Here is an 89,516-nt window from a genome sequence, read left to right as displayed (position 1 = left end):
TACGTGTTACGCACCCGTGCGCCACTCTCAACAATCCCGAAAGATCGTCTACCGTTCGACTTGCATGTATTAGGCCTGCCGCTAGCGTTCATCCTGAGCCAGGATCAAACTCTCCATTGTATATTGACTATAAATTTCCGATTAAACTCTTTTATAAGAGATAAAAATCGGCCTGTCTAGATCTCAGGTTATTTGCCTTACAACACTTCAAAGAACATTTCTCTTGACATTTTCAAGAGGTAGTGAGAAGTACCCTTCCCAAAAGCGACTGCAAATATCGATGAATATTTTTTACTAGCAAAACATCGAATTCAAAATTTGCAGATTTTTTTCAAAAAACTTTTCAAACTTTCCCTCGCTGAGACTTTTTCTCAAATGGGAGTGCAAACATAGTCTAGATCTAGAGAAAACACAAGACTCAAAGGCGCAAAAAATTGAAATAATTTTTAAAAAAATCTCTTCTTATTAATTATCAGCTCTTTGGCTTTTTATAAAGTGGAACTGTACTGCACGGCTCACCAAACATTAAGGATTTGACAACTGGCTGAAGCTTTTGCACAAGCTTTCCATAGGCATAAAGTGGAATTTCAACAGAGCTGCATCCTTTTACCACAACTGGCCTATTTTGAAATTTTTCTTCCTCCAAGGAATCAACCAATCGATCCACGATAGACTGTTCCAAACTTTCCAAATTCCCTACGACAAAACCTAAAGCCACAGGCTGAAGATAGGTAGCAACCAACATGTAAGCCCAAGTAGGTATGATAGCATCTACACTACAAGAAATAGCTACCCACTTTCCCCGATAATTTTCCCAATCATGCCCTTTCAAGGATTGCCTAAAATCTTTCTCCCTTAACACCAATCCCTGAAATAAAAAATCTTGTAAATCAAATAGCACACGCTCCTCTTTTGGATAGATTTCTTCAAGGTTTAAGGAAAGCAGCGAACTCTGTGCTACTCTATTAATAATCTCACTCATACTGCAAAAGGATTTTTCTTACTCTTCAAAACCCGAAACTCCTTCAAATAATTCGGAGTAAAATAGGCCACATCTTCAAAATCCTCGTTTTGAAATTTTCTCCAGGCAATTTCTCCTACCGAACTTGAATTTGGAAATACATCCAAAAAGATAGCTCGCGAACTCGTAATCACCTCTTTGGCTTTTTGATTAGCATTTCCTACGAAATACAGTTCTGATTTGCTTAACCAAGATGAAAAGGAATTCTCATCTAGGATTTCTGCAGCAATGGGCTCCAATACTTCTCCGGATGGACCAAAAATCTCTCGAAAAACCTCCATACGTCTAGCATCCAACATAGAAACGACGATAGCTTTAGGGTTCTGTCTCCAAGCCTGAACTGCCATAGCTTGCAGTGTATCCACAGAAATCAACGGAATTCCCAAAGCAAAAGCTAGTCCTTTGGCAGTAGAGACTCCAATTCTCAAACCTGTGTAAGAACCGGGACCTCCTGAAACAGCGACGGCATCTAAATGCTTCAACTCGAACCCACCTTTCATCATAACTTGATCCATAAGTTCTGGAAGCAACCTTGAATGCGCACCTTCCTCACGGATGGTTTTCTCGGAAAGCAAAACCCCTTCTTTATGTAAAGCTACCGAACAGATATCGGTACTTGTTTCCAATGAAAGGATCAAGGACATTATTCAGACTTAGCCGTTAGGATTAACTGGATATTTTTCGGTTCGATCAAAAGCTCTTTTGCTTTTTCAACAACTGCATCTTTTTGAAGACCCGCCTGAATCATTCCTTCTTGGAAATAATATCTTGACACAATTTCTTCTCGAAGGACTTTTTCAATCTCCTCCTTATAATTAATCAGGTCTTGCTCCTTGCTATGCATGATTCTGGACTCAAGGGCTTCTACCTGCTCTTTAATCTCATCATAATAAGGAGTCAGCTCTGCCAATTTTTTCATATCCTCCACCGACTTTTCTAAATAAGTGGTGTAATCATAATCTCTATCTGACAACCAAGTAACAAACTTTTCATACTCTGAATCTGCTAACTCAAACTTTTCGATTTCCCCAATATCCTCATGTTGATAGAAAAACTGGGTTGCATAGTCAAACACATGGTTACCTGCTACCAAACTGTAAGTAATTGGAGCATACTTAGGAGCAGGGATAGTCTCATCAGGCTCAATTCCCGCCCCATCCAAAACAGTTCTACCATTTTGGGTTTTAAATTCCTTGCGCAAAGAGTCAGGTACTGAATAAATCTCTCCCTCTTCTCTACTTACTGCATAATCAATAGCCTGAATACATCTTCCACTCGGAATGTAATATTTGGCAGTAGTCACTTTCATCTGTGCATTGTAAGTCAGTGGAATGGTAGTCTGAACCAATCCTTTCCCAAAAGACTTCCTGCCTACTAGCACTGCCCGATCATAGTCTTGCAAAGCTCCAGCGACAATCTCGGAAGCAGAGGCACTACGTTCATTTATCAAAACAACCAATGGGATATTTTTATCCACTGGAGTCTTGGTTGTCTTATAAGTATGATTTACATTTTCAATTTTTCCGATGGTTTTGACAACCTCTTTTCCCTTTGGAATAAAGAGGTTTACAATCTCTACCGCCTCAGAAAGCAATCCGCCTGGATTATCACGAAGATCTAAAACCAGTTTATCGATTCCTTGTGATTTAAGATCCACCAAGGCATTTCGAACTTCCGAAGACGCATTAGTGGTAAAATCAGAAAGCTTGATATAGCCGGTTTTTTCATCAAGTTTTCCATAGTATGGCACATTCTTGAGAGAAATTTTCTTCCGGACTAATTCAAAACTCAAAGTATCCTTATCTCGAAGCACTTTTACCTTAACAGGCGTATTTTCTGGCCCCTTCAATAATTCAGAAACTTGAGATGTGTTTTTACCCACCACGTCAGTGGTATCAACCATCAAAATTTTATCGGCGATTTTAAGTCCTGCATTTTGAGCGGGGAAACCAGTATAAGGCATCAAAATCATGCTCCCCTCTCCTCTTGAGCCAATCAAAGCTCCGATTCCACCATATTCTCCGGTGGTCATCAATCTGAATTCATCAGATTCTTCTTCTGGAATATACTCGGTGTATGGATCCAATTCTTCTAGCATCGCCTGAATTCCAACCCCCACCAATCTATCTGGATCAATTTCATCCACATAATATGAGTCCAATTCTCTTACGAGTGTCGCAAATATGTCTATGTTCTTGGCGATTTCGAAAAGCCGGTCATTTTTAACTGAAAAAGCTACCGTGGCAGTCAAAAGAAAGGCTACTGCCAAAACTGGAATCCAACGCGACTTATTTATTTTATTCATGTGGCTGATTTTTTACTTCTGAATAAATTCTCTCAAGAACTTTTTTGGTCTTTTCTTCCAAGGACTTAAAATCCATAGCCTCGGAAGAGACATAAAGTAAACCAATAAATAATTGTCTTGAAGAGTTTGAAAGCAAATGTTTGTTAATCCGGTAAGCTTCCCGCATTCTTCGCTTCATCAAATTCCTTCCAGTTGCTTTTTTGATCTTCCTTTTAGAAACAGAAAACAAGATTTGATTCGGAGCAGAAGAATGCTCTTCAAGATCTTTTACTAGGTATAAGACCTTGAAAGGGTATAAAAAAAAAGAGGAACCTTTGTCAAAAAGTTCCTTGATAGATTTTTGGCTGTGAAGCCTTTCAGTTTTCGGAAGTCTGAAATTCATTGCAAGGAATCAAATCACATGCAACATACGAATTCTGGACAAGAATTATTTCTTCAGAGTTTTTTCGGAAGAAACGGTCAATTTCTTTCTTCCTTTAGCTCTTCTGGCCTTCAATACTCTTCTACCATTGGCAGTAGACATTCTTTCTCTGAAGCCGTGCTTGTTCTTTCTTTTTCTTCTGGAAGGCTGAAATGTTCTTTTCATGATCGAATATCTTTATATTATTGCTTTCTATTGGGTCTTTCTGGACTTACCCTCCAAAAAGGACTGCAAAGATATGCAGCCAAATCCGAATTACAAAAAGTAGTGAAATAATTGTTTGAAACTAGCTGACTATTTGATGTTTCAATACCAAATCTCCTGTAAAAATCCCGCTTCGCAATATCTACAAATTCAGATTAAAATCCCTGTTTCTTATCCGGGAAAAGTTAAGCTTCAGTTACCTATCTGGCGAGCAGGCCGATATTTTCCCTCAAATTATGCTCAGTTTGTTCGGAATTTTTCCGTTCGATTTGAGAATGAATCAGTGCCATTTTTCAAAAAAAACAAATCACTCTGGGTAATTGAGGTTGAAAAATCAGGAATCTACAAAGTTCATTATGAGTTTTTTGCTGGAACCATGGATGCGGGTTCTGCTTGGGTAGACGATCAACAGGTCTATCTAAACCTAGTGAATTGCTGCATGGAGATTTCGGGGACTAGAATTTACCCTTATGAATTCCAGTTCAAACTCCCCTATCCTATTCGAGTTTGTACCCTGCCAGAAAGAATGGATAGAACATATTCAGTAAGGAATTTTCAGGAAGTTGCAGATTCAACCATTTTAGCATGCAAAGAAATAACTCATTGGAAGTTTTCTGTCGAAGAATACACTTTTCATTGCTGGATTCATGGCGCCATCCATTTTGAAAAGCAAGAATTCCTGGATGCTTTGAAAAAGATTGCCATCTCTCAGATCAAAGATTTTGGTGTATTTCCTGAGAATGAATATCATTTTATCTTCCAGCTTCTTTCTTATCAGCACTATCACGGTGTTGAGCATCGAAGAGGAACCGTCATCACATACGGACCTGCTGAAAAGCTCCAACAGAAAAAGCATTTCATAGAATTGTTAGGAGTTTCCAGCCATGAACTTTACCACGCTTGGAATGTTTGCCGAATCAGGCCAAAAGACCTACTCCCCTATGATTTTTCCTCCGAAAATTATACTACAGCTGGATGGATTTTGGAGGGAATTACCTCTTATATGGGGGATTTATACCTTCTGAAATCCGGGGTTATTTCGACCCAAGACTATGCAAAAAAGATTCAAAGCACAATACAGCGAGTTTCAGAGGATTTTGGATGGAGAAATTCCAGCATTTTGGAATCCTCATTTGACACTTGGGTAGATGGGTATCACGCAAGTGCTCCAGATCGGAAACAAAACATTTATGCCAATGGTGCTTTGATTGCTCTAGGCATTGACTTGATGCTTCTAGCAAATGGATCCTCTTTGGCAGCAGTTATGCAAAAAGCTTGGATTCGTTTTGGAAAAAATAACCGGGGATACCAAGAACACACTTTTTGGAATTTAGTAGCCCAGGAATTACCAACTATTTCAGAAGAAAGAGATTTTTACACCACCTATATCGCAGGAAAAAATTCCATCATCCCCTATCTAATCGAAAAACTACCCTCTTTGGGACTCAACCTAGAGGAGAAATTTGAAGATGATTTTCTACGAAATACCTTAGGTGTTATTGTCAAAGATTCCGAGATCAAAAAAATCCATCCTGATAGCTTTGCTTATCAAGTTTTAATACTTGGCGATAAAGTGAAATCAGTTAATAAGGATGGGAGCCTTGAAATCCATCGGCTCAACGGAGAAAATCACCATTTCAAGATCAAAAAATCTGAAAAACGTTTTTTCCCAACTTATCACATCCACGCTTCTAAAGCCACAGCATTACGAGAAGTTTGGCTCGGATAAATTACAAAAAAAACACCTCTCGAGATGAGAGGTGTTTTTGTAAATATCAAATCAGTTTAAATGGCATATGCCTTATCTCCAGGTTTCAGGTCAATACATCCATCATATCTTCCCGGAACTTCCACATAATTCAAAGCTTGGGTTGCGCCAATTTCAGAAGTAAAGTATCCCAAAACAGTCAAGTCACGAAGCATATTGATTACCTGAGGCTCCCGTTGAGGAGAAGATTTATATTGCTCATACAATTCATTGAGATAAGCTAATCTATCCTCAGCACTAGCTCCCATAAAGTCCGCTCCTTTTGATGCTTTAAAATCTTTGCGAATCATATTCAAACCATCGACAAAAGCCTTTTGCTGGGCTTCATCATAGGTATCTTTTACCATCATGACCATAAAGGCACCAATTCCAGCAGCTTTTGCTCCAGGCGTATCCGTTTCAGGTATGATCGTATCTCCCAATTCATCCAAGAAAGCAATATCATCAGGGCTGAAATTGAGACCTTCAATTTGATTTTCAGGGGCACACCCAGTCAGAATAGCTGTCGCTCCGACCATAGTTCCACCCATCATAAGCACCACACTTTTGAGTGCTTCTCTTCTATTCATATTCATGGTTTCTTTTTTCAACAGTTAGAGATTTTGTTTTTTCATTTCCTCCACAGCGAAACTCGCAGCTCGAGCAGTCAAAGCCATGTAGGTTAAAGATGGATTTTGTGCTGCTGCGGATGTCATACAAGCTCCATCAGTAACAAACACGTTCTTCGCATCCCAAACTTGGTTATTACCATTCAATACTGAGGTTTTTGGATCACTCCCCATTCTAGCAGTACCCATTTCGTGAATACCTTGACCGAAGGTATATCCAGCATCGTAAGTCTGAATATCCTTGAACCCAGCAACTTCCAACATTTCGGCTGCATCAGCCATCATATCCTTCCGCATGTTGAGCTCATTCTCTTTGATCTCGGCGTTCATAACCAAAGCTTCCATACCCCACTTATCTTTCACCGTATCACTCAAGCGGATATGATTGTCATGATAAGGAAGAATTTCACCGAATGCTGTGAAACCAATGCTCCATGGCCCTGGCTTGGTAAGCGCATCTTTCATTGGTGCACCAAAGTTCAACTCAGCTACATCACGGTTCCAACCGCTTCGGCTCGCCCCTCCTTGATATCCAAATCCACGCAAGTAATCTCTCTTTTCTCCATTAAGGTTTCGGAATCGAGGGATATACAAACCTGTAGGTCTTCTTCCGAAGTAATACTTATCCTCATATCCTTCGATTGTTCCTCTTGCGCCAAGTCTAAAGTGATGGTCCATGACGTTATGTCCCAATTCACCAGAACTTGAACCCAAACCTCCAGGCCAGATATCAGTCGCAGAACGCATCAAAATAGCCGTGGAGTTGAAAGCGGAAGCACAAAGGAAAATGATTCGCGCATCGTATTCGACGGTCTGATTGGTTTCAGCATCCAATACTTCTACGCCAGTAGCTTTTTGGGTGTCTTTGTCATAAATCAATCTTCTTACGATAGACCATGGACGAAGTGTCAAATTCCCAGTTGCTACAGCAGCAGGCAAGGTTGAAGCTTGCGTACTAAAGTATCCTCCGAAAGGACAACCTAGAGAACATTTATTTCGATATTGACAACCTACCCTTCCAGGAAGTGGTTGGGTGATATTGGCAGGTCTACCCATGATCCAATTTCTAGCACCTTTGTAATGCTTTTTGATTCGCTCCACTGCATCTTTTTCAACACAGTTCATCGGCATAGGAGGCATAAATTCACCATCAGGTAGAATATCCAATCCATCTCTATTTCCAGAAATACCCGCGAATTTTTCTACATAGGAATACCATGGTGCTAAGTCCTTATATCGAATCGGCCAATCTACAGCAATCCCCTCTTTCGCGTTAGCTTCAAAATCAACATCAGCCCATCTGTAGGACTGTCTTCCCCAAAGAAGCGAACGACCTCCTACCTGATAGCCTCTAAACCATGTGAATGGCTTTTCCTCAACATAGGGTGAATCAGACTCATGCGCCCACCAATCCAAATTCAACTCGTTCAACACATAATCCCTTCTCAAATTGGGATGGTTTTCAAGCATTTCTTGAGTTCTTCGCCCTCTATGAGGAACCTCCCATGGTGGGAGCGTAGCGGTCTTGTAATCCTTCACATGCTCGACGTTTGGTCCCCGCTCCAGGAGCAATACTTTCAGCCCCTTTTCTGTCAACTCTTTAGCAGCCCATCCGCCACTAATTCCTGACCCAACTACAATCGCGTCATACTTCTCGTTTGCCATAAATATGGTTTTTGGTTAATTAGTTTTAAACATCACAAACTTCTATTGCCTGTTGCAAGGCAGCAATTTTATCTTCTTGTTTTGGTACAAACTCATGTGAAACGAAGCCTTTGTAACCCGTTTCTACAATCGCTTTCATGATGGCAGGATAATAGATTTCCTGTTCATCATCTAATTCATGTCTTCCTGGATTTCCAGCAGTATGATAATGCCCAAAGTACTGATGATTGTTTTTGATCGTGCGAATAATATCTCCTTCATCAATCTGCATATGGTAGATATCAAAAAGCAATTTGAAATTTTCACTGTCGATTCGTTTGCATAGCTCAATTCCCCAAGGGGACTTATCACACATATAATCCTTATGATCCACTTTGCTGTTGAGCAATTCCATTTGAATAACAACCCCATGTTTTTCAGCTAGGGGCATAATCCGTTTCAGACCTGCTTCACAATTCTTCAGACCAGTTTCATCATCCATTCCTCTTCGGTTACCAGAAAAAGCAATCAAATTGGTATAGCCATTTTTAGCAACGATTGGAATCACCTCCTCATAGTTTTTGACCAATTGATCATGAAATTGAGGATCATTCCAGCCATCAGCTATTGAGATTTCAGCTCCATTAGACATGGAGCATTGTAGCCCATACTTCTGCAAAGTAGGATAAGCATCAGGCCCGACTATATCGACACCTTGAACTCCCAGCTTTTTTGCTCCGATACAAAGTTCCTCGAGGGAAAGCGGACGCATAGACCATAGGCAAACCCCATGATTGATATTCCCTTTCAGAGCAGGAACTTTCTTTTCTTCAAAATCAAAGGAACTGAGTGTTCCAAGAGCAGCGCCTCCTAATAATACTTTCTTGAAGGACTCTCTTCGGCCGTGGTTGATAGGTTTGGTCATGATGGGTTATTTGGGGTTTTGATTTCTTCTTTTTTGAAAAAGGATGTGAAAAATAGTAAAACGATCACGGAAATACCAGCTGGAATCAACCAAATTGACTGCCAGTCGTGCATGCGGTCATCGATCAAGAAATTATTGGAAATTTGGCCTGCTGCCCAAAATCCAATCAACATCCCTACTCCATAAGTGGCCAAAGTTATAAGTCCTTGAGCGGAGGATTTGAATTTTTCTCCAGCATGCGCATCGGTGTATATCTGCCCGCTGACAAAGAAAAAATCATAGCAAATACCATGAAGTGCAATCCCTACTAACAAAAGCCAAACACCCTCATTGGTATCACCATAGGCGAAAAACACATAACGAACAGCCCATGCGAGCATAGCCACAATCAAGGTTTTCTTGATTCCAAATCTTGAAAAGAAAATGGGCAAAGCGAGCATGAATAAAACTTCTGAAATCTGCCCAATAGTCATTTTTCCTGTGGAGTTTTCTACTCCAATCTCGGTTAAAAACGGACTCGCATTTTGGTAATAGAATGCCAAAGGGATACAAATCAATACCGAACTCAAAAAGAAAATCGCGTAGTTTTTATTTTTCAGTAAGGCCAGCGCATCCAGCCCCAATAACTCTGAGAGTTTGACTTTTTCGCTACTCTTGGCTTTAGGAGGAGTAGCCGGAAGCGTAAAACTGAAAACTCCCAATACCAATGACATGATTGCTGCCATCAACCAGGTGTTTTCCAATAATCCACTAGCCAATCCATCTTGACTGTCCCAAGCGAATGCACTTATCAGAATTCCCGCAGCAATCCAGCCTATCGTTCCCCAAACTCTCACTGTAGAAAATTCCTTTGCAGGGTCTTTCATTTGGTTGAAAGAAATGGAATTCACCAATGCCAAAGTGGGCATAAATAATATCATGTAAGCAAGGAGGACGGGAAAGAAGGCTGAAAAATCGCTGCTAGTGTATAGGAAATACATTAACCCAGCCCCAACCAAATGAATCACACCCAATATTCGCTGGGCATGAAAGTATCGATCGGCAATCAGTCCAACCAAAAAAGGCGCAATGATGGCACCCATTGATTGAGTAGAAAATGCCAGAGAAATCTCTTGGTCTTTTGCAGCCAAATTTGCACCCAAAAAAGTCCCCATTGTCACATACCAAGATCCCCAAACGAAAAACTCCAAAAACATCATTAAGGAAAGTCGAATGCGAATCAGTATACTCATAAGGAAGGGTTCGGATAAAAAAGATTTATAATTTAGAATTCGGTGAATTTACCGTATTTTAAGCAAGTCAGTTGAATTTGTGAAATTAGGCCAAAAATTATTTTGGCAAAGCCATTCATAACCAGATGTTACTCTTGGTAAAGAAAATCGAATTACGAATCTTGAAAATGGCTTTTTTTGACTGAATCATCTATTTTCAATCCAAAATAACCTAAAGACCTATGTCGACAAATAAGAAACTCAAAATCGGTCTCGTAGGAGGAGGTCCGGGTTCATTTATCGGTGCAATTCACTTGAATGGAGCCCTGATGGACGGACTTTTCGAACTTGCTGCGGGAGCTTTTTCATCAAACCCTGAAAAATCAAAAAAACGAGGAGAAGAACTGATGGTAGACCCTTCTCGGGTATATTCCAGCTACGATGAAATGTTTGAGAAAGAACTTCAACTCCCGGAATCAGAGCGGATCGATGTAGTAGTAATTGTTACCCCAAACAATGTACATTTTGATCCGACCGCCAAAGCAATCCGAGCTGGGTTCCATGTGGTTTTAGACAAGCCTTTGACCCTAAATTATCAGGAGGCAAAAGAATTGTATCACATCGTAAAAAATAGCGATCGAAAATTCTTGCTTACCCATACCTACAGTGGATATCCAATGATCAAGCAAGCCAAGCAAATGATCGAAGAAGGTCAGCTTGGAAAAATCCATAAAGTCTATGTGGAATATCCACAAGGATGGCTTTACAAGCTACTAGAAAGGGAGGACAACAAGCAAGCAGAGTGGAGAACTGATCCTAAGCGAAATGGATTAGCGGGATGTATGGGTGATATCGGAACTCACGCCTTTCATCTAGCCGAATATGTTTCGGGACTTCAAGTAGAGAAAGTTTGTGCCGACCTCTATATTAAAGTGGAAGGACGTCCAATTGATGATGATGGAGTAGTGCTCATGAGATTTAATAATGGAGCCTCTGGAGTATTAATGGCATCCCAAACTGACACAGGGCTAGAAAACAATTTGAAAATCCGGGTATTTGGAGATAAAGGAGGAATTGAATGGCAGCAGGAAGACAATAATTCCTTGATCGTCCGCTTCCCTGGCCAACCTGCACAAATTTTTAGAGCCGGTACGGGGTATCTTGGATCTCTTGCTCAGGAAAACACCCGGACACCAGCTGGCCACCCTGAAGGATATGTAGAGGCATTTGCCAATTTGTACCGCAATTTTGCTCGCTGCATTTATGCTGAGCGTGCCGGAGAGACACCAAAACCAGAATGGGAAGATTATCCTGGCATCGAAGATGGCATAAGAGGCATGGCCTTTATTGACCATGTTCTAAAAAGCACTGAAACTGATTACAAATGGACTCCATTTATTGTGGAGAAGTAATTAACTATTAAACCTAAAATTCAATCAAACCATGAAAACTATAAAAGGACCTGCCATATTTCTGGCTCAGTTTGCTGATGATAAAGAGCCTTTCAACAACCTGAAAAACATCTGCAATTACATGGCTGATTTAGGCTATAAAGGTGTTCAGATTCCTTCTTGGGATTCCCGAATGATCGATCTTCAAAAAGCTGCAGAAAGCAAAGATTACGCAGACGAAATTGCTGGAACTGTTGAAGAAGCTGGATTAGTCATCACAGAGCTTTCCACCCATTTACAGGGGCAATTAGTTGCTGTTCATCCAGCATACAATGAACTGTTTGATGGATTTGCTCCGGCATCTATGGCAGGTGACCTAAAAGCCAAAAGCGAGTGGGCTACCCAACAGTTGAAATACGCTGCAAAAGCTTCTCATAACTTGGGATTAAATGCACATGCTACCTTCTCCGGTGCTTTGATGTGGCACACAGTTTATCCTTGGCCTCAAAGACCAGCTGGTTTGGTGGATACCGGATTTACGGAATTAGCGAAAAGATGGACTCCTATTTTGGATGAATTTGACAAATATGGAGTGGATGTTTGCTATGAACTACACCCAGGAGAGGACTTGCACGATGGGATTACTTTTGAAATGTTCTTAGAAAAAGTAAACAACCACAAGCGAGCCAATATCCTTTACGATCCAAGTCACTTTGTTCTTCAATGTTTGGATTACCTGCAGTTTATCGACTTTTATCATGAGCGAATCAAAATGTTCCACGTAAAAGACGCTGAATTCAATCCAACAGGAAAACAAGGTGTCTATGGTGGTTTCCAAGGCTGGGTAGACCGCGCCGGAAGATTTAGATCTTTAGGGGACGGACAAGTTGATTTTGGCGGAATTTTTAGCAAACTTTCGCAATACGATTACGACGGCTGGGCAGTCTTGGAATGGGAGTGCGCCATCAAGCATCCAGAACAGGGAGCAGCAGAAGGCGCTCCATTCATACAGTCTCACATTATTCGCGTAACCGAAAAAGCTTTTGATGACTTTGCCGGAACAGGCGCAGATGAAGCCTTCAACAAAAAAATCTTAGGAATCTAATTATCTATCAATTTTAAAATACATGAAAATCAAAAATCAAATTAGCTTCGGACTTTTGGCACTAGCAAGTGTAGCTTTTGCTTGTGGAGGTGGTAGTTCCACTTCTACTGAAACAGCCTCCGAAGAAACCGTAAGTACTCCCGCACCTGCTAAAGAAGTAAGCTTGGAGGAAAAATATCAAGACGATCCCATTTATATAAAGGGACTCGAAAAAGTAAAGGGTTCTGATTGTCAATCTTGTCATATGGTTGAGCGAAAAATCGTAGGTCCTTCTTATGCTGAAGTTGCTGCCAAATATGAAAGCACAGAGGAAAATGTTGAGATGCTCGCATCAAAAGTAATTGCAGGAGGAGTTGGTGTTTGGGGAGAAGTGCCAATGCCTGCCCATCCGGGACTAAGCGAGGAAGATGCAAAGGACATGGTCCGCTATGTATTATTGCTTAAAAAATAAAACCATGGTTAAATTCAGATATGTTATTGGAGGCCTTGCCTTCTTGATGGCTGGGGCATGTTCAGGCCCAAAAACTGAAACAGTGGAAGAAACCGAGGTTCAAATGGAAACTACTGCCGAACCAGAAAGCGAGTGGATCTCTCTTTTCGATGGACAAACCTTCAACGGATGGCATAAATACGGTGGAGGCGAAGTAGGAAATGCCTGGAAAATCGAAAATGGAGAGCTTTACCTTGATGCTGCCAATAAAGATGGCTGGCAAACTGGTGACGGTGGAGACATTGTAACTGATCAGGAGTTTGAAAATTTCCACTTCCAAGCTGAGTGGAAGATTGCTCCAAATGGAAATAGCGGGATTATCTTCTTTGTCAATGAATCACCTGAATATGATTACTGCTGGCAAACTGGCCCAGAAATGCAGGTACTTGACAATGATGGACATCCTGATGCCCAGATTATCAGCCATCGAGCTGGGGATTTATATGATTTGATTGTGAGCAGCGAAGAGACTGTAAAACCTGTTGGAGAGTGGAACTTAGCCGAAATCATTGCTGATAACGGAAATCTAACCCTTCGATTGAATGGTGTTGACGTGGTGAAAACCACTATGTGGACCCCAGAGTGGGAAGCTTTGATTGCTGATAGCAAATTCAAGGATATGCCTGGCTTTGGAAAATTCAAAAAAGGAAGAATCGCACTTCAAGATCATGGTGACGTAGTACACTTCAGAAATATCCGAATCAAAGAACTTTAAAAAATAGAAATCCTTCCTGAATCAGTTGAATGCTAGAACTTAGCTGCAACTTATTTTAGGAAGGATTTTTTATGTCTTTTCAAAACTAAATTACATTCTAGTAACCTGGTCTTTTCGAATATAAGCTACTCTATTTTTCCATTCGATTTCATACCAAATATCCTTCGATGAGCGAATTTTCAAGCGATGCCCCGGTTCAATTTGCTCCAACAAATCCCCTCCTGCAGTAGGCTTCGATACAATATAAGAAGGACTGTGCGTCACCAGTCCTGATCTAGGCTCAACCAAAAAATTATTTACTAAAAAGATTACGATTATAAGAGTAACAACCGGCCAATAATTCGTAGAGGTATTTTTTTTCCATTTGGTCCAAATCGTCATTCCCAAAGAAATCAAAAGGAGACCCGATAGGACGAAAAGAATTGATTCTTTGTACTCCACCAAAAAAAGAATAAAACGATCCTTATCACTAACCTCATAACCGCTGAGACTAGTCTGGCCTGTAAGGGTTTTTATTTTCTCAATGATCTGAGGATTAGGGTTTAGATCGTAGTACTTTCCAAGGTAAAGCGTTGCTTGTTCTTTGTCTCCCATACCTTCAGCAATGAAGGCCATTTTTAAAAGCATGGCGGGCGAAAAGAGGCCATTCTGATAATTTGGGACGTAAATCTCCATTGCTTCCTTGTAGCTCCTGTTCTCAAACAGAGAATCTGCCTTCATAAGATCATTTGCAAACACTTGATTACAAGTGACTTGCAAAAGTAAAATAAAAAACAAAGAAACTTTTACCAGAAAGATTGACTTGTCGTTTTGCATTTAAAATCCAGAGTCATAAATTTGCAGTCCAATTACGGCAATGATCTACCAAAAAGCAAGGTAGGGAGCTTGATTTGACAAGTTTTCACAAGGAATTTCAGCGATGAAATTCTACAATCTGATTCCGTAGCTCAGCTGGTAGAGCATAACACTTTTAATGTTAGGGTCCTGGGTTCGAGCCCCAGCGGGATCACAAAAACCTTAAAGGGAGTTTGGGCGAGAAGCCTGTTCCGATGAAACGAAGCGAAGCAAGTTGATATCGTCCCGAAAAAGATCGGGACCAGCAGGTTCACAAAGAATGCCCAATAACGATTGGGAATTCAATCAGGAAAATTCCTGAGGCCAACATTAAGGAGTTAAAAAGTTCGGGGTGTAGCGTAGCCCGGTTATCGCGCCACATTTGGGATGTGGAGGTCGCAAGTTCGAATCTTGCCACCCCGACTTATTTTCCAGGTCCTGTAGCTCAACTGGATAGAGCAACTGCCTTCTAAGCAGTAGGTTTCAGGTTCGAGTCCTGACAGGATCACTTTATGAGCGGAGTCAATCCGCTTTTTATTTGATAGTTTGATTCCGTAGCTCAGCTGGTAGAGCATAACACTTTTAATGTTAGGGTCCTGGGTTCGAGCCCCAGCGGGATCACAAATAGCAGGTCAATCGGCCTGCTTTTTTATTTTCAGGAAATAATAGTCAACCAGAAGCGGGGCGAGAAGCCTGTCCCGATGAATGAAATGATATCGTCCCGAAAAAGATCGGGACCAGCGGGATCACATAAAGCAGGTCGATCTGCCTGCTTTTTTGTTTTTAAAGGTTTGGACTACATTCTGAAAAAATTCCTCTTGTTATTCAAACACTTTTTCGCAAGGTTTCGGAATGAAAAACATCCTGCCCATCCTTTGCTTGACTTTGATTTTGATCAGTTGCGCCGAACCTGTTTCTGATGAGCATTTTTATGATCCGGGAATTTCAAAAGAACTTGCTGATTACCGAAGCCAGCAGATTAGCCAGATTCATTACCAATTAGAATTTTCTATTCCTGAAAAGAAAGAAGAACCGATTCCCTCCAGGCTGACTCTTGATCTTATCCTTTCAGATCTTCAGCATCCCTTGATTTTGGATTTCAATGAGTCTGGAGAGAAAGTAAAAATCCTGAAAGTGAATGGGAGTTCGGCAGAAATCCTTCATGAGCAGGAACATTTGATAATTTCGAATAAATACCTCCAGAAAGGACAAAATCAAATTGAGATTGAATTCATTGCAGGTGATTTGTCCCTGAATAGGAACGATGAGTTTCTATATACTTTACTAGTTCCCGATCGAGCCAGTACGCTTTTTCCTTGCTTTGATCAGCCAAATCTAAAAGCTAATTATACCCTTAAAGTCTCCGCTCCCAAAGACTGGAAAGTTTTGGCTGGAGCTCCTTTGGTTCAAAAAACTAAGAATAGTGAGTTTTACATTCATGAGTTTGCGAAGTCGGACTTGATGAGCACTTATTTGTTTTCCTTTGTTGCCGGCAAATTTGAGGAAGCTAGCTCTATAGAAGGGTTTCCGTTGCATATGCTTTACAGGGAAACCAATGAGGAAAAAATAAAGGCCAGTATTCCTGAGATTTTCCGGCTTCACCAGCAATCTGTTTCATTTTTGGAAGAATACACGGATTACAAATTCCCATTTCAAAAACTCGATTTTGCAACTATTCCGATTTTCCAATATGGAGGCATGGAACATGTTGGAGCAATTCAGTATAGAGAAAGTTCGTTGTTTTTAGATCCCAATGCTACAGATTCGGAGTTATTGAGTCGAGCAAAGTTGATTGGACATGAAACTGCCCACATGTGGTTTGGGGATTTGGTCACCATGAAGTGGTTTAATGATGTCTGGATGAAAGAGGTTTTTGCCAATTTCATGGCTGGGAAAATCGCTAATCCAGCTTTTCCAGAAATCAATCATGATTTACTTTTCCTTACCTCTTTATATCCAGGAGCCTATTCCGAAGACCGGACCAAAGGCACCAATCCTATTCGTCAGGAGCTGGCAAACCTCAAGAATGCAGGTTCGCTTTACGGTGGAATCATCTACAACAAAGCTCCAATCATGATGCGACAGCTAGAGACTTTGATGGGAGAAGAAGCGTTCAGAAAAGGAATTCAAGCTTATATCAAAAATTTTGCGGATGGAAATGCGGAGTGGAATGACCTAGTACAATTGCTCGATCAGCAAACTCCTGAAGACCTAATGGCTTGGAGCGAAGTTTGGGTGAATCAGTCCAGTAGGCCAATATTTTCGCAAGAATTGAAACTGGATGTTACTGGAAAAATCGAATCTCTCTCGCTTTCACAACAGGCAGAAGACGGAAGTCATAAAGTCTGGCCTCAACTTTTTGAAGTGACGTTGATCTATGAAGAAGGAGATAAAGTGATTCCTGTATCAATGAAAGGCCGTTCAGTTGAGATTCAGGAGGCAAAAGGATTGGTCAAGCCTTTAGCAATTCTTTATAACAGCAACGGATTAGGATATGGGGTATTTCCGATAGATGAAGCCTACCTGGATCGAATTCCAAGTATCGAAAATGAAGTTAGTCGCGCAAGTGCTTTTCTTAATCTATTTGAAAACACCCTGAATGGAGATGTTAAGCCATCAAAAAATCTAGAAGTAATCAAGGCAGGATTACAGCAGGAAAATAACGAGATCATCCTCCGATTGATAGCTGGACAGGCAAGTACGCTATTCTGGACGTTTTTGGGCGAGGAATCAAGGATAATGGAAGCAGAAATGATGGAAGCCTTGATTTGGGAAAGGTTAAATCAGGACCTCAAATCAAACGTAAAGAAGTCCCTCTATAATCTCTACAGTGGAATTGCTTTTACTGAAGAAGGACAAAATAAACTCTATAAAATCTGGAATAAGGACCTAGCTATTCAAAACTTGAATTTGAGTCCGGATAATTTCACCAGTCTGGCAATGAACCTGGCACTTTTTGGACATCCAAAATCAGAAGGGATATTAGATCAAGAAAGGTCCCGAATTACTAATTCTGATCGTTTGGCAAGATTTGATTTTCTAAGACCAGCTCTTTCAAGCAAGGTGGAAGATCGGGATGCTTTATTTTTGTCTTTTAAAGATGCCAAGAATCGGGAAAAAGAGTCTTGGGTACTTTCTGCCTGTGGCTTCATTCATCATCCAATAAGACAAAAAGAAAGTATTAAACTTGTCCCTCTTGCATTGGAACTGATGGAAGAGATTCAGCGGACAGGAGATATTTTCTTTCCGAAAGGTTGGGCTTCCAATACTTTCGGACAATACAATTCTCCCGAAGCCGATCAAATGGTTCAGGATTTTCTCAATTCAAGACCAGATTTCAATCCGGTTTTAAAGAACAAAATCCTTCAAGCAAGCGACAACCTAAGCAGGGCACAAAAGATACTAGAATAAGCTGTTAGAAATCTAGGGGATCCAAGTTTTTAAAATGACCATTTAGCTTGATGATCTCCTTGGCACGCTCAATATTCTTGATCACTGGAATGATCCTCTTAAAATGCTTGATCAAATACTCCATTCGTTTCCCTTCTTCCGGAATTTGTAGTAATTCAAGTTCCTCCTCCACTTTCAACCCGATTTTATGCGCGTAGGTAAAGGAGCTTGTCTGTTCTGGATTTATTTCTTCCGAAAAATGGAATAAGTATAATAACTCCTTCAGGTAAAAAAGAAATTCATGATTTTGCACCGCAGTGACAACAGGTGAGTTTTCAAAAAATTCAACTTCTCCCCCTGCATATAATTTTCCCTTCACGGGATTATCAAAAGTCTGAATTCGGAAAGCCCGCTTTCCCCTTGTTTTGATATCCAATCTACCGTCTGGATAGCGCTTATATACCTTTTCCAAAACCACCTCTGTCCCAAAGCCAGTCAACTTATCCAAATAGGTACAAATGCCGAAACTGAGTTTTCCTTCCTCCACATCAGCCAATAATTGCCGGTAGCGAGGCTCGAAAATATGGAGATTTAGTTGCTCTCCCGGGAAAACAACCAACTTCAAAGGGAATAAAGGAAGGTACATACCCATTACATATGATTAACCCTGTTTCAGGGTCATTGATTCCTTCAATTTAAGGAAATAAAAAAGCTCCGTTTCCGGAGCTTCTTAAAATTATTTATTGGCGATGTATGCCAATAGGTCAAGGACCTTATTGGAATACCCCCATTCATTATCATACCATGAAACTACTTTCACGAAGGTATCAGAAAGTTGAATTCCTGCTCCCGCATCAAAAATAGAGGTACGAGCATCACCCACGAAATCATTGGAAACTACTGCATCTTCAGTATATCCCAATACTCCCTTCATAGGCCCTTCTGAATATTCCTTCATTTTTGCACAGATTTCCTCATAAGTAGCTGGATTCTTCAATCGAACAGTCAAATCAACAACAGAAACATCCGGAGTCGGAACTCGGAATGCCATACCTGTCAATTTTCCATTCAATTCAGGAATTACTTTTCCTACTGCTTTTGCAGCACCAGTTGAGGAAGGAATGATATTTTGTCCAGCACCACGTCCACCTCTCCAGTCCTTAGCTGAAGGGCCATCTACTGTCTTCTGAGTAGCAGTAGTTGCGTGAACAGTAGTCATAAGACCTTCTTCAATACCCCAATTGTCATGCAAAACCTTTGCAATTGGAGCTAGACAGTTGGTAGTACAAGAAGCATTAGACACGAAAGTCATATCAGGAGTATACGCCTCTTCATTTACCCCCATTACAAACATTGGCGTGTCATCTTTGGAAGGAGCAGACATGATTACTTTTTTCGCTCCAGCATCGATATGACCTTGTGCTTTTTCTTTGGTCAAAAATATACCTGTAGATTCGATGACATAGTCAGCTCCTACCTCACCCCATTTAAGGTCAGCAGGGTTTTTCTCAGCAGTCACGCGGATAGCTTTTCCATTGACTACCAATTTTCCATCTTCTACTTCAACGGTTCCTTTGAAACGACCGTGCGTAGAGTCATACTTCAACATGTAAGCGATGTAGTCCACATCGATCAGGTCATTGATAGCTACTACTTCGATATCATTTCGTTCTTGGGCTGCGCGAAAGGCAAGTCTTCCGATTCTTCCGAATCCGTTGATTCCGACTTTAATTTTGCTCATAATTTTATTGATTAACGTATAGGTTTGATTCTAAAAACTTCTTTTTCTGTCCCTTATTCGGTCAAAATGTTAGAATTTGGTTAAAGTTATTACAATTTTTTGGCTAGCCCAAACGAAAAAGCAGTCTAGAAACCAGAACCAAGCCGAAGCTAATTTTCAATCGATTTCGAAAAAAACTTTTTTCAAGAATTTTCCCGAAAACTGATTTTTTGCCTTCTGAATCGCTATTTTAAACCATCCACTACAATTAAAATCATGTTTGTAAAAGCTATTCAAGAAGTTGCAGGTTACACCAGAGCTATCCATTCCATATCCAGGAATTTTGGAGGGAAAAGCATACAGCGGGGTTCGGCCACCTTGTTTTTTGTCAATGAGGAAGGATGGGCTTTAACCTGCCGTCATGTCGCCCAATGGATTATGCAGGCTGATGCCATCAACAAAAATTATCGGGCTTTCCTCGATCAAAGTCCCGGGCTTAGTGGAAAGCAGCAGAATATCTTGGCAAAATCCCTCAACTTGTCTCAAGACAAAGCCTGCGAAATGCGAATCACATTTGTGGATTGTGTCGATGAAATCAAAAACATCCGTTTTGTTCTCCACCCTAATTATGATTTGGCTTTGATCAAATTCGAGGGTTTCAACAAACATCATTTTCAAGGAAGAGCCAAATTCTTGAAAGATGATCAATCTGCACAGCCAGGAGCTATGCTATGTCGATTGGGATTTCCGTTCCCTGAATTTTCAAACTTTAAATACAATCCCGAAAAAAATCTTTTGGAATGGACCTCGCAGGGAGCTGCTCGATCTCCGAGATTCCCAATTGAAGGAATGCTGACTCGTTTTTTGGGTGATCAAAATGGAAAAATCTACGGGATTGAAATGAGTACTCCTGGATTAAGAGGGCAAAGTGGCGGACCTTTATTTGATTCGGAAGGAAGAATAATTGGAATGCAAAGCCGAACAAAGCACCTTCACCTAGGATTTGATATTGAAGACAAGGAAATTGTAGCCCATGGGAAAAGTAAAAAGATCAATGATTATGCATTCATCCATTTGGGAGAATGTATTCATGTCAAAGTCATCAAAGAGTTTCTAAGGCAGCATCAAATCAGTTTTGATGAAGAATAAAAAAAGCTGCGTTGAAAAACGCAGCTTTTTCTGTCCTTATAAATTTCAATTACGCTATGCTGTTGATGATTTCATTTAGCAAATGACTAGGACGCATAGCTTTTGCCGTTTTTTCAGCATTTGGCCTGTAATATCCCCCAATATCAACGGAGTGTCCTTGAGCCTCATTTAGCTCAGCTTCAATTGCATCAGCCTGACTTGCCAAAGCTGCTGCTACTGGAGTAAATTTCTCTTTCAACTCGGCATTTTTATTCTGTGCTGCCAAAGCTTCAGCCCAATATAGCGCCAAGTAAAAATGACTTCCTCGATTATCCAATTTGCCAACTACACGAGCTGGAGACTTATCATTTTCGAGCCATTTTCCGGTAGCCTGATCCAAGGTCTCAGCAAGTAGCATTGCTCGCTCATTTCCATACATTCTACCTAGATGCTCCAAAGAAACAGCCAATGCCAAAAACTCTCCTAAAGAATCCCATCTCAAATGTCCTTCCGTCACAAATTGCTCCACATGCTTTGGAGCAGAACCTCCGGCACCGGTTTCAAAAAGACCTCCACCATTCATCAAAGGAACGATAGAAAGCATTTTGGCACTAGTTCCTAATTCTAAAATCGGGAAAAGGTCAGTTAAGTAGTCACGAAGGACATTCCCTGTAACCGAGATGGTATCCAATCCTTCTTTTATTCTAGCCAAAGAAAAATTGGTCGCCTCGACAGGATCCATAACATGAATTTCAACACCTTCTAAACCATGTTGAGGCAAGTATTCATTTACCTTTTTAATCAACTCAGCATCGTGAGCCCGTTCAGGATCCAACCAGAATACAGCCGGAGTTTGAGATTGCTTAGCACGGGTAACAGCCAATTTCACCCAATCCTGAACTGGAGCGTCTTTAGTCTGGCACATTCTCCAAATATCCCCCTGCCCCACTTCATGTGACATCAATACCTCACCTGCCTTGTCCACTACTTTAACAGTACCAGCAAAAGGAATTTCAAAGGTTTTATCATGAGACCCATATTCCTCCGCTTTTTGAGCCATCAAACCGACATTTGGTACTGATCCCATGGTAGCAGGATCAAATGCACCATGTTTCTTACAGAAATCAATGGTTGCTTGATAAACACCCGCATAGCTTCGATCCGGAATTACAGCTAAGGTATCCTGCAGCTTGCCGGCTTTATTCCACATTTTACCTGAACTTCTGATCATTGCTGGCATAGATGCATCAATAATCACATCAGAAGGAACATGCAGGTTGGTGATTCCCTTATCTGAATTCACCATGGCTAAATCCGGGCGATCAGTGAAGCAAGCCTCTATATCTTGTTGAATAGCAGCTTTAGTCGAATCGTCAAGTTTATCAATCGCAGATAACACATCCCCGAAACCATTGTTTGGATCAGCGCCTACACTTTCCAATTCCTGCTGATATTTATCGAAAACAGGCTTGAAGAATGCTTTTACTGCATGGCCAAAAATGATAGGATCAGACACCTTCATCATGGTAGCCTTCATGTGAATAGAGAATAATACTCCATCCTTTTTGGCTTCAGCTATGGCTTTTTGGAAGAACTCACTCAAGGCAGAAATACTCATGGTGGAGGCATCGATGATCTCACCTTTTTGTAATTTCAACCCTTCCTTCAATACTTTTTTACTTCCATCTTTTCCTTCCAAAACAATGCTTACCTCATCCTCCTGTGGAAGGGTACAGGATTGTTCGCTTCCGTAAAAATCCCCGGAGGACATACTCGCCACTTGCGTTTTGGATTCAGGACTCCAAGCTCCCATACTATGAGGATGCTTTTTAGCGTAAGCTTTTACAGCCTGTGGAGCTCTCCGATCGGAGTTACCTTCTCTCAAAACCGGGTTCACCGCGGATCCTTTGATTTTATCGTAAGTAGCCTTAATTGCTTTTTCTTCCTCCGTCTTTGGCTCTTCAGGATAATCTGGAAGGGCATAGCCTTTTCCTTGAAGTTCTTTGATAGCTGCCTTCAATTGAGGAACTGATGCTGAAATATTAGGCAATTTGATAATGTTGGCCTCAGGGGTTTTTGCTATTTGACCCAGTTCAGCCAAAGCATCTCCAATTTGTTGTTCAGGCTTTAAATACTGTGGAAAATTGGCAATTATTCTTCCCGACAAAGAAATGTCTCTCGTCTCTACTTCAATAGCTGCAGAACTTGTAAAAGCCTGGACAATGGGTAGAAATGAATACGTGGCTAAGGCAGGCGCCTCATCAGTTAGGGTGTAAAGAATTTTTGGAGTCGAATTACTCATGATTATCAAAACTGAAAATTGAAAGAAATCCTGTGGATCCAAGCCAAGACCCTTATCCTTAAGTGCTTGAAAATAGGTCTACGAAGAAAAATGGAAAGACAGGATGAATTTTGCGGGGCTAAAATACAGAATTTATGCGGGTTTCAAATCCCAAAAACATAAATCAGACCCATTGAATGGGCTTTATTCCAACTGAAAAGAATCCCCGTCTCTCCATGCAGGAAACTTTTTGCGATATTCCTTCAGCTTCTCCAAATCAAGATTTACAATTTGAATACTTTCTTCTTCTCCGAAATTTAGCAAGCATTCACCTTTAAAATCATATGCTGCAGAATGCCCATTATAAAGGATCTTGTTACCATCTGTACCCACTCGATTAAGGCCAATGGAATATGCAAGGTTTTCAATTGCTCTGGCAGGAAGCAAGGCATCCCAAGCAGATACTCTAGCCGCCGGCCAAGAGGCGACATAAAAAATCAGATCATAAGCCAATTGCCCCTCTGACTGGACTTTATTTCTAGACCAAACAGGGAATCGAAGATCATAGCAAATCTGAGGGCAGATTTTCCAACCTTTTATCTCAAAAATGGGTAATTGATTTCCTGCCGAAAATAACTGATGCTCATCTGCCATCCGGAAAAGATGGCGTTTATCATAAAAATCAACTTTCCCGGAAGGACTCACCCAAAGAAGACGATTATAATATTTGCCGGATTCATGAATGATGGCACTTCCGGCAACGACGGATTTTTTTTGTTTGGCCATCTGCTGCATCCACTTCGTCACATGGAGGTTCATAGGTTCGCCTACTTCCTTCACTTCCATGGTAAATCCCGTTGGAAACATTTCCGGAAGTAAAATCAAATCAACCGGACCCTGAATTTGCCATATTTTCTCCTCCAGCATAGCCAAGTTTGCAACCCGATCTTTCCAAAATAGATCAGTCTGTATTAAGGCAATTTGGAGGTTTGGAGCGGGACTCATTTAAGAGGATAAATCATGCGGTAATCAGTCGGCACTTTGCCTTTACTGATATCGATCAATTTGGACTTGATCAAGCGTTTTTTCAACCCGTTTAGGTAATCAATAAAGAGAATTCCCTCCAAATGATCATACTCATGCTGAATCACACGGGCGGTCATACCGGAGAATTCCTCCTCTTTTAGATTCCAGTTCTCATCGTAATATTCGATGGTCAATTTTTCAGGGCGGATAATCTCAGCCCGAACATCAGGAATACTCAAGCAGCCTTCTTCAAAGCCGTAGTCATCACCGTATTCATCGAGAATAATTGGATTGATAAATGCCCGGCGGATTCCTTTTTCTTCATCATCTTCACCAAGCATCAAACTGCTATCGATTACAAAAAGTCGAATTCCTTGATTGATCTGCGGAGCAGCAAGGCCTACCCCATTTGCCCGATCCATGGTTGCGTACATGGAATCGATCAATTCCTGAACATTTTCTCCTTCAGGAATGTCCAAAGCTTCTTTTTTTAATATAGGGTTGCCGTAGGCTACGATTGGGTAAATCATCGTTGTGTCAGAAAGGATTGTAAGATTATGGTAGCGCTTATTTTATCCAGATTTCCGGATTTTTCACGCCTGTCTTTTTTCTTGCTTCCCATGCTAATCATAGACTGCATGGCCATTTTTGAAGTAAATCGTTCATCTACCAAATGAATCTTTTTTGCTGGGAAAAGACCTGCAAGCTTTTCTCTCAACTGATAGACATTTTCGGTCATTTGGGTAGATTCTCCTTGTAAATTTTTCGGAAGACCAAGCACGACATCCTCCACATTTTCTTTTTCGAAGTACTTTTTCAGAAAGTCCAACAAATCTTCCGTTGGGATAGTTTCAAGCGGATTTGCCACGATCTGCATGGGGTCAGTGACAGCAAGACCGGTCCTTTTAGTACCCAAGTCAATCGCTAAAATTCTAGCCATTAGTTGGTACGGATTTTTTGATGGATCATTCGAAGTACTTCTTTTTCAAGCTCAACTGCTTTTGGAAACAGCAATTCGTCTTCGATTTGAGCATGAATGGTCAATTCCCTTTCAAAATTCTGTAACTCATGGAAAAGTACCTTCATCGTCAAAGGGGCTGAATCTTCAAGGGAATAATTATCTGTCAATTTCCGGATCCCTTCCATTTCATCATCATGGATTTCATGCTCCTCAGCCAAAAGACGCACAGGATCCTTTTCCAGAATTGTCAATGCATCATGCAAGGCAAAATTGCCATCCTCAATATCCTGTAGCAATTCAATTCGCTTGAAAAGACGGCTTTCCTCTTCATGGATATGATGGATAAAATCCTCCACAAAAAGCGGGAACATGATTTTCAAATCTGCCATCAATTGCTCAAAGCCCTTTTCAGCCTGAACTCCAGAAATCAAATTGGATAAAAATGGTAGCTCTTGACGGACGAAGTAATAGTGCTTCTTTTTCAGATAGGCCACCAAAACTTCAATGGGATTCAGATATAGATCTTCCGGTGTTGGCTCTTTTCGAGCCGCCCATGATTCCAGTTCTGAAATCAACTGATTGGGCTTTACCCGATGTTTTTTACAAACTTGCTCTAGAGAGTCAGTAGGGTATTGATAAAAACTGATCCCGAAGTAATGCAGGACCGAAGCAAAAACATAATTGTGGGACACTAAGTCAGCCACGGAGGTTTTATTAAAATTTTGGGGAACCTGCATTGCGCAAAAATAATTATTTTTAACAGAATTCAGGAGACAAAAACAGACCTTTATCCGTTACATTCGTATAAAGAAAGCTAGGCCCCATCCCAAATTTCTGGGAAAGCTTCAGGTTTTAATCTAAGTTGTCTGGCTATTTGAATTTCCTTAAAACCAAATCATTGTGAGTAATACAAAAAATTCCAAAGCTCAAATTCGACTTCCCATCTTTTTAGCTCTTGCAATTTCTGCAGGCATTTGGATTGGAGCCACTTTTGCAGAGCCTGAAAAAAATCAGAACGATCTCCGAGCAGCTTTGTATAAAATGCAGGAGATTATGACCTACATCAACCGTGATTATGTGGACAGTGTCAATACCACCGAATTGGTTGAATATGGGATCACCAAAATGCTCGAAAACCTAGACCCTCACTCCAGCTATATTCCTGCTCGGGATGCTTCTTTAGCTCAATCCCAACTTGACGGAGAATTTGATGGTATTGGAGTGGAGTTTGGAATCATTCGCGATACAATTTATGTCGTTGCACCTTTGACAGGAGGTCCATCTGAAGCTCTGGGTATTCAATCAGGAGATCAAATCATAAACGTAGATGGAGAGACTGTTGCCGGAATCGGAATTACCAACCGGGATGTATTCGATCTTCTTCGTGGACCAAAAGGCTCCAAAGTGATTGTCGACATCAAGCGGAAAAATCAGCCCGAATTGATCACGTATGAAATTACCCGGGATAAGATTCCTCAATACAGTATCAATGCTTCATACATGATCAATGATGAGATCGGTTATGTGAAAATCACGCGATTTGCGGCGACAACCTATAATGAATTCCAAGAGGCTGTCACTGATTTGAAGAATCAGGGAATGAAAAAGCTTGTGATTGACCTTCAGGGCAACCCTGGCGGTTATATGGGCGCTGCTATCAACATTGCAGATGAAATCTTGGGTGATCGTGATTTGATTGTTTCTCAAGAAGGAAAAGTTCAACAGTATAGTCAAAAGGCTTATGCTTTCCGTCCGGGACTATTCGAAGATGGTTCAGTGATCGTATTGGTAAATGAGGGTTCTGCCTCTGCATCTGAAATCTTGGCGGGAGCCATTCAGGATAATGACCGAGGCTTAATCGTAGGTCGCCGTACGTTTGGAAAAGGATTGGTCCAAATGCCAATTGATCTTTCTGATGGGGCTGAACTCCGTTTGACTATCGCTCGCTATTTCACACCGTCTGGACGATCTATCCAAAAACCTTACGATTCCAATTATGAAGCCTACGAGCGGGATTGGATTGAGCGATATGAGCATGGAGAGTTTTTCTCAGCGGATAGCATCAAATTCAACGATAGCCTAAAATACGAGACTAAGAAAGGCCGAATCGTATATGGTGGCGGAGGAATCATGCCAGACTACTTTGTTCCTTTGGATACCACTTACAGCTCAGCTTATGTGACTCGATTATTCAACTCAGATTCTTCCAGAGAATTCATCTTGGACTTCAGCAACAAACACAAGGATGACTTTACTGATATGAGCCTTGAGGAATATTATAAAAGCTATGAAGTAAGCGATGCAATGTTACGAGATTTGGTTGCTATCGGAGAGAAAAATAAAGTAAAATTTGACCAAGAGGATTTCAATCAGTCCAAAGACTATTTGAAGGTTTTGATTAAAGCTCATTTAGGCAGACAATTGTACGATGATGATGCCTTCTACATGGTAATAAATGACATCAATGAGGTTTACCAACAAGCCATAAAGCTTTTTGATGAAGCAGACCGAATCGCGATGGCTGCTGACCTCAGCAGGATGATCGAAGAAGAAGAATAATAAATACTACTTCACTTGAAAGCTGACTCCTAACAGGGTCAGCTTTTTTGTTTTATTCCGAGGAGATTTTTGGCAAAAAGCTGTACCTTCTTTGTTTAAAAATCGAGCATAATCACATGAAACACTTCATTTTCACAGTTTGCATCCTTATGGTAACTCAAACCTTAACAGCCCAAATAAAAGTCAACCATATAGCAGTCCATGTTTCTAATCTTGAGAAAAGTATGGACTTCTATCAAAAAATCTTGAATCTGACGGAAATCGAAGAGCCATTCAAAGATGGATTGCATGCTTGGTATGATATAGGAGGAGGTGCTGCGCTTCATCTTATCGAAGCGACTGAGATACCACAAGAAATCTCCAAAACCAACCACCTTTGCTTCAGCATTGCAGATATGGATGGTTTTGTAGCCCGGCTTAGATCAACCAATTATCCATTTGAAGATTGGCCAGGGGAAAAAGGAAAAATCACTACTAGACCAGACGGAGTGCGACAAATTTACATCCAGGATCCCGATGGCTATTGGCTGGAAATCAACGATGATTTTTAAATGAAAAAACCCGATCAATTGAATTTTTGATCGGGTTTGTAATTTTAATCTTCGTCGTAAATAGGCTGTGGCCAATGGTCATTTCCTAAATTGACATCAGGCAAAATTTTATCCGGATCAATGGTAACCGAAGTGACCTTTTTATCAGTCTTAATCATGTGATTCCAAGTATCACCTCGCTGCCAGATTTCTACCGGAATCATTTGACGCTCCTTGCTTCCATCCTCAAATTCGATTTCCAATAACACTGGCATTGGGATATCACCTTTATTTGCGAGAACAACCACATAATTTCCTGCATAAGGTACCACACCATTTATCGCTAGGTCAATATTTCCATTTCCAAAGAACCAACCTTTCCAGAACCAAGAAAGATTTTCTCCAGCCACATTTTCAATATGATTAAAGAAATCAGAAGGCTGTGGATGCTTATAAGCCCAAGTCTTGATATAAGATCGGAAAGCATTGTCAAAACGCTCAGGCCCCAGAATGTATTCCCTTAACATAATCAACCCAATTCCTGGCTTCATATAAGCGACCATCCCCAAGTTGGAAGTTCTTGCCACATCTGGATAGGTATCAATTCCCTCTCGATTGTCATTGAGGAAGTAATTGTTGTATCGTCGGGTTTGATTCAGATTGGAGGAATATTCCCCATCATTGAAAGCTAAGGTACTATAGTGATTGATGAAGGTGTTGAATCCTTCGTCCATCCAGGCGTAGCGGCGCTCATTGTTACCAACGATCATCGGGAACCAGTTGTGGCCAAATTCATGATCAGTCACTCCCCAAAGTCCTTCTCCTTTGGAAGTATATCTACAGAAGTTCAAACCTGGATATTCCATTCCCCCGATGTCTGCTGCCACATTGGTAGCTGTTTCATAAGGAAACTCGAACCACATCTGAGAATAGTGCTCGATGGAAGCTTTGGAGTATTCTGTAGATCTAGACCAAGCTCCTTCCCCATCCGACTCTTTAGGATATACTGATTGAGCCAGAATGGTTTTGCCACTAGGCAAATTGATTTTTGCTGCATCCCAAATAAAGGTCTTAGAAGTAGCAAAAGCCACATCCCGAGAATTTTCAATCTGGAAATGCCAAGTAATCATTCCCTCCTGCTTAGGACGAGTTAGCTCCGTGTTCTGGATCTCCTCAGGAGAAACCAAATAAACTGTTTCATCACTCGCTTGCGCTTTTGCATAGCGATCCTGAAGTTCTTTTGACAATACATCTTTTGGATTCATCAACTTCCCTGATCCTACCACAATGTGATCGTATGGAACGGTCACTTTATAATCAAAATCACCGTATTCCAAGTAGAACTCACCAGCTCCCAAATATGGTTCGACATTCCATCCTTCAATATCATCGAATACAGACATTTTAGGATACCACTGGGCAAAAGCATAAATCCATCCGTCTTCCACCTTCAGTCTCCCCATTCTATCCATCCCTTTCTCAGGAACTTTGAAGGAAAAATTCATAGAAATGGTCGCTTTTCCTCCTTTTGCCGGAATTGGTTCATTAAACCAAACCTGCATACGGGTATCGTTGATCAGGTATTTGGAAGAAACAGAGCCCTTAGATCCGACTTTTGCCTGGACAGCCGAAATATCAAAACCTCCATCGGCATCCCCATTGTAGCGGTAACCTTGGATAGGCGTAGTCAAAGCTCCACGTGAGTCTTCTGTAAATCGGTTTTGCTCCAATTGAAGCCAAACAAACTCCAATTCCTCTGGGCTGTTATTGGTATAATCAATAGTCACTTTTCCACTGAGAACATGCTCGTCTTCATTTAGGGTGACTTCAATTTGGTAATCAGCTTCATTTTGCCAGTAATTCTCACTTGGCTTTCCGGAAGCTGTCCGGGTGTAGGTCCCTTTACGGTCAATAAATTCACCAAAATCTGCCTGATTATTTGCTAAACCCTGTTGGGCAAAACTGGCCCCGACCCCAACACTGATCGAAAACAACAGTCCAAAAGCTAATTTTCTAACCATATTTCTATTTTTTGTTTGTTCCTTAAAAGTACGGACAAGAAGAGTTTTATCAAGCCTATTTTACACAAGTACATCTAGCATTAACCATTTTTTACATCCATCTAAAAATTGGATAAGGAATTTTTACGCTCCAACTTTGCCTTACTATTACGCATTGATCTTTATGAGAAAAGTACTATTGACCTTCGCAGCATTGTTGGCGACCGCCTATGCTTGGGGGCAAGTGGATACTGTATCCCAAAACCTGGAAGAAATCATTATTCAGGAAAACAGACTTCAAATTCCCTTCTCAAAACAAAACAGGAATATCTCTGTGGTAACCAAACCACAGCTAGAAACAACTCCTGGAAGAAGTCTTCAGGAAGCACTTGCTTTTGTTCCGGGAGTGGATGTTCGCCAACGAGGTGTAACAGGAGTTCAAGCAGATATAGGTATTCGTGGTGGGTCTTTTAATCAGACGCTCATGCTTCTAAATGGGATCAAACTTACCGATCCACAAACCGGGCATCATATGATGAATATCCCTGTTCCACTAATAAATATTGATCGGGTTGAGGTTTTGAAAGGACCGGGAGCTCGGATTTTTGGGCAAAATGCCTATGCCGGAGCAGTAAATGTTATCACTGAATTGAGTGACCAACGTAGCATGAGATTGCAAGGCTATGCAGGGGATTTTGGAATGCAGGGATTGAGTTTTGCTGGCTCACTTCCTTTAGGTTCATTCAAGCAAAACTTGAGTCTTTCCCGAGATAAATCCAATGGACATTGGTATAATTCAGATTATCAAGTCAGCAACCTTTTCTATGAAGGAGGATTGGATTTAAATGAAAACCATTCTATCCGAGGAATGATTGCTTATACCGATAGAACTTTCGGAGCAAATGGTTTTTATACCAGCGCTTTTCCTGACCAATGGGAAAGCATTCAGACTAGCTTAGGAGCTATAAGTCACACTTTCTCCAATCGGAACCTTTATTTAAATACACGAGCATACTGGAGAAAGAATGAAGATGAGTACCGACTCAGAAGAAATGAACCTGAATTCTATCAAAACAATCATATCTCCAACATTTATGCTCTGGAACTGAACGGAAGCTTGGAGTCTAGTTGGGGGAAAACTGGTTTTGGAGCTGAAATCCGGGAAGAAAAACTAGAAAGCAACAATTTGGGCGCAAGAAACCGTACGCTTGGAGGAATATTTTTGGAGCAGTTTATTCCTTTGGGGGATCGGTTTGATTTTAGAGCAGGTATTTATTCCAATTATTTTGATGACTGGGGATGGAAACACTTCCCCGGAATGGAAGCTGGTTTTCAAGCTACCGACGCCCTTCGATTCTATTCCAGTTTGGGAAAAAGCTTTCGAATCCCAACCTACACAGATTTATACTACGTAGGCCCAACAAACATTGGAAATGAAAATCTACTTCCGGAAGAAGCCCAAAACTTTGAAATTGGAGCAAAGTGGATTGAGGGAAGATTCTTTGCAGAGGCAGTTTATTTCATTCGGAAAACGGATGATCTCATAGAATGGACCCGGCCTGACGCAGACACACCGTGGCAACCTCAAAACTTTAATCAAGTGAACTTTGATGGAATCGAACTAGCATTCACTTACCGATGGAATAACAACTCTAGTCTATTTTCAGTCAAAGAGGCCATGTTTTCCTACAATTACATTAATGCTGATTTGGTTGAGCAACCTGGAACAGAAACCCGCTATGCTTTAACTGCCCTCAAAAATCAGCTGTTAGGCGGACTGCTTTTGGGGATAGGAAAGAAGGTGGAATGGAATACCAAAATGCGGTTCATCGAACGGATGGGACAAGACCCCTATTTCCTTTTGGATATGCGAGTTGATTATAATCGAGCTGGAAAAATTGGAGTTTTTGCAGAAGCCTCCAATATCACAAATACCGATTACATTGAAGCTGGAACAGTCCAAATGCCAGGCCGATGGTTTAGAGCGGGAGTGATGTTGAATATTGAGTAAATGAAGAAGAAATTTTCCAACTCATAATCAATCATTTATCAAATTGATTAAAAAAAATAAAACCCTTTATTTGCTTCAAATAAATTTCAAATTACCTTTGCATTCCCTTTCAAATGGATCGGGAATCTAAAGATGGGAGCTTAGCTCAGTTGGTTCAGAGCATCTGCCTTACAAGCAGAGGGTCGGGGGTTCGAATCCCTCAGCTCCCACATCTTTTTGAAAGTAAAAAACCCATTCGGGAGCTTAGCTCAGTTGGTTCAGAGCATCTGCCTTACAAGCAGAGGGTCGGGGGTTCGAATCCCTCAGCTCCCACATTAGCCTCAGAGAAATCTGGGGCTTTTTTATTTTTTGAAATTTTCATTTTTTACGCACCCATTAAAATTTGTTAAATCAAAACCGTCCTGACATAAAAGCAATTAAGAATATTTTAATTTCAAAATAGTTGTTCTTTTTGTTATGAAAATCAAAATATTTTTATTCTTCTTTGCTTTACTAAATCTTTCAGCAAACACCTATTCTCAAACTTCGATTCAAAACAAACTTCTTGGAAATTGGAAACTAGAACTCCATGAACCTTATGAATCATTTTTAGTATCTCAAATTGTCCAAAACCAAGTAGCCAATGATGATGAATTATGGAATTGGCTAGTCAAGTTTAGAGAGGAGGATCAAATGAATTTTTTCACCAAAGATTCTTTGATCATGACAGTGGTTGATAAAAAGGAGTACAAACAAATAAAAACTACTTGGTTATTTAACGAAACGGATTCTATACTATCGTATCTTGACACATATTCAAGTATTCCAACCCGGTTGAAAGTCAGTGAAGTAACAGAAAATAAATTGATATTTGATTTTAAAGTCCCAAACATGGACTACCCCATGAAAATCATTTATCGTAAAAACATTGATTAACCAACGAAGCCCTGAAAAAATCATTTTTTTCCTTTTCCATTAAATCATGTGCTGAGGTAGATTCAAAACACATTATATAAAAGTCACGGAAGAGAAACCTGATATTGAAAAAAGTCCTCAATAAACAATTACTGAGGACTTTAAACTAGAATTATTTTTTTCAGTTAAATATCAAATTTGATTCCTTGCGCCAATGGCAATTCTGTAGAGTAATTAATCGTATTCGTTTGTCTTCGCATATAAGCTTTCCAGGCATCTGAACCTGACTCGCGACCACCTCCAGTTTCTTTTTCGCCACCAAAGGCTCCTCCGATTTCTGCGCCGGAGGTACCAATATTCACATTGGCAATTCCGCAATCAGATCCTGCAACGGACAAGAAAGTTTCTGCTTCACGCATATTGGTAGTCATGATCGCAGAAGAAAGTCCTTGAGGAACTCCATTATGCAGAGCGATTGCTTCAGCGAAAGTTTTGTATTTGATCAAATATAAAATCGGGGCAAAGGTCTCATGCTGGACAATTTCAAAATGGTTTTCAGCCTCATAAATCGCAGGCTTGACATAGCATCCAGATTCATAACCTGCTCCACTCAAAACTCCACCTTCTACCACAGCTTTCCCTCCTTCTTCCTTCACTTTTTCAATTGCTTTCAAATACATCTCTACTGCAGCTCGGTCGATCAATGGTCCTACATGATTTCGCTCATCCAATGGGTCCCCTATCACTAATTTACTGTAAGCAGAAGCCAATCTGTTTTTCACCTCATCATATACTTTCTCATGGATAATCAGCCTTCTTGTACTGGTACAACGCTGACCTGCCGTACCCACCGCTCCAAAAAGTGCACCCCGAATAGCCATATCCAAATCTGCGTTTTCGGTAATGATGATGGCGTTATTTCCTCCTAATTCCAAAAGGGCTCTACCCAAACGCTCTCCCACGGCCTTTCCTACCAATTTACCCATGCGAGTAGAACCTGTAGCAGATACCAAAGGCACTCTCGGGTCATGAGAAAGAAGCTCTCCTACCTTGTAATCCCCAATAATCAGGTTCGAAATACCTTCAGGCATCCCATGTTTTTTGAAAATCTTACTGACTATATGCTGACAAGCAATTCCGGAAAGTGGAGCCTTTTCTGAAGGCTTCCACACGGTCACATCTCCGCAAACCCAAGCTAAGGCAACATTCCAGGACCAAACAGCAACAGGAAAATTAAATGCGGAAATAATTCCGACGATTCCAAGCGGGTGCCATTGTTCGTACATCCTATGCCCAGGACGCTCGGATGGCATAGTCAAACCATAAAGTTGTCTGGATAATCCTACTGCAAAATCACAGATATCGATCATTTCCTGAACTTCTCCTAATCCTTCCTGATAAGATTTCCCCATTTCGAAGGATACAAGCTTGCCTAAATCTGCTTTTACTTCCCGTAAAGCGTTTCCAATTTCTCTTACTATTTCACCTCGTTTGGGAGCGGGTACCAAACGCCACTTTTCAAATGCCATTTGGGCGGTGGAAATTACAGACTCATAGGTCTCGGAACTAGTTTCCTGAACTTCGGCTATAATCGAACCATCTACGGGAGAGACAGAAGAGAAAAAGTCTTTGCCGGAATCCAACCAAGATTCCCCTGTTGAAGAACCTAAATTTTGGGATTTCACCCCTAATCTTTCCAAAGATTCAGCGATACCAAATCGATTATCCATGTTGCTTGTAGTTTTCGTTGATTACTCAAAGCTAAGTGAAATCAAAGAAAGCCCAAGGCAAAAACAATCAATCTTTACTGATCAGACGGATAGGATTGAATTTTTGGAATTTCTTTTCAAATGACTTCCCAACCCCAAATTTGTATACAAAATTTATCCGGTAATTTCCGGTGTTGATCGCTTGGTCGAATGGTTCCTCTTGTACAAGGGCCAGATTTTTCCATACATAATTCGCATTAATGGAAAACTTCTTAGTATTATAACCGGCGAACCCTCTCAGGAAAAAAGTTGGAAAAGCCCCCCATTTTTCTTCAACAGAGCTATTTTCCCATTCAGCATAACCCAAACTTAAATTGATCCCTGCGACACCTGTTAGGAAAAAGCCCTTTCCAAAAACCAAGGTCCCTGCCCCGCCTACCTTTGGACCGAACTGAAAATAATTCACCCTCCGAAAATTGACAGATTCAAGCTGCTCCGTACTCGGAATCAACAATGAATCCCCTGTTACTTTCCCACCATATACCTCGAAACCAACAAATGGTGAAAAAGCAGATTTTTTCTGGATATGGGATTGGTTAAAAGCAGCCTGAAGAGAAAGTTTATCTCCATGAAAGAGGTAATTCACATTCAAGCCATATTTTCGAAGCTTGATATCTTCTCGTAAGTAATCCTGATCAGAGTTTTGTAGTTGATCTTCACTGAGAATGAAACCGTCATAAAATTGTCCAAAGAAATCAATGATCATTTTCTTTGGATACATATGAGCCTGAAGATCCCAATATTTCGGGAAGTCTAATTGTCTGTTGGGATTCAAAAATGAAAGCGGTCCAGCAATATTCAAAGTAAATTTTTGGTAGGTAAACCCCACACCAAGATTATTTCCTGAATTTGGACGAAAAATAAGACGCCTATCTTGATCAGGAACATTGATGGCAACATTGGTATACTTTTTAGAAAAATAAAACCTCAACCCAAAAAGCTCCGGATGAACCTCAACATAATTGGAATCATATTCTGATTTCTGAGCTTGAGCCGCTAAGCTTGACAGAAACAAAAAACCCGAAAAAAGAACTGCAATAGGAAGTCGCAAAGGAATTACCGTTAAGATTAAAGTGTAAATAAAAGAAAAATCCGGATGGCTAATCCGGATTTTTAAAACATCATAATAGGAAAATAAAGGAATTATCCTCTGATTTTTTTAAAGAATAATTGACAAAAGTTGTTTAATCACCGAAATAAATTTACTTAGTTATTTTATTAATCCAAATTTTTATTTGGATTTTCCTATCAAAAACAAAGCGAAAGTTTCTACTGACCTTATAATTAAGAAAAAACGACCTGACTTAGCCCTATTTCTTCAATCCAAGCCACTTAAAAAAATCTAGCTTAGAAGAGGGTGCTTCACCCTTTTTCCGAAACTTCAGGGATATATGATGGCCTCTGTTTCGCTTGATGTACTTGAATAATTCCGTTCTTTCAATAATATGGATCGGCACCTTTGTGAGATAGGAAGCAATAGGCAGACTCAATTGATCCCGATGAGAATATTCAGAAAGAATTTTGGCCCATGACTCTTCCAAAGCCCTGACCTCTGGAGATTTATCTCTTACAAGAACCATGGTTTCGAATAATCCTAGATCATCTTGATAGCCTATAGCTTTTGCATAATTCAAGGTTCTTTCTACATTTTCAGGCAAGTCCTTTTTCTTTCTTAAAATCTCTTTGGCCTCTTCAGCTAGGCTGCTTCGCTTGGGATGTTCACAAGTCAAAAACCCACCCCGGAAAAACTTATCTAAAAATTTTTGTGGATTTTGGATGATTTCCATGTTACCATCCATATAGATTGTCAATTCATAGGGAGTCGTGAATTCACAACTATTGATCTTCAAAAGTCTTTGTTGCTTAATAGGGTTCTCTGATTTAGGCAAGACTTTCGTCTCCCATCCTTCAATTTTCAAATCCTCTTGATCCGTAAACAGCCAAAAATCAAATCCTTCAACCCCAATAACGGGCTTCACCTTGTCGTAATTATTGGTAACTACTGTATAAATCAAGTGATTAGACATAAACCGTGTACACTAACTCGTTACTTTTTTGCCTTTAATTCAAGTTTTGGATAAATAAACCTTCTTTCCTTTAGATTTATTTATTTTTGATTCTTAAAGAACTGAGAGAATCAGTTCCCAAAATAGGAAAAATAACCCTGCATGCTAAAACATAAACTAAAGGCCAGCTTCAAAGCTTTTTGGAAAAATCTTCGATTCAACCTCAGCGCGAATGATAATCCGGCCTTTATTGGATTTTACAAATACCTTTATAAACCTAAAAAAGGCAGTTTAGCAGAATTTATTTCCGAATACTCCTTATCCAAAAAAGGAGACTTTTATGTTATCCAAATTGGAGCAAACGACGGAATTACCCATGATCCAATACATAAATTCATCAAACGGGATAGATGGAAAGGTGTACTATTAGAGCCTCAACCTGATGTATATAATCAAGAGTTAAAAAAAATCTATCAATACAATGAAGGGCTTTATCCCATTTGTGCCGCAATCGGCAAAGAAGACGGGACTCAAAAACTCTACAAAATAGGCTTCTCTACCATGAGATGGGCCACGGGTCTGGCTTCTTTTTCTTTGGAACAAATAAAGGATCATTTTCGAAATGGGATTGTAGCCTTGAATTGCAAAAAATATGGACTTGAAATCCCAAAAGACCCGAAAGAACAAATTGTTGAGGTAGATGTAGAAGTCATCTCTCCTAAAACCCTCCTCGAAAAATATAATGTATCACAAATTGACCTCTTGCAAATTGATGCTGAAGGGTATGATTTGGAGGTAATTAAAATTTTTGACATTGGAAAAACGAAGCCTAGGGCTATCATTTTCGAAAATGAAAATTTACCGAAGGAAGAATTAGAGGAATGCTATCAATTACTGAGAATCAATAATTATCGTCTTCAAAAATTCGGAAGAGATACCTTGGCTATGCTAAATCCGCCAAAAGAATTCGAGCGTTTTTTTAAATCCGGAATTTAAATCTTATCCAATCCTTTCCAGTACTTCAAAAAGTAATATTTAAGCGGATTTTTATACTTCAATTGCTTCCAAGGTCGGCTTCCATGTGGTCTATGCCACACCGGAGCATTCATCAAAACATAATTTTCGAAGCCCTGCTCCAAAGCCTTTGAAGAAATGAATGTATCATACCAATCCTTGGCATCATCCAATCCGGAAAAGTCATAGGATTTCAAAAAGTCCTCCGAGAATAAAGTACAGCAAAAGCTCAAACTCCGCTTGGTTGAAATGATAGGATCTTTGACATTTTTAAATTTCAGGTAGGGGAAATTTACATCGCCCCTTTCATCCACTGTCACCGATCCCACTAAAGCAGAATTTTCTTTTTCCCTTTGATATTCAAGCAATTTGCTAATGGTATCCCTTTTTACAACCACATCTGACTCAATCACTAAAAGCGGCAATCCATATTCAAGAGCTCTTTTCTGGGAAATCTGTAGAACCAATTTGTAATTCGGAGATGGATGATCCGTGATATCTTCCAAATGGACCAATTCGTAGCCCAATTTTTCCTGATTCCGTTCAAGCTCCTTCTTGGTTTCCTCACTAGAAAAATCATTGAAAATAATGTGTTTGACCTGCACATCCGACTCAGCGATCGCTTTTGCTGTATCCAAAGTCGTTTCAATAGAATTCTTTACTGGAGTGATTACAAGGACCTTTTCCATGGCAAAAATTTTCTCAAAAGTAAGCCTTTCCAAAAGGGCAAAAAAATATCCTGGCCAATTGGCCAGGATTTATAAGAATTAAGCGAGATCGCCCAGAGCTTTTTTCAGTCGTTTTAAGGCTTCTTTTAACTCATCCTCTGATGCAGCATAACTCAATCTTACACAATTAGGCGCGCCAAAAGCGGAGCCAGTCACCAAGGAAACATGAGCCACATCCAACAAATACAAGCACAAATCATCCGCGTTATTTACAGAATGTCCATGTGCTGATTTCCCAAAATAGGAAGTGACATCCGGGAAGAAATAGAAAGCTCCTTCTGGAATATGGGTTTTTATCCCTGGAATTTCTTGGAGCAATTCAAGAACAAGTTGTCTCCTTTTGAAATAGGCATCCGCCATTTCTTTAGTAGGAGTCTGATCTCCTGAAATAGCCGCTAATGCAGCACGCTGAGCGATACCTGTACCACCCGATGTGAATTGACCTTGTATTTTTTCAACTGCCTTGGCAATTTCAACAGGAGCACAAATGTATCCTACTCGCCAGCCAGTCATTGCATATCCTTTTGAAAAACCATTGACTGTGATAGTCCGCTCAAACATCCCCGGTAAGGAAGCGATGCTGAAGTTCTTTCCTGTAAAATTGATAAGTTCATAGATCTCATCAGCAATCACCATGATTCCATCGTGAGCTTTTATCACGTCCGCAATTGCCTCCAACTCTTCCTTACTGAATACCGAACCAGTTGGATTACAAGGAGATGAGAAAATAACTGCTTTGGTTTTGTCGGTAATTGCTTCTTCCAATTGAGCTGCAGTTGCTTTGAAGTTATTTTCTAAAGTCCCTTCAATCAATACAGGAACACCTCCTGCCAACTTGATGATCTCTGCATAACTCACCCAATAGGGAGAAAAAATCACCACCTCATCACCTTCATTCAAAAGGCACATAAATGTATTGGCAATGGAATGTTTTGCTCCGGTAGAAACAACGATATTCTCAGCTTTGGCTTGTTGGATGTTATTCTCTTCTCGAAGTTTTTTTGCAATTGCTTCTCTCAGATCCTGATAGCCAGCTACGGGAGGATAAGAGAAATATTTACCCTCGTCGATGGCCGCCTTTGCAGCCTCTTGAATATGCTTTGGAGTCTTAAAGTCCGGTTCACCTAAACTGAGTCCGATGATATCGATTCCTTGAGATTTCAGCTCCCGGGCCTTTTTGGCCATCGCAAGGGTTGCTGATTCCTCCATATTCAAGATGCGATCTGATAGAATAGAATTCATTTTTTAATTGATTTTTTTACAAATTCCTCAAAAATAGGCAGAAGATTATTAATTCTAAACAATCTGATAGAATTGCTCTTGAAATGTTATTTTTGAGTAAAATACGGATGAAAAAATCCCGTTTTTCCAATATGAAGCGTATATTCATTGCCATTTTCCTATTTACTTTTTTCCTCTCCAAAAGCTGGGGGCAAACAACGAGTGAAAAACAATCAGACCCAGACAGTACAGGCATTGTCAATACTTCGGTCCTGCCCACGACAATGCCTTTATTGCTTTTTGATGATCGAGATGAAAAAGAGGAGAAAAAAGAACGGAAAAAGAAGGAGCGGAAAAATATTTATTTCGGCATAAAAACGCGCAGAGGATTTATCCGTCAGACACTTCGAAACCAAGAAATTTTTGAGCTTTTCAATTATACAGAAGCCACTCGTCAGCCAGACCCATACATTCGGGATGTCTATTGGTACGATCCAGGAGAGAAAGCCATCAAGCGGGAAGATTACCAAGCCGGCCAGGGATACCTCCTACATGGTCCCTATGAGCGGAGAATCAATGATGTGGTTGTAGAAAGTGGGATGTATTACTATGGAATGAAACATAACACCTGGATGCTATTTGACAACCGAAATGTTCTTCAGGATAAAAATCATTTTCAAGAGGGATGGCCTGAGGAATCCCGCATTACTTATTACAACCGGACCTCCAAAACCATAGAAAAAATCATCCCTGTTCAATATGGGCTGGAGGAAGGATATTTCTATCATTTTTACGAAGACAGTCAAGTGGCCGTGACGGGTGAATACCGCTATGGACAGAAAGTGGGGTTATGGACAGAATACTGGGACACCAATAATACACGAGCTATCCGAAAGCGGGAAATACAATATCAGGAAGAACCCTATATGGATGAGTTCAAACCTTATATTCGAGCTGAATGGGATAAAGAAGGAAACCTCGTATACCGAAGCGATCAAGCGAATTAATTTTCCCTGAATTTAAATTGCTGACCTCCAACAGAGGCTTCATACATCAGGCCTCCCTTGGTCCGGGTGAAAACAGCTACACCATCCACATATTTAGCATTGGCGGAAGCACCCGATGCCGCCGCCACAGCGGACACTTGGGCAGCCATTTCAATTTTCCCATTTTTAAACCGTTCCCAAGCTTCTTTATCTTCAAAGAAAACCACTTCACTATAAGCTTGTCCTCCCGCCTGAAAACCTATAGTTACTTGGGTCATCCGAGCAAATCCAATCTGCGTTCCTTGCTCAATGGCCACACCATTTCCTGCTGCTCCCCCAACTCCTAAACCTCCTTTTCCTACATTAGGCAAAATAATATACCCATAAGCAGAATTGAAGAATTGACTCATGCTTGGGTCATCCTCCAAAAAAGCGGCTTTAGCTTCTGCTGCATCTTCGATGATTTGTTGGTCCTTTTTGTCGCTTTGCGCAAATACGACTCCTGTCATCAACAGGAAAAGAAAGGTGATTATTAGATTTTTCATAATTGAATGTGTTTAATAAAAGGCATCCTCAAAATGCCTAAAATTGATATTCCCATTTCTGTCTCTGTAAACGCCAACAATATCAAACCTGATATCCTGGTGCCAATCTATTTGATGAATGTAAGCATCCGCAGCCTTTACAAGTAATTTCTTTTTGCTATAATCCACAAACTCCTCTGCAAAGCCAAAACCTGTACCCGATCGAAATTTGACCTCCACAAAAATCAACAGGCCTTTATATTTCATGATGAGATCAATCTCGGCATGTTTGTAGCGAAAATTCTTCTCTAAAAACTCATAGCCCTTCGATTCCAACCATTGACAAGCCAATTCTTCGGCACGCTTTCCTGATTCAAGATGTTCTGCCATTTGGGAATTGTTTAATTTTGAAAAATCCGAACGAAAGCCTCTTTCCCGCAGTTGAAAAAGGCATGAGTAACTTCTTATTATGAATGAATTTATCAACAAAAAAGTAAAATTCACAGACCTAGGTGGCATGGATTATCAGCAAGCTTGGGATTATCAGGAAAAGCTTTTTGCTGATATCGTTGCTACCAAGATCAGCAATCGAAAAAAGCCAGCTGAGGAACAGGTTCCTACTGAAAACCATTTGCTTTTTGTTGAGCATCCTCATGTTTATACCTTAGGGAAAAGTGGAAAATTAGAAAACCTTCTACTCGATGAAGAAGGACTAAAAGCAAATGATGCCACTTTTTACAAAATCAACCGAGGAGGTGACATCACTTATCATGGGCCAGGGCAATTGGTCGGATATCCCATTTTAGATCTCGAAAATTTCTTTACCGATATACATAAATATTTAAGGTTTTTGGAGGAGGCTATCATTCGAACACTTGCAGAATATGGCATAGAAGCAGGTCGAATCGATGGACTTACAGGAGTTTGGCTTGATCATATTCGGCAGGAGAATCCGCGAAAAATCTGCGCCATGGGTGTCAAATCAAGCCGATGGGTCACCATGCATGGTTTTGCTTTCAATGTCAATGCAAACTTGAACTACTTCGGACATATCATTCCCTGTGGTATCGATGATAAAGCAGTCACTTCGCTGCATTTAGAATTGGGCCGACCAGTGGATGAATCAGAGGTGAAGGAAAAAGTCAAGAAGCATTTGGTGGACTTATTTGAAATGGAACTCATATAACTTTGCGCAGCTAATATTCAGAATTACCCATGAAAAAAGATATTGATTTTGCCCCTGTCACTGGGGTAAAACTTGCCATCGCCAAAGAAGAAACAGAAACGGGCACCGAATGGGGAGTTTACATCATCAATTTGAATTTGATCGAACTAAATACAGTGATGATTACTTCTCGAGGATATGGAGAGCTGGATGGAGAACAGCGCAAAACCTCAACACTTCGCCATTTGATTAAGGAACTTGGTCCGCAATGCGTGGCGAAAGTAGAACCTATAGATCCAGCAGTATTTCGTCTAACTAATGAGTTTTGGGTGAGTTATTATATCCTCGATCAGATTTTTGACAAAAAGTTTATATTTACTCCTGGCAGTTTTGACCCCTCACTGCAGCAAATGATCCCTGAACTTGGATTAGAAGGGGTTTTACATAGTTAGATTTATTATGGCAGATTTTTTCAGTCAATTAGGAGACATTTTGTTTTTGGATATTGAGACCGCCTCCCTGACAGAGCGATTTGAAGAGCTGGATGAGCGTCTCCGGGAAGAATGGATCAAAAAAGAAAAACATCTTCAAAAAGATCCGGATGGGATTATAGAACCAGGCTCCCTATACTTTGACCGAGCAGGAGTCCATGCTGAATTTGGGCAAATTATCTGCGTCGGGGTGGGATATTTCCAATGGAAAAAGAAAGACAAAAAATTAATCTTTCGATCCAAAGTCTTCGAACATGAGAACGAGCGGGATCTATTGATTGAATTGTCAGAATTGCTACAAAAGAAAAAATGGGTACTCTGTGCTCATAACGGAAAGGAATTTGACTTTCCTTACCTATGCCGAAGGATGCTGATTCAAGGCGTCCCTCTACCCGAACCACTTCAAATTGCAGGAAAGAAACCATGGGAAATCCGCCATTTGGATACCATGGAATTATGGAAATTCGGTGACTATAAATATTACACTCGGCTCGAATTATTGGCTTCAGTTTTTGGTATTCCTACTTCGAAAGACGACCTTGATGGAAGTCAGGTGAATACTACCTTTCATTTGGAAAAGGATATGGAGCGAATCAAAAAATATTGCCTCCAGGATGTGGAAGTGACAGCCCGGGTTTACTTAGCGATGAATCCAGGCATTGATGAGATGGACATAGAAATAGTTCATCTCGAAAACCTTAAAAAAGAACATAAATAAAGTCCTGATGCTTTTTGGGACTTTTCTAAAAATCAATTAACCCAGTATGGGAAGAAAATCAAACAGAAGAAATTCGAAACATTCCGGAGGTGAATCTCCAAAAGCTTCACAGCTTGCCCGGAAAATCAAATCATTTTTAGACAATCATTACGGAGAGGAATTTTCCTCTAAGCAAATAATCAAAAAGCTAGAAATGCGAGACGCAATTTCCAAAGGAGCTGTTGAGCCTATCTTAATCAAACTCGTTGAAAATGGCACAATAGCGAAAAGTCCCCGGAACTATTATTCCTCCAAAAAGGATCCCGAATTTATCATAGGAAAGGTTGATTATGTCAATCCCCGTTTTGCCTACATCATTCCAGATGACCCTGAAGCGACCGATGGTGATATTTTGGTCAAAGAAGCGGACCTCAAGCAAGCCTTGGATGATGACCGGGTACGAGTCATGGTCTACCCTACCAAAGGAAGAAGTGGGCGGAGCGAAGGTCGAGTTTTGGAAATTTTGGAAAGAGCTCGTGATGAATTTGTAGGTCGAGTAGAGATTTCCCCAAGGTTTGCCTTTGTGGTCCCCGACTTTAAAAAAATGCACAAAGACATCTTCGTGCATAGAGGCGATTTGAAAGGCGCACAACATAATGAGAAAGTTGTGGTCAAATTGACCGAATGGCGTGAAGGAGATAAAAATCCTACTGGAAAAGTCACTCGAGTCCTCGGGAAAGCAGGAGTCCATGAAGTTGAAATTCACTCTATTATGGCTGAATTCGGTCTTCCTTTTGAGTATCCAAAAGAAGCTGAAGCCGAAGCAAATGCTATTCCTGACACCATCAGCCCAAAGGAAATCAAAGTACGAAAAGACTTTCGGAACATCACTACTTTCACCATCGATCCAGCCGATGCAAAGGACTTTGATGATGCCATTTCCTACCGAAGATTGGAAAATGGAAATCTGGAAATTGGAGTTCATATCGCAGATGTCACGCACTATGTCCAGCCTAAAACTGCTCTGGAAAAAGAAGCCTATGACCGGGCTACCTCTGTCTACTTGGTAGACCGAACAATTCCAATGCTTCCTGAGCACTTAAGTAATGGGCTTTGCTCTCTTCGACCTAATGAAGATAAGCTGACATTCTCTTGTGTATTCGAGATGGATGAGGAAGCAAAAGTCCTTAGTCATTGGATTGGAAGAACGATCATTCATTCGGATCGACGCTTTGTCTATGAGGATGCTCAGGAAAATATTGACAAGCAATCAGGAGACTTTTTTGAGGAGCTAACACATCTCAATGAACTGGCTAAAAAAATCCGAAAGCGCCGATTTCAAAATGGAGCTGTGAATTTTGAAACCGTTGAAGTGAAGTTCAAGCTAGACGAAAAAGGAACTCCACTTGGACTGATAGTCAAGGAGCGAAAAGATATTCACAAGCTGATCGAAGAATTCATGCTTTTAGCCAATAAACATGTGGCTGAATTCATTTTTAAGAAGCATAATGGCATGGATACATTTGTATACCGGACGCACGATGCCCCTGATATGGATCGATTGGAAATATTCTCGGGCTTTGCCAAGCGTTTTGGGCATCAGCTAAAATTAGACAGTGAACGCCAAGTCTCCTCTTCCCTCAACAAACTCATGGATGAGATTCAGGGAAAACCAGAGCAAAATGTTTTGGAGCAATTGGCGATACGATCCATGGCAAAGGCCAAATACACCACGGAGCCAAAAGGACATTTCGGCCTTGCATTTGCACACTACACCCATTTTACGTCTCCGATCAGGCGTTATCCTGACATGATGGTTCATCGCCTACTTCAGCATTATTTAGATGGAGGAAAATCACCTGAAGCCGAGCCTTGGGAAAAAAAATGCATTCATTCTTCAGATCGGGAAAAAAGAGCGGCTGATGCTGAGCGTGCTTCCATCAAATACAAGCAGGTGGAATACATGGCCTTGGCTGAAGAAAAGGATTACGAGGGAATTGTATCAGGGGTGACTGAATGGGGCGTATTTGTAGAAATCACCGAAACCAAATGCGAAGGTATGGTTCGGGTCGCAGATATGACCGACGATTATTATGATTTTGACGAGCGAAACATGCGACTCGTCGGATCCAGATCAAAAAAAATGATCACCTTAGGAGACAAAGTTTGGGTTCGTGTAGTTAATACCGATATTGACCGACGAACCATCGACCTGGAATTTGCAGAAAATGACGAAAAACCAACTCGCTCCAGAACTTCTAGATAAGTTAGAATCCTTTCTGAGTAGCTACCCATTTGGCCAAAAGCCAGATGAACTTTACGATCCCATCCGTTACATTTTAAAATTAGGAGGAAAGCGAATCAGACCTTTACTGAGCTTGCTTTCCTATGGGCTTTACCAAAGTGATCCTGAAAAAATTCTGAGCCAAGCAGCAGCAGTGGAAGTTTTTCACAACTTCACCTTGATGCATGATGACATCATGGATCAAGCTCCACTTCGTAGAGGAAAGGAAACAGTCCATGAAAAATGGAATCCAAATGTGGCAATCCTTTCAGGGGATGTAATGCTGGTAAAAGCCTATGAACTTTTACTTCCGAGTCCTGCCGAGCAATTAGGAGAAATCATCAAGGCATTTAATCAGACTGCAGCAGAAGTTTGTGAAGGGCAGCAATTAGATATGAATTTCGAAACTAGGGATCATGTCACCGAAGGGGAATACTTGGAGATGATTCGCTTGAAGACTGCTGTTTTATTGGGATTTGCCCTGAAACTCGGTGCCTTACTTGGAAATGCTTCCAAAGAAGATCAGGAACGACTTTATGACTTTGGTGTCAGTATTGGAGTGGGCTTTCAGCTGAAAGATGATCTTTTGGATGTCTTCGCAGATCAGGCAAAATTCGGAAAGCAGGTCGGTGGAGATATCATTTCCAACAAAAAGACTTTCTTATTGATAAAAGCCTTGGAATTAGCTCAAGGTGAAGATGCCAAAATCTTGAACCATTGGCTTCAATTGGAAGAATTTGACCCTCAGGAAAAAGTACAGGCAGTCAAGAGCTTGTATGAAAAGATAGGTGTCAAGAAGCTTGCCGAGGACAAGATGAACGAGTTTTTCAGCACTGGATTTTCTCAATTGGAAGAAATCCAAAAGGTAAATGAATCCTATTATCAAAGCTTGTATGAAATAACTCAGGCTCTGGTTCATCGAGAAAAATAAACCATGAATCTTTCTATCACGGTCATTCTGATCATCATTACAGCGATCAGTAGTTTCCTGGCTTTCAATAATTCCTCTTTGGTTGAAAGATGGATGTTCATCCCTTATATAATCAAAAGAAGGAATCAGTGGGATCGTTTTCTCCTATCTGGATTTATCCATAAGGATTACATCCACCTCCTCTTCAACATGTTTACCTTTTATTTCTTTGGAGGGGTGGTCGAGCAATTCTTGGCTTATAAATTCGGATCAACTACCGGAGGATTTGTTTTCGTTCTCTTTTATTTATTGGGAATTGTGATTGCTGATATTCCTACCTACATCAAGCATCAGGATCACACTTATTATCGAGCATTGGGAGCATCAGGAGGAACAGCAGCAACCGTTTTTGCAAGCATAATTATTTTGCCTCTTGCCGATATCTGCTTGTTTGGAATTTTTTGTTTGCCAGGGTTTATCCTTGGAGCTTTATTTTTGATTTATTCCTATACCAAAGGAAAGCAGGATAGTGATGGAATCAATCATGATGCTCACCTTTTTGGGGCCTTATTTGGAATAATTTTCATCTTGATTATTTCTCCCTCAAGTGCCTTAGACTTTATAGAGCAAATCAAGAGTTTTAGAATTTTCTAAAAAAATACCTCCCGGATTTCTCCGGGAGGTTAGTATTATTTTTTGATATCCAATTTGGTCCTCAGCTCATCGATATTGAGGATCTTCGAGATTTCCTCCTGTTCGAGTCGCTTGAATTTCGCCAATTGTACATCTATTTGTTCAGTCAGTTCCATACGAACTTCCTCAGCTTGATCAGTTGGTTTATAATCCCCATTTCCAGCAATGGAATTAAGGTGTGCCAACTTGTTGTTCAATCTGATTGGGAAGTTAAGCGGATCTTGGTTACTTCTGTTTTTGGTCTGATAAAGCGTTTCTTCAATAGACTTCATTTCAGCTTGGATTTCTTCCAGATTCGCTGGCTTATTTTCCATGCTGTCTAATTCGGCTCGATATTGTCGAATCAACTTTATCGTCTGATGTGTTTCAGTCAGTTTTCGATTGACCTTCATCAAGAACTCAAACTGTTTCTCCAGATCTTCTTGAGTACTTGGATAACGTGGATCAGCCAAAACTTTGAACATTTGCTCTTGAGTCTGACCATCCAAAGTCATACGCACCTTGTAATCTCCAGGTACCACTTTTGGACCTCTCAAGTTTGCAGCCCACATAATTAGACCATCAAACCCTTCAGCGTCTTCCACTCTGAGATTCCAATTAAACTCATTGCTACCAGCCTTTACTTTCAAGGTATCTCCATTATAGCCTTTGGTGGAGAAGGTACGCAATACATTATCCTTGCTATCCAAGAATTCAATTCTCAGTTCATCCTGGGGTTTCTCCTTTATAAAGTAATATACCAAAACACCCCCCGCACGATTGGTGCCAGCCGTGGAAGACTTTCTGCTCATTCCGTCAATTCGGTAAGAATCCTGAGGCTTGAACAAATGCAAGGCTTTATTTTCTATTCCAGGTTCGGCTTGATGCAAGACAGTCAAATCGTCAATGATCCAAAAAGCTCGTCCCTGAGTAGCAGCAATCAGGTTATTTTCCTTTATCGTCAAATCCGTGATCGGAACAATTGGAAGATTCATCTGCAATGAATGCCAACTTGCTCCATCATCTTTGGAATAATACATCCCCGTTTCAGTACCTGCATATAGCATTCCACGCTTAACAGGATCAGCCCGAATCACCCGAGTAAAATGCTCCGGATCAATTCCTGAAGTAATCTTGGTCCAGGTTTTTCCATAGTCCTTCGTCTTGTATAAGTAAGGCTCATAGTTTCCTGACTTGTATCCTGTAGCTGCAAAATAGGCTTCTGCAGGATCATAAGGACTTGCTTCAATGCTATTGATTTGAAGCCATTCCGGCATGTCCGAAGGAGTTACATTTTGCCATGTTACTCCATTATCAGTAGTGACATGAACCAAGCCATCATCAGAACCTGCCCAAATTACTCCTTGCTTAACAGGTGATTCGGCTGCAGTGAAAATCGTTGCATAATATTCAACGGAAGTATTATCCTTAGTAATTGGTCCACCAGATGAGCCTAGTTTACTCGCATCATTTCTGGTCAAATCAGGAGAAAACACCTCCCAACTTTGTCCTTCATCTCTTGAGCGATGGAATCTATTACTTGTGGTGTACAGAAGGTCAGAATCATGAGGAGAGAAGAAAATCGGGAAATTCCATTGGAATCGATACTTCATGTCTTCGGCTCCATGACCCATTGGATTATCCGGCCAAACATTTACTGAGCGAGAAATACCATTTTCATGATCTACTCGAGTCAAATAGCCTCCATATGACCCCCCATATACGATATCGTTATTGTCAGGATCTGGTGCAATCCAACCGGATTCTCCTCCTGCGGTAGGCTCCCATTCCTCTTCAGTAATTCCTCCGCGTCCATCAATTCGGTGACGAATTCGAACGGTGGAGTTATCCTGCTGCGCCCCATAAATTCTGTAAGGGAATGAATTATCAGTTGTGACTCTATAAAATTGAGAAGTTGGCTGATTCATATAAGTAGACCAAGAAGCTCCTCCATCCTCAGAAATTTGGGCGCCGCCGTCATCAGCAATAGCCATTCGTTGATTGTTGTTAGGATCTATCCAAAGATCATGGTGATCTCCATGAGGAGCATTGGCTCCTTTGAAGGTCTTTCCACCATCCGTAGATTTATGGTAACTCACATTGAGCACATAGACTGTTTCTTCATCCTGTGGATCAGCGTAAATTCTGGAGTAATACCATGCGCGCTGACGCAAACTTCGGTCTTCATTGGTTCGAGTCCAGGATTCTCCAGCGTCCATGGATACATAAACTCCTCCATTTTCATTTTCGATGATAGCATAAAGTCGATTGGAATTCAAAGGAGAAACCGAAATCCCCATAATTCCTAGGATTCCCTCCGGAAAGCCTTCCTTAGTGGTCAAATCTTCCCAGGTCTTACCTCCATCGGTGGATTTGAACATCTTGGAACCAGGACCGCCACTTTCTAGAGAATATGGGGTTCGCTTGATTTCCCAAGTAGTAGCATAAACCACATCTGGATTATTCGGATCCAAAATCAAATCAACCGCTCCTGCGATATCGCTGACAAAAAGGACCTGTTCCCAATTCTTTCCGCCATCAGTCGTCTTATAAACGCCGCGAGTTGGATCGGGCTTAAAAATATCTCCCAATACGGCGGCATAAACCACATCTGGGTTTTCTGGGTGAATCCGTAGTCTTGATACAAAGCGGGATTTATCCAGACCTGCACGCTCCCAGGATTTTCCTGCATCCGAACTTCTCCAGATACCATATCCAAAGGAGACATTACCTCGGACTGTTTTCTCACCTCCACCAGCATAAACTACACTGGTATCACTTTGAGCAACAGCAACTGATCCTATGGAGCCGCCAAAGTAACCATCGGATACAGACTTCCATGTTTTACCAGAGTCGACAGTCTTCCAAACGCCGCCTCCTGTACTTCCAAAATAATACGTATGATCCGAGCCTGCTACACCCGTAACAGCATCAGATCGTCCACCCCGAAAAGGTCCAATGAGGCGCCATTCTAGCGCTTTGTATACCGCGGGGTCTGCAATTTCCTGAGCGTATGAGTTGGGAGAGAGCCATAAGGTCAGTATCCCAAAAACCCATATCACCCAATTATTTCTTCTTCTCATAAGGTTTTTATTTGGTGGTTTGTTGAAGATAAAAAATTAGCTGATGTAAATAGAATGCCCAGCAAAAAAATGATCAATGGTTGAAATAAAACATGGCATAAAAAAAGCCCCGCCTGAAATCAGACGGGGCTCTCACCTAAATTCTATTAACTTATGCTTCAGCAGGAACAACGCTGACCACGGATTTTCCATCAGGTTTCTTTCTGAAGGAAACAACACCGTCAGTCAAGGCAAACAAAGTATGGTCTTTTCCTAGACCTACATTGTTTCCTGGATGATGCTTAGTACCTCTTTGTCTTACGATGATGTTACCAGCAATTACCTGCTCACCACCAAATTTCTTAACGCCCAATCGTTTGGAATGGGACTCTCTACCGTTTTTGGAACTACCTACACCTTTTTTATGTGCCATGGTTTTTTACGTTTATGGTCTTCTAAAAGAAAACTTAGAGTGTAATATTTTCGATCAACAATTTAGTGAAGTCTTGTCTGTGACCATTCTTCTTCTTGTAGCCTTTTCTTCGCTTCTTCTTGAAGACAATCACTTTATCACCTTTTACATGATCTAGCACTTTGCCAGATACCTTTGCACCTTCAACCAATGGTGCACCAACTGACACATTCCCATCAGCTTCTGCCAATAGTACTTGGTCAAATTCCACGGAAGCGCCAGCTTCTACGTTCAATTTAGGAGCGTAGATAGACTGATCTTTAGTTACTTTGAACTGCTTACCAGCGATGTTTACAATTGCGTACATGTTATAAATTGATTCTTTGAGAAAATCGGAGTGCAAATATAGGTAACTCTTATTTAACAAAAAAACATCCTGTGAAAATCAAACTAGCTTATACATAAAAAATTACCGTAAGATGGGTTGCAATTATTAGAAATAGAACCAATGATTAAAACATTGCTTTAAATCTTTGTAATTAGAAAATCAAAACCTGCTCTACAAAAGTCTAGAAAAATAAGAAAAAGCATGTTTTAAATTGATTTTCAGACAGTTAAATCAAACCTAAATTTATCTTAATTTTTTGACCATTGTTCAAATTTTAGTTTGAACCGGAGTAAAAAAAATTTTTTCAAAAAATTTAAAAAAAGTTTAAGGGGCTTAGAATGGCATATTTTTTTAAACTTTTACATGATTTATATATACTTAATTAATTGATTTATTGATTTTTATATATTTTTTGACTTTCAGTCAAAAACAGACTTGAAGCAGCTCTTTAGGGGTTTTATTTCTGACTTTTGGTTTACATATTTGTTCAAGGCTGTTCTGAAAAGGCAGCCTTTTCTATCCCCAGCAAGTAGTCAATCTATTAAGTCGAAAATTAATTTCTACCAAAAATAAAAACGAGAGAATGATGCAAGAGGAACCCATTTTAGTAGAGAACAAAAATCGCTTTGTTTTATTCCCTATCCAGCACCCTGATATTTGGCAATTTTATAAAAAGGCAGAAGCCAGCTTTTGGACCGCCGAAGAAATCGACTTGGGGCAAGATTTGACTGACTGGAAAAACCTTAATGATGGCGAACGCCATTTTATTTCCCATGTATTGGCATTCTTTGCTGCTAGCGACGGAATCGTAAATGAAAACCTTGCAGAACATTTCGTGGCAGAAGTACAATATACTGAAGCGAAGTTTTTCTATGGATTCCAGATTGCGATGGAGAACATCCACTCTGAAACCTACAGCCTTTTGATTGATACATATATTAAAGATCCGGTAGAACGAGATCGCTTATTGAATGCGATTGAGCACATCGACTGCGTGAAGAAAAAAGCTGAGTGGGCGCTACGATGGATTGATAATGGTAGCTTCCAGGAAAGACTAATTGCATTCGCAGCTGTGGAGGGAATTTTCTTCTCAGGTTCTTTCTGCTCCATCTTCTGGTTGAAGAAGCGTGGATTGATGCCTGGACTTACTTTCTCAAACGAATTGATTTCAAGAGACGAAGGCCTTCACTGTGACTTCGCTTGTCACCTATACACCAAGCATGTGGTCAATCCACTTCCAAAGGAAACCGTACGAGAAATCATTTTGGACGCGGTGGAAATCGAAAAAGAATTCGTGACCGACGCCTTGCCAGTTCGTCTCATCGGTATGAACGCAGACTTGATGTGCCAATACATCGAATTCGTGGCTGACCGATTATTGGTTGAGCTTGGCTGCGAAAAGATCTGGAACAGCACCAACCCATTTGATTTCATGGACATGATCTCCCTACAAGGTAAGACTAACTTCTTCGAGAAGCGTGTGGGTGACTACCAAAAAGCCGGAGTCATGAAAACAACCGAAGCATCAGATTCCCCACGATTCTCTCTTGGAGAAGACTTTTAATTTCAATTTTCAACCCAACCACTTTAACCTTATCCGACTATGCTAGTAATAAAAAGAGATGGAAGACGCGAATCGGTAAGATTCGACAAAATCACAGCACGAATTGAAAACCTTTGCGATGGATTGGATCCGAAGTTTATCCAACCGATCGAAGTTGCAAAAAAAGTAATTGATGGATTGTACGATGGTGTGACCACGGCCGAGCTAGATAACCTAGCTGCTGAAGTCTGTGCATCTCTCACTGTCAAACATCCTGACTATGCTGTTTTGGCTGCTCGCATTGCGATTTCCAACCTCCACAAGACTACTAGTCAGTCTTTCTCCAACACAATGAAGAGGCTTTACACCTTTGTAAATCCAAAGACCGGCGAAAATGCCCAGCTTTTGGATACCGAGGTGTATGGTATCATTAAGAAAAATGCAGCGCGTCTTGACGCCGCAATCGATTACAAGCGAGATTTCGGATACGATTATTTTGGGTTTAAGACTTTAGAAAGAAGTTATCTCATCAAGTTGGATGGGAAAGTGGTTGAGCGTCCGCAGCACATGTTGATGCGGGTATCAGTCGGAATTCACAAAGAGGATATTGACTCTGCAATTGAAACGTACAATTTGCTATCCGAGAAGTGGTTTACACATGCGACTCCTACCCTTTTCAATGCAGGTACTCCAAAACCACAGCTTTCTTCCTGCTTCCTACTTACCATGAAGGAAGACAGTATAGATGGGATTTACGATACGCTTAAGCAGTGTGCTAAAATTTCCCAGTCTGCTGGTGGTATTGGTCTTTCAATACATCACGTACGGGCTAAAGGCTCCTATATTAAAGGCACCAATGGCGTTTCAAATGGTATCGTACCAATGCTCCGTAACTTCGACATGACGGCTCGTTATGTGGATCAAGGTGGTGGCAAGCGTAAAGGATCTTTCGCTATCTACTTGGAGCCTTGGCATGCAGACATCAAGGATTTCTTGGAGCTCAAGAGAAACCACGGTAAGGAAGAAATGCGTGCCCGAGATTTGTTCTATGCACTTTGGGTTCCAGATCTATTCATGAAGCGTGTGGAGTCTAATGAGAATTGGTCGCTCTTCTGTCCAAATGAAGCTCCAGGTTTGTCTGATTGCCACGGAGAGGAATTTGAGAGATTGTATGAAAAGTATGAGCGTGAAGGCAGAGCTAGAGAAACGATCAAAGCTCAGGAACTTTGGTTTGAAGTCTTAGAATCTCAGATTGAAACAGGTACGCCTTACATGCTTTACAAGGATGCAGCGAATGGTAAATCCAACCAGAAAAACTTGGGTACCATTAAGTCATCCAACCTTTGTACTGAAATTATCGAGTACACTTCTCCAGATGAAGTAGCAGTTTGTAACCTGGCATCTATCGCACTTCCAAAATTCGTGACCACAGGACCTGATGGTAAGAGCTATTTCGACCATCAAAAACTTTACGAAATCACAAAGGTAGCGACTCGTAATCTGAACAAGGTAATTGATGTAAACTACTATCCAGTTGAAGAGGCTCGTCGCTCCAACTTCCGCCACAGACCAATTGGTTTGGGTGTACAAGGACTTGCAGATGCCTTCTTGATGCTCAGAATGCCGTTTGATTCTCCTGAGGCTAAAGGCCTGAATGAGGATATCTTCGAAACCATCTACTACGCAGCAGTAGAAACTTCCATGGAATTGGCGAAGATCGAAGGAACCTATGAAACCTATGAAGGGTCTCCGGCTTCCCAAGGAATTCTTCAGTTTGACATGTGGGGAGTAACACCAAAGTCCGGAAGATGGAATTGGTCAGATTTGAAAGAGAAAGTGAAGAAGTTCGGTTTGCGTAACTCTCTTTTGGTTGCTCCTATGCCGACAGCTTCTACATCTCAAATCCTTGGAAACAACGAGTGCTTTGAGCCTTACACTTCCAATATCTACACAAGAAGAACCCTTTCCGGTGAATTCATCGTCGTGAACAAGCACTTGATGAGGGATTTGATCAGCTTGGGTCTTTGGGATGACACCATGAGAAACAGATTGATTGCAGCGAATGGATCTGTTCAGAACATTCCAAATATTCCACAAAACATCAAGGACCTCTACAAAACAGTTTGGGAGATTTCTCAGAAAGTCATCATCGACATGGCGGCTGATAGAGGAGCTTACATCTGTCAATCCCAAAGTATGAATGTCTTCTTGCAAGATCCAAACTTTGGAAAATTAACCTCCATGCACTTCTACGCTTGGAAGAAAGGCCTCAAAACCGGTATGTATTACCTACGCTCTCAAGCAGCAGCCTCTGCAATCAAATTCACCTTGGACAAGAGTGCATTGGTGGACAAAGAAGAAGCAGAAACACCTACTGCTCAGGAACTAAAAGACAAGCAAGCAGCCATCGCCTGTTCATTAGACAATCCAGATGACTGCGAAATGTGCGGAAGTTAAAATTTTAGAGTTCGTCAATTGGAAAAAGCGCCTGGTTGTTCTGGGCGCTTTTTTAGTCTAAAGAATCCAAATTTCCCTTTTATGAATTCACAATCCATCAAAACCCAATTGGAAAACCTAAAAGCAGATCAGAAACCTGATTTTGGAAAAATGACTCCGCAACACATGGTGGAGCATCTTACGCTTACCGTCAAGATTTCTTCCGACCGAATAAAAATCCCTTTCTTCGAACCAAGCAATAAACAGCTGGAAATGAAAAGGATGCTTTTGGGAACTGAGATGGACTTTCCAAAAGAGATCAAATTCCCCAATGATCCAGGAGAATTACTGCCTTTACGCTTCACAGATTTGGATACAGCTAAAACCAAATTGCTTCAAAGCTTAGAAGAGTTTGAAAAATTTTTCATCCAAAACCCTAAGGCTAAAACAATGCATCCGGTTTTAGGAGAGCTGAATAAGGAAGAATGGGATAGATTTCATCAAAAGCATTTCACGCACCATTTCTCCCAATTCGGAATCTGGTAAAAAAAAGAATCAGCCATTATTCGACTGATTCTACTTCTTTTTTCTTTTCCTTGATCCGGAGGACAAAATCACTCAGGACATTCATATAATTGATAAACGCATCGTATGGCGTATCATATGGGCTAAAATAGGAGTGAATATCTCCATCTGAAAAGAACTTGGTACACATGTAATAGAAGTGATCCGAGGTCTGAAGATAATTCCAATCCCGAATCAAATCCGGGTCATCTAGCTGCCGGACAGTCTTTTCCAATTCATACAGGCGATCAAATGCTTCATCCTGCAAGTCATTTCCCAACCAAGCCGTCAAATCACGCTCTTCATCGGCCCAGCTGATTGGTATCGGAACATGAATTGGACTAATTGCATCCACCTGGCCCAATACTTCCGATGGAGTAGAAAATCCAAAATCTGTCTTAGAAAGGACTGCCTCTGGCAAAGCTCTCATGAAATCGAATATCCCAGTTTCCTTCCACTGATGCTCTCCAAAAGTTTCATAATCCATGAAGAGATTTAAGACAGGCTCAGACTTTGGAATTGCATTTACCCAACTGATAAACTTGTCTACAGTCAAAGGATAATCAGACCAAGTCTTATTGGAAAAACGGAAAGCGATATCATCCGATAGACGGAAATTCTTAAGCAAGACTTTCAGTTCTGGCCTAATGCTATTTTGATAGACAAAATTAGGACTCTTCCATCCCAAAACGTGCTTTGCCCCTTCTGTCAAAACCCCTGTATAGCCCATATCATGAACCATTTCCCCGATTTTATCAGAATAGATTAACTCTGTATTTCTAAAAACTTTTGGAGTATAGCCATTAAACAACTGCTTGATTTTATCTCGGTGCTGATCCACCATTCTGGAGAATTCCTCCTTGCTTTTCAACGAAGCCAGAGAGTGGCCATAAGTTTCACTGAGAACTTCTACCTGACCTGTGGCAACTAATCGTTGGAAACTTTCCAACACATCAGGAGCATAGGCCTCCATTTGGTCCATAAAAGTTCCTGAAAAGGAAAAGGTGACTTTGAAAGCTCCTTTATGTCTTTCGATTAAGTCCAATAAAAGAGCATTCATAGGCAGATAGCACTTTTGAGCTACCCTTCTCATAACGCTCCGATTTAGGAAGTCATCCCAGTAATAATGATCGTCTCCAATATCAAAAAAGCGATATGGCTTAAGCCGATAAGGCTGATGGACCTGAAAGTAAAAGCAAATCGTTCTCATGGTTATTGCGCTAAAGTTTTTTCATAAATCTTGACGAGTTTGGCAGCTACATGCTCCCATTTCAAATTTTTAAGTTCTTCACTGCCCAGCTCTTTAAACATCTTGGAAATCCCTTGATAATGCAGCAAAGCAAACATAGCATCAGCCATGGCATCTACGTCCCAAAAATCAATCTTAATGGCATTTTGAAGAACTTCTGCTACACCGGATTGCTTCGAAATGATAGTTGGAGTATTGTGTCTAACGGCTTCCAGTGGAGCAATTCCAAACGGCTCGGAGACAGAGGGCATCACATAGACGTCTGAAATAGCATACATATGATCCACATCGTCTCCTTTCAAAAAGCCCGTGAAATGGAATTTATGCCCCATTCGGAGCTCTGCTACCCGATCAATCATCCGATTGAGGAGGTCTCCGGAACCAGCCATTACGAAGCGAACATTATCATCTCGGTCCATTACCTTTTTGGCTGCCTCCACAAAATATTCTGGCCCTTTTTGGAAAGTAATCCGACCCAAGAAAGTCACGATTTTCTCAGGTACTTTCTTCTCATATTTTGATTTGATTATGCTTGCATCTAATACTGCATTGTGAAGCACACTTACTTTTTCAGCAGGAATTCCGTATCGGTTGACAATGATATTTTTGGTCAACTGACTAACCGCCACCACATGGTCAGCAGCTTCCATTCCCGCTTTTTCAATCTCAAAAACAGGAGGGTTAACCGACTCACCGGATCGGTCATATTCCGTTGCATGAACATGGGCTACCAGTTTCTTTCCACTGATTTCTTTTGCCGCAATTCCCGCGGGAAATGACAACCAATCGTGAGCATGGATGATGTCGAAGTCTTTTCGATCTCGGGCAATCTGAGCCGCGGTGAGGGCATAGCGGCTTACCTCTTCCATTAGATTTTTACCGTATTTTCCACTGAATTGGTATTTGTTGGTAAAAATACTCTCATCCACATCTGCCCGATCGTGGATCGCATAATCCGTAAATTTCTGATACTCTTCAGGACCTAGGTAAGGCACCAAAAAGCTTGATACTTCTAGATAGGTCAGATTTTTCCAAATGCTTTTAAACTTTTTCTCCCGATAATCTATGGTGACATCACTTGCATTGACAAAATCAGCCAAAGGCTCTTCATCACCCCAAAGCTTGGGAACAACAAAAATCACTTCTTGATCATGATGAACCATCCCCTTGACCAAACCATAACAGGCTGTGCCTAATCCTCCGGAAATATGTGGCGGGAATTCCCACCCAAACATTAATACCCTCATAGAAAAAAGTTTTATATCCGTTTTACTAATTCCATCATGCGTAATAGTTCTGCTACAGACCAAGCCTGAGAGACAGAACCTTTTGGTCTGTGAGGAGGATCTCCATCATAAATCTCTGCTACAGTTCCCACTCCATATTGAGTCATTACTCCATCAAAGCTCTTGATAATTCGATCGATGAAGTTCTTGGCTGATTTCCCATGTAGTTTGATATAAGCCTCCACAAAATGCCCCATTGGCCAAACCCAAACCGTACCGTTATGATAAGCATTATCTCGGCTGATCGGATCGCCGAAATAATAGCCCTTGTAAGCTGGATCATCAGGAGCCAAGGTTCTTAGACCTCGATTTGTCAACAAATTAGACCGGACCAAATCTAAGATTTGACCACGTTGATTCTCATCTAGCATGGTATAAGGCAAGGAAGTGGCAAATACCATATTTGGTCTGATTGCCCAGTCCTTTTCCATTCCATTCACGACATCCGCCAAATAGCCTTTATTCTCATCCCAAAATTCTTTCAGGAAGGATTCTTTCACTTTATCGGCAAGTTTTCCATAATGCTCCTCACCTGACAATTCATGATAAAACTTCAAGGCATTATACCAAAGCGCTTGAATCTCCACTGGGCAGCCTGTTCTCGGAGTAACAGGACCGTCAACGGTTACGGCATCCATCCATGTCAAAGCCACTTTCTCATATCCGCCATAGATCAGCCCGTTGGAAAGCATGTGAATATTGAAGTCTGTTCCCTGCTGATACCCATCCAAAATTCCTTTGAGCTTAGCTAGGTATCGACTTTTGACAGTTTTGGTATCTCCTGTGAAATAGATGTATTGCTGAAGCGACCAAAAGAACCAAAGAGGGGCGTCAATGGAATTCATATTGGTGAAATCCCCGCTTCCCACATTCGGGAAAAGTGGACCTTTTAGGTCTTTGGACATGGTATCCATGATTTCCAAAAAGGTCTCTTTATCTCCTCTCGCCAAAGTCAATCCAGGCGCTGCAATAAAGGTATCTCTTCCCCACCAGCCAAACCATGGATATCCAGCTATAATCCTAGTCTCTCCATCTCTGTTTCGGATAAACTGAGTGGCAGAGTTGATCAGGCAGTTTTCGAAATTACTTCGTGGAATTCGTCGAGCCACTTCTTTTTCAAATGCCCGCTGACGGGTACTTGGGTCTGCTTCAGTTAAACCTGCGGAGAAAATAACAGATTCTCCTTTTTCAATATCAAATTCAAAATAGCCAGGAACATAAAGGTCTTCTTGATACTCATAGCCTCGTTCACGCTCCAGAATATACTCTACATTGTGATACCAATTTGGCTCAGATTTGAATTTATTCTTTTTGGAGAGCTGAAGAAAAAGCGGGTCATAAACCGGGTAAAGCCGGAATTTCACACCATTGGGTACTTTTTCAAAATCCTTCTGGATATCGTCATTTTCCTTACAAAGGGTATGGTATCCCCGAAACGCCAAGAAAGGTTGGATTCGAATCTTTGTCGGAGAGTGAGCTTCCAGCAAGGTATACCGAATCATCACTCGATCTCGGTTGGTATCCAAGATCAATTCTTTTTGCAAAAGGACCCCTCCTACTCGATAGGTCAATTTTGGGATTGGCTCAGAATCGAAATCCTCCAGGTATTTATGTCCTCTTGGGGAATAATTTCCGGGAAACTTACTAATCCCCAAATTAAAGCTCGCCCCATGCTGAATCACCGTCTCATGGACTGTGGATAGAAAAACATGGTTTTGAGAATCAATCTGAGGCTGTGGAGCTACTAAAAGCCCGTGATATTTTCGGGTATTACACCCAATAATAGTCGTACTAGTATAGGTACCAGACCGATTGGTTCGGATGATTTCCCGATCAAGGGAATAGTTTAGATTGACTAGTTGTGTTTTGTCAAAATGGATATAACTCATGGGTCTAAAAGTTGCATCCCGTTAAAATATAACATTGGGATGTAAAGAAAAATGAAAAGCAAAAAAATAAAGGTTATGTCGCCATAACCTTTCGAAAACTTGATCTTTTACGAGTGAAAAACCTCTTTTTGTACTTCTTCGAAATTTTTGAGAGATTCTTCAAATTTCGTCATGTAATTTCTGACAAGTGAAATATTCACCGGTTTGATCACCGGGAACTTCGGCGAGTTTTTAAACAGTGTAAACATCTGACGTTGGTTTAGTTTCATTTCCTCCGGCTCAATATTGATGCCAAAAGAATTCCTTTTAAATAGAAAAACCCCTCAAAATGAGGGGCTTTAAGGGTGAAAGACCGGATTCGAACCGGCGACCTCTGGTGCCACAAACCAGCGCTCTAACCAGCTGAGCTACAATCACCATTTTTTATGTTTTGAGGACATCTCCCTCAATTGGAATGCAAAGGTAGAGAGAAGTACTTTTTTGCGCAAGAGCCTTTTCAAATTAATTTACAGAAAAAGTCATCCGCTCTCCTTTTTTACTTTCATCAAACTGTCCGTCTTCATACGCTAAGTGTCCGGACACAATCGTATGGGTTACTTTAGACTGGAAAGTATGACCTTCAAATGGAGACCAACCGCACTTCGCTAAGATGTTTTCCTTAGAAACAGTCCATGGATCATTCAAATCTACCAAGACCAAATCAGCATGATACCCCTCCCTGATGAATCCTCTTTCTTCGATTCTGAAGAGCTTGGCAACATTATGTGCCATTTTATCAACGATGCGCTCTAAGCTGATTTTCCCCTGATGATAGAAATCCAACATCGCAACCAAAGAATGCTGAATTAAAGGTCCACCTGAAGGTGCTTTGGTGTAAACCTGAGCTTTTTCCTCCAAAGTATGGGGAGCATGGTCGGTAGCAATCACATCGATTCGATCATCCAATACTGCTTTGAAAATTTCATCCCGATCATGAGCTGTTTTGACTGCTGGATTCCATTTGATCAAAGTGCCTTTGGTTTCATAATCCTCTTCAGAAAACCACAAGTGGTGAATACAAGCCTCGGAGGTAATATGCTTTTGCTCCAAAGGAATACTGTTATCAAATAACTCCAACTCCTTGGCAGTACTTATGTGCAAAATATGGAGTCGGGTTCCATACTTTTTAGCCATAGCAACAGCCCGACTTGAAGCATTGTAACAAGCCTCTTCAGAACGAATTTTAGGATGGAATTTAACAGGAATATCATCTCCGTATTTGGCTTTGTATTCCGCCAGATTCTCGGCGATGATGTGATCATTTTCTGAGTGAATAGCCAATAAACCTTTGTAATATTTAAAAATCCCTTCCAAAGATTCGATATTGTCAACCACCATGTTGCCGGTAGAAGAACCTTGAAAAACCTTCAGGCCACAAACATTTCTTAGATCCAATTTGAGGATTTCTTCGAGGTTGTCATTCGTTCCTCCAAAGAAGAAAGAGTAATTAGCTAGCGAAACTTCTTTTGCTCGAGCATATTTTTCTTCCAGCAAAGGAATGGTCACTGCCTGCGGAACGGTATTTGGCATTTCCATATAAGAAGTCACACCACCTGCGACAGCAGCTTTGGACTCTGTGTAGATATCGCCCTTATGAGTTAGCCCAGGCTCTCTAAAATGTACCTGATCATCAATGATTCCTGGAAAAAGGTACTTTCCCTCAGCATCTATCTGCTTATCAGCAGACTCCCCAGAGAGATTTTCTCCGATTTTAGCGATACGGCCGTTTGCCACTAAGACATCTCCCCGAAAGATCCGGCCTTCATTAACTATATTTGCACCGGTGATCAGAATACTTTTCATCGTTTTACTGTTATATGTTCCCGCTAAATTAAGCAATCATGGCCAATCAGGCAGAAGGTTTTGAAGCTTTTAAACTCAATAGGCAATTACTAAACGCTGTCGAAGAAGCAGGCTATACTCATCCAACACCTATTCAGGAAAAAGGGATCCCATTGGCTTTGGCCGGACATGATGTGTTGGGAATTGCACAGACAGGAACTGGGAAAACAGCTGCTTATGTGCTTCCCATCTTGATGAAAGTAAAATACGCCCAAGGCATGCATCCCCGAGCGATGGTCCTAGCCCCTACTCGGGAATTGGTCATGCAGATTGAGGAAGTCTGTAGTCAACTTGGGAAATACACGGATACCCGAGTAGTCGCATTATATGGAGGAATTGGCCCGAAAACCCAAATAGAGCAAATTGAAGCTGGTGTAGATCTGATTATTTCCACACCGGGTCGCTTTATGGATTTGTATAAGAAAGGAGTCATCCTAACCAAAGAACTCAAAACCATGGTCTTGGATGAAGCGGATAAAATGCTGGATATGGGCTTCATGCCACAAATTCGGTCCATTTTAGAGGTTATCCCAGTGAAAAGGCAAAACCTACTTTTCTCTGCCACCTTTTCTCAAAAAGTAGAAAGGCTTTCCACTGAATTCTTGGAGTTTCCGGAGCGGGTAGAAATTACCCCCTCGGCGACTACAGCTGAAACCATCGATCAGGTCAAATATTTCGTCCCAAACATACGAACCAAAATCAATTTATTGGAGCATCTCTTGGAGAGCGAAGAGGTCAGCCGAGCCATCATTTTTACACGAAGTCGAAAAAATGCCGAGGAAGTGTCCAATTTTCTTCAACGCAAAAAAGTCGGCGAGATTCGAGTCATTCATGCCAACAAAGGACAAAACACCCGAATCAATTCCATGGAGGACTTTAAGGCAGGTGATGTACGGATCTTGGTGGCGACTGATGTGGCCTCACGAGGCTTGGATGTGACGATGGTATCTCATGTGATCAACTTCGATGTTCCTTTGATTTATGAAGATTATGTGCACCGAATTGGCAGAACAGGCCGTGCAGAAAATGAAGGGATGGCCATCACTTTTATCAATCCTGCAGAGGCTTGGCATTTTGAGAAAATCGAGGAGTTGATCCGGATGGAAGTACCTGAGGTGAGTATTCCAAAATCAGTAACAATAACGGAAACACCTTTTGCTGAAAAGCAGATCTACGCACGTGAATTGGATAAGCTCAAGCAAAAGGAAAACCCGGATTACAAAGGTGCATTCCACGAAAAGAAAGCCCGCCCAAAACGGAATATCGGAAAAGGAGAAAAAGTCAAAGCCCGAAAATCCGGAAATAAAAAGAATCGGAATCAGTTGAAGACAAAGAACAGAAGGAAATAAAAAAGGCCCTTTCCAGGGCCTTTATATTTTTTGAATCTTATCGCTCTCCGCGAGTGTTCGTGCCGTCTACTCGAGTTCGCTTCTCTCTGTTGGCAAGATCCCAAGCTGTGTGGAAAATCAAATGCGCCCGCTTGGTCATCAGTGGGAATTCGATTTTATCCACCGTATCCGTCACTTGATGGTAATCATCATGTACTCCATTGAAGAAGAAAATGACAGGGATATTGAACTTCGCAAAGTTGTAGTGATCTGATCGGTAATAGAATCGGTTCGGATCATCTTCAGCATCATATCGGTAGTCCAAGATCAAGTCCGTGTAGGTGATGTTGTTGTACTCGTTGATTTTTTTCAAATCAGTAGACAACATTTCTGAACCGATTACATAGACATAGTCCTTGTTTTCAGCATTCTGGTATTCATAATCGATTCGTCCCACCATGTCAATATTGATGTTATTGACAGTATTTTCGATAGGGAAAATCGGGTTTTCAGAATAATACTGAGACCCTAAAAGACCTTTTTCCTCACCAGTCACATTCAAAAACAAAATAGATCTACGAGGTCTATGTCCTTCTTTAGCAGCAGTAGCGAAAGCCTGAGCTATTTCCATCACGGATACAGTTCCAGAACCGTCATCATCCGCACCGTTGAATATTTCACCTGTAGAGCTTACTCCTACGTGATCGTAATGAGAGGAAATCACCAATACTTCATCCTTCTTATCGGTTCCTTCCAAAAAGCCCATCACATTGTAAGCCTCCACAGGCGTTACACTTTTCTGAACGAGATAAGAAGCTTTTTGAGATTTGATAGACTCTGGATTGGACTTGGCAGCTTCCTTCAGTTCTTCTACAGGAGTACCAAACAATTCGCCCATTTTATCAGAGCTCACCATGAAAACAGGTCGTTGAGAGATTTCCCGCTCAAATCCGATTCTACCTCTTCCAGCTAAAGACTTATAGCGATTAGCAATACGGTCAAAATTAGCTTGTCCTTCCATGCTCACGATCACTACCCCAGCAGCACCGGCATCCATCACTTTGTTGATCAAACCATTGCTTCGCTCTCCTACAGCCCAGATACCAACCAATTTACCGGTCACATCTACTTTGGCTAGGTTCTCATCATTTACAAGGCCCAAGAAAACCAAATCAGTTTTTGCGGCTTTCTTCATATCACCATCACCGGTAAATACAAAGTCTTCGTTTTCTACCAAATTGGTTTTACCGACCTTCAAGGTCACTTTTTCAAACTTAGAACTTACTAAAGGTACCTGCTGAAAATAGCTTCCATCCACAGGACCTGTCAAGCCTAGTTCTTTGTAAAAGTCGGCAAGGTAATTCGCAGCAATCAAGCCCTCAGGAGAACCAGTATCCCGACCTCTCATTTCATCAGAAGCCAAAAAGGTCAAGTATTCTTTCAGGTCATCCGCAGTGATGGTATTGGCATATTTTACCTGTACGGGATTCTGCGCAAAAGTGCCCCAAGAGAGCCCCAAAGCTAGCGCAGAGGTCAAAAGAAATCGTTTATTCATAGGATCAATTTTTATTTTGGCCTCTAAGCTATACATTTTTTTATCCCAGCCACAAACCGTTTACAGGAAAGGAGTGTTGAGAGGGTGAAATTCTGTGTGTTAAGCAAAGAATATCTTCCAATAAATTGTACCTTTGCCGCCAGAAATTGAAAGGATTTCTAACCCAAATAAAAATCACAGCTTCCTAACAATTCGTATGAAAATCAACCTATCGAATGCTGTCAAATTTGAGAGCAGACACAATGGCCCGACTGAAGCGGAGATCGCAGAGATGTTGGAAAAAATCGGTGCCACTTCCTTAGAGGAACTCATCGAACAAACGGTCCCTGAATCCATTCGCCTCACGCGACCATTGGACCTCCCAAAAGCAAAATTAGAGTCAGAGTTTTTAGCTGATTTCAAGAAATTAGCCTCAAAAAACAAAGTATTTAAATCCTTCATCGGGATGGGTTACTATGACACCTTCGTTCCGGGGGTGATTTTGAGAAATGTACTTGAAAACCCAGGTTGGTATACCGCATACACTCCCTATCAGGCTGAAATAGCTCAGGGACGATTGGAAGCTTTGATCAATTTCCAAACGGTGGTGATGGAACTTACCGGTATGGAACTTGCCAATGCCTCTCTGCTGGATGAAGGCACAGCTGCCGCCGAAGCGATGACTATGCTGCATTCCGTCAAGCCAAGAGACAAGAAGGCGGCGAACAAGTTTTTTGTAGATGAAAAGATTTTCCCTCAAACAAAAGCCGTCCTTGAAACGAGAGCGGAGCCTGTAGGAATTGAACTAGTCTTCGGTTCTATCCAAGACTTGGATTTGACTGACCCGGAACTTTACGGGGTGATGTTCCAATATCCGGATGCTGACGGAGCCGTTCGCGATTATTCTGCCATCGTTGCAGCCGCGAAAGAAAACAAAGTATTGACTGCCTTTGCTACTGACCTGTTGGCTTTGACTTTATTGACTCCTCCCGGAGAAATGGGAGCTGACGTGGTGGTTGGTTCTGCACAACGATTTGGAGTACCAATGGGATATGGTGGACCTCATGCAGGATTTTTTGCAACCAAAGAAGATTTCAAACGCCAAATTCCTGGAAGAATTATTGGTGTATCTGTAGACCGTGCAGGAAATAAAGCTTACCGAATGGCTCTTCAAACCCGCGAGCAGCATATCAAGCGGGAAAAAGCCACTTCCAACATATGTACGGCTCAGGTACTATTGGCCGTGATGTCTTCCTTCTATGCAGTTTATCATGGACCGGAAGGTTTGAAAAACATTGCGCTTCGCACACACGGGCTAGCAAAATTGACTGCAAAGGCTTTGAAAAAAGTCGGTTTGGATGTAGCTGATCATTCTTTCTTTGACACCATTCAAATTAGAATGAGTGACGTTTCAAGAGAGCGAGTAAAAGGTTTGGCTTTAGCAGCTGAGATGAACTTCCGCTATGAAAGTGACTCCATCTTTATCTCCTTTGACGAGACTAAAACGCTGGCAGACGTCAAAACCATCGTTTCTATTTTTGCTACCGAGGAAGGTAAGCATACTTTGAACTTGGATGAATTGGTAGAGAACCTGAACCTTGAGCTTCCTGAAGCACTAGTCAGAAAATCTGAATACCTAACTCACCCGGTTTTCAACAACTACCACTCAGAGCATGAAATGCTTCGCTATATCAAGCGATTGGAAAATAAGGATCTGTCGCTGGTTCACTCCATGATTTCCTTGGGAAGCTGTACCATGAAGCTAAATGCTACTGCTGAAATGATTCCTGTTACCTGGCCAGAATTCGGACAAATGCACCCATTTGCGCCGATGGACCAAACTTTGGGATATCAGGAGCTCTTCACCAATTTGAGAACTTGGTTAACCGAAATCACTGGATTTGCAGACACCTCACTTCAGCCAAATTCTGGTGCTCAGGGTGAGTATGCTGGTTTGATGGTGATTAGAGCTTATCATTTAAGTCGAGGTGAAGGACATCGTGATGTTGCCTTGATTCCTACTTCAGCGCACGGAACCAACCCTGCTTCCGCTGTGATGGCAGGTATGAAAGTGGTTTTGGTAAAATGCGACGATCGTGGAAATATAGATGTAGCGGATTTGAAAGAAAAAGCCGCTGCAAATGCCGAAAATCTAGCCGCCCTTATGGTGACTTATCCATCTACTCACGGTGTATTTGAAGAAGCTATTCAGGAAATTTGCGCAACCATTCATGAGTATGGTGGTCAGGTTTACATGGACGGCGCAAACATGAACGCTCAGGTAGGTCTAACCTCTCCGGGAAGAATCGGAGCAGACGTTTGTCACCTTAACCTACATAAGACCTTCTGCATTCCTCATGGAGGAGGAGGACCTGGTATGGGACCAATCTGTGTTGCTAGTCATTTGGCACCATTCCTTCCTGGAAACCCAATTGTAAAAACAGGTGGTACGCAAGCTGTATCTTCAATTTCTGCAGCTCCTTATGGAAGCGCAAGCATTCTCCCTATCTCTTACGCTTACATCGAAATGATGGGCGGAGATGGATTGACCAATGCTACCAAAATGGCCATCTTGAATGCAAACTACATCAAGGAGCGTCTGGAAGGGCACTATCCGATCCTCTACACTGGAACCAAAGGTAGAGCTGCTCACGAGATGATCGTAGACTGTCGAGGATTCAAGGAGTTTGGAGTGGAAGTAGAAGATATCGCCAAGCGATTAATGGACTACGGATTCCATGCACCTACCGTCTCCTTCCCTGTTGCAGGAACCATCATGATCGAGCCAACCGAGTCTGAGACAAAAGCAGAATTGGATAGATTCTGTGATGCTTTGATCGCTATTCGGGAAGAAATTCGCGAGATTGAGGAAGGTAAGTTTGACAAAGACAACAATGTCTTGAAAAATGCACCTCATACAGCTCAGATGGTATTAACTGGCGAATGGGATTTGCCTTATTCAAGAGAAAAGGCTGTTTATCCGCTAGCTTATGTGAAAGAGAATAAATTTTGGCCAACAGTCCGCAGAATCGATTCTGCTTATGGAGACCGAAACTTGGTCTGCAGCTGTATTCCAGTTGAAGAATATGCTCAGGAAAGCGAAGCAGTTTAATTGCTTTCTAAACATAAAGTCAAAAAAAGACCCAGATTCCTCTGGGTCTTTTTTTTGCTTATTTCTTATGAAATAACTCCCTTGGTGTCCTTTGATTTTCTGAAAATCAACCAGAACATTACCACAATCAGAATAATTAATAAAGCCACTTCAAATTGAGCCCAAATCTGGGAGCGGTTGATTAGTTTTTTGGCCTTTTTAATTAATCTATCCCCTTCCGCCAATTGAATCTGACTTAGGTCGTCAAGGTCTTTTCTGGCCTGTGAAATCTTATTGTCGTACAGCTTTACTTGGTCAATATTGACACCCGAAGAATCCGTATACAATAATTCATAGCTTTTGATAGCCAAGTCATTTTCAATAATTGCTCGAAAGTCCGCCAAGTAACTTGATTCCTGATCTGTCAGCTTTGTTTTTTCAAAATCTTCGACAATTGCCAAGATTTCTTTTTCCTGTACGTCTATTTCATCAATTACCTTGGAGTAATCATAGTCCAAATTACAGTGGTCTATCAGTTTTTGAATTTGGAAAAGCCGCTCCGAAATATCGAAAATGTAGCTTTCGACTACCAATCGATCATTGTACACTTCGGTAAAAGTGGAGCTTATTTCACGGAAAGATCTCCTTTCGATGAGGTTCTTGGCATAGATCAGCAATAACAGCACACTTATTATAAAAAGTGCCTGTATTTTTTTTCGTTTGATAGATTGGCCTGACATAAGGTAAGTATGACTAACTAAATTTCTTCCTCATTTTAGGCAATCTTGGACAGTTTGCCAAAATTCAAGCAAGTTCTTATGGATTTGGGTGACTATCATAGACCCGAACGTAGTCTACTGTCATCCTTTGGGGCCAGATCGATGGATCTACTCCCTTTTGGCCTCCCCAAGTTCCTCCAACAGCAATATTCAAAATCAAATGGAAGGGTTGATCAAAAGGCCACTCGCTATAATCTCCCCCGGTGTTTTCGAATTCAAAATATTTTTCCCCATCCATAAAAAACTCGATACTCTTTTCTGTCCAATTAATTGCATAAGTATGAAAAGCCTGATCAAAATCCTCAACAGTTACCTGAGCTCCTTTATGCGTTCCTTTGACATGATTAAAGGCTTCTGTATGTACAGTCCCATGAACTACAGATGGGTCATAGCCCACATGCTCCATGATATCTATTTCTCCATTTTTTGGCCAACCTCCATGTCGGTTTTCTTCGGCCAGCATCCAAATCGCCGGCCAAGTTCCGATTCCCGCCGGCAGTTTTGCCCGAACCTCAATGTATCCATATTCCCAAGAGGCTTTTCCACGAGTCAACAACCGGGCAGAAGTATAGCCTTTTGGATATTCTTCATCAGCATGAGCTTCAATAATCAAATGACCATTTTCTACCCGTGCATTTCTTAGCTCCCTATCTGTGTAATATTGTAGTTCCTGATTACCCCATCCATGATCCCCTACATTATAGGTCCATTTGCTTGAATCCGGCAAACCTGTATAATCAAACTCATCAGACCAAATCAGATTTTGTGAATAGGAAATGCTTGAAAAACCAAAGAATAGCAAATAAAGAAGGGAAATCTTCAGGAAATAAGTTTTCATAAGGTCTGAGTTTAAGAGAGGGTGTTTTACTCTGGAAAATTGGCATATTTTCCCTCAATCTCAAAACTAGTTCAATATTGGGACGATTGAAATTCTTGAAAACCATCTCTTCTATTCAGAGTTAAAAAAGTCAAAAGTAATTTGCTCCGAGCTAGGTTTTTTCCCTCGGAAGAACCTTGTAAATTGCCGAATAAACCCAAATAAACATGGCATATTATTATAGATTAGGTCAGATTCCTCCAAAGCGACACACGCAATTTCGTCAACCTGACGGAAGCCTTTATAAAGAAGAGTTGGTCAGTTCCAAAGGCTTTTCCGGGATTTACTCCAACTTGTATCACATATATAACCCAAACGAGGTTAAATCCATCGGTGAGCCTAAACCCTACAAATGGGAGATCGCCAAGGATCATGGATTGCAGCAAACCCATCTGAAAACTTCAGGTGTAGGAACTACCGGTAAGGATTATCTCTCTGCACGACGTATGCTCATGATGAACAATGATGTTATGATGGGAATCTGTTCTCCAGAGCAGCGAAAAATGGATTACTATTTCAAAAATGCGGATGGAGACGAACTTATCTATATCCATGACGGAGCAGGTACGCTTTATTCACAATTTGGAAAATTGGAAGTTCGAAAAGGGGATTACATTGTTATTCCAAGAACGACTATTTACCGCTTTGAATTTGAAGAAGAAGGCCCACTTCGCTTATTGATCATTGAATCACACGGTCCAATCGAGACTGTAAAGCGCTATCGAAATGAGGTAGGCCAATTGCTCGAGCATTCACCATATTGCGAGCGAGACATTCGCCCTCCACATGAACTGCATATTGAACGCGAAAAGGGTGACTATTTGGTACAAATCAAGAAACAAGGGATGCTTCATCAATATTCCTATGCGCATAGCCCGTTGGATATTGTTGGTTGGGATGGGTATTTATATCCTTATGCCCTATCGATCTATGACTTTGAACCAATTACAGGTCGAATTCATCAACCGCCTCCAGTACACCAAACTTTCCAAGCTTGGGGATTTGTGATTTGCTCTTTCGTACCTCGTTTATTCGATTACCATCCTTTGGCAATCCCTGCTCCATACAATCATTCCAATATTGATTCGGATGAGGTGCTTTATTACGCAGAGGGTGAATTTATGAGTCGAAGAGGAATAGACCGAGGATCCTTCACTATACACATGGGAGGACTTCCTCATGGTCCGCATCCTGGCACTGTTGAAAAATCTATTGGAGCAAAAGCAACGGAAGAATATGCTGTGATGCTCGACACCTTCAGACCGCTTCAAATCACCACCGATGCATTGGAATTTGTAGATGAAAATTATCCAATGAGTTGGACGGATTAAAAAAGCATAAGGCCGGATTATCTCCGGCCTTTTTTACATCCCAAAGAATTTGAGCTCTTCATCCAGACTAACTTTTTGATGCTTGAAATCCTGCCTTTGGATGTTATTTTTCTCCACACTCAATTGATTCAAACTTACCGAATACGTATACGGCTTCCTTTCCCAATCCAAAAAATTTTCCATGCTGCCTGACTGTATAAAGGTTTCCTGAATTTGAAGTTTGAGATTATTCAAAAAATCATTCGGTGAGCTTGCAAAGGGAAGCTTAATTAATAAATGAAAATGATCATTCTGAACTGAAAATGTACCATGGGAATTTCCATTATTTTCAATGAACTTTCCTAATGTTTGGGAAAGCACTTCTTTTTTCCAAGCATCAATTAAAGGCTTTCTTTCCTTGGTTACAATAACCCAATGAATCCATATTTCCGAGTTTGAATGGCTCATATTCATCAATGAAAGCATTCAATTTAAGGATAAAATCTTACTGGCCGATTTCTAAATTGAATTCAAAAAAATTCCCAAACCGATTTTAGTTTGGGAATTTGAAACCTTTGGGAGATTTCTTTTAGTCTAAAATCTCGTGGATAGGCTGACCAGTAGCTCCATTTGGCAATCGGATTTGAAGCATCATCGATAGGGTCGGAGCAATGTCTGTCACTGTGGCATAACGCGTACTGCTTCCTGCGGGGACATTCCAGCCAAAAAACAAGATTGGAACATGGGTGTCGTAAGTAAATCCTGTACCGTGTGAAGTTCCTCTTGCTCCTCCGGTCAACCATCCTGGCTCAAGAACCAATAGCACATCTCCCGATGCCTTATGATTGTAGCCCATTTGCAAAAGGTGAGGCCGGCCGGATTCGAACTCATTGTTTTTCATGGAGTAGGCTGTATAAGCCTCTTTGACACCTTTGAAACGCAAGACAAAATTCGCAATATCATCTTGCACTTTACTTAACTCAAGACCTTTTTGACGGATCAGGCTATGATTTAGAAATACCTGCTCATTGGAGACATTTTCAATCCAATCCCCTTCTCCATAAGCTTGATTAGCAAACCCCATCAATTGTCCTCTCACATATCCCATATTAAGATTGCCTGCTGGAACATTTTCACTTTGCATATAGGTAGCCACATCAGCCACACCGTGATCAGCAGAAAGGAAAATCAAATAGTTGCCTTTTCCATATTCTTCATCCAGGTAATTCAGAAAGCGCTCAAACTCCAAATCCAAGCGTAAATAATTATCCTCTAGCTCCATGGAAGTTGGACCAAATCTATGTCCAATGTAATCAGGAGAAGAAAAGCTCACAGCTAAGAAATCTGTCACCTCACCTTTTCCTAAATTTTCGCCTTCAATGGCAGCCATGGCAAAATCCAAGGTCAAAGTATTTCCAAACGGAGTGGACGCAATCAATCCATAACCTCCATTGTTTTCCATCAAACTTGGAAGTTCATAAGGGAAAGTAGGCGTGTCTTTTCCAATGAATGGTGCTTCAAAATCATTGTTATCGTCAATGCTATTGACGTAAGAATCCGCTGGAAAAAGAGGTTCCCAAGTATTTTGAAGATATTCTAAAGCCAATTGCTTTTCATTGAATTGCTTAACCCAAGTAGGCAAATCTTCCATATAGTAAGAAGAGGTCATAAACTCTCCTGTTCCGCTATCAAACCAATAAGCATCCCCCAAGTGACCTGCCGGCAAACTTGCTCCACGGTCTTTGATTGCAATACCAACCACCTTTGATCTCTTATTAGTCGAGAATCTGAGTTCGTCTGTTATCGTGGTTGTCAGAAGGTTTCGAGGGCTGATTTTTCCAGCACTGAGGCTCCCACCAATATTATAAACCGTGGAATCCTCCGCACAATAAATGGATCGGTCTAACGAACGTACATACCAGCTATTAGCGATAATTCCATGCGTTGCAGGCGTGGTGCCTGTATAAACAGAAGCATGTCCCGGCCCGGTATAGGTTGGTATATAATTGTAATGCCCATTTTTCATCATAAAGCCTTCTCGAATCAGACGTTTAAATCCTCCCTCTGAATATCTATCGGCAAATTTGTAGAGGTAATCCTGACGCATCTGATCCACAATAATTCCAACTACCAATTTTGGTTTTTCGGGACTTTGCTGGGCTTGAAGCCCAGAGAAGAGCAAAGAAGTGATGAATACTAAAAGGCTATATCTTTTCATTTTTGGAATTTTTAGCATGTCAAAGATAAGCATATCCCCCGTTTGAATTATTAATACTTTGTTAAATGGAAGAAAGCCCACATCTTAGAACAAAAACTCACCATAAACAGATGAAACGAATCCTATTATTTTCTATCCTATTTTTAGTCATTGCCCCAAGTTTCAGCCAATCTTATTTCAAAGACGGGCTTTCAGCTGAATGGCACAGAGAACGAAGAGATGCTCTTCGGAACTTGATGCCCGCGAATAGCATGGCTATCTTTTTTAATAACCCAGTAAAGAACAGAGCCAACGACGTGGATTTCATCTATCATCCCGATCCTGATTTCTTTTATCTGACCGGTTTCCGCGAGCCAAATGCTGTTTTGATTATTTTTTCAGAAGAACGACAAATCGGTGATATCAAAACCGATGAAATAATCTATGTGCAACCAAGAGATCCTCGAGCTGAAATGTGGAATGGAAAACGCTTGGGGCAGGAAGGCGTCCGGGAAATTCTAGGTTTCGAGCAGGTTTATTTATTCGAAGATTTTGGAAAGGAACCCAAATTGGGAGTATCGGATTTTGATAAAATTTTGAGTTTTAGCCTAAGTAATGACATTGAGGGAAGTTCTGCCAATGCTCCACTTCGGAAAATGGTCAACACCTTCAAGAAGAATGCAAACTATCCGGATGACAAAAGCGAAGTTGCGCTGCAGATGTACAATCTGATACGTGCTACTGATGTAGAAAATTCCGCGAATGTTGCCCAAATCATCGGTCGTTACAGACAGCGCTATCCGGAAATTGAAAACGACCCGGTTCTTCAGGACTTCTTAAAAGCTGAGACTCCTGAGCAACGAATGGAAGTGAAAAACAAAGTACCGGAGAATAAAACCGACGTATTCGCCTTATCACAAATGATGGATCAGCTCCGGGAAGTCAAAACCCCAGAAGAAATCAAACTCCTTGGAAAAGCAGCAAAAATCTCGGCTATAGGCCAAATTGAGGTAATGAAAGCTGCCCAACCGGGAATGTCTGAGCGGGAAATTCAAGGTATTCATGAATTCATCTATAAGCGCTATGGTGCCGAGGATATTGGTTATCCATCCATCGTAGGAGGAGGAAACAATGGTTGTATCCTCCACTATATCGAAAATGACATGGAGCACATCAATGACCGCTTGATCCTGATGGATTTAGGAGCCGAATGGCGAGGTTATACGGCCGATGTAACTCGTACGATTCCGGTGAGCGGAAAATTTACCGAGGAAGAAAAGGCCATTTATGATTTGGTTTTGAAATCCCAGGAAGCGGGAATTGCACTTTGCAAACCAGGGGTTGAGTTTAGTGAAATTGGTCGAGTTACCCGTGAAATCATCAATGAAGGCCTTACTGAATTGGGAATCATAAAGGAGGGTCAGCGACACAATTATTTTCCTCATGGCACTAGTCATCACCTTGGATTGGATGTACATGATCGAGGCGGATATGGCACTTTGAAAGAGGGGATGGTATTAACAGTAGAGCCGGGAATTTACATTCCAGAAGGAAGCGATTGCGATCCAAAATGGTGGGGGATAGCTGTCCGAATTGAAGATGATATTCTTGTTTCTTCGGATGGTCCGGTTAACCTTTCAGGAGATGCTCCACGAACCGTTGCTGCCATTGAACAGATGATGAGAATTCCTAGCGTATTGGAAAACTGGGTCTTGCCTGAAATTGATTGATGAGCTCGCAGAGCCGCAAAGGCGCAACGAATTCTGAAAGACTAGAATGGATTATTCTGAAAATGATATTGCCAAAATTATTCTCGATAAGTCCTTTTTAATTCATCGAGATTTAGGCCCCGGGCTTTTAGAATCCATTTATGAAAAAGTTTTAATTCATGAACTTAAAAAGTCGAGCTTAAAAGTGGAAAGTCAAGTTCCAATCTCCTTTGAATGGGATGGGATTGTTTTCGAAAAAGGTTTCAGAGCAGATTTAATTGTAAACAATAAAGTAATTGTTGAAATCAAGTCGGTCCAACTTTTAGCGCCTGTACATGCAAAGCAATTATTGACCTACCTCCGATTAACAAATTTGAAATTAGGGCTTCTCCTAAATTTTAATGAGGCTCTTTTAAAGGACGGTATTAAGAGGATCGTTAATGGCTTATAAAAGCTTAATTCGCTGCGCCTTTGCGTCGTTGCGAGCTAAAAATTAATCTCTGCTCTTCAAGTCACCCCTTTTGATAGACCGGATAAATTGAGCCCAGGCAAATGGGTCTAGGAGACGTAAAGGCCTTGGCCCATAGAGATCCTGATTCTGCTGCATAAGACCTTGTTGGAAGTATCGGAAATTCTCATTCCCGGATGCTGGCATGGCTTCAGCCCAGCGAAGGAGCATTTCCGGACTCATATTCGAGCTACTGATGGTCATAGGATCCACCACAGACATGGCAAGTACCGCTTCTTTGAATTCTTTCTCACTTGGATAGGGCATCACTTCGACTTCAGCCAAAGCAATTTCATCCACTTCCATCGTCAGAATTAGACTGATTTTATCATTCTCGACATTCTCAGGAACTTTAAAAGACTGTCGCTTGAGACCGATGAAACTGAACACCACACTATCTCCCTCCAAAACCGGCATGGAAAAATAGCCGAATCGACCACTACTCGTTCCTCTTCCCTTTTTCGGAACGTAGATATTTACCCCGGCAACCGCATCTGTACTATCTGCATTCAAAATAATACCTGAAAGTTGAATGACTTTTCGGTCTTGTCGGTCTTGGGCTTGTAATTTTCCCACACCAAAAAGAAAAAGGATGAAGATAAAGGAGGAAAGTAAGGCGGTCTTTTTCACAAATCTGTCTCTTAAATTCTCAGCTAATTTGCTGAATACAAATTCTAATACCTGAAATTTCGCTTGATTTTTTAATTTCACCAGCAAATCAGCGTTAAAACTTACAAATGAGGCTTAAAAATATCAGTTTAAATTATGGATTGCGAATTTTCAAAGCCTTAGGAGAGGAAGCTCGAATTCGAATTATCCATTTATTACTACTCAACAAGGAGTTGAGCATCTCAGATCTTGAGCTGATTTTGGATTTCACCCAAACCAAAACTAGCCGACATTTAATTTCCCTAAAAAACGCAGGACTTCTCGGTAGCCGAAGAGTGGATCAGTGGGTATTTTATTACATTTTGGAGGAGTATCTCGAAATCATTCAGCAGATTTTTAAGTTTATCCAAAAGGATCCCAGTCTTCTCAAAGATCAAGAGACCTACGAAATCCTCAAATCCAACCGGGAGCTGGCAATTAACAAAATCCAAAACAATCAATACCGACGCTAATTCTTTTGAAAACGTACCAACATCTATTCTTTGATCTAGACCATACACTCTGGGACTATGATCGAAATGTCACCGAATCACTTCAAGAACTTTATGAGATTTATGGTTTGCATGACTTAGGCATTCCTTCTTTTGAAAAGTTCTTTGAGTCATTTCACGCAGTCAATTTCCAACTTTGGGACTGGTACAATGAGGGAAAAATAGACAAACACAATCTTCGAAAAGAGCGATTCCCTCGAATTTTTGATTATGCTGGGGGAAGATCAGATGCAATTCCTGCTGAATTTGAAGAAGATTTCATGCATCGGACTTCCAGTAAGCCACATGTTTTTCCTTATTCAAAGGAAATTTTGACCTATCTCCGAGAAAAGTATCAAATCCACGTTATCACCAATGGATTTAATGAATCTCAAGCCAAAAAGATGAAATCATCCGGGTTGGATGTGTTTTTTGAGCTTGTTGTCACATCAGAAACAACTGGACATAAAAAGCCCGATCCTAGAATCTTTTTTTATGCCTTGGAAAAATTGAATACCCGCGCTGAAAACTGCCTGATGATCGGAGACAACCCGCTTTCTGACATCTTAGGTGCGCAGCGAGCAGAAATCGATCAGGTCTTTTTCAACCCAGAAGGAAAAAAAATAGACCTGAAACCCACCTTTGAAATTAAACATCTCCGTGAATTAGAGTCGCTTTTGTAAGCTAAATCACTGCCTAATCGGGCTGGAAATCTTATCTTTGGCCATTCAGAATCACATAAACTCCAAATAGCATGTTAAAAGGATTTTTCAACGTACCGACTCCAGTCAATGAGCCGGTAAAATCATACGCACCTGGAAGCCCTGAGCGAAAGGAGCTTCAGGCAAAACTCGCCGAATTGAGAGCTATCCAGGTAGATGTACCTATGTATATCGGAAGCGAGGAAGTTCGGACCGGTAAAACCCGACCTTTATCCCCTCCGCATGATCATCAGCATATCTTAGGGCATTTCCATGAAGGTGATGCTTCTCATGTGACTCAGGCTATCAATGCGGCTTTAGGTGCAAAAGAGGCTTGGGAAAACTTAGCTTGGGAACAACGAGCTGCTATTTTCCTAAAAGCGGCTGATTTGTTGGCAGGACCTTACCGAGCCAAAATCAATGCCGCTACCATGTTGGGTCAGTCAAAGAATGCCTTCCAGGCAGAAATTGACGCTGCCTGTGAAATCATTGATTTCCTTCGCTTCAATGTCAAATATATGACTGAAATCTATTCCCAGCAGCCGCCTGTTTCTGGAAATGGAGTTTGGAATCGAGTAGAACAAAGACCCTTGGAGGGCTTCGTTTTTGCCTTGACTCCATTCAACTTTACGGCAATCGCTGGTAACCTTCCAACTTCAGCAGCCATGATGGGAAATACCATCGTTTGGAAACCAGCCTATACGCAGATTTATTCTGCTAATGTGTTGATGGAAGTATTCAAAGAGGCTGGAGTACCTGATGGTGTAATCAATCTGATTTATGTGGATGGACCTACTGCAGGAGATGTTATTTTCAAACATCCTGATTTCGCAGGTATTCATTTCACAGGATCTACAGGTGTTTTCCAAACCATTTGGAAAACCATTGGAGAAAACATCAAATTGTATAAATCCTACCCAAGAATTGTCGGTGAGACTGGAGGAAAGGATTTTGTTTTGGCACATAAATCCGCAGATCCAAAAGCTGTTGCCGTAGCGCTTTCGAGAGGTGCTTTTGAATATCAAGGTCAAAAATGTTCTGCCGCATCCCGAGCTTACATCCCATCCAATATTTGGGAAGACGTGAAGAAATATTTGCTAGAAGATCTGGCCTCCATGAAAATGGGAGGAACAGAGGACTTCACCAACTTCATCAATGCGGTCATCGACGAGAAAGCATTTGATAAAATTTCCAAATACATTGACAATGCAAAGAATGCATCAGGGGTGGAAATCATCGCAGGCGGAAACTATGACAAGTCCAAAGGCTACTTTATCGAGCCAACCGTTTTGTTGACTCAAGATCCGATGTATACCACCATGTGTGAGGAAATCTTCGGTCCGGTATTGAGCATTTATGTGTACAATGCCGAGCATTTCGAAACCGTCTTGGAATTGGTAGATCAGACTTCTCCTTATGCCTTGACAGGAGCTATTTTCTCTCAGGATCGCTATGCGATTGAGATGGCAACAAGCAAATTGAGAAATGCTGCAGGTAACTTCTACATCAATGACAAGCCAACAGGTGCAGTAGTGGGTCAGCAGCCATTTGGAGGAGCTAGAGCTTCTGGAACTAACGATAAAGCCGGTTCTATGATCAACTTGTTACGGTGGGTATCTCCTCGCACGATCAAGGAAACCTTTGTGTCTCCAACTGACTATAGATATCCGTTTTTGGGAGAGGATTAATTCCCGAAAAGATTTATTAAGATTAAGCCCTGGAATTTTCAGGGCTTTTTTTGTAAAAAAAGCGGCTAAGTATCCCTAGCCGCCCATTTGACCTTTGAGGTTTTAAATACCTCGAAGGTCTTTTTCACTTTTTGACTAAACAATAAATTACTAAATTAAGGCAAATGATTTTTCAAGATGGATAACTTTCTCCCGGGCTATTTTTATCATGTCTTTACGAGAACTGTAGGCAGAGAATTGCTTTTTCAAAGCGAAGAGAATTACAAGTATTTTCTTCAAAAGTATCAATCGGTTTGCTCGGTTCATTTTACCACTTTAGCCTATTGTCTTTTGCCAAACCATTTTCATTTCTTACTTCAGGTAAGGGAAAATTCTGAAAGCAAGGCTGCTCTTAAGACTTTTTCCAATTTTCTAAATGGTTATGCCAAAGCGTACAATAAAATGTATAATCGCCATGGTGCGTTGTTTCAGAGGAAATTTAAAAGAAAGAAAATTAATCAAGATGCTTACTTTTCTCAAGTAATCATTTATATCCATCAAAACCCTCAAAGACATGGTCTTATAGATGATTTTAAAAATTGGAAATATTCATCTTACCCCTCTTTGGTGTCTCAAAAGCCAACAAACCTCGATAGAAGTTTTGTTTTAGATTGGTTTGGTGGAATTGAAGGATTCCATAATTCACATCAATTGGAAAGGACTATCAATTTGCCAGAGGAACTTTCTCTGGAATAAAAAAGCCCTTCTGAAACCATTCAAAAGGGCCTTTCGAAAAAAATAAGACCTTCGAGGTCTTGAAGACCTCAAAGGTTAAGTATACATCGCTCCGTTCACATGAAGTACTTGACCAGAGATATAGGTACTCATGTCGGATCCCAAGAATACACAGCAATCTGCTACTTCTTCAGGCTTTCCTCCCCGCTTCATTGGAATCGCATCTCTCCAACCTTGAACGGTTTTTTCATCCAAGACATCCGTCATTTCTGTCTCAATAAATCCAGGAGCTACAGCATTGCATCGGATATTTCTAGAACCCAATTCCAAAGCAACTGACTTGGTAAAGCCAATAATTCCAGCTTTAGAAGCCGCGTAATTTGCCTGACCGGCATTTCCTTTTGCTCCCACCACAGAGGTGATATTGATAATGGAACCAGATTTTGCTTTCATCATGGTTCGGGTAGCAGCTTTAACTGTATTGAAGCATGATTTTAGATTGACATTCATGATTTCATCCCAAGACTCCTCAGTCATTCGCATCAACAAATTATCCCTGGTAATTCCGGCATTATTGACCAAAATATCCAAGCCTCCAAATTCAGCCACCACATCATTGATCAACTGTTCGGCTGCCTTGAAATCAGAAGCATCGGAACGGTAACCTTTGGCTTTTACCCCAAATTGTGCAAGTTCCGCTTCCAAAGCCTGACCTTTTTCAACACTGGACAAATAGGTAAATGCAACGTTCGCCCCTTCTTGAGCAAATCGAATCGCAATGGCCCGGCCGATTCCTTTAGATGCACCTGTGACCAAAGCGGTTTTTCCTGAAAGTAATCCCATGGATTTCGTGATTTTTGTTTGGTTTCAAAATTAGAAAAAAAGCCGATAGAATCAGGAGATTCTTTTCAGCTAGTCGAACAAGCCCTTTTGGACCTTTCAAAAAACGGTGAATTTGGAGCTAGACGAAATTTTTGAATGCAAATTTTAAAAAGACCCAAACTAATTTCTGAACTAAAATAAAGGCCTTATACCGCTCCTAATTTTCAATAACTAAGCCCCTTTCTTTCAATTTTTTTCTGAAATCAAAAGGCCTATTTTTGCATAGTTTGAAAATCGTACTAAAATCCAACAAGATATGTCTTCATCTAAATTTGACTTGATCGTGCTGGGAAGCGGACCTGGAGGGTATGTAGCGGCGATCCGCGCTTCTCAACTCGGACTGAAAACTGCCATTGTAGAAGCAGCAGAACTCGGCGGAATCTGTCTCAACTGGGGCTGTATTCCTACCAAGGCTTTGCTGAAAAGCGCGCAAGTTTTTGAATACATCAATCACGCCAACGACTATGGCATCAGTGTAAAAGACGCAAAAGCTGATTTCACAGGAATGGTCAAGCGTAGCCGGGACGTGGCCGATGGAATGAGCAAAGGTGTGCAGTTTTTGATGAAGAAAAACAAAATCGAAATCATCTCCGGCTGGGGTAAAATCCAGCCAGGTAAAAAAGTAGAAGTAGCTGATAAGGACGGAAAGAAAACTGTCTATTCCGCAGATAATATTATTATCGCTACCGGAGCAAGATCCAGAGAACTTCCTTCTATGCCTCAGGACGGTGAGAAAATCATCGGCTATCGCAAGGCAATGACTTTGGAGAAGCAGCCTAAGAAAATGGTTGTGGTAGGATCAGGAGCCATCGGGGTAGAATTCGCTTATTTCTACAATTCTATTGGAACTGAGGTGACTATCGTGGAATACATGGACCGCATCGTACCAGTAGAAGATGTAGAAGTTTCCAAAGCCTTGGAAAAAATCTACAAAAAAGCAGGTATGAAGATTATGACCTCTTCCGAAGTGACTGGAGTAGACACCAAGGGTGCCGGATGCAAAGTGAAAGTAAAAACTGCTAAAGGTGAAGAAACCTTAGAATGTGATGTAGTTCTTTCTGCTGCAGGAGTTGTTTCCAATTTGGAAAACATCGGTCTTGAAGATGTAGGAATCTTGGTTGAAAAAGGAAAAATCAAGGTAGACGAATATTACAAAACAAACATGCCGGGCTACTATGCTATCGGTGATGTGGTTCCAGGACCTGCTTTGGCGCACGTTGCTTCTGCAGAAGGAATTATTTGCGTGGAAAAAATCGCTGGACACAATCCTGATCCATTGGATTACAACAACATCCCGGGATGTACTTATTGTTCTCCTGAAATTGCTTCTGTGGGTTATACTGAAGCAAAAGCCAAAGAAGCTGGCTATGAGGTACGAGTGGGTAAGTTTCCTTTCTCGGCTTCTGGTAAGGCCTCTGCAGCGGGTGCTAAGGATGGATTTGTCAAATTGGTATTCGATAAGAAATACGGAGAGCTATTGGGTGCACACATGATCGGAGCAAATGTTACCGAAATGATCGCTGAAATCGTAGCTATCCGCAAACTTGAAACTACCGGACATGAATTGATCAAAACAGTTCATCCACATCCAACCATGTCAGAAGCAGTGATGGAAGCCGCGGCTGCTGCCTATGACGAGGTGATTCACTTGTAATTATCAAAAGAGTCCTTATAAATTAAACCGGGTCAAATGATCCGGTTTTTTTATGCCTTTGAAGCGTGGCAAAAAGCTCCCAAAAACTTTATCTTGTTTGATTGAATTAAGAAACCATGGAATTACAACTTTCCACTCCAGCCCTTTTATTTTCTGCCATAACCCTATTGATGCTGGCTTTCACCAATCGCTTTTTAGCTATTGCCAGTTTGATCCGGGGGCTGCATAAGAAATTCTTGGAAGAACCGGATGAGGAAATTTTGGTCGAACAAATCCACAATCTCCGTCGAAGACTGTCACTTATCAAAAACATGCAGCTTTTCGGAATTTTCAGCTTTTTATTGTGCGTCATTTGTATGTATTTGCTCTTTCAAGGCTATACATCTGCAGCCAATTGGGTATTTGTAAGCAGCATGGGTTCCCTATTGATAGCCTTGGCTTTATCCCTGATCGAAATCCTGATTTCAACCAAAGCCTTAAATCTGGAATTGTCCGATATGGAAGATATTTTCGAAAAGCGAAAAAGCAGTTTGGACTTCATTTTCAAAAAAGAAAACAAAAAGGAATAAAAGCCTCAATACTAAAGCTCAATTGAATAAAGAACAAAGGCCAACTTAACGTCATTAATCACTCATATCCAATATGTTAATTGATCTAAGAAGCGATACCGTTACTCGCCCTACTCCAGGAATGAAGGAAGCAATGTTTTCAGCACCTGTTGGTGACGATGTGTTTGGGGAAGATCCAACAGTGAATGCTTTGGAGGAAAAAATCGCCAAGCTTTTCGGAATGGAAGCGGCACTTTTTTGCCCTTCTGGTACCATGACAAACCAAATTGCGATTCGCCTTCATACCCAAATTCAAACGGAAGTCATTTGCCACAAATACTCCCATATCTATTTGTATGAGGGAGGAGGCATCATGGCCAATTCTTTGGCTTCTGTAAAATTATTGGATGGAGATTTAGGAAAAATAACGGCATCACAAATTGCTGAATCAATCAATCCTGATGATGTACATGCTCCCGAGACGACGATGGTTTCCTTGGAAAATACCATGAACAAAGGAGGGGGAAGTATTTACACCCTAGAGGAAGTCAAGCCTATTCATCGGCTTTGCCGAGAAAAAGGGTTAAAGCTACATTTAGACGGTGCGAGACTTTTCAATGCTTTGGTAGAAAGCGGAGAAAGTCCGTCCGATTGGGGAGCACATTTTGATACAATATCCATTTGCCTAAGCAAAGGACTAGGTTGCCCCGTGGGTTCTGTATTGCTCGGATCAAAATCCGATATCAAACGAGCGAGGAAAGTAAGAAAGGTATTTGGAGGTGGAATGAGACAGGCAGGATTTTTAGCAGCAGCAGGAATCTATGCTTTGGATCATCATGTGGATCGATTGAAAGAGGATCATTCTCGAGCCCGAGCTTTAGGAGAAATGCTGGGTGAATTATCTGTGGTTTCGGAGATTTTACCTGTAGCGACCAATATCGTAATTGCCCGATTAGAAGGAATTACTCCGGAAGAATTCATGAAAAAACTTTCGGATCAAAATATCAAATCCGTCAAATTCGGAAAAGATTTAGTCCGATTTGTTACCCATTTAGATTTTGAGGACGAGCACTTGGAAGAATTTGGAAAACGTATCGAGAATATTAAATAAAGACAGTGTTTGACACCAATCAAAGCCATAAAGGCCTAGAAGGGCCTTTTTTTTATGCTATTTTGTCTTTCGATTCATTTCTAGAAATCTCTTGATACCAGAACCTAGCTACTTGATACTCTTATGAACCCCACTCCACTAGCCGAACGCATGCGTCCTACCCGATTGGAAGATCTGATCGGTCAGGAGCACTTGTCTTCGCCAAACTCTTTTTTATACAAGGCCATCAAATCAGGAAATGTGCCTTCTTTGATTCTTTGGGGGCCTCCGGGAGTGGGAAAAACTACGATTGCAAATATCATTGCGAATGAAATTAAGGCTCCCTTTTACACTTTGAGTGCAATCAATTCCGGTGTCAAAGACATTCGGGAGGTGATCGAAAAGGCCAAATTTCAAATGGGAGTCGTCTTATTCATAGATGAAATCCATCGTTTCAATAAATCTCAGCAGGATGCTTTATTAGGAGCTGTTGAAAAAGGTATCATTCGATTAATCGGGGCAACAACCGAAAATCCATCTTTTGAGGTGAATTCTGCTTTGCTGTCCAGATGTCAGGTATTTACGCTTAATCCACTTGGGAAAGCTGAAATGATAGCCATGATTCAGCAGGCCTTGGAGAAAGATTCGGATTTGAAAAAAATCAAAGTTGAATTAAAAGAGACAGATGCCTTGCTTCGAATTTCCGGCGGAGATGGAAGAAAATTGTTGAATCTGCTGGAAATAGTCATCGATGGAATCAATGAAAACCCGTGCGTGATCACAGATGAAAAGGTGATGCAGATCGCCCAGCAGAAAGTCGCGCTTTACGACAAATCGGGCGAACAGCACTATGATATCATTTCAGCATTTATCAAATCCATTCGAGGATCGGATCCCAATGGCGCCATTTACTGGCTAGCTCGGATGATAGAAGGAGGAGAAGATGTCAAGTTCATAGCAAGGCGATTGGTGATTTTGGCTTCGGAAGACATCGGAAATGCAAACCCCAATGCTTTGCTTTTGGCGACTAATTGTTTCGAGGCAGTAAAAATGATCGGATACCCTGAGGCTAGAATTATCCTTGCACAATGTGTTACCTATTTGGCAAGTTCCCCAAAAAGCAATGCCTCTTACCTAGCTATTGGGAAAGCTCAAGAATTGGTTCGAAAAACAGGAGACCTTTCTGTTCCATTTCATCTGAGAAATGCACCCACCAAGCTGATGAAAGATTTGAATTATGGAAAAGGGTATCAGTATTCTCATGATGGAGCAGGAAATTTCATCGAACAGGAATATTTACCTGAGGAATTAAAAGGGACTACCCTATTTGATCCTGGAGACTCAGCGAGAGAACGAGAATTGCGAAAATTTCTTGCAGCGAGATGGAAAGGAAAATATGGATACGAATAAATTTAAAAAAGTCAATTGATTCTTTTTTTAATTAAACTTTAGAATAATCATAAGGGATTTTTTAAGATAAAATAAGAATTAATTGAAAGAAATATTTTTTTGTTTGAGAGAAAAATAATTTTTTCGGAGACGGATTAGAATGTTGATTTTTGTTTAAAAAAACATGTTCAAAAACGGACAAGTGAAACAAAATCAAACCCCAATTCGATTCAATATAGAATACTAACCCTAACCTTTAATTATGAAAAAACTCACGGCTTTAGGTTTGCTAGTGGCTTGGTCGATTTTTCCAGCATTAGCCCAAAAGAAAATTGAGTTCAGAGAATTCACTCTGGACAATGGCTTGCATGTAATCATGCATCAGGACAATTCTACCCCCATTGTCAATACCTCGGTCCTTTACCATGTAGGATCAAAAAATGAAAATCCTGAGCGAACCGGTTTTGCTCACTTTTTCGAGCATTTGATGTTTGAAGGTTCTGAAAACATCGAACGAGGGCAATTTATGAATATCATTCAAGGACGAGGTGGAACACTCAATGCTTTCACTTCCAATGATATTACCTTTTACTACGAAACCCTTCCATCCAATGAATTGGATTTGGCACTTTATATGGAAAGTGAGCGAATGCTTCATTCCAAAGTGGATGAGACTGGTGTAGAAACGCAACGAGAGGTAGTAAAGGAGGAAAAAAGACAGCGTTATGACAATCAGCCTTATGGATCAATTTTGATCGAAACCTTGAAAAGAGCATACACCGAGCATCCCTATCGATGGGCTCCAATCGGTTCTTTGGATCATTTGAATGCTGCCACTATCGAAGAATTCCAGCAGTTCTATGATGATTTTTATGTGCCAAACAACGCTACTTTGGTAATTGCCGGAGATATCGACTATGGTCAGACTGAAGAATGGGTTCGTCAGTATTTCACCGAAATTCCAAGAGGAGAAGGTGAAATTTACCGACCAAACGTGGAAGAACCGAAGAAAACCACTGAGGTTCGAGACGTGATTTATGACAACATCCAAATCCCAGCTGTAATTCAAGCATATAATTTACCACCTCGCAATCATCCTGATTCATATGCTTTGTCTATGCTTTCTACCTATCTGACAGGCGGGAATTCTTCCTTGATGACAAAAGAGTTGGTAGACAAGCAGCAAAAAGCTTTGGCAGTAGCTGCCATTCCATTGGAGTTGGAAGATGGAGGAATCTTTATCATGTACGGCATCGCCAATATGGGTGTAGCACCTGAAGACTTGGAATCTGAAGTGGACAAGTTGATTCAAAAAGTTCAGGAAGAAGGAATTTCTGATCAGGACTTTGCAAAGCTTCAAAATATCATTGAAAACAATATCGTCAGCAGCAATTCGTCTGTAGCTGGAATCGCACAGAACCTTGCGGAGGCTCATGTCATTTTTGGTGACACCAATTATATCAATCAGGTAATGGACAACTATAGCAAAGTTACCCAAGATGATATTAAACGAGTGGCTAACGAGTACTTGAACCTAGATGGACGAGTAGTCTTGTATTACCTGCCTAAGCCACAAGACGCAACTGAGTAATTGTTTAGACTAAATCACTTCGAAAAATGAAAAAAATAGCAATACTATTCTTCTTTGGGGTTTTAACTGCTGCCACAGCATGGGCGCAAGTTGACCGAAGCAAATTACCGGATTCCGGGCCAGCACCAGAAATCAATATCGGGGATGCTGAAGTATTTACACTTGAAAATGGTCTGAAGGTCATCCTGGTACAGAACGATAAATTACCAAGAGTTTCATTCTCATTGATTTTGGACAGAGATCCGCTATTGGAAGGAGATAAAGCAGGTCTTACTGGTTTTGTGGGAGAAATGATGACCTCTGGAACTACAAACCGGACAAAAGACCAAATCGATGAGGAAGTGGATTTCATTGGCGCCAGCCTATCTGCTTCTTCTACCTCCATGTTTGGTTCCTCTCTCAAAAAGCATCAGGACAAACTTCTAGAGCTAATGACGGATGTCCTATATAATCCAAGTTTTCCTGAAGAAGAACTTGAGAGACTTCGAAAGCAAACCTTGACTGGTCTTGCCACTAGCAAAGACAATCCAAATGCTATTTCAAGTAGATTGGCTGCTGCTCTTGTGTATGGAAAAGATCATCCTTATGGGGAAGTTGAGACTGAGGAAACAATCAAAAATATCACTGTAGCTGATGTAAAGAATTACTACGAAACCTTCTTCAAACCAAATATTGCCTACCTAGCAATTGTTGGTGACATGCAATTGGACGAGGCAAAAGCAATTTCTGAGAAGTATTTTGCAAACTGGCAACCAGGTGACGTACCAACTTTCGATTATGAAAAACCTGAGAAAACTGATATGACTATGGTAGGCCTGGTTGATAGAAGTTCATCCGTGCAAACCGTCATCAACGTTACCCAACCAATCGAATTGAACATTGGCGATGAGGATTATATCCCCAGCCGATTGTTAAATCAAATTTTAGGAGGCGGATCTTCTTCTCGTCTTTTCATGAACCTTCGTGAAGATAAAGGGTACACTTACGGAGCGTATTCTTCAATTAGCTCTGATAAATTGATCGGTAGATTCTCTGCTAATGCATCTGTTCGAACAGAGGTAACCGATTCAGCTGTTGTGGAATTTTTGCATGAGATCAATAAAATTGTAGACGAAGGAGTGACCGAAGAAGAACTTCAAAAGGCAAAAGCAAATTTGTCAGGTTCGTTTGGACGATCTCTAGAAAGCCCTTCTACCATTGCAAACTTTGCTTTGAATATTGAGCGATATGATCTTCCTAAAGATTACTACAAAAACTATCTACAGACCCTAAACGGATTATCTGTTGATGAAATCAATGCAACCGCAAAGAATTTGATCAATCCTGATAAAGTTTACATCACTGCAGTTGGAAATGGTGATGAAATCAAGGAAAAGCTTGCTCAATTCGGCGAAGTCAAAGTTTTTGACAACATGGGATTCCCTGCCAAGGAATTAACAGCTGATGCTGATATGACCGCTGAAAAGGTGGTTGCTAATTTCTTACAAGCAATAGGAGGAAAAGAGAAAGCGCAAGCAATCAAAACTGCCTCTATGACCATGAATGCGGAGATTATGGGTACGCCTTTAGCATTGGATATGGTTTTCGATGCAAGCGGACGTTACTCCCAAAAAACATCTGTAGGTGGAAACGTGATGCAAAGCTCAGTCATTAATAAAGATTCTGGTTCAGTAAGCGTTCAAGGACAAAGCATGCAGCTTAGCGGACAGCAATTAGAGGATGCTAAAATCAATGCTTACTTAATTCCTGAGGCTTGGGTTGAGGAATTAGGATACAGCCTTGAATTGGAAGGTTTAAAAGATGTAGACGGAACTCCTGCTTACAAGGTGATCATTTCTGCACCTTCCGGGGCTAAATTGGTCAACTACTATGATCAAAATACTGGTTTACGTATCAAAAATGAAAATGCAGCTTCTGGAGACACATTCTACTCTGATTACCAAGAAAAGAATGGCGTTTTGCTTCCTATGACTTGGACCATCAAATCAGCAATGCTGCCTGTTCCAATGGAGGCTAAAGTAACCAACCTAAACATCAACGTTGAGTTGACAGACGAGGATTTCCAATAAGTAGAATATTTAACAATTAAAAACGGAGGCATTCACCTCCGTTTTTTTTATATCAAACTAGAAAGTCATAATTCTCAAACTCTAAAATTGACTTTCAATAAATTCAAATAATAAAATATCCCGTTCCTCTATAACCGATTTACAATTCAGCATATGCTTGACAGTAAAGAAGAAAATAAACTTTTGATAAGGGCTTGTTGAGAGCTGGAAAAGGGATTTTGTAAGGGATGTAACGTTGGTAACCCGAGAAGTAAGCTCATAAAAAAAGCCCCGACTAAGGGGCTTAGAATGAATGAGGCGGCGACCTACTCTCCCGGGTGTAACCCCAGTACCATCGGCGCTGCAGGGCTTAACTTCTCTGTTCGGGATGGGAAGAGGTGGGACCCCTGCGCCAGGCCG

At 41.0% G+C, this 89,516-nt stretch carries 76 protein-coding genes, 7 tRNA genes and 2 rRNA genes; 43 read left to right on the top strand and 42 right to left on the bottom strand.

Annotated features, from left to right (window positions below; translation table 11 throughout):
* From NY014_RS16310 to rpmH, 6 genes are all read right to left on the bottom strand, one after another.
* Nucleotides 1-120, bottom strand: a 16S ribosomal RNA gene (locus NY014_RS16310); the annotation flags it as partial.
* A 352-nt stretch (nucleotides 121-472) separates the two neighbouring features.
* Nucleotides 473-982: a DUF2480 family protein gene (locus NY014_RS16305; protein ID WP_259415603.1), complete on the bottom strand. Its 510-nt coding sequence runs from the start codon at nucleotides 980-982 to the stop codon at nucleotides 473-475.
* Nucleotides 979-1,665, bottom strand: coding sequence for a tRNA (adenosine(37)-N6)-threonylcarbamoyltransferase complex dimerization subunit type 1 TsaB (tsaB, locus tag NY014_RS16300; RefSeq protein WP_259415602.1), 687 nt, complete (start codon nucleotides 1,663-1,665; stop codon nucleotides 979-981). Before tsaB ends, NY014_RS16305 begins: the two co-directional genes overlap by 4 nt.
* Nucleotides 1,665-3,326, bottom strand: a complete 1,662-nt coding sequence (locus tag NY014_RS16295) for a S41 family peptidase (RefSeq protein WP_259415601.1) — start codon at nucleotides 3,324-3,326, stop codon at nucleotides 1,665-1,667. Before NY014_RS16295 ends, tsaB begins: the two co-directional genes overlap by 1 nt.
* Nucleotides 3,319-3,708 carry a ribonuclease P protein component gene (gene rnpA, locus NY014_RS16290; protein ID WP_259415600.1) on the bottom strand — a complete coding sequence of 130 codons (390 nt, stop codon included), beginning with the start codon at nucleotides 3,706-3,708 and terminating at the stop codon, nucleotides 3,319-3,321. Before rnpA ends, NY014_RS16295 begins: the two co-directional genes overlap by 8 nt.
* A 45-nt stretch (nucleotides 3,709-3,753) precedes the next feature.
* Entirely contained in the window at nucleotides 3,754-3,912 is a 159-nt protein-coding gene (gene rpmH, locus NY014_RS16285; RefSeq protein WP_135077053.1) for a 50S ribosomal protein L34, read from the bottom strand.
* Nucleotides 3,913-4,048: 136 nt separating this feature from the next.
* Here rpmH and NY014_RS16280 point away from each other — a divergent pair, with 136 nt between their 5' ends.
* A complete protein-coding gene (locus tag NY014_RS16280; RefSeq protein WP_259415599.1) occupies nucleotides 4,049-5,680 on the top strand; it encodes a M61 family metallopeptidase in 1,632 nt (543 codons plus the stop codon).
* A gap of 56 nt (nucleotides 5,681-5,736) precedes the next feature.
* Here NY014_RS16280 and NY014_RS16275 read toward each other — a convergent pair whose 3' ends face one another.
* The 4 genes from NY014_RS16275 to NY014_RS16260 are packed head-to-tail and all read right to left on the bottom strand — an operon-like array spanning nucleotide 5,737 to nucleotide 10,128.
* On the bottom strand, nucleotides 5,737-6,294 hold the full coding sequence (locus NY014_RS16275; RefSeq protein ID WP_259415605.1) for a gluconate 2-dehydrogenase subunit 3 family protein: 558 nt from the start codon (nucleotides 6,292-6,294) through the stop codon (nucleotides 5,737-5,739).
* 18 nt (nucleotides 6,295-6,312) lie between these two features.
* Complete coding sequence (locus NY014_RS16270) at nucleotides 6,313-7,992, bottom strand: GMC oxidoreductase (protein ID WP_259415598.1); 1,680 nt, start codon at nucleotides 7,990-7,992, stop codon at nucleotides 6,313-6,315.
* A 25-nt stretch (nucleotides 7,993-8,017) separates the two neighbouring features.
* Nucleotides 8,018-8,896 carry a hydroxypyruvate isomerase family protein gene (locus NY014_RS16265; RefSeq protein ID WP_259415597.1) on the bottom strand — a complete coding sequence of 293 codons (879 nt, stop codon included), beginning with the start codon at nucleotides 8,894-8,896 and terminating at the stop codon, nucleotides 8,018-8,020.
* A complete protein-coding gene (locus NY014_RS16260; protein WP_259415596.1) occupies nucleotides 8,893-10,128 on the bottom strand; it encodes a nucleoside permease in 1,236 nt (411 codons plus the stop codon). The genes NY014_RS16265 and NY014_RS16260 overlap by 4 nt, the downstream gene beginning before the upstream one ends.
* A gap of 221 nt (nucleotides 10,129-10,349) precedes the next feature.
* Here NY014_RS16260 and NY014_RS16255 point away from each other — a divergent pair, with 221 nt between their 5' ends.
* The 4 genes from NY014_RS16255 to NY014_RS16240 are packed head-to-tail and all read left to right on the top strand — an operon-like array spanning nucleotide 10,350 to nucleotide 13,808.
* Nucleotides 10,350-11,519, top strand: coding sequence for a Gfo/Idh/MocA family protein (locus NY014_RS16255; RefSeq protein WP_259415595.1), 1,170 nt, complete (start codon nucleotides 10,350-10,352; stop codon nucleotides 11,517-11,519).
* A 31-nt stretch (nucleotides 11,520-11,550) separates the two neighbouring features.
* Nucleotides 11,551-12,603 (top strand): sugar phosphate isomerase/epimerase family protein, encoded by a 1,053-nt coding sequence (locus NY014_RS16250; protein ID WP_259415594.1) that lies wholly within the window; start codon nucleotides 11,551-11,553, stop codon nucleotides 12,601-12,603.
* Between the two features lie 22 nt (nucleotides 12,604-12,625).
* Entirely contained in the window at nucleotides 12,626-13,054 is a 429-nt protein-coding gene (locus NY014_RS16245; RefSeq protein ID WP_259415593.1) for a c-type cytochrome, read from the top strand.
* Between the two features lie 4 nt (nucleotides 13,055-13,058).
* Nucleotides 13,059-13,808 carry a 3-keto-disaccharide hydrolase gene (locus NY014_RS16240; RefSeq protein ID WP_259415592.1) on the top strand — a complete coding sequence of 250 codons (750 nt, stop codon included), beginning with the start codon at nucleotides 13,059-13,061 and terminating at the stop codon, nucleotides 13,806-13,808.
* Between the two features lie 90 nt (nucleotides 13,809-13,898).
* Here NY014_RS16240 and NY014_RS16235 read toward each other — a convergent pair whose 3' ends face one another.
* Complete coding sequence (locus tag NY014_RS16235; RefSeq protein WP_259415591.1) at nucleotides 13,899-14,528, bottom strand: tetratricopeptide repeat protein; 630 nt, start codon at nucleotides 14,526-14,528, stop codon at nucleotides 13,899-13,901.
* Nucleotides 14,529-14,744: 216 nt separating this feature from the next.
* Between NY014_RS16235 and NY014_RS16230 the strand changes: the two genes are divergently transcribed.
* The 5 genes from NY014_RS16230 (at nucleotide 14,745) to NY014_RS16210 (ending at nucleotide 18,053) form a co-directional block, all read left to right on the top strand.
* Nucleotides 14,745-14,817 (top strand) — tRNA-Lys (locus NY014_RS16230).
* 173 nt (nucleotides 14,818-14,990) lie between these two features.
* A tRNA-Pro gene (locus tag NY014_RS16225) sits at nucleotides 14,991-15,065 on the top strand.
* 11 nt (nucleotides 15,066-15,076) lie between these two features.
* Nucleotides 15,077-15,150: transfer RNA gene (locus tag NY014_RS16220), tRNA-Arg, on the top strand.
* 40 nt (nucleotides 15,151-15,190) lie between these two features.
* Nucleotides 15,191-15,263, top strand: a tRNA-Lys gene (locus NY014_RS16215).
* A 231-nt stretch (nucleotides 15,264-15,494) separates the two neighbouring features.
* Nucleotides 15,495-18,053 (top strand): M1 family metallopeptidase, encoded by a 2,559-nt coding sequence (locus NY014_RS16210; RefSeq protein ID WP_259415590.1) that lies wholly within the window; start codon nucleotides 15,495-15,497, stop codon nucleotides 18,051-18,053.
* A gap of 4 nt (nucleotides 18,054-18,057) precedes the next feature.
* Here the strand turns inward: NY014_RS16210 and NY014_RS16205 are convergent, their stop codons facing one another.
* Complete coding sequence (locus NY014_RS16205; RefSeq protein ID WP_354003194.1) at nucleotides 18,058-18,678, bottom strand: LON peptidase substrate-binding domain-containing protein; 621 nt, start codon at nucleotides 18,676-18,678, stop codon at nucleotides 18,058-18,060.
* A 90-nt stretch (nucleotides 18,679-18,768) separates the two neighbouring features.
* Entirely contained in the window at nucleotides 18,769-19,773 is a 1,005-nt protein-coding gene (gap, locus tag NY014_RS16200; RefSeq protein WP_259415588.1) for a type I glyceraldehyde-3-phosphate dehydrogenase, read from the bottom strand.
* A 255-nt stretch (nucleotides 19,774-20,028) separates the two neighbouring features.
* Here gap and NY014_RS16195 point away from each other — a divergent pair, with 255 nt between their 5' ends.
* On the top strand, nucleotides 20,029-20,901 hold the full coding sequence (locus NY014_RS16195; RefSeq protein ID WP_259415587.1) for a S1 family peptidase: 873 nt from the start codon (nucleotides 20,029-20,031) through the stop codon (nucleotides 20,899-20,901).
* Between the two features lie 49 nt (nucleotides 20,902-20,950).
* Here the strand turns inward: NY014_RS16195 and NY014_RS16190 are convergent, their stop codons facing one another.
* From NY014_RS16190 to NY014_RS16170, 5 genes are all read right to left on the bottom strand, one after another.
* Nucleotides 20,951-23,182, bottom strand: coding sequence for an NADP-dependent isocitrate dehydrogenase (locus NY014_RS16190; protein ID WP_259415586.1), 2,232 nt, complete (start codon nucleotides 23,180-23,182; stop codon nucleotides 20,951-20,953).
* 183 nt (nucleotides 23,183-23,365) lie between these two features.
* Nucleotides 23,366-24,166, bottom strand: a complete 801-nt coding sequence (locus NY014_RS16185) for an amidohydrolase (protein WP_259415585.1) — start codon at nucleotides 24,164-24,166, stop codon at nucleotides 23,366-23,368.
* Nucleotides 24,163-24,717: a peptide deformylase gene (gene def / locus NY014_RS16180; protein ID WP_259415584.1), complete on the bottom strand. Its 555-nt coding sequence runs from the start codon at nucleotides 24,715-24,717 to the stop codon at nucleotides 24,163-24,165. The genes NY014_RS16185 and def overlap by 4 nt, the downstream gene beginning before the upstream one ends.
* Complete coding sequence (gene ruvX, locus NY014_RS16175; RefSeq protein WP_259415583.1) at nucleotides 24,714-25,127, bottom strand: Holliday junction resolvase RuvX; 414 nt, start codon at nucleotides 25,125-25,127, stop codon at nucleotides 24,714-24,716. Before ruvX ends, def begins: the two co-directional genes overlap by 4 nt.
* Complete coding sequence (locus NY014_RS16170) at nucleotides 25,127-25,885, bottom strand: hemerythrin domain-containing protein (RefSeq protein WP_259415582.1); 759 nt, start codon at nucleotides 25,883-25,885, stop codon at nucleotides 25,127-25,129. Before NY014_RS16170 ends, ruvX begins: the two co-directional genes overlap by 1 nt.
* A 163-nt stretch (nucleotides 25,886-26,048) precedes the next feature.
* On the opposite strand from NY014_RS16170, the gene NY014_RS16165 reads away from it, so the two are divergent.
* Nucleotides 26,049-27,707 (top strand): S41 family peptidase, encoded by a 1,659-nt coding sequence (locus tag NY014_RS16165; protein WP_259415581.1) that lies wholly within the window; start codon nucleotides 26,049-26,051, stop codon nucleotides 27,705-27,707.
* Between the two features lie 116 nt (nucleotides 27,708-27,823).
* On the top strand, nucleotides 27,824-28,258 hold the full coding sequence (locus tag NY014_RS16160; protein ID WP_259415580.1) for a VOC family protein: 435 nt from the start codon (nucleotides 27,824-27,826) through the stop codon (nucleotides 28,256-28,258).
* A 44-nt stretch (nucleotides 28,259-28,302) separates the two neighbouring features.
* On the opposite strand, the gene NY014_RS16155 is transcribed toward NY014_RS16160, so the two are convergent.
* Nucleotides 28,303-30,258 carry a M1 family metallopeptidase gene (locus NY014_RS16155; protein ID WP_259415579.1) on the bottom strand — a complete coding sequence of 652 codons (1,956 nt, stop codon included), beginning with the start codon at nucleotides 30,256-30,258 and terminating at the stop codon, nucleotides 28,303-28,305.
* Between the two features lie 163 nt (nucleotides 30,259-30,421).
* Here NY014_RS16155 and NY014_RS16150 point away from each other — a divergent pair, with 163 nt between their 5' ends.
* The 4 genes from NY014_RS16150 (at nucleotide 30,422) to NY014_RS16135 (ending at nucleotide 33,163) form a co-directional block, all read left to right on the top strand.
* Nucleotides 30,422-32,248, top strand: a complete 1,827-nt coding sequence (locus NY014_RS16150) for a TonB-dependent receptor (RefSeq protein WP_259415578.1) — start codon at nucleotides 30,422-30,424, stop codon at nucleotides 32,246-32,248.
* 134 nt (nucleotides 32,249-32,382) lie between these two features.
* A tRNA-Val gene (locus tag NY014_RS16145) sits at nucleotides 32,383-32,457 on the top strand.
* Nucleotides 32,458-32,485: 28 nt separating this feature from the next.
* A tRNA-Val gene (locus NY014_RS16140) sits at nucleotides 32,486-32,560 on the top strand.
* 144 nt (nucleotides 32,561-32,704) lie between these two features.
* Nucleotides 32,705-33,163, top strand: coding sequence for a hypothetical protein (locus NY014_RS16135; protein WP_259415577.1), 459 nt, complete (start codon nucleotides 32,705-32,707; stop codon nucleotides 33,161-33,163).
* Nucleotides 33,164-33,327: 164 nt separating this feature from the next.
* On the opposite strand, the gene amaB is transcribed toward NY014_RS16135, so the two are convergent.
* From amaB to NY014_RS16120, 3 genes are all read right to left on the bottom strand, one after another.
* A complete protein-coding gene (gene amaB, locus NY014_RS16130; RefSeq protein ID WP_259415576.1) occupies nucleotides 33,328-34,872 on the bottom strand; it encodes an L-piperidine-6-carboxylate dehydrogenase in 1,545 nt (514 codons plus the stop codon).
* Nucleotides 34,873-34,939: 67 nt separating this feature from the next.
* Nucleotides 34,940-35,962: a DUF4421 domain-containing protein gene (locus NY014_RS16125; protein WP_259415575.1), complete on the bottom strand. Its 1,023-nt coding sequence runs from the start codon at nucleotides 35,960-35,962 to the stop codon at nucleotides 34,940-34,942.
* Between the two features lie 259 nt (nucleotides 35,963-36,221).
* Complete coding sequence (locus NY014_RS16120; RefSeq protein WP_259415574.1) at nucleotides 36,222-36,938, bottom strand: glycosyltransferase domain-containing protein; 717 nt, start codon at nucleotides 36,936-36,938, stop codon at nucleotides 36,222-36,224.
* Between the two features lie 141 nt (nucleotides 36,939-37,079).
* Between NY014_RS16120 and NY014_RS16115 the strand changes: the two genes are divergently transcribed.
* A complete protein-coding gene (locus tag NY014_RS16115; protein WP_259415573.1) occupies nucleotides 37,080-37,913 on the top strand; it encodes an FkbM family methyltransferase in 834 nt (277 codons plus the stop codon).
* Here the strand turns inward: NY014_RS16115 and NY014_RS16110 are convergent.
* Nucleotides 37,910-38,620, bottom strand: coding sequence for a glycosyltransferase family 2 protein (locus NY014_RS16110; RefSeq protein ID WP_259415572.1), 711 nt, complete (start codon nucleotides 38,618-38,620; stop codon nucleotides 37,910-37,912). The genes NY014_RS16115 and NY014_RS16110 overlap by 4 nt on opposite strands.
* Nucleotides 38,621-38,698: 78 nt before the next feature.
* The gene (locus tag NY014_RS16105) at nucleotides 38,699-39,901 is read right to left on the bottom strand and encodes a pyridoxal phosphate-dependent aminotransferase (RefSeq protein ID WP_259415571.1); all 1,203 of its coding nucleotides are present in this window, start codon (nucleotides 39,899-39,901) and stop codon (nucleotides 38,699-38,701) included.
* A 131-nt stretch (nucleotides 39,902-40,032) separates the two neighbouring features.
* Here NY014_RS16105 and NY014_RS16100 point away from each other — a divergent pair, with 131 nt between their 5' ends.
* Nucleotides 40,033-40,887, top strand: a complete 855-nt coding sequence (locus tag NY014_RS16100; RefSeq protein WP_259415570.1) for a toxin-antitoxin system YwqK family antitoxin — start codon at nucleotides 40,033-40,035, stop codon at nucleotides 40,885-40,887.
* Here the strand turns inward: NY014_RS16100 and NY014_RS16095 are convergent.
* Nucleotides 40,884-41,411 carry a YSC84-related protein gene (locus NY014_RS16095; protein WP_259415569.1) on the bottom strand — a complete coding sequence of 176 codons (528 nt, stop codon included), beginning with the start codon at nucleotides 41,409-41,411 and terminating at the stop codon, nucleotides 40,884-40,886. The two genes, NY014_RS16100 and NY014_RS16095, sit on opposite strands and share 4 nt — an antisense overlap.
* 12 nt (nucleotides 41,412-41,423) lie before the next feature.
* Nucleotides 41,424-41,780 (bottom strand): YraN family protein, encoded by a 357-nt coding sequence (locus NY014_RS16090; protein WP_259415568.1) that lies wholly within the window; start codon nucleotides 41,778-41,780, stop codon nucleotides 41,424-41,426.
* Between the two features lie 79 nt (nucleotides 41,781-41,859).
* Between NY014_RS16090 and lipB the strand changes: the two genes are divergently transcribed.
* From lipB to NY014_RS16060, 6 genes are read left to right on the top strand one after another with little or no spacing between them, the layout of a single operon-like run.
* Nucleotides 41,860-42,576 (top strand): lipoyl(octanoyl) transferase LipB, encoded by a 717-nt coding sequence (lipB, locus tag NY014_RS16085; RefSeq protein WP_259415567.1) that lies wholly within the window; start codon nucleotides 41,860-41,862, stop codon nucleotides 42,574-42,576.
* Nucleotides 42,577-42,605: 29 nt separating this feature from the next.
* A complete protein-coding gene (locus NY014_RS16080) occupies nucleotides 42,606-43,007 on the top strand; it encodes a hypothetical protein (protein ID WP_259415566.1) in 402 nt (133 codons plus the stop codon).
* Between the two features lie 7 nt (nucleotides 43,008-43,014).
* Nucleotides 43,015-43,764, top strand: a complete 750-nt coding sequence (locus NY014_RS16075; RefSeq protein WP_259415565.1) for a 3'-5' exonuclease — start codon at nucleotides 43,015-43,017, stop codon at nucleotides 43,762-43,764.
* A 46-nt stretch (nucleotides 43,765-43,810) separates the two neighbouring features.
* Complete coding sequence (gene rnr / locus NY014_RS16070) at nucleotides 43,811-46,009, top strand: ribonuclease R (RefSeq protein WP_259415564.1); 2,199 nt, start codon at nucleotides 43,811-43,813, stop codon at nucleotides 46,007-46,009.
* Nucleotides 45,972-46,958, top strand: coding sequence for a polyprenyl synthetase family protein (locus NY014_RS16065; RefSeq protein WP_259415563.1), 987 nt, complete (start codon nucleotides 45,972-45,974; stop codon nucleotides 46,956-46,958). Before rnr ends, NY014_RS16065 begins: the two co-directional genes overlap by 38 nt.
* A gap of 3 nt (nucleotides 46,959-46,961) precedes the next feature.
* Nucleotides 46,962-47,591 carry a rhomboid family intramembrane serine protease gene (locus tag NY014_RS16060; RefSeq protein WP_259415562.1) on the top strand — a complete coding sequence of 210 codons (630 nt, stop codon included), beginning with the start codon at nucleotides 46,962-46,964 and terminating at the stop codon, nucleotides 47,589-47,591.
* A gap of 35 nt (nucleotides 47,592-47,626) precedes the next feature.
* On the opposite strand, the gene NY014_RS16055 is transcribed toward NY014_RS16060, so the two are convergent.
* From NY014_RS16055 to rplU, 3 genes are all read right to left on the bottom strand, one after another.
* Nucleotides 47,627-50,692: a WD40/YVTN/BNR-like repeat-containing protein gene (locus tag NY014_RS16055; RefSeq protein WP_259415561.1), complete on the bottom strand. Its 3,066-nt coding sequence runs from the start codon at nucleotides 50,690-50,692 to the stop codon at nucleotides 47,627-47,629.
* A gap of 151 nt (nucleotides 50,693-50,843) precedes the next feature.
* Nucleotides 50,844-51,104: a 50S ribosomal protein L27 gene (gene rpmA, locus NY014_RS16050; protein WP_135076938.1), complete on the bottom strand. Its 261-nt coding sequence runs from the start codon at nucleotides 51,102-51,104 to the stop codon at nucleotides 50,844-50,846.
* A gap of 34 nt (nucleotides 51,105-51,138) precedes the next feature.
* Nucleotides 51,139-51,450 carry a 50S ribosomal protein L21 gene (gene rplU / locus NY014_RS16045; RefSeq protein ID WP_259415560.1) on the bottom strand — a complete coding sequence of 104 codons (312 nt, stop codon included), beginning with the start codon at nucleotides 51,448-51,450 and terminating at the stop codon, nucleotides 51,139-51,141.
* A gap of 604 nt (nucleotides 51,451-52,054) precedes the next feature.
* Here rplU and NY014_RS16040 point away from each other — a divergent pair.
* The 3 genes from NY014_RS16040 (at nucleotide 52,055) to NY014_RS16030 (ending at nucleotide 55,996) form a co-directional block, all read left to right on the top strand.
* Nucleotides 52,055-53,035: a ribonucleoside-diphosphate reductase small subunit gene (locus tag NY014_RS16040; protein ID WP_135076932.1), complete on the top strand. Its 981-nt coding sequence runs from the start codon at nucleotides 52,055-52,057 to the stop codon at nucleotides 53,033-53,035.
* Nucleotides 53,036-53,074: 39 nt separating this feature from the next.
* Nucleotides 53,075-55,471 (top strand): ribonucleoside-diphosphate reductase subunit alpha, encoded by a 2,397-nt coding sequence (locus NY014_RS16035; RefSeq protein ID WP_259415559.1) that lies wholly within the window; start codon nucleotides 53,075-53,077, stop codon nucleotides 55,469-55,471.
* An 81-nt stretch (nucleotides 55,472-55,552) separates the two neighbouring features.
* Entirely contained in the window at nucleotides 55,553-55,996 is a 444-nt protein-coding gene (locus NY014_RS16030) for a DUF1569 domain-containing protein (protein ID WP_259415558.1), read from the top strand.
* A 16-nt stretch (nucleotides 55,997-56,012) separates the two neighbouring features.
* Here NY014_RS16030 and NY014_RS16025 read toward each other — a convergent pair whose 3' ends face one another.
* The 5 genes from NY014_RS16025 to NY014_RS16005 form a co-directional block, all read right to left on the bottom strand.
* Complete coding sequence (locus tag NY014_RS16025; protein WP_259415557.1) at nucleotides 56,013-57,224, bottom strand: glycoside hydrolase family 57 protein; 1,212 nt, start codon at nucleotides 57,222-57,224, stop codon at nucleotides 56,013-56,015.
* Between the two features lie 2 nt (nucleotides 57,225-57,226).
* On the bottom strand, nucleotides 57,227-58,510 hold the full coding sequence (locus NY014_RS16020) for a glycosyltransferase family 4 protein (protein WP_259415556.1): 1,284 nt from the start codon (nucleotides 58,508-58,510) through the stop codon (nucleotides 57,227-57,229).
* A gap of 11 nt (nucleotides 58,511-58,521) precedes the next feature.
* Nucleotides 58,522-60,438, bottom strand: a complete 1,917-nt coding sequence (locus NY014_RS16015; protein ID WP_259415555.1) for an amylo-alpha-1,6-glucosidase — start codon at nucleotides 60,436-60,438, stop codon at nucleotides 58,522-58,524.
* A 342-nt stretch (nucleotides 60,439-60,780) separates the two neighbouring features.
* Nucleotides 60,781-60,856, bottom strand: a tRNA-His gene (locus NY014_RS16010).
* A gap of 83 nt (nucleotides 60,857-60,939) precedes the next feature.
* Nucleotides 60,940-62,280: a dihydroorotase gene (locus NY014_RS16005; protein WP_259415554.1), complete on the bottom strand. Its 1,341-nt coding sequence runs from the start codon at nucleotides 62,278-62,280 to the stop codon at nucleotides 60,940-60,942.
* 38 nt (nucleotides 62,281-62,318) lie between these two features.
* Between NY014_RS16005 and NY014_RS16000 the strand changes: the two genes are divergently transcribed.
* Entirely contained in the window at nucleotides 62,319-63,668 is a 1,350-nt protein-coding gene (locus NY014_RS16000) for a DEAD/DEAH box helicase (RefSeq protein WP_259415553.1), read from the top strand.
* A 37-nt stretch (nucleotides 63,669-63,705) separates the two neighbouring features.
* Here NY014_RS16000 and NY014_RS15995 read toward each other — a convergent pair whose 3' ends face one another.
* Nucleotides 63,706-65,202 (bottom strand): M28 family metallopeptidase, encoded by a 1,497-nt coding sequence (locus NY014_RS15995; RefSeq protein WP_135076901.1) that lies wholly within the window; start codon nucleotides 65,200-65,202, stop codon nucleotides 63,706-63,708.
* Nucleotides 65,203-65,398: 196 nt separating this feature from the next.
* Here NY014_RS15995 and gcvP point away from each other — a divergent pair, with 196 nt between their 5' ends.
* Nucleotides 65,399-68,293 (top strand): aminomethyl-transferring glycine dehydrogenase, encoded by a 2,895-nt coding sequence (gcvP, locus tag NY014_RS15990; RefSeq protein ID WP_259415552.1) that lies wholly within the window; start codon nucleotides 65,399-65,401, stop codon nucleotides 68,291-68,293.
* Nucleotides 68,294-68,358: 65 nt separating this feature from the next.
* On the opposite strand, the gene NY014_RS15985 is transcribed toward gcvP, so the two are convergent.
* Together NY014_RS15985 and NY014_RS15980 are read right to left on the bottom strand one after the other, a co-directional pair.
* A complete protein-coding gene (locus tag NY014_RS15985) occupies nucleotides 68,359-69,012 on the bottom strand; it encodes an MCP four helix bundle domain-containing protein (RefSeq protein ID WP_259415551.1) in 654 nt (217 codons plus the stop codon).
* A gap of 76 nt (nucleotides 69,013-69,088) precedes the next feature.
* A complete protein-coding gene (locus NY014_RS15980) occupies nucleotides 69,089-69,889 on the bottom strand; it encodes a glycoside hydrolase family 16 protein (RefSeq protein ID WP_259415550.1) in 801 nt (266 codons plus the stop codon).
* Between the two features lie 206 nt (nucleotides 69,890-70,095).
* Between NY014_RS15980 and NY014_RS15975 the strand changes: the two genes are divergently transcribed.
* On the top strand, nucleotides 70,096-71,259 hold the full coding sequence (locus NY014_RS15975; RefSeq protein ID WP_259415549.1) for a homogentisate 1,2-dioxygenase: 1,164 nt from the start codon (nucleotides 70,096-70,098) through the stop codon (nucleotides 71,257-71,259).
* A gap of 33 nt (nucleotides 71,260-71,292) precedes the next feature.
* On the opposite strand, the gene NY014_RS15970 is transcribed toward NY014_RS15975, so the two are convergent.
* Both NY014_RS15970 and pafA read right to left on the bottom strand, forming a co-directional pair.
* Nucleotides 71,293-71,706 (bottom strand): transposase, encoded by a 414-nt coding sequence (locus NY014_RS15970; RefSeq protein WP_259415548.1) that lies wholly within the window; start codon nucleotides 71,704-71,706, stop codon nucleotides 71,293-71,295.
* A 121-nt stretch (nucleotides 71,707-71,827) separates the two neighbouring features.
* Nucleotides 71,828-73,456, bottom strand: coding sequence for an alkaline phosphatase PafA (gene pafA, locus NY014_RS15965; protein WP_259415547.1), 1,629 nt, complete (start codon nucleotides 73,454-73,456; stop codon nucleotides 71,828-71,830).
* A 110-nt stretch (nucleotides 73,457-73,566) separates the two neighbouring features.
* On the opposite strand from pafA, the gene NY014_RS15960 reads away from it, so the two are divergent.
* Nucleotides 73,567-75,165, top strand: a complete 1,599-nt coding sequence (locus NY014_RS15960) for an aminopeptidase P N-terminal domain-containing protein (RefSeq protein ID WP_259415546.1) — start codon at nucleotides 73,567-73,569, stop codon at nucleotides 75,163-75,165.
* Nucleotides 75,166-75,211: 46 nt separating this feature from the next.
* Nucleotides 75,212-75,595, top strand: a complete 384-nt coding sequence (locus tag NY014_RS15955) for a GxxExxY protein (RefSeq protein ID WP_259415545.1) — start codon at nucleotides 75,212-75,214, stop codon at nucleotides 75,593-75,595.
* Nucleotides 75,596-75,637: 42 nt separating this feature from the next.
* Here the strand turns inward: NY014_RS15955 and NY014_RS15950 are convergent, their stop codons facing one another.
* The gene (locus NY014_RS15950; RefSeq protein ID WP_259415604.1) at nucleotides 75,638-76,228 is read right to left on the bottom strand and encodes a carboxypeptidase-like regulatory domain-containing protein; all 591 of its coding nucleotides are present in this window, start codon (nucleotides 76,226-76,228) and stop codon (nucleotides 75,638-75,640) included.
* Between the two features lie 161 nt (nucleotides 76,229-76,389).
* On the opposite strand from NY014_RS15950, the gene NY014_RS15945 reads away from it, so the two are divergent.
* The 4 genes from NY014_RS15945 (at nucleotide 76,390) to NY014_RS15930 (ending at nucleotide 79,915) form a co-directional block, all read left to right on the top strand.
* Nucleotides 76,390-76,773 carry an ArsR/SmtB family transcription factor gene (locus NY014_RS15945; RefSeq protein ID WP_135076874.1) on the top strand — a complete coding sequence of 128 codons (384 nt, stop codon included), beginning with the start codon at nucleotides 76,390-76,392 and terminating at the stop codon, nucleotides 76,771-76,773.
* A gap of 5 nt (nucleotides 76,774-76,778) precedes the next feature.
* Nucleotides 76,779-77,474: a YjjG family noncanonical pyrimidine nucleotidase gene (locus NY014_RS15940; protein ID WP_259415544.1), complete on the top strand. Its 696-nt coding sequence runs from the start codon at nucleotides 76,779-76,781 to the stop codon at nucleotides 77,472-77,474.
* A gap of 71 nt (nucleotides 77,475-77,545) precedes the next feature.
* Nucleotides 77,546-79,180, top strand: a complete 1,635-nt coding sequence (gene pruA, locus NY014_RS15935; protein WP_259415543.1) for an L-glutamate gamma-semialdehyde dehydrogenase — start codon at nucleotides 77,546-77,548, stop codon at nucleotides 79,178-79,180.
* 177 nt (nucleotides 79,181-79,357) lie between these two features.
* Nucleotides 79,358-79,915 carry a transposase gene (locus NY014_RS15930; RefSeq protein ID WP_259415542.1) on the top strand — a complete coding sequence of 186 codons (558 nt, stop codon included), beginning with the start codon at nucleotides 79,358-79,360 and terminating at the stop codon, nucleotides 79,913-79,915.
* A 75-nt stretch (nucleotides 79,916-79,990) separates the two neighbouring features.
* On the opposite strand, the gene fabG is transcribed toward NY014_RS15930, so the two are convergent.
* Entirely contained in the window at nucleotides 79,991-80,737 is a 747-nt protein-coding gene (fabG, locus tag NY014_RS15925; RefSeq protein ID WP_259415541.1) for a 3-oxoacyl-[acyl-carrier-protein] reductase, read from the bottom strand.
* A 295-nt stretch (nucleotides 80,738-81,032) separates the two neighbouring features.
* Between fabG and lpdA the strand changes: the two genes are divergently transcribed.
* The 6 genes from lpdA to NY014_RS15895 all read left to right on the top strand — a co-directional run bounded on the left by lpdA (nucleotide 81,033) and on the right by NY014_RS15895 (nucleotide 89,117).
* Nucleotides 81,033-82,430, top strand: coding sequence for a dihydrolipoyl dehydrogenase (lpdA, locus tag NY014_RS15920; protein ID WP_135076856.1), 1,398 nt, complete (start codon nucleotides 81,033-81,035; stop codon nucleotides 82,428-82,430).
* 116 nt (nucleotides 82,431-82,546) lie between these two features.
* Nucleotides 82,547-82,999, top strand: a complete 453-nt coding sequence (locus tag NY014_RS15915; RefSeq protein WP_259415540.1) for a DUF2721 domain-containing protein — start codon at nucleotides 82,547-82,549, stop codon at nucleotides 82,997-82,999.
* 73 nt (nucleotides 83,000-83,072) lie between these two features.
* Nucleotides 83,073-84,089: a threonine aldolase family protein gene (locus NY014_RS15910; RefSeq protein WP_259415539.1), complete on the top strand. Its 1,017-nt coding sequence runs from the start codon at nucleotides 83,073-83,075 to the stop codon at nucleotides 84,087-84,089.
* 123 nt (nucleotides 84,090-84,212) lie between these two features.
* On the top strand, nucleotides 84,213-85,478 hold the full coding sequence (locus tag NY014_RS15905) for a replication-associated recombination protein A (RefSeq protein ID WP_259415538.1): 1,266 nt from the start codon (nucleotides 84,213-84,215) through the stop codon (nucleotides 85,476-85,478).
* 241 nt (nucleotides 85,479-85,719) lie between these two features.
* The gene (locus NY014_RS15900) at nucleotides 85,720-87,048 is read left to right on the top strand and encodes a M16 family metallopeptidase (protein WP_259415537.1); all 1,329 of its coding nucleotides are present in this window, start codon (nucleotides 85,720-85,722) and stop codon (nucleotides 87,046-87,048) included.
* 26 nt (nucleotides 87,049-87,074) lie between these two features.
* Nucleotides 87,075-89,117: a M16 family metallopeptidase gene (locus tag NY014_RS15895; RefSeq protein WP_259415536.1), complete on the top strand. Its 2,043-nt coding sequence runs from the start codon at nucleotides 87,075-87,077 to the stop codon at nucleotides 89,115-89,117.
* Nucleotides 89,118-89,409: 292 nt separating this feature from the next.
* On the opposite strand, the gene rrf is transcribed toward NY014_RS15895, so the two are convergent.
* Nucleotides 89,410-89,516 (bottom strand): 5S ribosomal RNA (gene rrf, locus NY014_RS15890); the annotation flags it as partial.

This window comes from Algoriphagus limi, from assembly GCF_024919275.1.
GTDB classification, from domain to species: domain Bacteria; phylum Bacteroidota; class Bacteroidia; order Cytophagales; family Cyclobacteriaceae; genus Algoriphagus; species Algoriphagus limi.
Note: the sequence above shows the minus strand (reverse complement) of the source record. Positions and strands in the feature narration are given on the sequence as shown.

Excerpts from the sequence above, each read along its gene's own strand:
- rnpA (WP_259415600.1), bottom strand. The coding sequence starts at position 3,708 with ATGAATTTCAGACTTCCGAAAACTGAAAGGCTTCACAGCCAAAAATCT.
- NY014_RS16110 (WP_259415572.1), bottom strand. The coding sequence starts at position 38,620 with ATGGAAAAGGTCCTTGTAATCACTCCAGTAAAGAATTCTATTGAAACG.
- NY014_RS16235 (WP_259415591.1), bottom strand. The coding sequence starts at position 14,528 with ATGAAGGCAGATTCTCTGTTTGAGAACAGGAGCTACAAGGAAGCAATG.
- NY014_RS16185 (WP_259415585.1), bottom strand. The coding sequence starts at position 24,166 with ATGAGTCCCGCTCCAAACCTCCAAATTGCCTTAATACAGACTGATCTA.
- NY014_RS16295 (WP_259415601.1), bottom strand. The coding sequence starts at position 3,326 with ATGAATAAAATAAATAAGTCGCGTTGGATTCCAGTTTTGGCAGTAGCC.
- NY014_RS16040 (WP_135076932.1), top strand. The coding sequence starts at position 52,055 with ATGATGCAAGAGGAACCCATTTTAGTAGAGAACAAAAATCGCTTTGTT.
- NY014_RS16105 (WP_259415571.1), bottom strand. The coding sequence starts at position 39,901 with ATGAATTCTATTCTATCAGATCGCATCTTGAATATGGAGGAATCAGCA.
- NY014_RS16210 (WP_259415590.1), top strand. The coding sequence starts at position 15,495 with ATGAAAAACATCCTGCCCATCCTTTGCTTGACTTTGATTTTGATCAGT.
- NY014_RS16265 (WP_259415597.1), bottom strand. The coding sequence starts at position 8,896 with ATGACCAAACCTATCAACCACGGCCGAAGAGAGTCCTTCAAGAAAGTA.
- NY014_RS15900 (WP_259415537.1), top strand. The coding sequence starts at position 85,720 with ATGAAAAAACTCACGGCTTTAGGTTTGCTAGTGGCTTGGTCGATTTTT.
- NY014_RS16055 (WP_259415561.1), bottom strand. The coding sequence starts at position 50,692 with ATGAGAAGAAGAAATAATTGGGTGATATGGGTTTTTGGGATACTGACC.
- NY014_RS16000 (WP_259415553.1), top strand. The coding sequence starts at position 62,319 with ATGGCCAATCAGGCAGAAGGTTTTGAAGCTTTTAAACTCAATAGGCAA.
- tsaB (WP_259415602.1), bottom strand. The coding sequence starts at position 1,665 with ATGTCCTTGATCCTTTCATTGGAAACAAGTACCGATATCTGTTCGGTA.
- NY014_RS16245 (WP_259415593.1), top strand. The coding sequence starts at position 12,626 with ATGAAAATCAAAAATCAAATTAGCTTCGGACTTTTGGCACTAGCAAGT.
- gap (WP_259415588.1), bottom strand. The coding sequence starts at position 19,773 with ATGAGCAAAATTAAAGTCGGAATCAACGGATTCGGAAGAATCGGAAGA.
- NY014_RS16090 (WP_259415568.1), bottom strand. The coding sequence starts at position 41,780 with ATGGCAGAACATCTTGAATCAGGAAAGCGTGCCGAAGAATTGGCTTGT.
- NY014_RS16255 (WP_259415595.1), top strand. The coding sequence starts at position 10,350 with ATGTCGACAAATAAGAAACTCAAAATCGGTCTCGTAGGAGGAGGTCCG.
- def (WP_259415584.1), bottom strand. The coding sequence starts at position 24,717 with ATGATTTACCCAATCGTAGCCTACGGCAACCCTATATTAAAAAAAGAA.
- NY014_RS15910 (WP_259415539.1), top strand. The coding sequence starts at position 83,073 with ATGTTAATTGATCTAAGAAGCGATACCGTTACTCGCCCTACTCCAGGA.
- amaB (WP_259415576.1), bottom strand. The coding sequence starts at position 34,872 with ATGGATAATCGATTTGGTATCGCTGAATCTTTGGAAAGATTAGGGGTG.
- NY014_RS15945 (WP_135076874.1), top strand. The coding sequence starts at position 76,390 with ATGAGGCTTAAAAATATCAGTTTAAATTATGGATTGCGAATTTTCAAA.
- NY014_RS16015 (WP_259415555.1), bottom strand. The coding sequence starts at position 60,438 with ATGAGTTATATCCATTTTGACAAAACACAACTAGTCAATCTAAACTAT.
- rpmA (WP_135076938.1), bottom strand. The coding sequence starts at position 51,104 with ATGGCACATAAAAAAGGTGTAGGTAGTTCCAAAAACGGTAGAGAGTCC.
- NY014_RS16030 (WP_259415558.1), top strand. The coding sequence starts at position 55,553 with ATGAATTCACAATCCATCAAAACCCAATTGGAAAACCTAAAAGCAGAT.
- NY014_RS16240 (WP_259415592.1), top strand. The coding sequence starts at position 13,059 with ATGGTTAAATTCAGATATGTTATTGGAGGCCTTGCCTTCTTGATGGCT.
- NY014_RS15985 (WP_259415551.1), bottom strand. The coding sequence starts at position 69,012 with ATGTCAGGCCAATCTATCAAACGAAAAAAAATACAGGCACTTTTTATA.
- NY014_RS16270 (WP_259415598.1), bottom strand. The coding sequence starts at position 7,992 with ATGGCAAACGAGAAGTATGACGCGATTGTAGTTGGGTCAGGAATTAGT.
- NY014_RS16025 (WP_259415557.1), bottom strand. The coding sequence starts at position 57,224 with ATGAGAACGATTTGCTTTTACTTTCAGGTCCATCAGCCTTATCGGCTT.
- lipB (WP_259415567.1), top strand. The coding sequence starts at position 41,860 with ATGAATGAATTTATCAACAAAAAAGTAAAATTCACAGACCTAGGTGGC.
- NY014_RS16095 (WP_259415569.1), bottom strand. The coding sequence starts at position 41,411 with ATGAAAAATCTAATAATCACCTTTCTTTTCCTGTTGATGACAGGAGTC.
- gcvP (WP_259415552.1), top strand. The coding sequence starts at position 65,399 with ATGAAAATCAACCTATCGAATGCTGTCAAATTTGAGAGCAGACACAAT.
- NY014_RS16305 (WP_259415603.1), bottom strand. The coding sequence starts at position 982 with ATGAGTGAGATTATTAATAGAGTAGCACAGAGTTCGCTGCTTTCCTTA.
- NY014_RS15895 (WP_259415536.1), top strand. The coding sequence starts at position 87,075 with ATGAAAAAAATAGCAATACTATTCTTCTTTGGGGTTTTAACTGCTGCC.
- NY014_RS16250 (WP_259415594.1), top strand. The coding sequence starts at position 11,551 with ATGAAAACTATAAAAGGACCTGCCATATTTCTGGCTCAGTTTGCTGAT.
- NY014_RS16190 (WP_259415586.1), bottom strand. The coding sequence starts at position 23,182 with ATGAGTAATTCGACTCCAAAAATTCTTTACACCCTAACTGATGAGGCG.
- NY014_RS16205 (WP_354003194.1), bottom strand. The coding sequence starts at position 18,678 with ATGTACCTTCCTTTATTCCCTTTGAAGTTGGTTGTTTTCCCGGGAGAG.
- NY014_RS16135 (WP_259415577.1), top strand. The coding sequence starts at position 32,705 with ATGAAAATCAAAATATTTTTATTCTTCTTTGCTTTACTAAATCTTTCA.
- NY014_RS16275 (WP_259415605.1), bottom strand. The coding sequence starts at position 6,294 with ATGAATATGAATAGAAGAGAAGCACTCAAAAGTGTGGTGCTTATGATG.
- NY014_RS16120 (WP_259415574.1), bottom strand. The coding sequence starts at position 36,938 with ATGTCTAATCACTTGATTTATACAGTAGTTACCAATAATTACGACAAG.
- NY014_RS16065 (WP_259415563.1), top strand. The coding sequence starts at position 45,972 with ATGACGAAAAACCAACTCGCTCCAGAACTTCTAGATAAGTTAGAATCC.
- NY014_RS16115 (WP_259415573.1), top strand. The coding sequence starts at position 37,080 with ATGCTAAAACATAAACTAAAGGCCAGCTTCAAAGCTTTTTGGAAAAAT.
- NY014_RS15915 (WP_259415540.1), top strand. The coding sequence starts at position 82,547 with ATGGAATTACAACTTTCCACTCCAGCCCTTTTATTTTCTGCCATAACC.
- NY014_RS15905 (WP_259415538.1), top strand. The coding sequence starts at position 84,213 with ATGAACCCCACTCCACTAGCCGAACGCATGCGTCCTACCCGATTGGAA.
- NY014_RS16005 (WP_259415554.1), bottom strand. The coding sequence starts at position 62,280 with ATGAAAAGTATTCTGATCACCGGTGCAAATATAGTTAATGAAGGCCGG.
- NY014_RS16080 (WP_259415566.1), top strand. The coding sequence starts at position 42,606 with ATGAAAAAAGATATTGATTTTGCCCCTGTCACTGGGGTAAAACTTGCC.
- NY014_RS16150 (WP_259415578.1), top strand. The coding sequence starts at position 30,422 with ATGAGAAAAGTACTATTGACCTTCGCAGCATTGTTGGCGACCGCCTAT.
- NY014_RS16020 (WP_259415556.1), bottom strand. The coding sequence starts at position 58,510 with ATGAGGGTATTAATGTTTGGGTGGGAATTCCCGCCACATATTTCCGGA.
- rnr (WP_259415564.1), top strand. The coding sequence starts at position 43,811 with ATGGGAAGAAAATCAAACAGAAGAAATTCGAAACATTCCGGAGGTGAA.
- NY014_RS15995 (WP_135076901.1), bottom strand. The coding sequence starts at position 65,202 with ATGAATAAACGATTTCTTTTGACCTCTGCGCTAGCTTTGGGGCTCTCT.
- pruA (WP_259415543.1), top strand. The coding sequence starts at position 77,546 with ATGTTAAAAGGATTTTTCAACGTACCGACTCCAGTCAATGAGCCGGTA.
- NY014_RS16170 (WP_259415582.1), bottom strand. The coding sequence starts at position 25,885 with ATGCAGGTTCCCCAAAATTTTAATAAAACCTCCGTGGCTGACTTAGTG.
- rplU (WP_259415560.1), bottom strand. The coding sequence starts at position 51,450 with ATGTACGCAATTGTAAACATCGCTGGTAAGCAGTTCAAAGTAACTAAA.
- NY014_RS16075 (WP_259415565.1), top strand. The coding sequence starts at position 43,015 with ATGGCAGATTTTTTCAGTCAATTAGGAGACATTTTGTTTTTGGATATT.
- NY014_RS16100 (WP_259415570.1), top strand. The coding sequence starts at position 40,033 with ATGAAGCGTATATTCATTGCCATTTTCCTATTTACTTTTTTCCTCTCC.
- pafA (WP_259415547.1), bottom strand. The coding sequence starts at position 73,456 with ATGAAAAGATATAGCCTTTTAGTATTCATCACTTCTTTGCTCTTCTCT.
- NY014_RS16160 (WP_259415580.1), top strand. The coding sequence starts at position 27,824 with ATGAAACACTTCATTTTCACAGTTTGCATCCTTATGGTAACTCAAACC.
- NY014_RS15975 (WP_259415549.1), top strand. The coding sequence starts at position 70,096 with ATGGCATATTATTATAGATTAGGTCAGATTCCTCCAAAGCGACACACG.
- NY014_RS16195 (WP_259415587.1), top strand. The coding sequence starts at position 20,029 with ATGTTTGTAAAAGCTATTCAAGAAGTTGCAGGTTACACCAGAGCTATC.
- NY014_RS15930 (WP_259415542.1), top strand. The coding sequence starts at position 79,358 with ATGGATAACTTTCTCCCGGGCTATTTTTATCATGTCTTTACGAGAACT.
- NY014_RS16035 (WP_259415559.1), top strand. The coding sequence starts at position 53,075 with ATGCTAGTAATAAAAAGAGATGGAAGACGCGAATCGGTAAGATTCGAC.
- NY014_RS16060 (WP_259415562.1), top strand. The coding sequence starts at position 46,962 with ATGAATCTTTCTATCACGGTCATTCTGATCATCATTACAGCGATCAGT.
- NY014_RS16155 (WP_259415579.1), bottom strand. The coding sequence starts at position 30,258 with ATGGTTAGAAAATTAGCTTTTGGACTGTTGTTTTCGATCAGTGTTGGG.
- fabG (WP_259415541.1), bottom strand. The coding sequence starts at position 80,737 with ATGGGATTACTTTCAGGAAAAACCGCTTTGGTCACAGGTGCATCTAAA.
- NY014_RS16280 (WP_259415599.1), top strand. The coding sequence starts at position 4,049 with ATGTTTCAATACCAAATCTCCTGTAAAAATCCCGCTTCGCAATATCTA.
- NY014_RS15980 (WP_259415550.1), bottom strand. The coding sequence starts at position 69,889 with ATGAAAACTTATTTCCTGAAGATTTCCCTTCTTTATTTGCTATTCTTT.
- NY014_RS16260 (WP_259415596.1), bottom strand. The coding sequence starts at position 10,128 with ATGAGTATACTGATTCGCATTCGACTTTCCTTAATGATGTTTTTGGAG.
- lpdA (WP_135076856.1), top strand. The coding sequence starts at position 81,033 with ATGTCTTCATCTAAATTTGACTTGATCGTGCTGGGAAGCGGACCTGGA.
- NY014_RS15960 (WP_259415546.1), top strand. The coding sequence starts at position 73,567 with ATGAAACGAATCCTATTATTTTCTATCCTATTTTTAGTCATTGCCCCA.
- ruvX (WP_259415583.1), bottom strand. The coding sequence starts at position 25,127 with ATGGCTAGAATTTTAGCGATTGACTTGGGTACTAAAAGGACCGGTCTT.
- NY014_RS15955 (WP_259415545.1), top strand. The coding sequence starts at position 75,212 with ATGGATTATTCTGAAAATGATATTGCCAAAATTATTCTCGATAAGTCC.
- NY014_RS15970 (WP_259415548.1), bottom strand. The coding sequence starts at position 71,706 with ATGAGCCATTCAAACTCGGAAATATGGATTCATTGGGTTATTGTAACC.
- rpmH (WP_135077053.1), bottom strand. The coding sequence starts at position 3,912 with ATGAAAAGAACATTTCAGCCTTCCAGAAGAAAAAGAAAGAACAAGCAC.